This window comes from Streptomyces fungicidicus, assembly GCF_003665435.1.
Lineage (GTDB): Bacteria > Actinomycetota > Actinomycetes > Streptomycetales > Streptomycetaceae > Streptomyces > Streptomyces fungicidicus.
Window position 1 is genome coordinate 903,626 of sequence record NZ_CP023407.1, and the last position, 111,909, is coordinate 1,015,534.

Genomic DNA, 111,909 nt, shown 5'->3' on the forward strand with positions numbered 1-111,909 from the left:
TTCCCGACCCACGGCGTCACTCCGTTCCACGACCCCCGGCAGCACGCGGTGTCGCTGGCGTACATCGTGCCGGTGACGGGTGACTGCCGGCCCCGGCAGGACGCGCTCGACCTGGTCTGGTTCAGCCCGCGGGACGCCGTGTCCGAGGCGGTCCAGAGCGAGATGCCGGGCGGCCACGGGGTGCTCCTGAAGCAGGCGCTGGCGCACGCGGGCTGCGTGATCTGACACGCGGGACGCGGGGCCGCCGCCTAGCGCTCCGGGTGCTCCGGGTGGGTGAGGTTGCTTCCCGTCGACGGGTCGAAGACATGGGCCTTGCCCATGTCGATCCGGAGTTCGACGGGTGCGCCCTCCCGGGCGCGGGTGGCGGCGTCCAGCCGGGCCACGATCTGCTGGGCTCCCCCGGCCCCGGTGTCGCGCATGCCGGAGTCGGTGGCCAGCTCCTCCAGTTCGGCGGTGGTCACCGGCCCGCCCTCGGCGCCGAAGTGGACGTAGGCGTCGGAACCCAGCGACTCCAGTACGTCCACGGTGACGGTGACGACGGGGCCGCCCGTCCCGCGGGCCAAGCTCGCGTCCTCGAAGGCCTCGGGACGCAGCCCGACGATGACCTCGCGCGGCGCGTCGCGGCGTTCCAGCTCCTGGCGCGTGCGGTCGTCGAGCGGCAGGTCGCCCAGCGGGGTGCGCAGCGCGCCGCCGGACAGGGAGGCGCCCAGGAAGTTCATCGCCGGGGAGCCGATGAAGCCGGCGACGAACAGGTTGCGCGGCATGTCGTACAGCCGGGCGGGGGTGCCGACCTGCTGGACGAGGCCCTGCCGCATCACCACGACGCGGTCCCCGAGCGTCATCGCCTCGGTCTGGTCGTGGGTGACGTACACGGTGGTGGTGCCCAGGCGGCGCTGCAGCCGGGAGATCTGGGTGCGCATCTGCACCCGCAGCTTGGCGTCGAGGTTGGACAGCGGCTCGTCCATGAGGAACGCCTTGGGGTCGCGGACGATCGCCCGGCCCATGGCCACCCGCTGGCGCTGGCCGCCCGAGAGGTTGGCGGGCTTGCGGTCGAGGTACTCGCTCAGGTCGAGCACCCGCGCGGCCTCCTCGACCTTGCTGTCGATGGTGGCCCGGTCGACCTTCGCCAGCCGCAGCGGGAACCCCATGTTCTCCCGCACGCTCATGTGCGGGTACAGGGCGTAGCTCTGGAACACCATGGCGACGTCCCGCTCCTTGGGGGCGAGGTCGTTGACGACCCGGCCGTCGATGCGCAGGGTGCCGTCGGTGATGTCCTCCAGGCCGGCGATCATGTTGAGGGTGGTCGACTTGCCGCAGCCGGAGGGACCGACCAGGATCACGAACTCGCCGTCGGCGATCTCGAGGTCGACGTCCCGCACGGCGACGGAGCCGTCGGGAAAGCGCTTGGTGACTCCCTCGAGGACGATCTCGGCCATGGGTGGCTCCTCCTTGCCTTGATGCTCAACCCTTGACCGCGCCGGAGGTGAGTCCGGCGACGATCCGCCGCTGGAAGAGCAGGACGAAGACGATGATCGGGATGGTGATCACCACGGCGGCGGCGGCGATCGACCCGGTGGGCTGCGCGAACTGCGAGCTGCCGGTGAAGAACGCGATCGCGGCGGGCACCGTGCGCGCGGACTCGGTGGAGGTCAGCGAGATCGCGAACAGGAAGTCGTTCCAGCAGAAGATGAAGACGAGGATGGCCGTGGTGAACACGCCGGGCGCGGCCAGCGGCACGATGACCAGCCGGAAGGCCTGCGCGGGGGTGGCGCCGTCCACCTTGGCAGCCTTCTCCAGGTCCCAGGGGATCTCCCGGAAGAACGCCGACAGGGTGTAGATCGCCAGCGGCAGCGAGAAGGTCATGTACGGGATGATCAGCCCGAGCCAGGTGTCGAAGATCCCGATGGTCCGCTCGATGTCGAACAGCGGGGAGACCAGGGAGATCGGCGGGAACATGGCGATCAGCAGCGACATGCCGATGAGGAGCCGCTTGCCGGGGAACCGCAGCCGGGCCACCGCGTAGGCGGCCATGGTGCCGAGGGCCACCGCGATCACGGTGGCGATCAGCGCGATGCCGATCGAGTTGACCAGCGCCCGGGTGAACTCGGAGGTCGCGAAGATGCCCCGGTAGTTCTCCAGGGTCCATTCCCGGGGGATGTAGTCCCCGTCGGTGAGGGTGGCGGGGTCCTTGAACGACAGTGCGGCGATCCACCACACCGGGAACAGGGCGTACAGCACCACGACGACGTTGACGACGACCCACCGGGTCGCGTGCGTCCTGCCCGCGGCGGTCATCAGCGCTTCACCTCCGCGCCGGGTGCGGCGGCGCCGAAGAGCTTGACGAAGGTGAAGGCGATGATCCCGACGCAGAGGAAGATCAGGACCGAGATCGCCGACCCGATGCCCAGGTTCAGCGCGGTGAACAGGTTGTCGTAGCCGAGGATGGACAGGGAGCCGGTGCCGTGGGCGCCCGAGGTCAGGACGTAGATGTTGTCGAAGATCCGGAAGGCGTCCAGGGTGCGGAAGAGCAGGGCGACCAGGATGGCCGGTTTCATCAGGGGCAGCATGACCCGTAGGAACCGCTGCCAGGAGGTGGCGCCGTCGACCATGGCGGCCTTGAGGGTCTCCTCCGGGACGAGGGCGAGGCCCGCCAGCAGGAGCAGCGCCATGAACGGGGTGGTCTTCCACACCTCGGCGAGGACGATCAGCCACAGCGCGGGCCACTGCTCGGTGAGCGGCGCGTCGCCGCTGGGCAACAGTTCGGCGAGGTAACCGAGTTCGGGGGTCCAGGCGTACTGCCAGGAGAAGGCGGCGACGACGGTGACGATGCCGTACGGGATGAGGACGGCGGTGCGCACCGTGCCGCGGGAGAAGAGCGTGCGGTGCATCACCAGGGCGAGGCCCATGCCGAGGACGAGTTCGATGGTCACGGACACAGCGGTGAGGAACACCGTGACCCAGAAGGCGTCCCACCAGAACGGCGAGGACAGCACCGACCCGTAGTTGCCGAGCCCCACGAACTCGGCCCGGTCGGGGAAGCGCAGGTCGTAGCGCTGCAGGGAGAGGTAGACGGCGTAGCCGATGGGGTAGGCGGTCACGGCGGTCATGACGAGGACGGCCGGGGCGCACAGCAGCCAGCCCAGCCGGCGCTCCTGCCTGGCGCCGGCGGAGGGGGTCCTCCCGCCCTTCGTCCTGTCCTTCGCCGGCTCTGCCATGGTGCTCACGGGATCACACCCTCGGATCGCAGGGCCTGGTCGATCTGGTCGCCGATGGTGCGGACCGCGCTCTCGGGTCTGATGGCGGAGGGCGGGGACAGGGTGTGGGAGACGACGATCGACACGTTCTGGTAGGCGGGGGTGAGCGGGCGTACGCCCGCCGACTCCAGGGAGGACAGCACCTCCTGGGAGAAGGGGTACTCCTTCCTGAACGCGGGCTCGTCGTAGAGGGCCCGCAGGGTGGGCGGCAGTCCGCCCTCGAGTGCGGCGGTGAGCTGGTTCTCCCGGTCGCGCAGGCACAGGGCGGCCTCGAAGGCCAGGTCGGGGTGGCGGGAGTAGGCGCTGACGGCGAGGTCGATGCCGCCGATGGTGGGGTGGGCGGGGCGGCCGGCGTCGACGCGGGGGTAGGGCGCCCAGCGGAAGTTCTTGAAGAGCTTCGGGTTGTTCGCCTTCATCGAGGGATAGACGAACGGGTAGTTGATCTCGAAGGCCGCCACGCCCGACTCCATGGCCAGGCGATTCTGGTCCTCCATCTGGTTGGGCAGGGAGGGGTCCGCGGCCGGGGAGTTCGCGAGGTCGCGCATGATCGAGGCGGCCCGTACGGCGGGCGGTCCGAGCGAGGGCGCGGTGGCGCTCGGGTTGAGGATGGTGCCGCCGGCGCTGTTGAGCAGGGAGTTGAACCAGACGGTGAGGCCCTCGTACTGGGCGCCCTGGATCTCCGCGTAGTGCGGTTTGCCCTGCCGGGCCAGGGCGCGGGACATGTCCAGCATCTCGGCCCAGGTCTTGGGCGGGTGCGGCACCAGGTCCTTGCGGTACCACAGGAGCTGGACGTTGGTGTTGTACGGGACGGCGTACAGCTTGCCCTTCCAGGTGGCCGTCCGCAGGGGGACCCGGAGCGTGCCCTCGGTGGCCCGGCGCTTGTCGCCGCCCGTCCACTCGCGGATCCAGCGGGCCTCGGCGAACTCGGCGGCCCAGGTGACGTCCAGGCCGAGGATGTCGAGGGAGTCGTCCTCGGCGGCGAGTCTGCGCACCAGCTGCTGGCGCTGGCCGTCGGCCGCCCGGGGCAGTTTGTTGTAGCTGATCCGGTAGCGCCCGCCGGACTCCTTGCCGCAGCGGTCGGCGGCCTTCTGCAGGGCTCCGGAGTCGTCGGGGAAGTTGTACCAGTTGAGCGTGGGCCGGGAGGTGTCCCCGTCACCGCCGCAGGCGGCGAGCGCCGATGCCAGCAGGGTCAGCGCGACCAGCGCCCGCGTCCGTCGCACCACGCGCTCCACACCTCGCTTCCGGGATCGCGGCGCGGGTGTGCGTACCCCGCGGCAGTGCCTACCCGGAGTACGCTAAACAGGACATACGGTTACATCAAGGATATTCGCCGACGATTTGCTCGCGGCAGTGCGGGGGAACGACGAAGAGGCCGTCCCGGGTTTCCCCGATACGGCCTCCGACCTGCTTCACGGCAAGTCGGGACGACAGGATTTGAACCTGCGACCCCTTGACCCCCAGTCAAGTGCGCTACCAAGCTGCGCCACGTCCCGGTGCCCGTCTGACCTGGGGATTCCCCGGGCCGAACGCGCACGGAAACCATACCGCACTCGGGGCGGTGATCGCGCATCCATTCAGCGGGGCCGGAGACCAGGGGACGCACTTGACCTGAAGTTTGGTCGAGGTTGCAGGATCCCCGTATGACGATCACCGAGGAACGCGCACACGGCTATGGATTCAGCGATCTGCCGGCCCTGATGGGACTGATGACCGGCGACGAGAAGCACGGCCCGGCCGCGACGTCGACGCTGGACGTGCTGTGGGTGCTCTACGACCGGGTGCTGCGGGTCGGGCCGGAGCGGACGGACGATCCCGGGCGGGACCGGTTCCTGCTGTCGAAGGGGCACGGGCCGATGGCGTACTACGCGGTCCTGGCCGCCAAGGGGTTCCTGCCGGTGGAGTGGCTGCCGGGTTTCGGTTCGTACGACTCCCCGCTCGGCCATCACCCGGACCGCGTGCTGGTGCCGGGGGCGGAGATCGGCAGCGGGTCGCTGGGGCACGGGCTGCCGCTGGCGGTCGGCACGGCGCTGGGGCTGCGTGCCCAGGGGCGGGACGAGCCGGTGGTGTGGACGCTGATCGGGGACGCCGAGCTGGACGAGGGCAGCAACCACGAGGCGATCGCCTTCGCCGGGCCCGCCGGTCTGGAACGGCTGCACACCGTCGTCGTCGACAACTCCTCCGCCTCCCACGCCCGGCCGGGCGGGATCGCCGCACGCTTCGAGGCGGCGGGCTGGTCCGCGCTCACCGTCGACGGCCGTGACCACGAGGCGCTGTACGCCGCGTTCACCGCGCCGCATCCGGGCAGGCCGCACGTGGTGGTGGCCCGCGTCGAGCCGAAGCACTCCTGAACCCGCCGCGTCCGCGGCCGCGTTGTCTCCCCTGCCTCTCATCGCACCTCCCTCTCATCGCACCGCACTCTCATCGAAAGGACCGATTCCGTGGACACCATGCGTGATCGTTTCGCCCCTCTCGTCACCCGGCTGCTCGACGAGGACCCCCGGGTCGTGGCGGTGCTCGCCGAGATCGGCGCGGACGGCTTCGCCGAGGCGCGGCGCCGGCATCCGGACCGGGTCGTCAACGTGGGCATCCGGGAGCAACTGCTGGTCGGAGCGGCGGCCGGGATGGCGCTCACGGGACTGCGTCCCGTGGTGCACACCTTCGCGAGTTTCCTGGTCGAGCGGCCGTTCGAGCAGGTGAAGCTGGATCTCGGCCACCAGGACGCGGGCGCGGTACTGGTGAGCGCCGCCGCCTCCTTCGACTGGCCGGCCGGCGGGTACACGCACATGGCGCCGGGCGACGTGGCGCTGCTGGACACCCTGGACGGCTGGACCGTGCATGTGCCGGGACATCCGGACGAGGCCGAGACGCTGTTGCGGCACGCGGTGGCCGCCGGTGACGACAAGGTGTACGTGCGGCTGTCCCTGCAGTCCAACGCACGGGGGCTGCCCGTGGACGGGGAGCGGTTGCGCACCGTGCGGGAGGGACGCGCCGGGGTCGTCGTCGCCGTCGGGCCGATGCTGGACGCCGTGCTCGACGCCACGGAGGGACTGGACCTCACGGTGCTGTACGCCGCCACCGTCCGGCCCTTCGACGCGGCCGGCCTGCGCCGTGCCACCGAATCCGCGGGGACGGACGTCGTGCTCGTGGAGCCGTATCTGGCCGGTACGTCGACGGCGGCGGCGAACGACGCGCTCGCCGACGTGCCCCACCGGGTGCTGGGCCTCGGTGTGGGCCGGGCCGAACTGCGGCGCTACGGGCGGATCGACGAGCACGTCAGGGCGCACAGCCTCGACGCCCGTTCGCTGCGGGAGCGGATCGGCGCGTTCGTCGGGGCGGTGCCGGCGGGGGTCTGACGGGGGTCAGCCCGGCAGGCCCAGCCGGGGGTGCTCCTCCAGGAGGCGGGTCGGGGCGGCCTGGCGCCAGGAGTCGGCGAGGATGTCACGCAGCTCGCCCTCGTCCTCCAGTGCGGCGAGGCGGACCCTGACCCAGGCGAACTGCGCCTCGTGGCCGGCGATCCAGAACTTCTCCGGTTCGGCTAGGGCCAGTTCGTCGCGCTCCTCCTTGGGGCAGCGCACGGCGAGGGAGGTCTCGTCCTCGGGCAGGGTGGCGAACATCTTCCCCGCGACCCGGAACGTGGGCATGCTCCAGGCGACCTTCTCCGTGGTGTCCGGCAGGGACAGGGCGATCCGTCGTACGTCTTCGGCATCCGGCATGGCAGGCACCGTAGCGGCCGGCACTGACACTCAGCCGGTGGCGGGGGTGCGGCGGCCGCTCCCGGACGCTTGTACATTCGGGATGTGTTCGCGTCGTGCCGCCGTCGTGACCGGCGCCGCGGTCAGTGGTCCCGCAGGGCGGGGAAGACGGTGGGCACCAGGTGGAACACGGTGCGGGTCGGCATCACGTGCATGTCGGCCCGGCCGGGTGGGCGAACTGCTGGGCGTTGCGACGCAGCAGTGCGGTGATCGTCTCTCCGTCGACGGACTTGTGCAGCTGCTCCGCTGTGGCCACGGCGGGCTCCCTCCTTCGTGATCCGGGCGCCGGTTCCCGGGCGGTTCCCCACAGTGGGGCCCCTCCTGGCGGGGAGTCAATAGCCGGTGCGGCAGTAGGCACATGGGCTCCCGACCGGCCGCAGGGTCGCATCAACCAGGCCGTGCAGTGAGGCAGTTGCTTGTCGCGGGGCCTATTGACGCAGGGCCAACACCAGGTGTCACCCGCCTCCGCCGGAGAGCATGGGCACGAGGAAGCGCCGGGCCACCGCACGCATCTGCTCGTCGTCGTCGAAGTCGATCACATGGCTGGGGAAGACCAGGAAGGACGCGGAGACGCGGACCATCATCTCGGCCACCAGGTCCACTTGCACGTCGGCCGCGATGGTGCCCGCGCCCTGCTCCTGACGCAGCCGTGAGGCGACGAACTGCTGGACCACCGCCAGCGTGCGCCCTCCGTCGCCGGTCATGGACGGCACGACGGCGTCCGGTTCGGCGGCCATCAGACCGCCGATGAGACTGTTGCGGCGGATGGCCCTGAGGGAACTCACGAAGCCCAGGACCACCCGGTCGGCGACGGTCTCGGCCGCCTGGATGTCCACGATGAAACGGCCGAAGTACCGCCGGAACTCGCGCCGTACGACCTGCTCGACCAGTTCGTCCTTGGTGGCGAAGCGGCGGTAGACGGTGATCCGGGAGACACCGGCGAGCCGGGCGACGTCCGTCATGGTCGAGCGCTTGACTCCCATGCGACGGAACTGCTCGTAGGCGGCGTCGAGCAGGCGCGCCGACATCTCGTCGCCCTGGTCCGCGCCCTCGACCGCATCGGCGAACGCGCTCTCCAGGACCGACGGGGCACCGTACGGCCCCGTGAGTGCCGACAGGAAAGGTTCCATGATCGCCTCCCCGATTCTGTGAAGCCTCTGGCGTTCACGGCGCGTATGTGCTCCCCTGATGAAACAACGAAGCACGATGTGTTTCATTGTAGCTACCCCTTTGGCGGTACCGGAGAACTCGAGGAGGAGTCGCGGCGATGGAAGGACCGAGCAGACGCACGTTGTTGTCGGCGAGCGGGGCCCTCGGCGCCTTCGGGGCGCTCAGCCTGGCGTCACCGGCCCGTGCCCGGACCCTCTGGACATGGGCGCCGAGCGGCTCGGTGGCGGGCGAGGGCGCGGGGATCGACCCCGACTGGGTCTGGGACGAGGAGGCCGATCCCGTACTCGCCGCCGTGATCGAGCGCGGCGACGTGCCGTCGGTCAACGAGGCCCTGCGCCGGTGGACCCGGAACGACCAGGCACCGCCGGCCGGACTCCCCTCGGACCTGCGCGACTTCATCGAGGAGGCACGACGGCTGCCGTCCTGGGCGGACCGGGACAAGCTGGAGAGGGCGGCCGCCTTCAACGAGTCGAGGGGCCTCTACCTCAACCTGCTCAACGGTGTGGGGGGCGGCATGCTGAGCACCGCCATCCCCCGGGAGGCGCGTGCCGTCTACTACTCCAAGGGCGGCGCCGACATGGAGGACCGGGTCGCCAAGACGAGCCTGCTGGGGTTCGCCGTCGGTGACCTCGACGCGTTCCGCCCCGGCGGCGACGTCGTCGTGCAGGCCGTGAAGACCCGGCTGGTGCACGCGGCCGTGCGGCACCTGCTGCCGCGGTCCCCCGGCTGGTCCCGCACCAGCGGCGGCCAGACGATCCCCATCAGCCAGCAGGACATGCTGGTCACCTGGCACAGTCTGCCCACCTACGCCATGCGGAAGATGCTCGAGTGGAAGGTGCCGATGCCCTCCGCCGACGCGGCGGCCTATCTGCATCTGTGGCAGGTCACCGCGCATCTGCTCGGCATCCGGGACGAGTACATCCCCGCCACCTGGGACTCTGCCGACGCCCAGTCCCGGCAGGTCCTCGATCCCGTCCTGGCACCCACCCGCGAGGGTGTCGAGCTGACCGACATCCTGCTGCGCCAACTCGCCGAGCAGACCAGCCCGGGCGGCGTCGACCGCCCCCTCGTCAACGCGCTCGCCCGCTATCTGGTCGGCGACCAGGTGGCCGACTGGGACGGGATCCCGCGTGAGCCGTTCTGGGAGAAGGCGATCGCGACCGCCTGGCCGAAGCTGGTCGCCTTCCGCGAGAAGCTGCTTCCGCTGCCCCTGGTGCCGCCCCTGGCCTGGACGATCGAGGAGGCGGCCCGTCAGTACATCCTGTTCTACCTCACCAAGGGACAGGGGACCCGCATCGAGATCCCCGAAACCAACCGGCCCGCCTGAGGCGGCGCGGGCACCCGCACGGGCGCCCGCCGGCCCCGGTGGAACTCAAGGAGGACTTCTCACTCATGGACGACCTGAGCAGGCGCAGGATGCTGATCGCGGGAGGGGCGCTCGGAGCGCTCGGGACGCTGGGAGCGGCGTCGCCGGCCCGGGCGAGGTCCCTGTGGACGTGGGCGCCGAGCGGCTCGGTGGCGGGCAAGGGAGCGGGTGTCGACCCCGACTGGGTCTGGGACGAGGAGGCCGATCCCGTACTCGCCGCCGTGATCGAGCGCGGCGACGTCGCCAAGGCCAACGCCGCGCTCCGCACCTGGACCCGCAACGACCAGCCCTTACCGGCCGGACTCCCCGCGGATCTGCGCGACTTCATGGAGAAGGCACGCCGGCTGCCGTCCTGGGCGGACCGGGACAAGCTCGCGGCCGCGGCCAGGTTCACCACCAAGAAGGGCATCTACACCGGCGCCCTGTACGGCCTGGGCAGTGGCCTGATGAGCACCGCCATCCCGCGGGAGGCGCGCGCCGTCTACTACTCCAAGGGCGGCGCGGACATGAAGGACCGCATCGCCAAGACGGCCCAACTCGGTTACGACGTCGGGGACCTGGACGCCTACCAGCCGCAGGGCGGGATGATCGTCACCGCGGTGAAGACCCGCCTGGTGCACGCGGCCGTGCGGCACCTGCTGCCGCAGTCCCCCGGCTGGTCCCGCACCAGCGGCGGCCAGACGATCCCCATCAGCCAGGCCGACATCATGGTGACCTGGCACAGCCTGGCCACGTTTGTCATGAGCAAGCTAAAGGACTGGCGGGTCCCGGTCACGACGGCCGAGTCGGACGGCTATCTGCACGTGTGGCAGGTCACCGCGCACATGCTCGGCGTCCTGGACGAGTACATCCCCGCCACCTGGGACGCGGCCAACGCCCAGTCCCGGCAGGTACTGGACCCGATCCTGGCGTCCACACCCGAGGGCAATGAGCTGACCGACGTACTCCTCGACATCGTCGCGGACCTCGACGCCGGCCTCACCCGGCCGCTGATCAACGGCTTCGCCCGGTACACGCTCGGCGACCGGACCGGCGACCTCATCGGGCTGGACAGGGAGCCGTTCTGGCAGCCGCTGATCAGCGCCGCCTGGCCGCTGCTGGTGGCCTTCCGCGAAGGGCTCATCCCGCTGCCGCTGATCCCCCAGGCCGCCTGGACGGTGGAGGAGGCCCTCCGCAAGTTCGTCCTGCTCTTCCTCTCCGAGGGCAGGGGGATCCACCTCGAGATCCCGGACGCCAACCGCCCCTCCTGAGCCATGCCCCACGTCACCGGAGCGGGGAGCGCGTCCTCACCGACGCGCTTCCCGCCGCCGGTGCCGCGCCAGTCCCCTCCGAGCTCACCGCGGCCGGCAAGTGCCAACCGGCGCCGGCGGGTGAGTTCTCCGACCCTGGACCCCGGGTGAGACGATGACGACTTCACGCAGCGACGGAACGACACGCCCGCCGGCGGCACGGGCGGGAGGCCGGCGGTGACCGACGCCGACCGCACGTCGCGGCAGGACGCCGTCGCCCGGCCCTTCGCCAGACGCCGGTTCCTCGGTTACGTGCTGGCCGCTCCCACCCTGACGACGGCGGCCCAGCTCGTCCCCGCGTCCGGTGCGCGGGCCGCGGAGATCCCCTCGCCGGAGATCACCGAACTGGTCGACCTCAACGACGTGATGACAGCGGCGGCCCTGCCGACGTCCGGCCTGATCACGGTCGAGGTGAACACCGACGGCACCGTGTCCTTCGCGCTCCCGCGGACCGAGGTGGGACAGGGCATCACCACGTCGACGGCCATGCTGATCGCGGAGGAACTCGGCATCCCCCTGAAGCGGGTGCACATCACCCTGGCCGACGCGCGGCCCGAGCTGCTGTTCAATCAGCTCACCGGCGGATCGAACACCACGTTCTCCACCTACACCCCGATCCGCGTCGCCGCCGCCCTCGCCCGGACCCGGCTGCTCCGCGCGGCGGCGGCCGCATGGGACACCCCCGTCGCCGAACTGGCCATGGAGGCAGGGGTCGTGACCGGCCCCGGCGGCCGGAGCGCCGACATCGGGGCGCTGTCCCGGAGGGCCGCGGGCGCACGGACCGAGCAGGTGTCCGTCTCCCTCAAGCCTCGCGACATGTTCACCGTCATCGGCAGACCGCACGGCCGTGTGGACGCCCGCGCGGCGGTCACCGGACGCAAGAAGTTCACGCTGGACCTCGACGTGCCGGACGCCATGCCGACCATGGTGTGCCGGCCGCCGACCATCAACGGCAAGGTCCAGTCGGTGTCCAACCTGGCCGAGGTCCGTGCCATGCCCGGCGTCACCGACGTGGTCGTGATCACGACGGGAGTGGCGGTACGGGCCGCCACCTTCGGGCGGTGCATCGACGCGGTACGCGCCCTGCGGGTGTCCTGGAAGCCCGGGACCGCCGAGGGAAAGTCGGACGCGTCCGTGCTCAGGGAGCTGCGGTCGGCCGAACTGCCCATGGGACTGCCGCCGCTGACCCCGAGCGTGGAGGAGAGGTTCACCTTCCACTTCCGCAGCAACAGCGCGCTGGAGCCCAACTGCGCGATAGCGGACGTGCGCGCCGACCGCGCCGAGGTCTGGTCGAGCCTGAAGGCCCCGATCGTCGCGAAGGAGGCGATCGCCGCCCGGCTCGGCCTGCCGCTCGCCTCGGTGACCGTGCATGTCACCGAGGGCGGCGGCTCCTTCGGGCGCAAGCTCTTCTTCGACGCCGCGCTGGAGGCCGTCGAGGTGTCCCAGCGGATCCGCAAACCGGTGAAGCTGATGTGGCACCGGGCGGACGACGCCCGGCAGGGCCGCACCCACCCCATGGCCACCTCCCGCGTGCGCATCGACTACCTGGGCGACACCGTCCTCGGCTACCGGCAGCGGCACACCAGTGTGTCCACCGACCTCGGCCACGGCCTCGGGGAGATCTTCACCGCGCTGGCCGCGCGGCTGCCCGTGGGCGACATCGGATTCTCGGAGACCTTCTTCCAGCTCTCGCAGTCGATGCCCTACGACTTCGGCGCCAACAGCCGGCTGCTGAGCGAGACCGACAAGGGCTTCAACACCGGCAGCATGCGCAACGTCTACTCCCCCGACGTCACCTGCGCCCGTGAGCTCCTCGTCGACCGGCTCGCCGCCATCCGGGGCAAGGACCCCTACCGGTTCCGGCGCGGCTTCCTGCGGGACGACCGTTCACGCGCCGTGCTGGACAGGGTCGCCGAGGCCGGGAACTGGGGCAGGAGCATGCCTGCCGGCACCGCGCAGGGCATCGCCCTCCACACCGAGTACCACTCCGCCAGCGCGGTCCTGGTGGAGATCGACTGCCGCCCCGAGACGGTCGGCCGGCCCGTCCGCGACGGCGTCGCCGGCCCCCGCGTCACCAAGGCGGTCATCGCCGTGGACGTCGGACTCGCCGTCAACCCGCTGGGCGTGGAAGCGCAGATGACGGGCTGCCTCATGGACGGCATCGCCCTGGCCCTGACGTCCAGCCTGCACCTGCACGACGGCCACTTCCTCGAGGCCAGCTGGGACAACTACTTCTACACCCGGCAGTGGAACACACCACCCGAGCTGGAGGTCATCGTCATGCCGGCCACCACCGGCAGACCCGGCGGCGCCGGGGAACTCGGCGTCGCCGCGTCGATGGCCGCGGTCGCCTGCGCCTACGGCCGTGCCACCGGCTCGCTCCCCACGGTGTTCCCCATCAACCACGGCACCCTGTCCTTCGACCCGAAGCCCACCGTCCCGCCCGTTCCCGCGTCCCCCACCGACGGCCTGGACCACGTCCGCTGAAACCGGCTCCGACTGCAGGGAGTTCTCGTGCCTGTGCACACGTTCCGCCTCAACGGCGAACAAGTCACCGTCGACGCCCCGGACGACGAGCGGCTGCTCTGGGTCCTCCGCGACATCCTCGGCGTCACCGGGCCGAAGTACGGCTGCGGCATCAACGTCTGCAAGGCCTGCACCAGCCACCTCAACGGCAGGGCGGCCAATCCCTGCGCCATCCCCGTGAAGGACCTGCGGCCGTCCGACGAGGTCACCACCATCGAGGGGCTCCCGGCCACCGTGGGCGCGGAGCTGCACCCGATGCAGCAGGCGTGGCTGGACCAGGACGTGGCCCAGTGCGGCTACTGCCAGCCCGGCCAGATCATGGCCGCCGTCGCCCTGGTCCGCCGGGTCGCGGAGGAAGGCCGCACGATCACCGAGGCCGACCTGGACGGCATCCGCAACATCTGCCGCTGCGGCACCTATCCCCGTATCCGCGAGGCGATCCGGGCGGGCGCCGCGCACCTGGGACCGGAACAGTGAGGGTCGCCCCGTACGCGACGCGGTCGCGCCTCTCGTGCCGGCCGTCGTCGCCGCCCTGCTCCTGGTGATCGTCCTCCTGCGCGGGCGGCGCGGCCGGTCGGGATCCGCGCCGGCGTGAGCGGCGCCGCCTCCGTCAGCCCCGCCCGGCGTGCAGCACCCCGAGCAGGTGGGCCACCCCGTCCGCGACGGCGTCGCGGGCCGGGCCGAGGTACTTGCGGGGGTCGACGGTCTCCGGATGGGCGTCCAGGTGGGCGCGGGCGGCCCGGGTGAACTCCTTGTTCAGACGGGTGGAGACGTTGACCTTCGTCATGCCCGCCCCGACCGCGCGCGCGAGACCCGCGTCGGCCACCCCGGACGAGCCGTGCAGGACCAGCGGGACGCGTACCGAGGCGCGCAGGGCGGCGATGAGCGCGAAGTCCAGGACGGCGTCCCGGGTGGTCATGGCGTGGGAGCTGCCCACCGCCACCGCCAGGGCGTCGACCCCGGTGGCCGCGACGAAGACCCGGGCCTCGTCCGGATCGGTGCGCGCCCCCGGGGCGTGCGCACCGTCCTTGCCCCCGACCTCGCCGAGTTCCGCCTCGACCCACACGCCATGGGCGTGGCAGTGGTCCGTGATCTCCCGCGTCGCCGCGAGGTTCTTGTCATACGGGAGCCTGGAGGCGTCGAACATGACCGAGGTGAAGCCGAGCCGTACCGCCTCGTGCACCAGGTCCGCCGACTCCGCGTGATCGAGGTGGACGGCGACGGGCGTGAGCGCCGCGCGTGCGACGGCGAGGGCCGCGAGCCCGATCGGTGCGAGGGAGCCGTGGTAGCGGGCGGTGTTCTCGCTGATCTGCAGGATCACGGGCAGCCCCGCGGCCTCGGCACCGCTCACGATGGCCTCGGCGTGTTCGAGCTGCACCACGTTGAACGCCCCGACGCCCACGCCGGCGCGGGAGGCGGGGCCGACGATGTCGTCAGTGCGGGTGAGCGGCATGGATGTCCTCCACGGTGACGGCGGTACGGAAGCGGCGGTAGAGGTCGGCGTCGACGTCGCCGGCCACGGGACGGGGGACGGCGGCGGCCGACAGCGCCACGGCCTCGCGCAGCACGCCCGGCGGGCGCCGGCCGTCGGCGAGGCCCGCCGCGAGCGCGGCGACGCACGCGTCGCCCGCCCCGGTGGGGTTGCCCGCCAGCCGCTCGGGGGGAGCGGCGCGCCAGGCGCCGTCCGGGGTGACGGCGTACAGGCCGTCGGGTCCCGACGACACCACGACGGTGCCGGCCCCGAGCGCGCGCAGCCGCGCCGCGGCCCCGGCGACGTCGTCGCATCCGGTGGCGGCGGCGAGTTCGGCGGCGTTGGGCTTGACGACGTCGGGACCCGCCCCCAGCGCGTCGAGCAGCGGAGGACCGCTGGTGTCCAGCACGGTGACCGCTCCGGCCTCCCGGGCGGTGCGCACCAGGTGGGCGTACGCGTCGGACGGCAGTCCCGGCGGCAGGCTGCCGCAGAGCGTGACGACGCGGGCGTGCCGCGCCAGCGAGGCGAACCGGTCGGTGAAGGCCCGCCATTCGTCCGGGGTGACGTGGGGACCGCCCTCGTTGAACACGGTGGCGTCGCCGTCGTGGTGGGAGACCACGGTGACGGTCTGCCGTGAGTCGCCGCGGACGGGGACGAGTTCGTCGCGGATGCCGGGGACGGTGCGCAGGTCGTCGCGGATCAGGGTGCCGGTGGGCCCGCCCACGAGCCCGGTGACGACGGACCCGCGGCCGAGGGCGGAGAGGACGCGGGCCACGTTGACGCCCTTGCCGCCGGCGCGCCGGTGGGCGGTGCCGACGCGGTGCGAGGTGCGTGGGCACAGACGGTCGACACCGTAGGTGACGTCGAGGGCGGCGTTCAGGGTCACGGTGAGGATCACGGGTGCCGGGCCTCCGTCCGGCGGGGTGCGCCGTCGGCGCCCACGTCCAGCGCTGTGACGCAGCCGGGTTCGTGGGGTTCCTCAGGCATGACTGTCCTGGAGGACGACGGACCGGGTGAGGTTGCGCGGCCGGTCGGGGTCGTAGCCGCGGGCCTCGGCGAGCGCCACGGCGAGGCGCTGGGCGCGGACGAGGTCGGCGAGGGGGTCCAGTCCCGCGGGCGCGGTCGTGGAGCCGGCGACCAGGGTGCCGCCCACCCGGGCGACGTCGCCGGCGAGGCCCTCCGGCAGGTCGCCGAAGGCCCAGGCCACCCGGCCCGGTCCGGTGATGCTGATGGGACCGTGCCGGTACTCCATCGCCGGGTACGCCTCGGTCCACGCCCCGGCGGCCTCCCGCATCTTCAGGGCCGCCTCCAGCGCCAGGCCGCAGGTCCAGCCGGTGCCCAGGAAGGTGAACTGCTCGGCTGCGCCCAGGGCGGAGTCGAGGGGTTCGGTGACGGCCCGTTCGGCGTCACGGATCGCCGAGTCCAGGGACCGTACGCCGGCGGGCAGGGCGCCCTCGGACTCCAGGTGGGCGCGGAGCAGCGCGAGGTTGGCGGTGGCGAAGCGGGTCTGGACGACCGACTCCTCGTCGGCGAAGTCGAGTACGGCGACGTCGTCGGCCGCCTCCATCACCGGCGTGGCGGGGTCGGCGGTGACGGCGCCGGTGGCCACGGTGCCCTTGACCCGGCCGAGCAGGCCGAGGACCTCGGTGGTGGTGCCGGAGCGGGTGATGGCGAGGATCCGGTCGTAGCGCCGGCCGAGGGGGAACTCGGAGGCGGCGTAGGCGTCGGTCTCGCCGTGACCGCCGGTCTCCCGCAGCACGGCGTACGACTGGGCCATGAACCAGGAGGTTCCGCAGCCGACGACGGCGACGCGCTCTCCGCGCCGGGGCAGGGCCGCGGCCTGGTCCGGCAGCGATTCCGCGGCCCGGCGCCACACGGCGGGCTGGGAGGCTATCTCGGCCGAAGTGCGGGAGGAACGGTTGTCGGACAAGGTGACGTACTCCTTCACAGAGGGGGGCGGAGGCGGCGGGCGGGCCGGTCTACTTCACCGAGCCGGCGGTGAGCCCGGACACCACGTGGCGTTCGATGAAGGCGAAGAGCACCACGACGGGCACGATCGCGATCACGGACGCGGCGAACAGGTAGTTCCACTGGACGGTGTAGTTGCCGATGAAGCTGTTGATGCCGACCGTCAGGGGCTGGCTCTCCGGAACGGTGGACAGGGTCAGGCCCATGACGAACTCGTTCCACGCGGCGATGAAGGTGAAGATCACCGCGGTGACGACGCCCGGCATGGCGAGCGGCAGCGTCACCCGGAGCAGCGCGCGGCCGCGGCTCAGTCCGTCGATCATGGCCGCCTCCTCCAACTCCTCGGGTATGGCCGAGAAGTAGGCGGTGAGGATCCAGATCGCGAACGCCAGGTTGAACGCGGCGTTGCACAGCACGAGGGTCCACACCGAGTTGAGCATGCCCAATTGGTAGAACTCGCGGTAGAGGCCGACCAGCAGGGAGGTGGGCTGGAACATCTGGGTGACCAGGACGAGCAGCAGGAACAGCTTGCGGCCGCGGAATCTGACGCGGGCCGTGTAGTAGGCGGCGGGGATGGCGACGAGCAGGACCAGCAGAGTGGAGCCGCCGGCCACCAGCAGGGTGACCCGCAGGTTGTCGCCGAGGTGCGACTCCCGCCAGACGTCGATGAAGTTGGACCAGGCGAACTCCCCCGGGAGGTAGGTGGCGTCGCGCAGTTCACCGGCCGGGCGGAGCGCGGTGATCACCATCTGCGCGTACGGCAGCAGGAAGACCGCGGCGATCAGCCAGGCGACGGCGGTGACGAGGACCGTGCGGGGGCGCGGCGCGCGCCGGGGCCGGGGACCGTTCCGCCGGCCGCCGCCGGGGGCCGGCGGCGTCTTCGGGGCGCCGGGGGCGGGACGGATCGTCTGCTGGGCCATCACGCCTCCTCCTTGTTCCAGCCGCTGACTTTGAGGAAGGCGGCGACCATCACCACGACCAGGGCGAAGTTGACGACGGACATGGCCGCGGACTCGCCGATGTCGGAGTTCTTGAGCTGGTACATGAACACCGTGGTGGTCGCGGTGTCGCTGTCCGGGCCGCCCCGGGTCATGCCCCAGATGACGGGGAACGAGTTGAAGACGTTGATCAGGTTGATGACGACGCCGACGAGGAAGGCCGGCCGCAGCAGCGGCAGCGTGATGCGGCGGTAGGTCTGCCAGGCGCCGGCGCCGTCGACCCGCGCCGCCTCGTACACCTCGCCGGGAACGGTCTGCAGGCCGGCGAGCAGGGTGTACGTGGTGAAGGGCAGGGAGACGAAGACCGCGACGAACATCATCCAGGGCCAGGCGGTCGCGGGGTCGCCGAGCCAGTCCTGGGGCTGATCGATCACGCCGAGGTCGGTCATCAGGGTGTTGAGCACGCCGGCGGTCCGGTCGAGCATCCATTTGAAGCCGATGGCGGTCATCAGCACGGACGCCGCCCAGGGCGCGATGAGTGCCCACCGGGTCACCCGGCGGCCGGGGAAGCGCTGGTTGAAGAGCTGGGCCAGGGCCAGCGAGAGCACCATGGTCAGCGCGACCACGCCGACGGTCCACACGACGGTGGCGGTGATCACCGAGCCGAGGCCCGGTTCGTCGAACAGCTTGCGGTACTTGTCGGGGCCCGCCCAGCCCCGGACGAAGCCGCTGACGCTGATCTTCAGGAACGAGGTGCGGACCATCTCGTAGACGGGCCAGAGCACGACGAACACGATGAGCAGGACGGCGGGGCCGATCCAGGGCAGGGGTCCGAGCCGGCCGAGGCCGCGGCGGTGGGCGCCGCTCCGGCCCGTGCGGGGCGGCCGTCGGCCGCCGGGCGTGACGTTGGTGGACACGGGGGTGCCTTCCGTGTGTCGGTTCCTCGGGTGCCTTCTACCGGTCGGCGACGGCCTGTTCGGCCTTCCTCTGCAGGTCGCCGAGCACCTTGGCCGGGTCGTCGCCGACGGCGGTTCCGCCGCTCTTCTTGATCTCGGCGGAGACCGCGTCCCAGGTCGTGTCGCCGAGCGGGTAGAAGGCCGCCTTGGGCAGCAGCTCGAAGAACGGCTCGAGGTCCTTGTGCCTGCCGCTGGAGGTCATCTCCTGCAGCGTGTCCTCGGTGACGGGCATCAGGTTGTACAGCTCGTCGAACTTCAGCGTGTTCTCCTTGGCGTACGCGAAGTCGAGGAACTTCCTGATCTCCTCCTGGTTGCCCCGGTCCTTGAAGGCCATCATCCAGTCGGCCACGCCGAGGGTGGAGTCGAGTGCGCCGTCCTTGCCGGGGATGGGCGCGATGCCGTAGTCGACCTTGCCGTCCTTGGACATCTGGATCAGCGACGGGTGTCCGTTGAGCATCCCGGCCTTGCCCGCGGCGAAGTCGGCGAAGGCCGTCCTGCGGTCGGTGGCGGCGGGGTTGCCGTAGGTGAGACCGGGCTCGACCAGGTTGTCCCGCAGCCAGGTGAAGGTCTCGATGTTGGCCTTGCTGTCGAGGGTGTACCGCCCCTTGGCGTCGGTGTAGCCGCCGCCGTTGCCGAGTTCCCAGATCAGGCTCTCGCCCTGGGCCTCCTCGGGGCCGAGCGGCAGCGCGTAGGGCGCGATGCCGGGGGTCTTCGCCTTGATGCGCTCGGCGGCCGACCTGACGTCGTCCCAGGTCTTCGGCGGCTCGGTGATTCCGGCGTCGGCGAAGACCTTCTTGTTGTAGAACAGGGCGCGCGCGGAGGAGACGAAGGGGATGCCGTACTGGACGCCGTCCACCTCGCCGGCCTTGGCGAAGGAGTCGACGAGGTTGTCGCGGGTCGCCGGGGACAGCACCTCCTCGGCCTTGTAGAGGAGGTCGTCGGCGACCTTGTCGGCGTAGCCGCCGGTCTGCAGGACGTCCGGCATGTTGCCGCTCTGGACCATCGTCTTGACCTGCGAGTCGATGTCGTTCCAGTTGATGACCTGGACGTCGACCTTGATCTTCGGGTTGGCGGCCTCGAAGCGCCCGGCCACGTCCTTCCAGTAGAGGGTGGAGCTGTTGGACGCCTTGTCCCCGTAGTCGGCGGCCACGAGCTTCAGCGTCACGGTGCCGTCCGCGGACTCACCGGTGCCGCCGCCACCGCACGCCGTGAGCACCAGGGCACCGGCCGCGCAGGCCGCCGAGAGGACGAGCATTCTCTTCTTCACTGCCGTCTACCGCCTTGTCTCCGCATGAAATGCATGAACTTGCTCAAACTTTGCGCTTTTCAAGCAGCTACGAGCATCAGTCGTGTCGCGCAGTATTCAGCAGAAGCGAAGCCCAGGTCCAGAGGCCGTTACCCGAACGTTGCGGGACGGAGCCGCCCGACCTCGTGTCCCTTACGGTGGCGTCGGGAACGCCGTACCGAGGTCCGAGGGAGTCCGACGACATGTCCAAGCACGAGCGGTGGAACAAGCTGCTGGAACTGCTGGCCGGCGAGGGCAGGGTCGACGTCGACGACGCGGCCGTCGCGCTCGACGTGTCGCCGGCGACCATCCGCCGCGACCTGGACGAACTCGCCGAACAGCAGATGCTCGTCCGCACCCGCGGCGGAGCGGTCGCGCACGGGGTCTCCTACGAGCTTCCGCTGCGCTACAAGACCTCCCGCCACGCCTCCGAGAAGCAGCGCATCGCGACGGCCGTGGCGGAGATGATCGCCGACGGCGACGTGGTGGGCCTCAACGGCGGCACCACGACGACCGAGGTGGCCCGGGCCCTGGGACTGCGGGCGGGAGGCGGTTCCACCGGCCGGGGAAGGCGGGAGGCGGCAGAGGCGTCGGCGCCCATGTTCACGGTGGTCACCAACGCGCTCAACATCGCCGGTGAGCTGGCGGTACGCCCCCAGGTGAAGATCGTGGTCACCGGCGGGGTGGCCCGTCCCCAGACGTACGAACTCGTGGGCCCGCTCACCGTGGGGGTGCTGAACGAGGTCGTGCTCGACGTCGCCGTGCTCGGGGTCGACGGCGTCGACCCGCGGTTGGGCCTGATGACCCACCAGGAGGACGAGGCCAGCATCAGCCGTCTGTTCGCCGAGCGGGCGCGCCGCGTGATCGTGGTCACCGACGCGTCGAAGATGGGCCGGCGCGCCTTCGCGAGGATCTGCGGACTGGACCGCGTCGACGTCCTGGTGACCGACTCCGCGCTGCCGTCCGAGATGGCGGCCAGGCTCACGGAAGCGGGGATCAAGGTCCACGCCGTGTGACCCGCCCCGTTCACCGGCCGGACGGACACGCCGACGGCCCGCCGCGAGGTGCGGCGGGCCGTCGGCGTGCGCGCGGCCCCGTGCGGTCAGGGGGCGATGGCCATGTCGAAGATGTGGACGTTGCCGTTGGAGGGGAGCACCACGAACTCGACCTGCTTCGCCGGGTCCAGCGGGACGGAGTGGGCGAAGATCCGGTAGGCGATGCCCGCGTTCCCGTACCCGTCCTGCCGGTTGCGGCCGTCGGCGGAGGCCACCAGCGTCGCGCCGTGGGCGTCGGCCGGATCGAAGGACCAGTTGGGGAAGCCGAACGAGCCCCGGGTGCTGGTGCCGTCGGTGTAGTGGACGGTGGCCGTGCCGGTGGCTCCGCTGGTGACGCCGGAGCCGAGGAGGACCAGCTTGCCGCCCTTGCCGCTCAGGGCGATCGCCTGGCCCGCGCTGGAGACGTTGCCCTTGGTGCCGGGGGCCGCCGCCGGCCAGGTCAGCTCGGCGCCCAACGCCTCGACCCGGCCGCCCGGCTTCAGCCCGGCGGCGGCCAGCTTCTGCGCGGAGAAGCTGTTGCCCCCTCCGTCGTAGTCGCCCGGCTTGGTGTTGTTCTCGTCGGTGACACCCACGTTGTTGTAGGCGGCCGCGAGGTCCGGGAGCGGGTCGCCGGACGTCTGGGTACGGGTGGCGGTCGCCGTACCCGCGCCGTCACCGCCGGCGTAGGTGGCCGTGGCGGTGAAGGTGCGCAGCGTGAAACCGCTCCGCCTCTCGGGGACCTGGATGCGGAACTCCGCGGTGGCCGACGCTCCTTGGGCGAAGGCTCCGGAGACTCCGGCGACGGACGGCTGGACCGCCCAGCCGGCCGGCCCCGCGAACGACACCTTCACCGACCGCATCTTCCGGGGTCCGGCGTTCTTCACGGTCACCTTCACCGTGGAGATGGCCGGGCCGTCCAGGTCGACGGAGGAGATCGACACCTCGGTCCGTGCGGCCGCGGGCCCGGGCGGGGGCTCGGCGGCGGTGGCGGTGGCGGCGGGCACGGCGGCGAGCGCCATGGCCGCCGCGACCGCCATGGCTCTGAGGGGGTTGATCAGGCGGATCGTCTTCACCTGCTGCTCCTTGTGTCGGTCGTGCGGAACGCGCTCAGGCGACGGGCGGCATGCTCGACTCGCGGGAGTCCAGGCCCATGCGCAGGTTCACCCAGGAGCCGCGGGTGAAGTCCGGGACCGCCACCGGACGGCCGCCCGCCGCCAGGGACTTGACGCTCAGCGGGACGGGCGAGCACCAGGCCGCGGAGTCGTAGACGTCGATGTCGGGGACGAGACCGGCCCGCATCAGCTGGACGGTGCGCCACTGCAGCACGTAGTCCATGCCGCCGTGGCCGCCGTTGTTCGCCGCGTCGTCGCCGATCTTCTTCCACAGCCAGTGGTCGAACTCCTTGCGGTAGGCGTCGAAGTCGCGCCAGGAGTGCCCGCCGTGGTCGGGCTCGACGTAGATCCGTCCGCCGGTCGACGAGGTTCCCGCGTAGTCCTCGAAGATGCCGCGGCTGCCGGCCAGGCTGTTGATCCTGCTGTACGGCCGGGGCGAACTGACGTCGTGCTCGGCCCTGATGACGCGGCCCTTCGCGGTGTCGATCAGACAGGTGACCAGGTCACCGTTGACATAGGTCTCCTTCCACGAGGGGTGGGACCTGTCGATGAACCGCTCCCGGTAGTCGGCGAGGCCCTTGGGCTCGGTGGCGGTGGCCCGCAGCACGGTCATGCGGTCGCCGCGGTTGATGTCCATGGCGGCGGCGATCGGCGCGAGGCCGTGCATCGGATAGAACGAGGCGGTGCTGCGGGTGTGCCACAGGCGGCGCCAGGAGTCGGTGTAGTACGTGTCGGAGAACAGCAGTTCCCGCAGGTCGTGCAGGTAGCCGCCGTGGCCGTTGGTGACGTCGCCGAACATTCCGTCGTGGGCCATCTTCAGCATCGCCAGCTCGTTGCGCCCGTAGGAGCAGTTCTCCGCGAGGAGCAGATGCCGGCGGGTGCGCTCGGAGGTGTCGACCAGGTCCCAGAGCTCGTCGAGTTCGGTGGCTATGGGCAGTTCGACGACGACGTGCTTGCCGGCCTCCAGCGCGGCCTTGCCCTGCTCGTAGTGGAACTCCCAGGGCGTGGCGATGTAGACGAGGTCGATGTCGTCGCGCCGCAGCATCTTCGCGTAGGCGTCCGCGGTGCCGCCGTACTCGGCGGGGCGGGGTCTGCCCGCGGCGACGAGACGGTCGGCCAGGGACTTGGCGCGGTTGGCGCGGATGTCGCAGACCGCGGTGACCCGGCAGCCGGGGACGGCGGACCAGCCCTCGCCCATGCCGGACCCCCGGTTGCCGATCCCGATCAGGCCGACGCGGACGGTCTCGTGGACGTCGAAGGGCACGTTGACCATCGACTTCTGGGAGTTGCCGCGCCGGGGCGAGTGGGCCGGAAGCGGCAAGGCGGGATCGGCGGGCGCCGCGTGCGCGGCTCCGACGCCGGCCGCCATCGCCCCGGTGGCCAGCGCACCTCCCAGCAGCAAGCGGCGGGAGACTGCGGGGATTTCGGGCATGGGGAGGCTCCTTCGATCAACGACCGGGCAGCACTGGCGGCAACGACTCTGACGGGAGCGACGAAGACATGTCAATAGTTGTTCAAAAAGGCGTCACCGCGAGCAGAAACACGCAAGCGGTGATGCGTCAGGTGACATCTGCGCCCGGGACCGTGCGCCGCATCATGGGGAGCTGAGGCATAGCTCGGCTGCGAACTATGGTGTCCCACCACATACGCCACCGACCTGCCCGTTCCTACGGTGTGGCGACACACAACCGTCCCCGTCACACGCCAGGAAGTGGTGCCGATGTCGTCGCCCGCAACCGCTCCACCAGCACCCAACAAGCTCAAGCGGATCGTCGCCGCGTCCCTCATCGGCACCACGATCGAGTGGTACGACTTCTTCCTCTACGGTTCCGCCGCCGCGCTCGTCTTCAACAAGCTGTTCTTCCCGGACTCCGATCCGCTCGTCGGCACGCTGCTGTCGTTCCTCACCTACGCCGTCGGGTTCGCCGCGCGGCCGATCGGCGCCCTGGTCTTCGGGCACTACGGGGACCGGCTGGGACGCAAGAAGCTGCTGGTGCTGAGCCTGCTGATGATGGGCGGGGCGACGTTCGCGATCGGGTTGCTGCCCACGCACGCCACCATCGGCAGCGCCGCGCCCGTACTGCTGACCGTGCTGCGGCTCGTCCAGGGGTTCGCGCTGGGCGGCGAGTGGGGCGGCGCCGTGCTGCTGGTGTCCGAGCACGGGGACGCCCGGCGGCGCGGCTTCTGGGCCTCGTGGCCGCAGACCGGCGCCCCCGCGGGGCAGTTGCTGGCGACCGGGGTGCTGTCGCTGCTGACCGCCGTGCTGTCGGACTCGGCCTTCGGCTCCTGGGGGTGGCGGATCCCGTTCCTGCTCTCCGGTGTCCTGGTGATCGTCGGTTTGTGGATTCGTCTCTCTGTCGACGAGTCGCCGGTCTTCCAGCAGGCGCTGGAGCGTGCCGAGACCCGCAAGGCGGACGCGGACGCGGAGCGGATGCCGGTAGTCGCGGTCCTGCGGCACCACTGGCGTGACGTGCTGGTGGCGATGGGCGCGCGCATGGCGGAGAACATCAGCTACTACGTGATCACCGCGTTCATCCTCGTGTACGCCACCACGTCGGCCGACGTGTCGAAGCAGACCGCTCTCAACGCGGTGCTCATCGCCTCGGCGGTCCACTTCGCCGTCATCCCGGCCTGGGGCGCGCTGTCGGACCGGCTCGGCAGGCGTCCGGTGTACCTGATCGGCGCGGCGGGCGTGGGACTGTGGATGTTCCCGTTCTTCGCGCTGATCGGCACCGGTGGTTTCGCCGGCCTGCTGCTGGCGGTGACCGTGGGCCTGGTGCTGCACGGGGCGATGTACGCGCCGCAGGCCGCCTTCTTCTCCGAGATGTTCGCGACCCGGATGCGCTACTCCGGTGCCTCCATCGGCGCCCAGTTCGCCTCCGTCGCGGCGGGTGCGCCGGCGCCGCTCATCGCCACCGCGCTGCTGGCGGACTACGGCAGCTCCACCCCGATCGCCCTGTACGTGATCGCGGCGAGCCTGCTGACGGTCGTCGCCGTGGCGATGGCCAAGGAGACCCGCCACCGGGACCTGGCGGACGTGGCCCCGTCGGGCGGGACGCGCGGCAAGGCCGACGCGTCTCCTGCCGCCCGGGGCGCGCACACCGTCTGATCCGCCGCCGCACCGGACCCCGTACGCGCCCCGCGTACGGGGTCAGTGCCGTGCGGGACGCGCCGTGACCGCGGACAGCCGGTGCAGGCGCAGGGCGAGCTGGATCTCCAGGGCCCGGGCCGGGCTCTGCCAGTCCTCGCCGAGGAGGCGGCCCACGCGCTCCAGCCGCTGGGCGACCGTGTTCACGTGGACGTGCAGTTCGTCCTTGGTGCGGGCGGGGCTCATGCCGCAGGCGAAGTAGGCGTCGAGGGTGCGCAGCAGCTCGGTGCCGCGCCGTTCGTCGTACGCCACGACCTGGCCGATGGTGCGGTCGACGAAGCCTTCGATGTCCCGCTCGCCGGCCAGCAGGAGCCCCAGGAAGCCGAAGTCCTCGGCGGCGGAGCCGTCACCCGGACGGCCGAGGAGCCGCAGGGCCTCGAGACAGCGCCGGGCCTCCGCGTAGGCCGAGGCCACGGTGTCGGAGCGGGCGGTGAGGTGCCCTACGGGGGCGGAGGCGCCGACCGTGACCGGTTCGTGGACGGCCGTCCCCAGGTCACGGGCGGTGCGGCGGGCCAGCTCGGTGGCGGTGTCGCCGGGCGCCAGGGGCAGCAGCAGGACGGCGCCGCCGTCGCGTGCGGCGGCCAGGCCCTGCCGGGTCGCCGCGAGGTGGGAGGCGGCGGCCCACAGCCGTCTGCGGGCGTCCGCCTCCTGGTCGGCGTCGTCGGCGCCGCCCTCCAGGCGGGCGGCGAGCACCGCGTGGGTGGCGTCGAGGTCGGCGCGCAGCCGGGCCGCGCGGTCGCGCAGCAGGCGGGGGTCGCGGGCGTCGAGCAGGTCGTCGAGCAGTTCTCCGCGCACCCGGTGTTCGGCCTCGGCGGCGGAACGGCGGGCGAGCAGCAGCAGTGAGGTGACCATGGCCGCGCGTTCCAGCGTGCGCTGGTCGACGGGGTCGAGGCCGGGGTGGCCGCGCAGGACGAGCGCGCCGAGGAGTTCGCCGCCGGCGGTCACGGCGGCGATCCAGTCGTCGCGGTGCCGTACCGCGTGGCCCTCCGCGCGCGAGGACTCCAGGGCGCCGGCGGGTGCGGCGGCCGCCTCGGTGAACTCGACCGTGCCGTCGAGGACCTCGGAGACGGCGGCGGCCACGTCGTGCGTTCCGCCGCCCCGCAGGACCAGCTCGGCCAGCCGGTCGTGGACGTCCGAGGCCCGCTCGATGACGGCGCTGCGGTCCCTGATGATCTCGTTCGCCCGCTCCAGCCCGGCGAGGGCCGAACGGGTCTCGGCGAGCAGGTTGGCGGTGTCGATGGCGGCCGCGGCGAGGGCGGCGAAGGAACCGAGCAGGGCGATCTGCTCCCGCTCGAAGACCCTGGCCCGCCGGTCCGCGGCGAAGAGCACGCCGATGACGTGGTGTCCGAGCATCAGGGGCACCCCGACGATGGCGACGAGTCCCTCGTCCTGCACGCCGGTGTCGATGCTGCGGGTGTGCCGGAAGCGGTCGTCGCGGAAGTAGTCGTCGGTCACGTAGGGGCGCGCGGTCTGGGCCACCAGGCCGCCGAGTCCCTCGCCCATGCCGAGTCGCAGCTGCTGGAAGCGGGCGGCGACGGACCCCTCGGTGACCCGCATGTAGGTGTCGCCCCTGGCCGGGTCGTTCAGGCTGAGGTAGGCGACGTCGGTGCCGAGCAGGGAGCGGGCGCGCTGCACGATCGCCTGGAGCACGGCGTCCAGGTCGCGCAGTCCGGCGAGGTCGTGGGCGGTCTCGAAGAGGGCGGACAGCTCGGCCTCCCGGCGGCGGCGTCCCTCCAGTTCCGCGCGCACCCGCAGGGCCAGCGCCTTCGCCTGCTGGAGCGCGGCGATCCGCTCGGCGGGCAGTCCCTCGGCGCGGGCGAGCAGCACCGGCTGCTCGTAGGCGTCGGCGGAGGCGCCCCGGGCGAGCAGCTCCAGGAACGGCGTCTCGGCGCTGCCGGGCGCGGGGGCGGCGGCGTCGGGACGCCGCCCGGGCGCTCCGGCACCGGAAAGGGGACGCGCGGCGGACTGCGGGTGATCACGGGGCATGCTCACAGGATTCCTCATCCCGCGGCCGTCCCGTCAGGCCTGTGGAAAACTCTGTCGGCCGACGGCCGGCCGCTGACGGCCGGTGCCTCAGTGCGCGGTCCAGCCGCCGTCCATGACCAGCGACGTGCCGGTCACGAAGGACGCCTGCGGGCCGCACAGATAGGCCACCGCCTCGGCGACCTCCTCCGGTTCGATGAGCCGCCGCACGGCGCTGTCCTGCAGCAGGACCTCGGACACGACACGTTCTTCGGGGATCCCGTGTGCCCGGGCCTGGTCGGCGATCTGCTTCTCCACCAGCGGGGTGCGCACATAGGCGGGGTTCACACAGTTCGAGGTGACACCGTGCGGCGCGCCCTCGAGGGCGGCGGTCTTGGACAGACCCTCCAGACCGTGTTTGGCGGCGACGTAGGCGGATTTGTAGGCCGAGGCGCGCAGACCGTGGACCGAGGACACATTGACGATGCGGCCCCAGCCCTGGCCGTACATATGGGGCAGGGCGCCCCGGATGAGCCGGAAGGGCGCCTCCAGCATCACGGTGAGCACCGTGTGGAAGACGTCGGGCGGGAACTCCTCGATGGGGCGGACCAGCTGCAGTCCGGCGTTGTTGACCAGCACGTCGGTGCCCGCGGCCGCCGACTCGGCGGCGTCCAGATCGGTGAGGTCGAGGACGTGCGGCTCGACGGCGCCCCCGAGCTCCCCGGCCGCCTCGGCGAGCTCCTCCAGACCCGCGGCGTCCCGGTCGACGGCTCTGACCTTGGCCCCGGCGGCCGCGAGCCGCAGCGCGCAGGCGCGGCCGATGCCGCCGGCGGCGCCGGTGACGAGGGCGGTACGGCCACCGAGGTCGAGCGGGGTGGCGTGGGGAGCCGGAAGGACACGGGGCGCGGTCATGTTTCGACCCTAGGCAGCGCCCCCACGTCGCCACATGTGGCCAGGCCCTACAGTTCAGCCGGTTTCAGTAGGCGCGAACCATGTGGGTGAGTCCGACATGGCCTGCTTGATACGGAAGCGCGCGAACTCGTTCAGCTCCGGCAGCGCGTCCACCGCGAACCAGCCGACGTCCAGCGACTCGTCGTCGTTGACCCGCGCCTCGCCGCCGAGGGCACGGCAGCGGAAGGTGATGTCCATGTACTGGCAGACGTCGCCGTTGCCGTACGTCACCGGCTCCAGCGCCTGGACCAGTACCACCCGCTCGACGGCGCAGCGCACCGCGGTCTCCTCCTCCACCTCGCGCACGGCGCAGGCGGCCGGCTGCTCCCCGGGTTCGGGGATGCCGCCGATCACCGACCACTTGCGGGTGTCGGTCCTGCGGTTCAGCAGGACCCTGCCCTCGTCGTCGAAGACGAGCGCCGTGACCCCGGGAAGCCAGAGCAGCTGATGACCGGCGGTGGCACGCAGGGTGCGGATGAAGTCGGGAGTAGCCATGCCCCCGACCCTAACCGGCCGGTCGGGGGCCTTTCCGCCGCTTCGGGGGGTGTGCGGCGGGCGTACTACCGCACGTCACCGGCGCGTCGCCCGCGCACGCCCGCGGCCACGGCCCAGCCCAGTCCGCCCGCGGCGACCAGCACGAGGGCGATCTCCGGGAGGACGCCGAGGCGGGTGGCGGGGGTCTGCGAGGAGCGCAGCGGCACCTCCTGCACCAGGGAGTCCGCGACGAACATGCCGGTCTTCTGCGTGATCTTCCCGTCGGGCATGATGACCGCGCTGACCCCGCTGGTCACCGGCACCGTGACGGCGCGGCTGTGCTCCACGGCGCGGACCCGGGACATGGCGAGCTGCTGGTAGGTCATCTCGCTGCGGCCGAAGGTGGCGTTGTTGCTGGGCACCGAGATCAGCTGGGCGCCGGCGGTGACGGTGTCGCGCACCGCCCAGTCGAAGGCGGCCTCGTAGCAGGTGACCAGGCCGACCCCGGCTCCGCCCATGCGGAAGACGCCCGGCCGGTCGCCCCGGCTGAAGTCCTGGCGGACCATCGACGTCCACTCGTCGTTGATCGCCCCGACCAGCGAGCGCAGCGGGAGGTACTCGCCGAACGGCTGGATCTGCCGTTTGTCGTAGGTGTCCACGGGGCCCTTCCGCGGGTCCCAGAGGATCTGCTCGTTGAGGAGTCTGCCGTCCCGGTCGACCACGCCGCCGACCGAGATGGGCGCGTCGACGGCCTTGGCCGCCCTGTCGATGACGGCGCGGGCGTCGGCGTTGGCGAACGGGTCGATGTCGGAGGAGTTCTCGGGCCACAGCACGATGTCGGGCTGTTCGGCCCTGCCGGCCGCGACCTCGGCGGCCAGGCGCTCGGTCTCCCGGGCGTGGTAGTCGAGTACGGCGCGCCGCTGGGAGTTGAAGTCGAGACCGAGGCGGGGCACGTTGCCCTGGACGACGGCGACGGTCACGGTGCCCTTCTCGGCCGTGTCGCTCACCAGCGAGCGGGCCGCGAGGGCGGCGGCAGGCGGCACGGCGACGCTCAGCACGGCGACGACCGCCGCGCCCCGCCGCAGGTCGCCGGTGCGGCGGGCCCGCAGAGCCTGCCGCACCAGCTCGCCCAGCCCGAAGCCGCACAGCACGACGGCGAAGCCGAGCACGGGGGTGCCGCCGAGCGCGGCGAGCGGCAGGAAGACGCCGTCCGCCTGGCCGAACGCGACCTTGCCCCAGGGGAAGCCGCTGAACGGCGCGCGGGCGCGTACCGCCTCCCCGGCGATCCACAGCGCCGCCGCCCACACCGGCCGGCCGGGAAGACGCGACACGGCGGCGATGCCGGCGCCGACCAGCGCCACGAAGACCGCCTCGATCAACACGAGGGCGAGCCACGGGCCGGGGCCCACCTCCACACCGGTCCACACCAGCAGCGGAAGCAGGAAGCCGAGGCCGAAGAGGTAGCCGAGGCCGAGTGCCGCCTTCCAGCTCCGGCCGCGCAGCACCCAGCCGAAGACGGCGAAGGCGGGTACGGCCAGCCACCACAGGGTGCGCGGCGGGAAGCTGACGTAGAGCAGCAGGCCCGAGAGCGCGGCTGCGGCGGCCGGGAGGAGGCGCACGAGGCGGCCGCGCCACGCCGGGGGCGCGGTCTGCGGCGGCATCGGGTCCGATTCGCCGACGGGAGTTGCGGTGACGGTCACTCCGGGAGTCTACGGCGGGTGCCTCGGGGGACCGCGTGCCGCATCGGTTCCGTGGAGCTTGTCGCCGACGGCGCGCTACGGCGGCCAGGCGCTCGCGGGAAGGGGAGGTCAGTGGGTCGCGCCCGGCTGGTGGGGGCGGAGCCGGTCGCGGATCACGGTCACCGCCGCTTCCGCGTCGTCCACGGTGACCGTGAAGGTGTGGCCGTCCCCCAGGCGCAGGATGATGCCCTCGCCGCGGCGCACCACGACCGCCGTTCCCCTCTCGGGCCGCCAGCGGTACCCCCAGCCGCCCCAGTTCCGCGGAGTGACGAGCGGGGCGAACTCCGCGCCGACGACGTGCGAGAGCGGGATGCGGCGGCGGGGCACTCCGATGTGGCCGCAGCGCACCTCGAGATGGTCCTCGTCCACCCGCAGGGCGACATGCACGAAGGCGAGGGTGCCGAACAGGACCAGCAGCCCGGCGGCGATGCAGCCGACGACGGCCATGACCAGCGGCGCGATGCCGGAGGTCCACGCGGAGTCGACGGCCAGCGCGATGCCGAGCGCCAGACACGCGGCGCCGATCAGCGCCAGGAGCCACTGGAAGCGGTTGGTCGCGCGGCCGGTCCAGACCTCGGGGTACGGGGCATGCTCGCCGTGGCGGTGGTCCCTCATGCGGTCGAGCGTACTCAGAATCCGCTCCGCGGGTACCTCGTGGCGCAGCGCTACTGGGCCGTCCGGGCGGCGGCGACCCGGCCGAGCAGCCTGCCCTCCGCGTAGGTGAGGGCGGCCGTGGGGAGGGCGCCCTCGCGCCCGCTCAGCAGCACCGTCAGGGTGCCGCTCGGCGGCGCCTGGGGGGCGGGCCGTCCGCCGAGACGGCGCAGGGCCTGCGCGGCCACCGCTCCGGCGGAGCCGTGCAGGGCGAGCGGCGGACGGCCGGGGCGCTGCACGGCGGCCCGGATGCGTTCGCCGACCAGTTCGTAGTGGGTGCAGCCCAGGACGACGGTCGTCACCTCGTCGGGGGTGAGCTCGGCGGCCGCGGCGACGGCGGCGTCGATCGCCGTCTCGTCGGCCCGCTCCACCGCCTCGGCGAGCCCCCAGCACGGCACCTGCGTGACGGCGACGCCGCCGGCGAAGTCCTCGATCAGGTCCCGCTGGTAGGGGCTGCCGGTGGTGGCGGGTGTGGCCCAGATCGCCAGCGGGCCGCCGCCGGCCGCGGCCGGCTTGATCGCCGGGACGGTGCCGATGACCGGCAGGCCGGGCTCCAGTCGGGCGCGCAGGGCGGTGAGGGCATGCACGGTGGCGGTGTTGCAGCCGACGATCAGCGCGTCGGGGCGGTGGGCGGCGGCCGCCTCGGCGACGGCGAGGGCGCGCTCGGTGAGGTCCTGCGGGGTCCTGGGTCCCCAGGGCATGCCGTCGGGGTCGAGGGAGAGGACGAGATCGGCGTCGGGGCGCAGACGCCGCACCGCGGCGGTGGCCGCCAGCAGCCCGATTCCGGAGTCCATGAGCGCGATCTTCACCCGGCCACGATAGTCGATGAGCCGCTTCGGGCCCGTCCCGTGGGGGAGACTGCGGCACGTGAGCGCCATTGAGTGGAGTGCCGCCGGATCACTCGCCGCCTGGTTGTGGCTACTGCTCTGCCAGGGCTTCTTCTGGCGTACGGACGTGCGGCTCCCGCCGTCCCGTGACCCGGCCCGGTGGCCCTCGGTGTGTGTCGTGATCCCCGCGCGGGACGAGGCGGCGGTGCTGCCCGCGAGCCTGCCCTCGGTGCTCGCCCAGGACTATCCGGGCCGGGCCGAGGTCTTCCTGGTCGACGACGGCAGCGCCGACGGCACCGGCGCACTCGCGCGTGAGCTGGCGCGGCGGTGCGGCGGACTGCCGCTCACCGTCGGCTCCCCGGGGGAACCGCCCGCCGGCTGGACGGGGAAGCTGTGGGCGGTGCGGCACGGCATCGCGTCGGCACGCGCGCGGGACCCCGAGTTCCTGCTGCTGACGGACGCCGACATCGCGCACGCCCCGGACAGTCTGCGTCGGCTGGTGGCGGCGGCCTGCACCGGGGGGTTCGACCTCGTGTCGCAGATGGCCCGGCTGCGCACGGAGAGCCGCTGGGAACGACTGGTCGTGCCGGCGTTCGTCTACTTCTTCGCGCAGCTGTACCCGTTCCGCCGGATCGGGCGGGCCGGGACCCGGACGGCAGCCGCGGCGGGCGGCTGTGTGCTGCTGCGCGCGGAGGCGGCGGAGCGGGCCCGCGTCCCGGACTCCATCCGGCACGCCGTCATCGACGACGTGGCCCTCGCCCGCGCGGTCAAGCGGAGCGGCGGGCGGGTCTGGCTGGGTCTGGCGGACCGGGTGGACAGCGTGCGTCCGTACCCGCGGCTGGGCGATCTGTGGAGCATGGTGGCGCGCAGCGCGTACGCGCAGCTGCGGCACAGCCCGGTGCTGCTGGCCGGTACGGTCGCCGGGCTGGCGCTGGTGTATCTGGTGCCGCCCGTCGCGACGGTCGCGGGCGCGGTCACGGGGAACGCGGCCGCGGCGGTGTCCGGTGCGGCGGCCTGGCTCGTGATGTCGGGGACGTACGCCCCGATGCTCCGCCACTACGGGCAGCCGCTGTGGCTCGCTCCCCTGCTGCCGTTCACCGCGTCGCTGTACCTGCTCATGACGGTGGACTCGGCGGTGCGGCACCACCGGGGGCGCGGTGCGGCCTGGAAGGGCCGCACCTACGCGCGTCCGGAGGTCCTGCCGGACGAGGGCTGAGCGGCCCTCACTTGCGGCCGGGCGTCCAGTTCATGCCCCATCCGTAGGCGTAGTCGACGGTGCGCTGCGGGCTCACTCCGCGCTCCGGGACCAGGTAGCGGGCCTCGCGCTGGACGACCAGCTCGCCGCCGCCGGTGTTGGTGATGAGGGCGAGCGCGCACACCGTCGAGGGGACGGTGCACTCGTCGAGGGAGAAGTCGACCGCTGCGCCGTGCTGCGGCTGGAGGGTGACCGTGGCGTGCAGGTCGGCGAAGGAGCGGGCGCCCTCGTAGATGGTGACGAAGATGAGGATGCGCCGGAAGAGGTGCTTGTGGTCGAGGTTGACGGTGAGGTTCTCGCCGCTCGTCACGGCGCCGGTGCGGTCGTCGCCGTCCAGGTGGATGAAGGGGGGCTGGTGCAGCGCTCCGAAGGCGTTGCCGAGGGCCTGGACGACGCCCTTGCGGCCGTCGGTGAGCTCGAACAGGGCGCACAGGTCCAGGTCGAGGTCGGAGTGCATGGCGACCGGGCGGCCCAGCTTCCCGGCCCAGCCCGAGAACTGCTTGCGGACCTCCCAGTTGAGGTTGACGCGCAGGGCGCCCGAGGTGCCGCCCTGCTTGGTCAGCGAGACGGAGGGCGCCGCCTTGGTGAGCGTCACCTTCGTCAGCCGGACGGGGGCCGGGGGCGCGGACGGCGGGGGCGGCGCGACCGGAGGGGCCGCCGGCGGCGGGGGCACGGTCACCGGGGGCGCGACGTGCGGCGCCGGGACCGGCGGGGCCACGGGGGCGGCGGCGCGCTGTGGCTCGTCGACGGTGATGCCGTAGTCGGTGGCGAGGCCCTCGAGTCCGCTGCTGTAACCCTGGCCGACCGCGCGGAACTTCCAGGCGCCCTGGCGCCGGTAGAACTCGCCGAGGACGAACGCCGTCTCCGTGGTCGCGCCCGCGCTGTCGAAGCGCGCGGCGACGGCGCCGTTCGCGGCGTCCTTGACCTCGACGTACAGGTCCGGGACCTGTCCGAAGGCACCGCCGTCGCAGGAGGCGGCGAGGATCACCGTCTCGATGCCGGGCTCGACGCGCGTGAGGTCGACGAGCAGGGTGTCGGTGACCCTCCCTCCCGCATCGCGCTTGCCCTCGTGCCGGACGGCGCCGGAGGAGTGGGCGGGCTGGTTGTAGAAGACGAAGTCCGCGTCGGAGCGGACCTTCCCGCCGGCCAGCAGGAGGGCGGAGGCGTCCGCGTCGGGGACGCCGGGGCCGGACCGCCAGCCCACATCCACCCGCAGTGCCGTGGCCGGCACCGGTGTGTTCGAACCTTTCGGCATGGACATGTCCGCCCCCATCACGGGTCGCCGCGCCAGGTCGGGTCCCGGCATCCGTCGGTTGTCGTCCGCACAACCTATTCTTCCGTGCGCGCGGCCCCCGTGGGGAGGGTGCGGCAACGGGCGGCCAACCCCCGGTAACCGGCCCGGAACTCGGCCTTTACACGAAATACGCTCGCCGATGTGCCCCTTTTCCCCAAGTTCGCTCGTATTGGGGATCCCAGGTCACGGCGGGCACGGAAAACAACCCTCTTATCGGTCTCCCCAACCAGCACATCGTGGGCTTAACTTATGTGCCATGACCTCCCCCCGCTCCACTTATGGCGGCGGCTACTATTCCGCTGCCTTCCCGGACACCCCGATCTACGACTCCCTCGTCGCCGAGCGGGGTACCCCGCAGATCGCACCGATCCGGGTCCCCGCCGCGTACGAGGCGCCGGCCAGTCATCTGCCCGCGCTCCCCTCGGCGTTGCCCGCTCTTCCGGCGGCGCCGTCCCAGCCGTCCTACGGCTACCCCCAGGCCCCGCAGCCCGCCCCGCTCCATCAGGCGCCCACGGCGTACATCCCGCAGCAGGCGACCGTGCCGCGCGGCTACCCCGGCCCCCAGCCGCAGCCGCCGCGTCCGGCTCCGCCCGCCGGCTACGAGGCGATGCGCCCCGCGGCTCCCCGTCCGGCGCCCGTGCCGTACCAGGACCCGTACAACAGCCAGCAGTACCGCGGCTACTGAGCCCGCCCGGACCGTCGGGGCCGCACGGCACGACGGTCCGACGGGCGTGCTCGTCCGCGACCGATTCGCCGGAGGCCGGAGGCCGCCTCCGGCTGCCCCGGGGAGGGGATCGGATTCCTGCCCGGGAGGCAGGGCACGGAGTTTCGCCTCGCAGTGCGCCGGCCTCCGCCGCGCCTCGCACCGGACGCCGCCGGTCGGTCGACCGGCGGCGTCCTGCCGTCCGCGCCGGGGGACGCGGACACCGGGGGACGCGGACGCCGGCGGCACCGTGGAGGTCCGCACGCGCACACCGTCGCAACTGCGGGAACCGGCCCCCCGCTTCGCGCGTTGGCCTTTCATGAGCGGTTCATGAGAGGACCGGCGCGGGGAAGGGGGTGCGGGCCGTGCGGGCGATCAGCGGACTCTGGCGCTGGCGGCACAACCCGCTGTGCCGCGGGACCGACCTGGCCGAGGCCTGGGTGGCGTTCGTGGCGCTGCTGCTCGTCCTCGTTGCGGCGCCCGCGGCCGGCGTGCTCGCCGGGGGCGCCGCCCAGGACGCCCTGCAGCGCTCCGTCCGCGCGCAGCACCATTCCCGGCACCTGGTGACGGCCACGGTGGTGCGCAGACTCGAGGCGTTACCGATGGACGCGGACCCGGAGATCTCCACCGGCGGGGACCTGCGCCACCGCGTCCTCGCCCGCTGGACGGCGCCGGACGGCACGGAGCGGAGCGGCCCGGTGCCGGCCCGTCTGCCGGACCCCCGGCCGGGCGACGAATTCCGGATATGGACCGACGGACACGGACGCATCGTGGCCCGGCCCCTGGACACCGCGACGGCCACGACGCACGCAGTGCTCGCCGGCGTCGGCACCACCCTGGCCGCCGCCGCGCTCGTCGAGGGCCTGAGACGGCTGACCGTCTGGCGCATGGTCCTGCGCCGGTACGCCCGTTGGGACCGGGCATGGGACAAGGCGGGTCCGGACTGGGGCAGGACCGGCACCGGCAACTGACCGACGTTGCGGCTCTGGTCAACCCGGTGCCCGTACGCACGCTACGGTGGTCCGGCCGAACCGATCGGCGGCAGCACACGCGCGACGAGCCACGTACGACAAGGTGGGGGCACAGCTACGCCATGGCACAGGGCACGGTCCAGGTGACGCACACCGGCACATCGCGGTGGCGGCGCCGCACGGGTGAGTACACTTCGCTCGCCGCCGCCCTGGAGGCCGCGGCCGAGGGCGACGTCCTCACCGTCGCTCCCGGGACCTACCGGGAGAACCTCGTGGTGCAGCGGGCGGTGACGCTGCGCGGCCCCGAGGGCTCGCCCGGATCGGTGCGCATCGCGCCCCTGGACGGCGTCCCGCTGACCGTGCGCGCCTCGGCGGTGGTGCAGGACCTGCACGTGGAGGGCCAGGACGCCACCGCCCCGGCCGTGCTGGTCGAGGAGGGCACCCCGGAGCTGCGCGACATACGCGTGGTCACCCGGTCCGCGGCCGGCATCGAGGTGCGCGGCGGCGCCCGTCCCTCGGTCCACAGCTGCACGGTCGACAATCCCGCGGGCGTCGGCATCGCCGTACTGGACGGCGGGGGCGGGGTGTTCGAGGACTGCGAGGTGGTCGCGGCGGGGCAGGCCGGCGTCGCGGTGCGCGGGGGCGCCCACCCCCGGCTGGAGCGCTGCCGGGTGCACCACGCGTCGGGCTCGGGGCTGACCGCGACCGGGGAGAACTCGGCGCTGGAGGCCGTGGGCTGCGAGGTCTACGAGGTGCGGGGCAGCGGGGTCCAGGTGACCCAGCGCGCCACCGCCCACCTCACCGACTGCGACGTGCACCGCACGACCGGCGACGGCGTCACGCTCGACACCGACGCGGTGCTGACGCTCGCCGACTGCCGGATCCACGACATCCCGGAGAACGCGGTCGACCTGCGGTCCCGTTCGGTGCTCACGCTGACCCGCACCAGCGTGCGGAAGTTCGGCCGCAACGGTCTGTCGGTGTGGGACCCGGGCACGCGGGTGGACGCCAACCAGTGCGAGATCTTCGACAGCACCGGCGACTACCCGGCGGTGTGGGTGAGCGACGGCGCCACCGCCGTGCTGGACTCCTGCCGGGTGCACGACGTGCCGGACGCCCTGTTCGTCCTCGACCGCGGCTCCCGCGCGGACGTCGTCGACAGCGATCTCACGCAGGTGCGCAACACGGCCGTGTCGGTGAGCGACGGCGCCACCGCACAGCTCGACGACTGCCGGATCCGGGAGGCGGCGACGGGCGCCTGGTTCCGCGACCACGGCAGCGGCGGCACCCTCAACAGCTGCTCTGTGGAGGGCGTGCAGACCGGTGTGATCGTCACCAAGGGCGCCGACCCCACCGTCGAGCGCTGCACGGTCGACTCCCCGGCCGAGGCCGGCGTCTACGTCTCGGCCGGTGGCCGCGGCACCTTCGAGAACTGCCGGGTCACGGGCAGCGGCGGCTACGGCTTCCATGTGATCGACGGCAGCCGTACGACCCTGCGCAAGTGCCGTACCGAGCGCTGTGCGCGCGGTGGTTACGAGTTCGCGGAGGGCGGGGCGGACGCGGCGGGCGGTTCGGGCGGCCCGGTCGTGGAGGACTGCACGAGCGACGAGAGCGGCAGCCTGAGGCCGCCGGCGTCCCCGGAGCCTGCGGTGCAGACCGCGACCGGCACCACCGGTCTGCTGGGCACGGTCCCCGCCGCCCGGACGGCCGAGCCGGCCGCTCCCGCGCCGCCGGTCCCCGCCGGCCCCGGGCCGGAGACCCGCACCTCGCAGGCAGTGCTCGGCGAACTCGACGCACTGGTGGGCCTGGAGAGCGTCAAGCGCGAGGTGCGTGCCCTCACCGACATGATCGAGGTGGGCCGGCGCCGGCAACGCGCGGGCCTGAAGGCGGCGTCGGTCAAGCGGCATCTGGTGTTCACGGGCTCCCCCGGCACCGGCAAGACCACCGTCGCCCGTCTGTACGGCGAGATCCTCGCCTCGCTCGGGGTGCTCGAACAGGGGCACCTGGTCGAGGTGTCCCGGGTCGACCTGGTCGGCGAGCACATCGGCTCCACCGCCATCCGCACCCAGGAGGCGTTCGAGAAGGCGCGCGGCGGTGTGCTGTTCATCGACGAGGCGTACGCGCTGTCCCCCGAGGACGCCGGGCGGGACTTCGGCAAGGAGGCCATCGACACCCTGGTGAAGCTGATGGAGGACCAGCGGGACGCGGTGGTGGTGATCGTGGCCGGCTACACGGCCGAGATGGAGCGGTTCCTGTCGGTCAACCCGGGTGTGGCGTCCCGCTTCTCGCGGACCATCACCTTCGGCGACTACGGCCCCGAGGAGCTGCTGCGGATCGTGCGGCAGCAGGCCGAGGAGCACGAGTACCAGCTGGCGCCGGGCACCGGCGACGCCGTACTGGCGTACTTCACCGACATCCCGAAGGGGCCCGCGTTCGGCAACGGGCGCACCGCGCGGCAGACCTTCGAGGCGATGGTCGAGCGGCACGCGAGCCGCGTCGCCCAGCTCGACGAGCCGACCACCGACGACCTGACGCTCCTGTACCCGGAGGACCTCCCCGCGCTGCCCTGAGCGGGGCGCCTCACTCCGGGGCGCCGCCGCCGGGTTCCCCGGTGTGCCGGGGAGCCGGCACCTCCGGGCGCAGCCGGGCGAGCAGCCGGCGGCGTTCCTCGGCGAACGCCGGGTCGGCCTGGTAGTCGGAGTGGCCGAGGATCGGCGCGGGCAGCGGATGGGCGTCGGTACGGCCGTAGGCGAGCGGGTCCTTGAGCGGGGGGCGGTCCACGTCGGGGCCGCAGTCGCCGGGCAGCCGCATGGGGCCGCCGATGGGGTCGGTGCTCCGGTAGAGGTTGCGCCAGCAGGCGACCTCCCGGTGCAGCGAGCCGAGCGCGTCCGGTCCGAAGTGGGCCGGGAACCAGCGGCCGTACAGCCGTTCCAGCGGGGAGCCGTAGGTCAGCAGGGCCACGCGCCGGCGGGTGGCGGGGGTGAGCTGCCAGGCCGCGGCGGCGGCGAGGACGCTGCCCTGGGAGTGGCCGGAGAGGACCAGCCGTCCGCCGGTGGCCCGGGTCCAGGTGGCGATCCGCCAGGTGAGGTCGGGCACCGCGCGCTCGGCGTAGCAGGGCGGGGCGAAGGGGTGGGCGGCGCGCGGCCAGAAGGTGCCGACGTCCCACAGGATGCCTATGGTGCGCCGCGCGGAGGCGTCCTTGTAGGCGCGGCGGCCCCAGGTGACGAAGAGTATGAAGCCCAGTCCGATCATCCAGGAGCCCAGCGCCTGCGCGGTCTCGGCGGCTCCGTGGACGACGGCCCACGAGCCCTGCGCGGCGTCGCCGGGGGTCTTGTCGGTGGTCAGGGCGCCGACGAGGGCTCCGGCGCCCAGCAGCAGTGTCGCGGCGGAGGTGACAGCGAGGACGCGCGGTCCGCGGTCGGTGAGCGCGGCCATGGCGCGTACGGAGGCGATACGGCGGGTGCGGCCGGGGTCTCCGGTCTCGCCGGGGTACTCCCGCTCCACGGCGGCGCGTTCCGCGCGCGCTATCCGCCAGGCTCGGCGGGCGAGCCAGCCGCACATCACCAGCACCAGGACGAGCAGCGGCGGGATCACGGACGCCTGCCAGGTGAGCAGCACCGGCGGCCCCGGGACGGAGGTCCCGGTGCCGTCCAGCCAGTCGGACACCCGCTGGGAGACACCGCCGGACATCACGCCGCCCAGCGCGCAGGCGAGCATGGCGACGGCCGGTCCCGCCAGGCCCCGCATGGCGGCGCGCCGGTCGGGGTCGGTGAGGTGCAGGCGGTGGGCGACCCCGGCGAGGACGATCACCAGCAGGCCCTGCGCGAGGGCGAGGGCGCCGAAGGTGGCGTCGCCCGGCAGCCGGCCCGACGACTGCCAGCCGGGGCGCTCCCAGCCGGCGTAGAGCAGGGTGAGGCCGAGCAGGACGACGGCGGCGAGCGGCAGGCGGCGGACCAGGCGCCGGTCGAGTGCGGCGTCCAGCCGGCGTTCGGCGCGGCCCCGGCGGCAGACCACCCACACCACGGCGCCCACCCCGGCGGCCAGCGCCGCCTCCACGACGACGCCGAGGGCGGCCAGGGCGGCCGGGCCGCCCGGCTCACGGTCGTACCGGGCGGCGGCGGAGCCGACGGCGGCGGCGACGGTGAGCAGTCCGGCCGCGGTGTGCGCGGCGCGCAGCCGGGCGCCCAGGCGACGGCTGTACCAGAAGCCGGGCCGGCCCAGTGCGGTGCGGCCGCCGTCGTCCTCGGGCCCGGAGTCGTGGTCCATCGGCTGCTGGGACTCGTACGCCCGCCAGGTGCGCAGGGACAGGAACCAGAGCAGGCCGGTGAGGGCGGCCGGCACCAGGGCGGCGAGCGCGAGCCGGCGGCCGGGGGCGCTCCACCAGCCGCCGTCGGAGTTCTCCGGTGAGAGGAAGCCGAGCCAGGAGTGCCGGTCCGCGCACGCCCGCGTGCCCGCGCACTGCCAGGCGGCCAGGTCGAGGGCGACCTCGCAGGCGGCCGCGACCAGCAGCACCGTCAGGCTGAGCGCGGCCAGCCGCACCAGCAGCCCGTAGAGCCGGACCGCGCGCCGGCGGCCGTGGGCGGTGGGGCGCATCCAGTGGGCGAGGTTGACCACCATGAAGGGGAGCAGCAGCAGCCACAGGGCGCGGGTGCCGTTCCCGGAGGTGAGGTTGCACCAGACGTAGGCCTCGGGGACGGGTCCGTCGCGCCGTGCGGCGGGTCGCCGCTCCGCGTCGGCGTCGTCGGCGCGGCGGAACACGGCGGCGATGTCGTCCCCGGTGACCCGGACCGTGCGCGGGTCGTCGAGCATCTGCCCGGGGGTGGTGCCGCCCACCCCGTGGACGAGCAGTTCCAGGGCGGCCCCGGACTCACCGGCGGTCCCCGCCGCCTGGGCGCCGGCGTCCTCGGCCGGTCCGTTCTCCCGCGTGCTGTCCACTGATTCGCACTTCCCCCGTGACGCCCCGTCGGCTCCGTCCGTGCGGGCACAGGATCTCCTGTGCCGGGACGGCTCACACCTCTCGTCACGTAATCTCCCCGATCCGTGCGAAGGGCACGCCGCACGACGGAGATCAATGTCATGAGCGCGACGAGCGACCGGTGGGACCGTCCGGGGCCCGGCATGCGAGGATGGGACGTCCGCGTACCGATGACGGGCGGCAAGCCACTCGTCGCCGTGCGTGCGCGAGGCGTGTCGGACGACCGTGCGGTGAAAGGACCGGAGCGTACGTGAGCGAGAATCAGAACCTCCTCGCGGAGCAGCGGCGCACCCTGATCCTGGACGAGGTCCGGCGCCGGGGCGGGGTCCGGGTCAACGAGCTGACCCGCAAGCTCGGGGTGTCGGACATGACGGTCCGCCGCGATCTCGACGCGCTGGCCCGGCAGGGCGTGCTGGAGAAGGTGCACGGCGGCGCGGTCCCGGTGGTCGAGGCGAGCACGCACGAACCCGGGTTCGAGGCCAAGTCGGGCCTGGAGCCGACCGCCAAGGAGGACATCGCGCGGGCGGCGGCCGAGCTGGTCTCCCCCGGCGCGGCGATCGCGCTCTCCGGTGGTACGACGACGTTCGCGCTGGCGCACCGGCTGACCGACGTTCCCGACCTCACGGTGGTCACCAACTCGGTGCGGGTGGCCGATGTGTTCCACGCGGCGCAGCGCGGCTCGGGATCCCGGCAGGGCGCGGCCACGGTCGTGCTGACCGGCGGGGTGCGCACCCCGTCCGACTCGCTGGTGGGCCCGGTGGCCGACCAGGCGATCGCGGCGCTCCACTTCGACCTGCTGTTCCTCGGCGTGCACGGGATATCGGTCGAGGCGGGGCTGTCGACGCCGAACCTCGCGGAGGCGGAGACCAACCGCCGGCTGGTGCAGTCGGCCCGGCGCGTGGTGGTGGTCGCCGACCACACCAAGTGGGGCACCGTGGGGCTGAGTTCGTTCGCCTCGCTGGATCAGGTGGACACGCTGGTGACGGACTCAGGGCTGCCCGGGGAGGCACGCGCGGAGGTGTCCGAGCACCTGCGGCGGCTGGTGGTGGCGGGCGAGCCGGAGGAGCCCTCGGAGGCCGCCGGCATCTGACGGCGCGCCGGTCACCCGTCAGCGCCCGTCCGACGCCAAGTCCGGCTTCCGTCAGGAAGGTTGTGCGTAAGCCCCGCCGTCCGCGCGCGGTGGGGCAGCGCGGACGGCGCCGCCGCCCTCAGCCGGGCCAGACGCCGGTCCGCAGCAGGGACTCGATGGCGGCCGTGTACGGCGCGATGTCCAGGCCCTGTTCGGCCAGCCAGGCGTCCGAGTAGTACTTGTCGAGGTACCGGTCCCCCGGGTCGCACAGCAGCGTCACCACACTCCCCCGCCGCCCGTCGGCCACCATCTCCGCGACGATCTTCAGCGCGCTCCACAGCCCGGTGCCGGTGGAGCCGCCCGCCCTGCGGCCGATGACCCCTTCGAGGGCCCGCACGGCGGCGACACTGGCCGCGTCGGGCACCTTCATCATCCGGTCGATCGCGCCGGGCACGAAGCTCGGCTCCATCCGGGGCCGGCCGATGCCCTCGATCCGGGAGCCCCGGTCGCAGGACACGTCCGGATCGCCGGTGGTCCAGCCCTGGAAGAAGCAGGAGTTCTCCGGGTCGGCGACACAGATGCGGGTGTCGTACTGCATGTAGTGGACGTAGCGCGCGAGGGTGGCCGAGGTGCCGCCGGTGCCGGCCGTGGCGACGATCCACGCCGGTTCCGGGAACCGCTCCAGCTCCAGCTGGCGGAAGATCGACTCGGCGATGTTGTTGTTGCCCCGCCAGTCCGTGGCCCGTTCGGCGTAGGTGAACTGGTCCATGTAGTGACCCCCGGTCTCCGCCGCGAGGGCGGCGGACGCCTCGTACATCGTGCGGGGGTCGTCCACGAAGTGGCACCGGCCGCCGTGGAACTCGATCAGTCGGCACTTCTCGGCGCTCGTCGTGCGCGGCATGACGGCGATGAAGGGCACGCCGATCAGCTTCGCGAAGTACGCCTCGGACACGGCGGTGGAACCGCTGGACGCCTCGATCACCGGCCGGCCGGGATGGATCCAGCCATTGCACAGCCCGTACAGGAAAAGGGAACGGGCCAGCCGGTGCTTGAGGCTGCCGGTCGGATGGGTCGACTCGTCCTTCAGATAGAGGTCGATGCCCCACCGCTCGGGCAGCGGGAAGCGCAGCAGATGGGTGTCGGCCGAGCGGTTGGCGTCGGCCTGCACCCTGCGCACGGCCTCTTTCAGCCAGGACCGGTAGGCGGCGTCACTGTGGTCGACGTCGAGGGTGGCGCCGGTCAGGGCCGGTCGGGGAGTGCTCACGGCAGGGCTCCTTACGCTGAGCGCCGACGGCGTCCCGCGCGGCCGGTATCCCGATCATAAACACCTGCCGCACCGCCTCTCACCTGCATAAACACATCTTTGAGCGACTCAAAGGCACCCCTGGGGCGGATGATGCGCCGCCCCGGGGGGCGCATTGGCGCGAGTGCTCCCCCCGCACCGGGGAACGGGGCACGCGCACTGGTGCTCGGCGGCGGGTGCGGGCAGACTGCACCGGCGTGAGCAGGGTTTCGTACGCGGGCACACTGGAATGGGGCAGGAGCCGGCCCGTACGGCACGGTCCGGCACAGCGACACGCGCAAGGGGGCGGGCGGCATGGCGGAGCCTGACTTCACGGCCACGGGCGTGCGGATCGGCAAGCGGCTGCGTTCGCTCACCCGGGCCGGCCAGGTCCGGATCAGCGACGGCCGGCTGGAGCTGCTCACCAGCTACGGCAGTGAGATCGACAGCGCCCCGGTGCAGGCCGTACGCGCGTCGAGGCCCTGGTTCGCGCCCGAGGACCGGGCGTTGGCGGACCTCAACGGCACCCGGTACCTGCTGACCCTGGGCGACCACGACCCCGCGCCGGGTGAGACCGGCCCGCCGGCCGCCCGCCGTTTCATCGAGGCCGTACGCCGGGCGTCGGGGCGCGGCGCCTGAGATGCCCGTGACTTGCGTCACTCCGCCTCTTGCGTCACGCTGGTCTCACGTCACTCTGGGTTTACCGGCGATAACGCTGCGAACCAGCCCGCCGGCCATGACAGCGGGCGGCCGTGTCACGCAGGCGCCCTGCTGGATCCGTCTTCCGTGTTCTTCCGGACCTCACGTCGGGGAGTCGCAGCCGTGATCAGTCACCCAAGCAGGCACTGCACGGTGGAGCTCCAAGCCCTGCCGTCGCGGATCGGCCAGGTCCGCAGAATCGTATCTGCGCAGTTGCGCTACTGGCATATGGACCCGTTGATAGACCGGGCCTCGCTCGGTGTGACGGAGCTGTTGTCCAACGTCCACCGGCACGCACAGCCCGACAAGACCTGCACCGTGGAGATCGAGCTGGTGCTCGACCGGCTCAAGGTCTCGGTGCACGACCACGATCCGCGGCTGCCCGTCGTGGCGGACGCGGGCCCGCTCGCCACCTGCGGGCGCGGGCTGGCGATGGTGGCCGCGATGAGCGAGAGCTGGGGCGCGCTGCCGGACGGCCAGTCCGGCAAGGTGGTCTGGTTCACCCTGCCGGCGCCGTCGGCGGCCCCCCTCACCGTCTGGGACCGGCGTCCCCGGCTCACCGCCGTCGAGCCCGCCGAGCGGCTCTTCGCCGAGCCCGCGCTCGTCGACCACACGGCCGAGGAGCACCGGGGCGCGCCCGTCCCCGTCAGGTCGGCCGTCCCCGGCTGAGGCCGTGCCGCACGGGTGTGGCGCCGGCGCCGTCCACCGCGACGGCGCCGGCGCACCCGGGCGGGGCGTCATCGGGCGCCCTTCCCGCCGTGCCGGCCGAACTCCTCGTCCAGGACGGACAGCCGGCGCCAGTACTCGTCCTCGTCGATCTCGCCGGAGGCGAAGCGGTGGCCGAGCACCTTGATGGGCGAGTCGTCCGCCACCGTGGGCCGGGCGGGTCCGCGGCGTCCGCGCCACGCGGTGCGGCGCAGCAGGGCGATGCCGCCGCCGATGGCCAGGGCCCAGACCAGGGGGAGGAACAGGATCCACGGGCCGGGCCCGCCGTCGCCGAAGTGCGCCAGGATCTGCATGATCGTTCAACTCCTCGGATGCGCTGCCGCGTCGCTCCTTGTGCGACACCTCCGAGGGTCGTCCCGCGAGGGGGTCCGGTCGTCGTACGGCCGGCGGCACCGCGCGTACTCCCCGTGGGGTACGCGCGGTGCGGGCGGTCAGCCGGACTGGGCGCTGTCCTTCATGGCGCCCCAGCCGTGCCAGCGTTCGACCTCGATCCAGCCGCTGACCCGGGCGCGCTCACGGTCGGGATAGGTGTTCCCGGTGTAGTGCCGGGCGAGCCGGTCGATGTCGGCCAGGTCCTTGTCGTCGACCAGGTCGACGACGCGGCCGATCAGGGTGACGTGGGTGTACCAGTCGTCGCCGGCGAGGACGGTGAGGGTGACGCGCGGGTCGCGGCGGACGTGCTTCAGACGGACCCGGCCCTCGTCGAAGTTGACCAGTGCGCGGCCGTCCTCCCACAGGTACCAGGTGGGGGTGGAGACGGGCGCGCCGTCCGAGCGCAGCGTGGCCATGACGCAGGGGTTGGGGCGGCGCAGCAGTGCGTCGGCCTCGGGCGGAAGCGGGGGCTTGGACATGTGCGGACTCCTCGGTGTTCTCGGCGGTGCTGGTCGGTCCGGTGCTCAGGCGGCGGGCCCGTCGTCGAAGCTGGCGTAGTACGCGGCGGCCATGTCCTCGTCGCCGTGCCCCTGGGCCTCGGCCCGCTCGAAGCGCTCGGCGCTCGCGGCGGCGACGTCCATGCGGATGCCGTGCTGTGTGCCGGCCCGCACGATCAGCCGGGCGTCCTTGGCCGCGGTGGTCACGGCGAACTGGGCCGGGGACAGCCGTCCGTCGAGAATCATCCCGGCCTTGGCGTGCAGGTACCCCATGTCGAGGGGGCCGCCGGCGATGAGGTCGAAGAAGCCGTCGGGGGCGACGCCGAGGGCCTTGGCCAGGGCGAGGGCCTCACCGGCGGCGGTGGTCGCGGCGATCACCCAGCTGTTGGCGACCAGCTTCAGCCGGGTCGCGGCGCCCGTCGCGCCGTCCTCCCCGGTCCACACGGTGCGGGCGCCCACCGCGTCGAACACCGGAGTCACCGCCGGGCGGCCCTCGGCGGGTCCGGCGGCGAGCACGGTGAGCTGTCCGGCCTCGGCGGGCTGACGGGTGCCCAGGACCGGGGCGTCGTAGAAGAGCAGGCCGTGCTCGTCCGCGAACGCGGCGAGTTCGGCGACGCCCTCGACGCCCGCGGTGGTGGACTGCGCCCAGACGGTCCCGCGGCGCAGGGAGGGCGCGGCCTCACGCATCGTCTCCAGGGTGGCCGCGCCGTCGTACAGCATGGTCAGCACGGCGTCGGCGGACTCGACCGCCTCGGCGGGGGTGCCGGCGACGTACGCGCCGTCGGCGGCGAGCGGGTCGGCCTTGGCGCGGGTGCGGTTCCAGACACGGACGGTGTGCCCGGCGCGCAGGAGGTTGCGGGCCATCGCGGCGCCCATGATGCCGGTGCCCAGGACGCTCACGGTGAGCTTGTCTGTCATGAAGTCGGCTTTCTGTACGTCGTGCGCCCGTCGGGGCCGTCCGCCTGTGCTTCGCTGTTACACCAGTGCACCAAGAGGATCGTCCAGCACCGGCTGCCACGCCAGTTCCGCCGCGCCGACCAGGCTGTTGTGGTCCAGGGTGCAGGGGAGGATGGGAACGCCGCCGCTGCGGCCCCACAGGCTGCGGTCGGCGACGACGGCCCGCAGCCGGTCCGGGTCGGCCTCCAGCAGGGTGCGGTGCAGACCGCCGAGGATGATCCGGTCCGGGTTGAGGATGTTCACCAGTCCCGCCAGGCCGAGGCCGAGGCGGTCGATGAGGGTCTCGGTGGCGGCGCGCACCTCCGGGTCGTCGTACTGGCCGCTGATCAGGTCGTCGGCCTGCTTCAGCAGGGACATCTCGGGGCCGGGCGCGCGGCCCGCCGCGGTGAGCAGCGCCAGCGGGTCCGCCTCGACGTCCAGGCAGCCGCGGCTGCCGCAGTGGCAGGGACGGCCCTCGGGGTTGACGGCGAGGTGGCCGACCTCCAGGGCGAGACCCGAACTGCCCGAGTGCAGACGGCCGTCGAGCACCAGCGCGCCGCCGACACCGCGGTGGCCGGTGGCCACGCAGAGCAGGTCGCGGGAGCCGCGCCCGGCGCCGTGCCGGTGCTCGGCCAGGGCGGCGAGGTTGACGTCGTTGGCCGCGAAGGCGGGGCCGTCGAGTCCGGCCGCGCGCACCTGCTCGGCGAAGATCTCCCGCACCGGGGCGCCCGCGGGCCAGGCCAGGTGCAGGGGGTTGAGAGCCAGCCCCTCCGGTTCGGCCACGGCCGAGGGCACGGCGAGCCCGGCGCCCACGCACCGCCGCCCGGTCTCCCGCAGCAGCTCGGCGCCGGTCGCGACGACGGAGCCGAGCACCTTCGCCGGATCGGCGTCGACGACCTCGCAGCCGGGCGCCGTGGCGACGATACGGCCGCCGAGCCCGACCAGCGCCGCCCGGAAACCGTCGGCGTGGACCTGCGCGGCGAGCGCCACGGGGCCGTCCTCGGCGACCGAGAGGCGGTGCGAGGGACGCCCCTGCGAACCGGCCGCCGCGGCGGGCCGGGCGTCCACCCGGATAAGGCCGAGCGCCTCCAGTTCGGCGGCGACCGCGCCGGCCGTCGCGCGGGTCACCCCGAGCTCGGCGGTGAGCACCGCGCGGGTCGGCGCGCGTCCGGTGTGCACGAGCTCCAGCGCGGGTCCGAGCGCGCCGCGCCCCCGGTCCAGCCGCGTCCTCGAGGTGGTCCCTTCCCCCGCCTGCCGGGGGTCCGCCTTCCCGCTCATGAGGGCGAGTCTCCCATGATCCGCAGGCCGGCACGGTCTACAGGCCGCTGACCCGCAAGGTGACGTTCAGCCGTCCGGTCAGTCCCAACTCCGGCGGCGCGGTGCCCGGGTGCACCCGCGGCACCCCGTGGTAGGCGAGCCGGGAGGGCCCGCCGAAGACGAACAGGTCGCCGCTGCGCAGCTCCACGTCCGTCCAGGGGCGGGTCCGGCCCCGCGTGGTGCCGAAACGGAAGACGCAGGTGTCGCCGAGGCTCAGCGACACCACCGGCGCGTCCGCCTGCTCGTCGCTGTCGCGGTGCATGCCCATGCGGGCGTCGGCGTCGTAGAAGTTGACCAGCGCGATGTCGTACGCGGCGTCCCGCGCGGCGGGCGCGCCCAGCGCGTCGGCGACCGCGCGGCGGCCCAGCTCGCCGAGCCGGGCGGGGAACGGCTTCACCGGGGCGCCGTCACCGTCGACGACGGTGCGGGCGTAGCCGTACGGGTACCAGTGCCACCCGAGGCAGACCTGCCGGGCGGTCATGGTGCCGCCGCCGGGTGTGCGCACGGTACGCAGTCCGGCGGGCGGCCGGGCCCACCCGCGGCACTCCCGGAGCAGTTCCCGCTGCTCCTCGGCGCCCAGCCAGTCCGGCAGGTGCACCGCGCCGGGCGCGATCTCCCTGGGTGCCCTGGGGAACAGCTCGCCTTCCATGCCTCCCATCCTGCCCGACCGGTGCTGAGCTGGGGCTCCGCTAGCCTGGTCGGACGATGAACGACCGCATGACGACACCGTGGGGCGAGCCTGCGCTGGCCCGGTTCCCCGAGGACCCGCGGGACAGGCTGCGCGCCTGGGACGCGTCCGACGAGTATCTCCTCAGCCATCTCGCCGACCGGCAGGTGCCGCTGTCCGGCACGGTCGTGGCCGTCGGCGACCGCTGGGGCGCGCTGGTGACGGCCCTGGCCGCGTACCGGCCGACGCAGATCACCGACTCGTGGCTCGGCCAGGAGGCGACCCGCGCGAACCTCGCCCGCAACGGCGTGGAGCCGGGCACGGTCCGGCTGCTCACCACGCAGGACCCCCCGCCGGGCCGGATCGACGTGCTGCTCGTCCGTGTGCCGAAGAGCCTGGCGCTGCTGGAGGACCAGCTGCTGCGGCTGGCGCCGGCGGTGCACGAGGGCACGGTCGTCGTCGGCACGGGCATGGTCAAGGAGATCCACACGTCGACGCTGGGCCTCTTCGAGCGGATCCTGGGCCCGACCAGGACCTCGCTGGCGGAGCGGAAGGCCCGGCTGATCCTGTGCACCCCGGACCCCGCGCTGCGGCGCCCCGCGAACCCCTGGCCGTACCGCTACACGCTGCCCGACGGCATCGGCCCGGTCTCCGGCCGGACCGTCGTCAACCATGCCGGCGTCTTCTGCGCCGACCGCCTCGACATCGGCACCCGCTTCTTCCTGGGGCACCTGCCCGCGCCCGGCGGCGGCCGGGTGGTGGACCTGGGCTGCGGCAACGGTGTCGTCGGCACGGCGACGGCACTGGCCGACCCGCGGGCCGAGGTGCTCTTCGTGGACGAGTCCTTCCAGGCCGTGGCGTCCGCGGAGGCCACGTACCGGGAGAACGACGTGCCCGGCCACGCCGAGTTCCGGGTCGGTGACGGCCTCACGGGCGTGCCGGACGGCAGCGTCGACCTGGTGCTCAACAATCCGCCGTTCCACTCCCACCAGGCGACCACGGACGCCACCGCCCGGCGCATGTTCGCCGGCGCCCGCCGCACCCTGCGCCCCGGCGGCGAGCTGTGGGTGATCGGCAACCGGCACCTGGGGTACCACGTGACGCTGCGCCGGCTGTTCGGGAACAGCGAAGTGGTGGCGTCGGACCCGAAGTTCGTGGTGCTGAGGGCCGTGAGGCGCTGAGTCCTCCCGAACGGTCCGGGGCCGCTCCGCCCGTGGGCTCGGGCGCGGGGCCGGGGGCGGACCTAAGCTGGCAGGTGAGGTGAGGCGTGCCGGGCCAGGGAGGCTGCGATGGACGGGACGGCCGAGGAGCGGGACGTGTCCGGGGCGCGCGGGTACGTGCCGATCGCCGACCACGGGCTGATCGGCGATCTGCGCAGTGTGGCGCTGGTGGGCACCGACGGCACCATCGACTGGTACTGCTGCCCGTCCTTCGACGCCCCGAGCGTGTTCGGCGCCATCCTGGACGCCGGGCGGGGCGGCTGCTTCGAGCTCGCGGCGGCCGTGCCGGCCCGTACCAAGCAGTTCTACTTCCCCGACACCAACGTCCTGATCACCCGCTTCTTCACCGAGGACGGGGTCGGTGAGGTGCAGGACTTCATGCCGGTCGGCGGCACCCCGGCCGACGAGGCCCGGCACCGGCTGATCCGGCGGGTGCTGTGCGTACGCGGCTCCCTGCCGTTCCGGACGCTGGTGGCGCCGCGCTTCGACTACGGCTCCCGGCCCCACACCCTGCGGCTCACCGGCGGTGTCGCGGTCTTCGACTCCGCGGAACTGTCCCTGGCGCTGACGGCGACCGTCCCGATGGAGGCCGAAGGGGCCGACGTGCGGGCGGAGTTCAAGCTGTCCGAGGGGGAGACCGCGGTGTTCGCCCTGGACCTGGTCGGACCTCAGACGCCTCCGGACGGGTGCGAGTGCGGTGAGGCGGAACGGCAGTTCGGCGTGACGGTGGCGTACTGGAGGCGGTGGCTGTCCTCCTCGCGGTACCGGGGCCGCTGGCGGGAGATGGTGCACCGCAGCGCCCTCACCCTGAAGCTGCTCACCTACGCCCCGACCGGGGCGATCGTGGCGGCGCCGACGACCAGTCTGCCCGAGCAGTTCGGCGGGGAACGCAACTGGGACTACCGGTACGTGTGGGTGCGCGACGCGGCGTTCTGCGTGTACGCGCTGCTGCGGCTGGGCTTCACGGAGGAGGCCGAGGCGTTCATGGGCTTCGTCTCCCGGCACATCAGCCCCGGCGACGGCAGGACGTCCGGTCCCCTGCAGATCATGTACGGCATCGACGGCCGCACCGATCTGCCCGAGCGGGTGCTCGGGCATCTGGAGGGCCATCACGGCTCGGCTCCGGTCCGCGTCGGCAACGCGGCGGCCGACCAGCTGCAGCTCGACATCTACGGGGCGCTGATCGACTCCGTCTACCTCTACGACAAGTGGGCCGAGCCCATCTCCAGCGAGCAGTGGGACCATGTGACGGCGCTGGTCGACTGGGTGTGCGCGCACTGGGACCAGCCCGACCAGGGCATCTGGGAGACGCGCGGCGGGCGGAAGAACTTCCTGTACTCGCGGCTGATGTGCTGGGTGGCGATCGAGCGGGCCATCCGGATGGCCAACCGGCGCGGCCTGCCCGCCGATCTGCCCCGCTGGCGGTCGAGCCGCGACGCCGTCTACCGGCGGATCATGAGCCGGGGCTGGTCCGAGTCGCGCCGGGCGTTCGTGCAGCACGAGGACGGGGAGACGCTGGACGCGGCGCTGCTGATGATGCCGCTGTCGAAGTTCATCGCGCCGACCGACCCGAAGTGGCTGTCCACGCTCGACTCGCTCACCGAGGACCTGGTGTCCGACTCGCTGGTGTACCGCTACGACCCGCTGGTGAGCCCCGACGGACTGCACGGCGAGGAAGGCACGTTCTCCATCTGCTCGTTCTGGTACGTCGAGGCGCTGACGAGGGCCGGCCGGCTCGACGAGGCGGCCCTCGCCTTCGAGAAGATGCTGACGTACGGCAACCATCTCGGCCTGTACGCCGAGGAGATCGGCCACACCGGCGAGCAACGGGGCAACTTCCCCCAGGCGTTCACGCATCTCGGGCTGATCAGCGCCGCGTTCAACCTGGACCGTGCCCTGGGCTGAGGCTCAGTGACCGTGCCCTTCGGAGTGTTCCGGCGCACCGCCGGACGGCGCCTGAGCTCCGGCGTGCACGGTGAACGCGGCGGTGCGGACGGCCCCTTCGTGCTTGAAGTCGAGGAACAGCCGGTAGCTGCCGGCGCTGGGCGCCGTGGCCGTGAAGGAGACCGCCGGTCCGGACGCGGTCTCGCCGTCACCGGGTTCGCCGCCCGGGTGGACGTGGAGGTAGGCGAGGTCTCCGGCGCGCAGGGCGACGAGGTGGCCGTAGGCGCCGAGGTAGGGCTGGAGGTCGGTGACCGGTTCACCGTCCCGGGAGACGGACAGCCGCAGTTCGCTCGCCCGTCCGGGACGCAGGTTCCCGGTCAGTTCGACCTCGTAGCCGTCGACGCGGGCCGTGGCGGCGGCGCGGGGCAGCTCCCGCGGCCGGTAGGGACCGGAGGCGGCGAGGTCCGCCCCGAGGGTGAGGTTCTCCGCGCCCTTCCGCGCCGGGGTGAAGTCGGCGAAGACCCGGTAGCCGCCGGCCCGGGGCAGGTCGACGGGCGTGGTCCAGGTGCCGTCGGCGGCGCGGGTGGGGTGCAGATGGCGGTAGGTGAGCAGATCGCGGGAGGCCACGATGAGGTGGAGTTCCTTGTCGTGTTCGCGGCGGTACTCGGTGACCGGCCGGCCCCGGTCGTCCCGGACGGCGAAGCTCAGCTCGGTGCGGTCTCCGGCGGTGACGCGCGGAGTCCGCAGATCGAGGGTGTAGCCCCCCTCGGAGATCTGGAGCCCGCCCGCCGGAGGCATGTCGTGCCCCGCGTCACCCTCCCCCGCTCCGGGTGACGCCGGGGTGTGCCGCTCGTCGTGCGCCGGCGCCCGGTCCGCGACGACCGGGTCGATGCCCTCGCCGACCCCGTAGGCCGTGCCGAAGGTGGCGGCCAGGGCGGCGGCGAACGCGGTGATCTTCAGTCCGGTGTTCATGGCCGTCTCTCCTCGGAAATGCGCCCGACGACTCACAGCGAGCCGTTCCATGCAGCTCACGATACCCCCAGGGGGTATCAAGTCAAGCCATGGAATCATTTGCACTCTATACCCTCTGGGGGTATACATGGAGATCGCCGGCGGATACCCCCGCCCCGTACTCGTCTCCCGGGAGCACCCATGACCGTCCGTACAGCAGGCGCCGAGGCAGAAGTGGAGCTCGCCATCGGCGGAATGACCTGCGCCTCGTGCGCAGCGCGGATCGAGAAGAAGCTCAACCGCATGGAGGGGGTCACCGCCACCGTCAACTACGCCACCGAGAAGGCCAGGGTCAGCTACGGCGGCGAGGTCACCGTCCCCGACCTGATCGCCACCGTCGAGGCCACCGGGTACACGGCCCGGCAGCCCGCGCCACCCGACGAACCGGCCGACGGCGGGACACCCGAACCGGACGAGCTTCTGCCGCTCAGGCAGCGGCTGATCACGGCCGTGGTCCTCGCCGTGCCCGTCATAGCGATGGCCATGGTCCCCGCGCTGCAGTTCGAGTACTGGCAGTGGCTGTCGCTGACGCTGGCCGCGCCGGTCGTGACGTACGCGGCCTGGCCCTTCCACCGGGCCGCCTTCACCAACGCCCGGCACGGCGCGGCGACCATGGACACGCTGATCTCGGTCGGCACATCGGCCGCGTTCCTGTGGTCGCTGTGGGCGCTGTTCCTCGGCACCGCGGGCACGCCCGGAATGACCCACCCCTTCGAGCTGACCATCGCCCGCGGTGACGGCGCCGGGAACATCTACCTGGAGGCGGCGGCCGGCGTGACCGCCTTCATCCTGGCCGGACGGTACTTCGAGGCACGCGCCAAGCGGAAGGCCGGCGCGGCCCTGCGGGCGCTGCTGGAGCTGGGCGCGAAGGACGTCACGGTGCTGACGTCCGACGGCGGGGAGAAGACGGTCCCGGTGGCCGAGTTGCGCACCGGCGACCGCTTCCTGGTGCGCCCCGGCGAGAAGATCGCGACCGACGGCACCGTCGTGGAGGGCTCCTCGGCGGTGGACGCCTCGATGCTCACCGGTGAGTCCGTGCCGGTGGAGGTGGCCGCCGGGAACCCGGTCACCGGCGCCACGGTCAACGTCGGCGGCCGGCTCGTCGTGGAGGCCACGCGGGTCGGCGGCGACACCCAGCTGGCCCGCATGGCACAGCTCGTGGAGGACGCGCAGAACGGCAAGGCCGCCGCGCAGCGGCTCGCCGACAGGATCTCCGCCGTGTTCGTGCCCGTCGTCATCGCCCTCGCCCTGGGCACCCTCGGTTTCTGGCTCGGCAACGGGGCGGGCCTCACGGCCGCGTTCACCGCCGCCGTGGCGGTCCTGATCATCGCGTGCCCCTGCGCCCTCGGGCTCGCCACGCCCACAGCCCTGATGGTCGGCACCGGACGCGGCGCCCAGCTCGGCATCCTGATCAAGGGCCCTGAGGTGCTGGAGTCCACCCGCCGGGTCGACACGGTGGTCCTCGACAAGACGGGCACGGTGACCACGGGCCGGATGACGCTGCTGGCCGTGCACACCTCCGCCGGCACCGACGAGACCGAGGTGCTGCGGCTGGCGGGCGCACTGGAGCACAGCTCGGAGCACCCGATCGCGCGGGCCGTCGCCGACGGCGCGCGGGAGAAGGCGGGCCCGCTGCCCACCCCGGAGGACTTCGCGAACGTGCCCGGGCTCGGCGTCCAGGGCGTCGTCGAGGGCCACGCGGTCCTCGTCGGCCGGGAGGGACTGCTCCGGGAGTGGGCGCTGGAGCTGCCCGAGGACCTGAGGCGGGCCAGGGAGCGGGCCGAGGCGGCCGGGCACACCGCCGTACTGGCCGCCTGGGACGGTGAGGCGCGTGCGGTGCTGGAGATCGCCGACGCGGTGAAGGAGACCAGCCCCGAGGCGATCCGCCGGCTGCGCGCGCTCGGTCTGCGCCCGGTCCTGCTGACCGGGGACAACGAGGCGGTGGCCCGGTCCGTCGCCCGCGAGGTGGGCATCGAGGAGGTCATCGCCGAGGTGCTGCCGCAGGACAAGGTGGACGTCGTCAAGCGGCTGCAGGCGGAGGGCCGTTCGGTCGCCATGGTCGGCGACGGGGTGAACGACGCGGCGGCGCTCGCACAGGCCGACCTGGGCCTGGCCATGGGCACCGGCACGGACGCCGCGATCGAGGCCGGCGACCTGACCCTGGTCCGCGGGGACCTGCGGGCCGCGGCGGACGCCATCCGGCTCGCCCGCCGCACCCTCGGCACGATCCGGTCCAACCTCTTCTGGGCCTTCGCCTACAACGTCGCCGCCCTGCCGCTCGCCGCGGCCGGACTGCTCAACCCGATGATCGCCGGAGCGGCGATGGCGTTCTCCTCGGTCTTCGTGGTCGGCAACTCGCTGCGCCTGCGAACCTTCCGGGCCGGCTGAACGTTCCCGTGTGGATCATGAGTACCGTGGGCACCTGGTGATTCCCGCCCGACGGGCGGGCAGGCAACCCCACGACGCCACCGCGGGAGAGACAGATGAGCGAGCCGCCCACCACCGACCAGGACGTCACCCGTCCGCTCACCACGCCGGTACCGCCCGCCGACGGGTTGCGCAGGGTCGCCTCCGCGGTGCTCGGCGACCTCCGGGCCGTGGACGGCGCCCTGTACGCGGCGGTCGCCGCCACGCCGACGCCGACCCTGGACCGCGCCCTGCGCCGGCTCTCCCACACGGCCGACCACTCCAAGATCTCCTTCGCCATCGCCGGCGCGCTCGCCCTGTGCGGGGCCCGGCCGCGGCGGGCGGCGCTCGCCGGTGTGGGGGCCGTCGCGGTGGCGTCGGCGTCGGCCAATCTGCTGGGCAAGCGGCTGGTCCGGCGGGCGCGGCCGGACCGGGAGGCGGCGCGGGTGACCCTGGACCGGCATGTGCCGATGCCGACGTCGGCGTCGTTCCCCTCGGGGCACACGGCGTCGGCGGTCGCGTTCGCCACGGCGGTGGGTACGGTGCTGCCCGCGGCGTCGGTGCCGTTGGGGGCGTTGGCCTGTGCGGTGGGGTACTCCCGTGTGCACACCGGTGTGCACTATCCGGGGGATGTGGCGGCCGGGGCGATTCTGGGCATCGCCAGCGCCGCGACCGCGCTGGCTGTGGCGACGGCGCAGTTGCCGGCGTCGTTCGTGCCCGGTGGGGTGCGGCGGGTACTGCGGAGCGGAGGGGCTTGACCGGTGGGTCAGCCCCCGCGCCCCGGCACGGTACGTAGCTGCCCGGCGGGAGTGTGGGCCGGGGGGTGTTGCGCAGCCCGGCGCCTACGGGGTGCCGTCGCGCCCACCCGTGCCGCCCCAGCGGCACGACTGCCCGCGGAGAACGGGGGTGCGGCAGCCCACGGAGAACGGGAGTGCGGCAGCCCGCGGAGAACGAGGGTGCGGCTGCCCGCGGAGAACGGGGGTGCGGCTGCCCGCGGAGTGCCGGGGGCGGCGGTGGTGCTGCCCGCGGAGTGCCGCGGGTGGCGGTGGTGCTGCTGCCCGCGGAAACGACGGGCGTGAGCCGCGTACGGCGGTAAGGGGACGGGGCGGGGGTGGGCGCCCGCAGTGGCTGGCGCGTCCGCGCCCCGCACCCCTTTCAGCAGGCGTGATCCGCGCCAGTCCGAGGACGCCCACCCCCGACCCGGCCCCGCCCCACCCACCGCCCCCCGCTCACCACGACAAACCGTCCAGATACTCCCCGACCCGCTCCCGCCCCCACGCCCCGTCCGCCACCACGATCCGATACCGGTACCCGAACGACTCCCCCGGCGCCAGCCCGAACTCCTCGAAGAACGCCCACGAGAACGCCACCGACGGAACGGGCTCCGCCCGCACGAACCAGTGCGAGGGATGAATTGCCCTCCCCTCGTCAAGATTCTCCGGCGCATGCGCGAACACCACCGTCGAGTGCGCGTCCACCTCGTCGTGCTCGCCCGTGAAGGCCAGCCACGCCCCCTGCGCCCCCATCAGATCCCCGGCCCCAGAGCCGGCGGCCCCGAAGACCGTCCCCCCGGTGAAGTCCCGCGGCCCGCGCCACTGCAGCCCGGTGTAGCCGGCCATCTCCCGCCCCGCAGTGGTCGGAGACCCGAACCGCAGAGCCGCCTCCCGCACATTGGTGAGCCGGATCGACCAGTCCAGCACCCACGCCCCCGCCGCCTCGTCCACCGAGTGAACGCTCAGCCCGCGTGCCTCCCGCGCCCACTCCGCCCCGCCATTTTCGACCCACGTGAGGTCCTCGACGAGGTCGAGCCGGCCGTCCCCCACCTCGAACGCGGAGAACCCGTCATGCCGCATCGACCCGACACGCTCCGGCAGCGGCAGATAACCACGCCCGTGCACATACGAGTTGCCGCCCCAGAAGTTCTGCCCCGACAGATGACTCGCCGTCATCTGCAGCCCCTTGTGCCAGCGGTGATCACTGGGCCGGTACCCGGTCACGGTACGCCCGCCCAGCGTACGCACCGGATGCGCATACGGCTTGCGCGACTCGAACGCCTCGGAATCGGGCCGGTAGACATACCGCAGGATCTCCGTGCCCCCCACCGCGACCGCCACCGCCTCCCCGTGCAGATGGCTGACCCGCATGCTCATACGCCCTCCCCGGGCGCCCAGTCGGGATGCCCGCCGTGCATCGCCGCATGGAACGGATCCCCCGCACCGATCTCACCGGCCCGCACCGGCCGCCCGGTGAACGCGGCCTTGTACAGCGCGGCGGCGAATTCCAGCGTCCCCCGTGCCTCCGCCCCGCTGCCCGGCGGCCTCACCCCGGCGTCGTACGCGTCGAGGAAAGCACCCAGCTGAGCCGTGTGCGAGCTGGGCACGTCCTTCGCGGGAGCGCGCCAGGCCGCGACGCGCTCACCCGGAACGTGCCGCGCCGGGGTGTAGACCCAGTCGTCGTTGCCGTGCCCGTACAAATGAGTGAGCTCGACCGTCGCGTCGGCGCAGTCGACCCGGATCCGGCTCACCTCGTCCGGCGAGAGCACGGTGTTCACCACCGTGGCGAGCGCGCCGCCGCGGAAGCGGACCAGGGCGGTGGAGACATCTTCCCCCTCGGTGTCGTGAACCAGGCGCGCCGCCATCGCCCGCACCTCCTCCCACTCCCCCAGCAGATGCAGCATCAGGTCGAACTGGTGGATGCCGTGCCCCATCGTCGGCCCGCCGCCCTCGGTGGCCCAACGCCCCCGCCACGGCACGGAGTAGTACGCCGCGTCCCGGTACCAGGTGGTCTGGCAGTGCGCGACCAGCGGAGCGCCCAGCTCACCGCTCCGGATCAGTTCACGCGCGTGGGCGGCGCCGGAGCCGTAGCGGTGCTGGAAGATGACGGACGCGTAGGCGCCCGACGCCTCCTCGGCGGCCGCGATGTCGTCGTACTCGGCGAGCGACAGGCACAGCGGCTTCTCGCACAGCACCCAGGCGCCCGCCTTGAGCGCGGCCACCGTCTGCTCCCGGTGGAGCGACGGCGGGGTCCCGATCAGCACCAGGTCCGGCCGTACGGCGTCGAGCATCGCGTCCATCGAGGTGAACCCGGCGACCCGCTCCCCGGCGGACGCGCGGAAGTCGTCGAGCCTGCCCTGGTCCACGTCGACGGCGGCGACCAGTTCCACGCGGTCGGCGTGGTCGCGCAGCGCGGGCAGATGGCCCCCGCTCACGATGGCGCCGGTGCCGACGACGGCGACCCGACGGCGGACGGGTGACAAGGACATAGGGCGCTCCTAGGAACAACGGCGGACGACCCAGCGCCAGAAAGCGCTTTCTCGCACGCCGACCCTAGGCCCGCCCGCAGACCAGGACAAGCCCGTACCCGAATGCGGGATCAGCCCCACACCACGGAGTCGGGGCCACGCCTCCCACCCGCGCCCCCACCCGCACCCCGCCCCTCGCCGCCCGCGACGCCGGCGCCACCCGCGCCGCCCCGCCGCCCGAGCGAAGCCCGAACCCCGGCACCCCGTCCCCCGCCCATGCCCATGCCCATACCCAGGAACCGGTACCGCCGCTCCGGCCGCCCCGTCACCCCGTACCGCAGCGACACCTCCACGGTGCCCACGGTGTGGAAGTGCTCCAGATACCGTCGGGCACTGACCCGCGAGACCCCGGTGAGACCGGCGCACTCGGTGGCTGACAGGGTGCCGTCGGCCTCGCGCAGGGTGCGTTCGATCAGCCCCGCGGTCTCCGCGCTCATGCCCTTGGGCAGCACCGGTGCCACCGGCCCCGCCGCCCCTGCCGCCCCCGCCAGCACCCGGTCGACGTCCGCCTGCCCCCGCACCACCGTGTCGCGCAGCCGGCCGCGCTGCACGGCGTAGCGCTCCAGGCGCCCGCGCAGGTCCTCGAAGTCGAAGGGCTTGAGCAGATAGTCGACGACCCCGTGCCGTACCGCGCCGCGCACCGCGTCCGCCTCGCGGGCGGCGCTGATGACCATCACGTCGCAGTCGTGCCCGGCGGCGCGCAGCCGGGGGATGACGTCCAGCCCGAAGACGTCGGGCAGGTAGAGGTCGAGCAGCACCAGATCGGGACGGAGTCCCTCCACCGCGGCGAGAGCCTGCTCACCGGTCCCGGGGACACCGACGACCCGGAACGCGTCGAGGCGTTCCACGTAGGCGCGGTGCACCCGGGCCACCCGGAAGTCGTCGTCGACCACGAGCACGTCGATCGCCTCCACGGCCGCGTGCCGCTCGTCCCGCGCGCTGCCCACCGTTCCCGCTCCTTCCGTCAGGTCCGACCACAGACCCCCACACCGCACCGCACCACGAGACACGGCGCGCCGCCCCCACCACCCCACGGTGGCCGGAACCGCCCATCATGGCCCCCACCTGCGGCCGGGGAAAGAGCCATACGCCACGGACCCCGCAGCGCTGACGCAATGACCACAACCTCCATTGGTTCCGCAAGCGCGACAGCCCCGCGGCACGCGGGCACCATGTGGCCCGCGTCACCCTCCCCCCACAGGGCCCGGCGCGACTCCCAGACGACCGACCGACAGGTGGTGGCACTCGTGCGCCTGCGCACACCCCTCGCCCTGCTCGGGGCCGCCGTGCTCGTACTCGTGGGCCCGCCGCTGCTCACGACGGGCAGCGGCGCCGACGCCGGCACGCAGATCCCCGGTCTGCGCTTCATGGTTCCCAACTCGCCGGGCGGCGGCTACGACATCACGGCCCGGACGGCCGCGAAGAACGCCGAGGACGCCGGACTCACCCACACCATCGAGGTGTTCAACCTGCCCGGCGCCGGCGGCACCGTGGGCCTGAGCCGGCTGGTGAGCGAGCACGGCAACGGCAAGCTCGCCATGTCGATGGGCCTGGGCGTGGTCGGCGCCGTCCGTTCCAACGACGCGCCGAAGACCCTGGCGGACACCACCCCGATCGCCCGGCTCACCGAGGAGCAGGACGTCGTCGTGGTCGCCAAGGACTCCCCGTACAAGACGATCGGCGATCTGATCGGCGCCTGGAAGGAGAACCCCGGCAAGCACCCGGTGGGCGGCGGCTCCTCCCCCGGCGGTCCCGACCACCTCGCGCCGATGCTGATGGCACGGGCCGCCGGGATCCCCCCGAAGGAGGTCAACTACATCCCCTTCGACGGCGGCGGCGAACTGCTCGCCTCGATCCTCGGGAACAAGGTCGCCTTCGGTGTCTCCGGCGTCGGCGAGTACCTCGACCAGATCAGGTCCGGTGAGCTGCGCCTGCTCGCGGTCACCGGCCCGGAGCGGGTCGCCGGCCTCGACGCGCCGACGCTCCAGGAGGCGGGCTACGAGGTGAGTTTCACCAACTGGCGCGGCATCGTCGCTCCGCCCGGCCTCACCGACGCCGAGCGCGACAAGCTCGTACGCCTGGTGCGGGAGCTGCACGACTCGGACGAGTGGCGGGAGTCGATGAAGCGCAACGGCTGGGACGACGCCTTCCTGACCGGCGAGAAGTTCGGCGCGTTCCTGGACGCCGAGGACAAGCGCGTGGTCTCGGTACTGAAGGAGCTCGGACTGTGACGACCCCGACCACGGGCCCCACGGACCCCACGGACCCCACGGACCCCACGGACCCCACCAACTCCACCGCCCCCACCGGGACGCCCGCAGCCGAGCGGCGCTCCTGGCTCCGCGACCACTCCGAACTCGGCGTCTGCGCCCTGCTGCTGGCCCTCGGCGTGCTCGTCCTGGGCGACGCCCTCACCATGGACGTCGACATCACCCAGCGCGGGCCGGTCGGCCCGAAGACCGTGCCGGTCGTCGTCGGCGCCGGACTGCTCCTCGTCGCCGCCCTGCTCGCGGTCGACGTGCTGCGCGGCGGCCGGGGCCAGGCCGAGTCCGGGGAGGACGTCGACCTGTCCGAACCCGCCGACTGGCGTACGGTCCTGCTGCTCACCGGGGTCTTCCTCGGCTTCGCCGTCCTCATCGAACCGCTGGGGTTCCCGGTCGCCGGGGCGCTGCTCTTCTGGGGCGCGGCCTTCGTGCTCGGTAGCCGCAGACTCGACCGCGATCCGCTGATCGCGGCGGTGATCTCCCTCGTCACCTACGCCGTGTTCAACAACCTGCTCGGAGTGCCGCTCCCCGGCGGCCCGCTGATGGGAGTGCTGTGACATGAACGCCCTCAACTCCCTCATGGACGGCTTCGGTACCGCCCTCACCCCGCTCAACCTGCTCTGGGCCGCCGTGGGCGTGCTGCTCGGCACGGCGATCGGCGTGCTGCCCGGCATCGGCCCGGCGATGGCGGTGGCGCTGCTGCTGCCGGTGACGTACGGACTCGATCCGATCGGCGCGTTCATCATGTTCGCCGGGATCTACTACGGCGCGATGTTCGGCGGTTCGACCACCTCCATCCTGCTGAACACTCCCGGCGAGAGCGCGGCCGTGGTCGCGGCCATGGAGGGCAACCCCATGGCCAAGTCGGGGCGCGGCGCCCAGGCCCTCGCGGCCGCCGCGATCGGGCACTTCGCGGGCGGTATGGTCGGCACGATCCTGCTGGTGGCGCTGGCGCCGACGGTCGCGGACCTGGCGGTGGACATCGGCGCCCCGGACTACTTCGCCATCATGGTGCTGGCGTTCATCGCGGTGACGTCGGTGCTCGGTTCGTCCCGGATCCGGGGCCTGGCCTCGCTGTTGATCGGGCTGACGATCGGTCTGGTCGGCCTGGACCAGATGACCGGTCAGCAGCGGCTGACGTTCGGCTCGCTGCAACTCGCCGACGGCGTCGACGTGGTGATCGTCGCCGTGGGCCTGTTCGCGATCGGTGAGGCGCTGTGGGTGGCCGCGCATCTGCGGCGCAGGCCGCCGGACCCGATCCCGGTGGGCCGGCCGTGGCTGGGGCGCGCCGATCTGAGGCGCACCTGGAAGTCCTGGGCGCGCGGCCCGTTCATCGGATTCCCGTTCGGGGCGATCCCGGCGGGCGGCGCGGAGATCCCGACCTTCCTGTCGTACGTCACGGAGAAGCGGCTGTCGAAGCACAAGGACGAGTGGGGCAAGGGCGCCATCGAGGGGGTCGCGGGCCCCGAGTCGGCCGCGTCGGCCTCGGCGGCGGGCACGCTGGTGTCGATGCTGACCCTGGGCCTGCCGACCACGGCGGTCGCGGCGGTGATGCTGGCGGCGTTCCAGCAGTACGGCATCCAGCCGGGCCCGCTGCTCTTCGAACGGGAACCGGACCTGGTGTGGGGTCTGATCGCCTCGCTGTTCGTCGGCATGGTGCTGCTGCTCGCCCTCAACCTGCCGCTGGCCCCGGTGTGGGCGAAGCTGCTGCGCGTCCCGCGGCCGTACCTGTACGCGGGGATCATGTTCTTCGCGGCGGTGGGCGCGTACGCGGTCGGCGGTGAGGTGATCGACCTGGTGATCCTGCTGATCATCGGTCTGATCGGGTTCGGCATGCGGCGGTACGGACTGCCGGTGCTGCCGGCCGTCATCGGGGTCATCCTCGGTCCGGCCGCCGAACAGCAGTTGCGCCGCGCGCTGCAGATCAGCGACGGCAGCGTCTCGGGTCTGGTCGACACCCCGTTCTCGGTGATTGTTTACGCGGTCGTCGTGCTGCTGCTGGCGTGGCCGCTGGTGCGCAGGGCGCTGCCCCGGAAGGGCGCGGGGACCTGATCGAACGCGGATTTCGACGGTCGGGGCGCGGCACGCGAGGCCGCGCCCCGACGGTGTGCGCGGGCCGTGGCGCCGGGGCCGCGATCCCGTCCGGGCCCTTGACGCGTCAATGACAACAGTGGCTTGATGGCGACATGGGAGCGCTCCCATGTCATCTCACCCCAGGGAAACCCAGGGAAGGGGAACCCATGCGCGTCACCCGCCTGCTGCGCTTACGCACGCTTCCGCTCCTCGGCCTGCTGGCCGCCCTGCTCCTCCCCCTCGGCGCGACGACCGCGGCAGCCGCGCCGACGGCGGCCGACCCGGCGGCCGACCCGGTGCGGATCATGCCGCTGGGCGACTCCATCACCGGGTCGCCCGGCTGCTGGCGGGCCCTGCTGTGGAACCGGCTGCTGGACGCCGGCCACACGGACCTCGACTTCGTCGGCACGCTTCCCGCGCAGGGCTGCGGCGTGGCGCACGACGGGGACAACGAGGGGCACGGCGGCGAACTCGTCACCAACGTGGCGGACCAGAACCTGCTTCCCGCACGGCTTGCGGCCACGCTGCCGGACATCGTTGTCATGCACTTCGGCACGAACGACGTCTGGAGCAGCGTCTCCCCGGACCGCATCCTCGCGGCCTACACGAAGCTCGTGGGACAGATGCGGGAGTCCAACCCGGACATGCGGGTCCTCGTCGCCCGGATCATCCCCATGAACCCCGCCACCTGCGCCGCGTGCGCCCAGCGCGTGGTGGACTTCAACGCCCGGGTCCCGGCGTGGGCGGCGGCCACCGGCACCGATCGCTCCCCGGTGACCGTCGTCGACCAGTGGACGGGTTTCGACACGGCCACGGACACCTACGACGGCGTGCACCCGAACGACGCGGGCAACGTGAAGATCGCCGCACGCTGGTTCCCGGCCCTGGACGCGCTCCTGGACGAGGGCGTGCCCGGTGGCCCGGGCGACCCGGGCGGGCCCGGCGACGCCACCTGCACCGCGTCCTTCCGGGCCGTCTCCGTCTGGCAGGGCGGCTACCAGGGCGAGGTGACGGTGCGCAACACCTCCGCCGCCCCCGTCACGGGCTGGAAGGTGACGGTCGTACCGTCCGGCGGCGCCCGCGTCGGCCAGGTCTGGAACGGCACCCCCGTCACGGCGGCCGACGGCACGGCCACCGTCACCGACGCGGGCTGGAACGGGTCCCTGGCCCCCGGCGCGAGCGCCGCCTTCGGATTCATCGCCACCACCCCGGCAACCTCCACCGCCCCGACGGCAACCGTCGACTGCACGGCCACCTCCTGACCGCACGGCACCACCGGGCACGCCGGGCACGGACCGGAAGACACCGCCGGACGCACGGCGCCACCACCCCGTCGCACGACGGACCCACCCGCACCACGCCCGCCCACGGCACGGCGGGACGGCGCGGCGGGACGACACGACGGGACGGAACAGCACGACGCACGGCAAGGACAGCCCACCGCACCCCCTTGGAGCCGCCATGAGAGTCCGCCCGCCCGCCTTCCCACGAGCCGCCGGCCTGGTCGCCGCCGTCCTGGGACTCCTCCTCCCGCTCCTCGTCCTCACCACCCCGGCCCACGCGGCGCCCACCGGGTTCCGGGTTCAGAACGGCCGGCTCCTCGAGGCGTCCGGGAACGACTTCGTGATGCGCGGCGTCAACCACGCCCACACCTGGTACGCCGACCGGATCAGCTCCCTGGCGCACATCAAGGCCAAGGGCGCCAACACCGTGCGGGTCGTCCTCTCCAGCGGCGACCGCTGGACCCGCAACGACACCGCCGACGTGGCGAACGTCGTCGCACAGTGCAAGCAGAACCGGCTGATCTGCGTACTGGAGGTGCACGACACCACCGGCTACGGCGAGCAGAGCGGAGCCGTCACCCTCTCCCGCGCCGCCGACTACTGGATCGGAGTCCAGAGCGCCCTGGCCGGCCAGGAGGACCACGTCATCGTCAACATCGGCAACGAGCCGCACGGCAACACCGGTTACACGGCCTGGACCGCCGACACCAAGGCCGCCATCCAGAAGCTGCGCGACGCCGGGTTCGACCACACGCTGATGGTCGACGCCCCCAACTGGGGCCAGGATTGGGCCTTCACCATGCGCGACAACGCCGCCTCGGTCTTCGCCGCCGACCCGGACGCCAACACGGTCTTCTCCATCCACATGTACGGCGTCTTCGACACCGCCGCCGAGATCAGCGACTACCTGGGACGCTTCGTCTCGGCCAAACTCCCCATCGTGGTGGGCGAGTTCGGGCACAACCACTCCGACGGCAATCCCGACGAGGACACCATCCTGGCCGTCACCCGGCAGCTCGGCCTGGGCTACCTCGGCTGGTCCTGGAGCGGCAACGGCGGCGGCGTCGAGTACCTCGACATGGTCACGGACTTCGACCCCGCCCGGCTGACCAGCTGGGGTGAGCGCATCTTCGACGGCGCCGACGGCATCGCCGCGACCTCAGAGGAGGCCGCGGTCTACGGTTCCGGCTCCGGCGGCGACACCACGCCCCCGACCGCTCCCGGCGCCCCGAGCGCCTCGGCGGTGACCGCCTCGTCCGCGCGGCTCACCTGGGGCGCCGCGACCGACGCGAACGGGGTCACGGGCTACGACGTGGTGCGGATCAGCGGCGGTGCGGAGAGCGTCGTCACCTCGACGGCGGGCACCTCCGCCACCGTCACCGGACTCACCGCCGCCACCTCCTACACGTTCGCCGTCTACGCCCGGGACGCCGCCGGCAACCGCTCGCCGCGCTCCGCCACGGTGACCGTCACCACGTCCTCCGGCGGCACGACGGGGGCCTGCGCGATCGCCTACCGGGTGACCAACGAGTGGCCCGGCGGATTCCAGGGCGAGGTCACCGTCCGCAACACCGGCGGTTCGGCGGTGAACGGCTGGACGCTGACCTGGTCCTTCCCCGCCGACCAGCGGATCACCAACATGTGGGGCGGCACTCCGACGCAGAGCGGTTCCGAGGTCAGTGTCGCCTCCGCCCCGTACACCGCGTCGATCCCCGCGTCCGGCTCGGTGGTCGTCGGCTTCACGGCCTCGCGGACCGGTACGAACCCCAGTCCGACGGCGTTCGCGCTCAACGGCGCGGCGTGCGCCGTGGCCTGACGGGCCGCTGCCCGGAAGGTTCCTCCCCCTTCCGGGCAGCGGGCGGGCCGTCCCGCTCAGACGAGGTGGGCGAAGACCACCAGGTTCTCGGTGTAGTCCCGGGCGGAGTGGTCGTAGTCCCCGGCGCAGGTGATGAGCCGCACCTGTGCGTCGGGGGTGTCGGCGTACACCCGGTCGTCGGGGAAGTCGTCCTTCGCGAAGGACTCCGTCTCGTCGACGACGAACGTCGCCTTGCTGCCGTCGGCGCGCAGCACCCGGAAGCGGTCCCCCTTGTCCAGTTCGCCGAGTCGGGCGAACACGGCCGGGGAGGTCTTGGTGTCCACGTGCCCGGCGATGATCGCCGTGCCGCGTTCGCCCGGGGAGACGCCCTTGGCGTACCAGCCGACCAGATTGGTGTCGTCGGCGGGGGGCGGCTCGAGCCGGCCCTTGTCCCCGATGGCGAGGTCGGTGAAGGGGGCGTCGACGCCGATCTCCGGGACGAGCAGCCGGGTGGGCGCGGACCGGGACATCTGTTCGGCGGCCGGTTCGCCGGTCGCGGGTTCGCCCGTGGGGGAGCCGGACGGCGCGGCGGAGACCGCGGCGGGGGCCTGCGCCCCGTGGGCGTCGTCGGGAGGGTTCTCGCCGCCGCCCATCAGTGTCGTGGCCAGCAGGAGGCCGGCTCCGCTCCAGAAGACCGCCGTCATGACGGCGCGCAGTCTCCGCCTCGTCGGCGACGCAGGATCGGTTTCGAGGGGGGAAGGGGGACTGGCTGCCATCGGGGGGACCACCTCATTCGGACACGGCAGCGGGCACGGGACGCGGACGAGCGGGCGGGGCCGTCATGACGCGCGCGGCGCGTACGACGGCCCCTGCCGCCAGGGGGTGTCGTTCGGACAGGGCCGGCTCCGGGGAACGGCGCCCAGCGGCCGTACCGTGCCCCACGCTCCCGGCGGGATCCGAATGTCACCCCCTGGATCGCCGGGCATGGTCAGGCCAGGTTTCCGGAGACCTTCTTGCGGCGCAGCGCGTAGGCGCCGGTGCCGAGGACCGCCAGCGCGGCCAGGCCGCCCGCGGTGACAGCGGGCTCGGCGAGCGCGCCGCCACCGGTGTGCATCCCGCCGCGCGGCTTCTCGTGGCCGTACCCCTTCTCCTCCTTGCCGCTGTCCTCCTTGCCGCTGTCGTGCTTGCCGCTCCAGGAGTCCTCGCTCTGCGAGTCGCCCTTCTCCTTGTAGGTCTCGGGGTCGTACTTCGGGTCCTTGGCGGTACCCCAGTCCTCGTCGCTCACGGCGGTCAGGGCGCCGCCGCCCGTGTGCACTCCGCCGTGCGGCTTGTCGTGCTTGCTCTCCTTGTCGTACTCCTTGCTGTAAGAAGACTTGTCGTGGTCCCCGTCGCCCGAGTGGTCGGCGTAGGCTGCGGGCGCGGCGAGGGCGAGGGCCGCCGTGGCCGTCGCGGTGGCGAGCACCATGCGGGCAGAGCGCATCTGAGAGTCCTTCCACGGGAGGCCGGGCAGCTGACTCCTCGCCAGCACGGATGTCCCGGTCTCCGGCGTGATCCACGCTCAGCCATGCCGACCCGCCCCACCATCCGGGACGATCACTCGGGTTAACGGGCCCACTCCTCCGGCGGCACACGCACCGCGCCCGCCGCCTCTTCCGGGCGCCCCTTGCTCCCCGCCGCGCCGCCACCTAGCCTGACTTTGTGCCGCTGATAAACAAAACCCGATCGCACAGTGTGGTGCCGGGTACCGACCTCGTCCGACTCCGTCTCGCCCTGACCGCCTTCTTCGCCCTCGACGGCTTCGTCTTCGCCGGCTGGGTGGTGCGCATCCCCGCCATCAAGGAGCAGACCGGCGCCTCCGCCGGCTCCCTGGGCCTCGCCCTGCTCGGCGTCTCCGCCGGGGCCGTGATCACGATGACGCTCACCGGGCGCCTGTGCCGCCGGTACGGCAGTCATCTCGTCACCGTCGTCTGCGCGGTCGTGCTCTGCCTGAGCGTCGGGCTGCCTCCGCTGACCCACTCCCCCCTCGCGCTCGGCCTCGTGCTGCTGCTCTTCGGCGCGGCGTACGGCGGGATCAACGTCGCCTTCAACAGCGCCGCCGTCGATCTGGTGGCCGCGCTGCGGCGGCCCATCATGCCCAGCTTCCACGCCGCGTTCAGCCTCGGCGGCATGATCGGGGCGGGGCTGGGCGCCCTGGTCGCCGGTTCGCTGTCGCCCACCCGGCATCTGTGGGGGCTCGCCGCGGTGGGGCTGCTGGTGACGGCCGTCGCGGGGCGGGCGCTGATGCGCTGCGCGCCGCTGACCCCGGCGGGCGCGGGGCGGACCGGGACCGAGCGGGCCGCGCCGCGCCGGCCGGACCGGCGCACCCGCGCACTGGTGATCGTCTTCGGGCTCATCGCGCTGTGCACGGCGTACGGCGAGGGCGCGCTGGCCGACTGGGGCGCGCTCCACCTGGAGGAGGACCTCGGCGCCTCACCGGGCGCCGCGGCCGTCGGGTACTCGTGTTTCGCGCTCGCCATGACGGTCGGGCGGCTGACCGGTACGGCGCAGCTGGAACGGCTGGGCCGGACCCGCACGCTGCTCGCGGGCGGCTCCACCGCCGTGGCGGGCATGCTGCTCGGCGCGCTCGCGCCGTCCCTCTGGGCGGCGCTGCTCGGGTACGCGGTGACCGGCCTCGGTCTCGCCAACCTCTTCCCCGTGGCCGTCGAGCGGGCGGGGGCGCTCGCCGGGCCCGGCGGAGTCGCCACCGCCTCCACCCTGGGTTACGGCGGGATGCTCCTCGGCCCGCCCGCGATCGGCTTCATGGCGGACTGGTTCAGCCTCCCGGCCGCGCTGACCAGCGTGGCGGTGCTGGCCGCGGTGGCCACCGTCATCGGCTTCGCGGCACGCCGGGCCGACGCGGGCTGACCCCACGCCTGCTTCGCCCCCGCCGTGAGCGGATCAAGAGGCCGCCGGACGCGGGCCGACCGTGGAGACCGGGTGCGGGCGGCCGCGGTGCGCTCGCGGCCGTGACGGAACCGGCACGGCCGCCGGCCGGCTGCGAGACGGTGCTGCGCCTCGTCGGGCCGCCGCTCGCGCCGGTCCTGTCCGCCGTCCGCGGGGCCGCCGTGCCGGTCCGCTCCCGGCGGCGCGCCGGTCAGTCAGCCCAGCCAGCCCGGCCGTACCAGGCCCGTCTCGTAGGCCAGCACGACCAGTTGGGCCCGGTCGCGGGCGCCCAGCTTCACCATGGTGCGGCTGACGTGGGTCTTGGCGGTGAGCGGGCTGACCACCAGGCGGCGGGCGATCTCCTCGTTGGACAGGCCGATGCCGACCAGGGCCATGACCTCCCGCTCCCGCTCGGTGAGCGCCGCGAGGCCGCCGGCGGCGGCCGGTTCCTTCGAACGGGCCGCGAACTCGGCGATCAGCCGGCGGGTCACGCCGGGCGAGAGCAGCGCGTCCCCCTCGACCACCGCCCGCACCGCGCGCAGCAGTTCCTCCGGCTCGGTGTCCTTGACCAGGAAGCCGGAGGCTCCCGAGCGGATCGCCTCGAAGACGTACTCGTCCAGCTCGAAGGTGGTGAGCATGACCACCTTCACCTCCCCCAGGTCCGCGTCCCCGGTGACCCGGCGGGTCGCGGCGAGACCGTCGAGCACGGGCATCCGGATGTCCATCAGGACGACGTCGGGACGCAGCGCGCGGACCAGCCGTACCGCCTCCTCGCCGTCGGACGCCTCCCCCGCCACCTCGATGTCCGGCTGTGCGTCCAGCAGCGCGCGGAACCCCGCCCGGACCAGTGACTGGTCGTCGGCGAGCAGTACCCGGATCACCGGTCCTCCCCTGACGCGAGCGGCAGTTCGGCGAGCACCCGGAACCCTCCGTCCGGGCGCGGGCCCGCCTCGATGGTGCCATCCAGCGCGGCGGCCCGCTCCCGCATCCCGGCGAGCCCGTTGCCGCCGCCGCCCGCGTCGTCACCCGTGGCGGGTCCGTCGTCGTCGACGCGCAGCCGCAGACGGCCGCCGTCCTGTTCGATGCGCACCCGGGCCTCGCGCGAGCCCGAGTGCCGTACGACGTTGGTGAGGGCCTCCTGGACGATGCGGAAGGCGGCCAGGTCCGCGCCGGGCGGCAAGGCCGGCGGCTCGCCCTCCACGGTAACGGTGAGGCCGGCGCCCGCGGCCTGTTCCACCAGTTCGGGCAGCCGGTCCAGACCGGGCGCCGGAGCGCGCGGGGCGGCGCCGGGCGCGCGCAGCGTGTCCAGCACCTGACGCACCTCCCCGAGCGCCTCCTTGCTCTGCGCCTTGATGGTGGTCAGCGCGGTGCGCGCCTGCTCCGGGTCGCTGTCCAGCAGGGCGAGCCCCACTCCCGCCTGCACATGGATGACGGAGATGCTGTGCGCGAGCACGTCGTGCAGCTCGCGGGCGATCCGCAGCCGTTCCTCGTCCGCGCGGCGCCGCGCCGCCCGGGCGCGCTCGGCCCGCTCCCGCGCCCACTGCTCGCGCCGGGTCCTGACCAGCTCCGAGACCGCGACGAGCGCCACCACCCAGGTGGCGACCACGATCTCCTCGTTCCAGGAGACGGCCCCGTCGCCGGACGGCGGCAGCCACCGGTACAGCAGCTGCGCGATCAGCACGTGCCCCGCCCAGAACGCCCCCATCGCCGCCCACGCGGCGTGCCGGTGCCCGGAGACCACGGCGCTGAAACAGGCCACGGCGACCGTGAGGAACACCGGCCCGTACGGGTATCCGGCGGCGTTGTAGAGCAGGACGGCGGCGACCGTCGCGCACAGCACGGGCACGGGACGACGCCACCGCCACAGCAGCAGCGCCCCGGCCACGAACAGGAGCACCCGGGCGGCGGGGTCGAGGGCGACCCGCTCGCCCTCCTGGGAGTGCGCGGCGAACTGGGAGCCGGCCAGGACGAACGCCGTGAACAGCAGGGTGGAACGCCAGGGCCACCGGGGGCGGCCGTGCCCGCCGTCCCCGTCGGCCGCCTCGCCGGCGCCGTGGCCCTCTCCGGGCCGGCCGGTCCGTCCGGGCGGGCCGTGCCACCACTGCCGGGGCCACCGCCCCGGGGGCCCGCCGCCGGGTCCGCGCTGTGCGTCCATGCCGGCCACGCTAGACGCCGGGCGCCGCGGCCGGCGTCAGCCCGGCGTGGTGATCACACGTACTCCCGGCGAAGTACGTCCGCCGCAGCGGCGGCGGACCGGTCGCACGGTCCGCCGCGGCACTCTCAGGAACCGGACTCCTCGCCCGCGGGACGCCGGTCCAGCGCGAGCAGGGCGCGGTGGGCCATCGGGTGGGTGCGGACCAGCTCGCCGAGCGTCGTCGAACCCCGCGTGATGTCCCTGAACGCGTTCCAGGCCGGGCGGAATCCGGTGAGGACCGCGTGGAACACCCCCGGACGCCGTTCGAACGCCGCCAGCATCCGCTTGCCGACGCTCATCTCCACGCCCAGGCCCGCCTTGACGGCGAAGGCGTAGTTCAGCGCCTGGCGGCGGGTGTCCACGGCGTCGTGGGCCTCGGCGATCCGCACCGCCCACTCCCCCGCCAGCCGGCCCGAGCGCAGCGCGAAGGAGATGCCCTCGCGGGTCCACGGCTCCAGCATGCCGGCCGCGTCCCCGCACACCAGCACCCGCCCCCGCGACAGCGGCGAGTCGTCGGCGCGGCAACGGGTCAAGTGGCCTGAGGAGATGCTCGGTTCGAAGCCGGCGAGACCGAGCCGCCCGATGAAGTCCTCCAAGTACCGCTTGGTCGCGGCGCCTTCACCGCGCCGGGAGATCACACCGACGGTGAGCGTGTCGCCCTTGGGGAAGACCCAGCCGTAACTGCCGGGCATGGGGCCCCAGTCGATGAGCACCCGCCCCTTCCAGTCGTCGGCGACCGTCTCCGGCACCGGGATCTCGGCCTCCAGGCCGAGGTCGACCTGGTCCAGCTTCACGCCGACGTGCGCCCCTATGCGGCCGGCGCTGCCGTCCGCGCCGACCACGGCCCGCGCGAGCACCGTCTCGCCGCCCTGCAGGACGACGGCGACCGTGCGCCGGTCGGGCACGGCCGAGCCGTGCTGCTCCACCCGCTGCACGGCGACGCCGGTGCGCAGCTCGGCGCCCGCCTTCTGCGCGTGCTCCACGAGTTGCTGGTCGAACTCGGGCCGGTTGATCAGCCCGAACAGCATCTGCCGGGACCTGCGGGTGCGGCTGAAGCGGCCGTTGCTGGAGAACGTCACCGCGTGCACCCGGTCCTTCAGCGGAAGCTCGAAGCCGGGTGGCAACGCGTCGCGGGAGGGGCCGATGATGCCGCCGCCGCAGGTTTTGTAGCGCGGCAGCTCCGCCTTCTCGAGCAACAGCACGCGCCGTCCCGCGACCGCCGCCGCGTAGGCGGCCGATGCCCCCGCGGGTCCCGCGCCCACCACGACGACGTCCCACACCTGCCGCACGTCGTCCGCCGAAGAGTTCTCGCTGCTCACGATGGTTTACTGCTCCCGATCCAGCCGCCTGCCGCTCCTGTCCCCCCGCATCCTACGGCGGCGTTGATCTCGGGCCACTGTGGGAGGATCGGCGACGTAAGTGCCCGATACACGGGTCGCTCACGCACACCGCACGATCATCTCGTACAAAGAAGTACGCAGAAGTACAACGTCGCACCCACAAGGAGCGTGCCCATGTCGTCGAATCCGGTCGCCGTGACCGTCGCCTCGCTGATGCCCAGGGCGAAGGAGGAGCTCACCGAACTGGTGGCCTTCAAGTCGGTGGCGGACTTCGGCCAGTTCCCGCGCGAGGAGAGCGAGAGCGCCGCGCGCTGGATCGCGGACGCGCTCACCGCCGAGGGCTTCCAGGACGTGGCGCTGCTCGACACCCCGGACGGCACGCAGTCCGTGTACGGCTTCCTGCCGGGCCCGGAGGGCGCGAAGACGGTGCTGCTGTACGCCCACTACGACGTGCAGCCGCCGCTGGACGAGGCCGGCTGGACCACCCCGCCCTTCGAGCTGACCGAGCGCGGCGGCCGCTGGTACGGGCGTGGCACCGCCGACTGCAAGGGCGGCGTGATCCTGCACCTGCTGGCGCTGCGCGCGCTGAAGGCGAACGGCGGCGTGCCCGTGCACGTCAAGGTGATCGTCGAGGGCTCCGAGGAGCAGGGCACCGGCGGCCTGGAGCGGTACGCCGAGAGCCACCCGGACCTCCTGACGGCCGACACCGTCGTGATCGGCGACGCGGGCAACTTCCGCGCCGGTCTGCCGACGGTCACCTCCACCCTGCGCGGTATGACGCTGGTCCGGGTGCGGGTCGACACCCTCGAGGGCAACCTGCACTCGGGGCAGTTCGGCGGCGCCGCGCCGGACGCGCTGGCCGCGCTGGTGCGCGTGCTGGACTCGCTGCGCGCCGAGGACGGCAGCACGACCGTCGACGGGCTGGCCGGTGACAGCGCCTGGGACGGACTGCAGTACGACGACGGGCAGTTCCGCAAGGACGCCAAGGTGCTCGACGGTGTGGAGCTCATCGGCTCCGGCACGGTCGCCGACCGCATCTGGGCCCGCCCGGCGGTCACCGTGCTCGGCATCGACTGCCCGCCGGTGGTCGGCGCCACGCCGTCCGTGCAGGCGAGCGCCCGCGCGCTGGTCAGCCTGCGGGTGCCGCCGGGCGTCGACGCGGTCGAGGCGACCGGGCTGCTCCGGGCGCACCTGGAGGCGCGCACGCCGTGGGGCGCGCGGGTGAGCACCGAGCAGATCGGTCAGGGGCAGGCGTTCCGCGCGGACACGACCAGCCCGGCCTACCAGGCCATGTCCGACGCGATGGCGGTGGCGTACCCGGGCCAGGAGATGCAGTACGCGGGCCAGGGCGGTTCGATCCCCCTGTGCAACACCCTCGCCGCCCTCTACCCGAAGGCGGAGATCCTGCTCATCGGCCTGAGCGAGCCGGAGGCCCGGATCCACGCGGTGAACGAGAGCGTGTCCCCCGACGAGCTGGAGCGGCTGTCGGTCGCGGAGGCCCTGTTCCTGCGCAACTACGCCTCCGGCACCCGCTGACCCGGAGCCGGCGGGAGTGGACGCCACCGTCCGCGCCCACTCCCCCGGCACGTCCCGCCCCCGCCGCCCGGTCCCTGGCCGGTCTCGGCGCCGGGGGCGCCAGGGAGCCGCGTTCCACCGCCCCGGCCGGGGACACGGCGGGCGGGAGCGGTGCTCCGCTGACGTCAGCCGTGCCGAGTCGGGCTGCGGGCGCGGCGCCGCACCGGCCGTCGCCGGCGTCCGGTGTCATCCGACCGGCACTCCCGCCTCCAGGTACATCGGCTTGCCCCGTTCGCGTGCCCGGAGGGCCCGGCGCAGCCGTTCGTAGCGGACCGGAGGGAGCAGGTCGGCGGCCTCCGCCTCGGAGGCGAAGCGCCAGCCGCGCAGTTCCGGGCCGGGCAGCAGCAGACGTCCGGCCTCGTCGGAGTCGAGGCGTCCGCCGTCGAAGAGCAGCCGCAGGCCGCCGAATCCGGGCGGCGCGGGCGGCTCCCAGTCGACGACGAGGAGCGCGGGCACGTCGTCCAGGCGGATCCCGGTCTCCTCGGCGACCTCGCGCATGCCCGCGCGGGCGGGTGCCTCACCGCGTTCCACGACGCCCCCCGGGAACTCCCAGCCCGGCTTGTAGGTCGGGTCGACGAGCAGCACCCGGTCCTGCTCGTCGAAGAGCAGCACCCCCGCGGCGACCGTCTCCGCGGTGGGTTCGGGCGTCTGCACGATGTCGCAGGCCGGCACCGCCCCGCTGCCGACCGCTTCGGCTATCCGCCGGGCGGTGTCGTACGGGGTGAGGGCGCCGTTGTCGATCGGGTAGGCGTCGGTGGTGAGCCAGGAGGCGAGGGCGGCTTTGTACGGCTCGATCTGGTCGAACGACCACTGCCGGACACGCATCTCGCCGTCGGGAAGGTCCGCCGGGACCTCGCGGGTCGCTATGCGTGTACGCAGTATCGTTTCGGCCGGAGCGAGGAGAACATGCCTGACCGGTATCCGGCGGGCGGCGAGCCCGCCGAAGATCTCGTCGCGGTACTCCTGGCGCAGCAGCGTCATGGGGACCACGAGGGTCCCGCCCAGCTCGGCGAGCATCGCGGCCGCCGTGTCGATCACCAGTCGTCGCCAGATCGGGAGTTCCTGGAAGTCGCCGACCTCGGCGAGGCGCTTGGGCGGAAGCAGCCGGTCCAGTGCTCCGCCGATGACCTCGGGGTCGAAGAGCGTGCTGTTCGGGATCAGCTCGATCAGTTCGCGCGCGGTGGTGGTCTTTCCCGCACCGAACGCGCCGTTGACCCAGACGATCACGTTTCCCCCTCTTCTGTTGGCCCCCTGTGGCTTGCCCGCTCCACCCTGCCACGGAAACCAGATCGAGTTGAGAACACGTGACAACGGCGCCGGAGCCCCCGTCCCCGGGGGCTCCGGCGCCGTGTGTCGGGCCGTGGGGTCCGTCAGCGCCGGTCCCCCCGGTCGATGTCCAGGTCCAGGGTGTTGTTCTCCCCGACGGTCCGGTCGAGGGTGCTCAGCGTGTCGTCGACGCCGAGCGGGACGGCTCCCTCGGTGAGCGCGTGCGACGGGGTGACGGCCGCGACGACGAAACCGGTGGCGAGGGAGGCGATGGCCAGCATGCTGCGCTTCTTCATACCCGGCTCAACTCCCGAACGGCCCCGGGGGTCACGCACCGGGTTCGGGCCGCCGCCGCGCGGGCGCTGCGTCCGGCCGTCTCAGACGCCCGCGACCGCCGTGTCCGTCCTGCCCGCCAGGGCGGCCGCCGCCGCGCCCACCAGTCCCGCGTCCGTGCCCATCTGGGCCGGGGTCACCACGAGGCGCTGGACGAAGGACAGGGTGGCGTACTCGGTGAGGGCCTTGCGGAGGGGGGCGAAGAGGACCTCGCCGGCCTTGCCCACGCCGCCGCCGATCACGGCGATGTCGATCTCGACGAGCGTCGCGGTGGCAGCGATCCCGGCGGCCAGCGCCCGGGCCGCCCGCGCGAACGAGGCCAGGGCCACCGGGTCCCCGGCCCGGGCGGCGGCGGCCACCGCGGCGGCCGAGGCGTCCCCGTCGGGGCCGGGCTCCCAGCCGTTCTCCAGGGCGCGGCGGGCGATGTTGGGGCCGCTGGCGATGCGCTCCACGCAGCCGCGCGCACCGCACGGGCAGGGGTCGCCGTCGAGGTCCACGCTGATGTGACCGATGTGGCCGGCGTTGCCGGTGGGTCCGGGGTGCAGCCGGCCGCCGAGGACCAGTCCGCCGCCCACCCCGGTCGAGACGACCATGCACAGCGCGTTGTCGTGGCCGCGGGCGGCGCCCTGCCAGTGTTCGGCGGCCGTGATCGCCACGCCGTCGCCGATCAATTCGACGGGCAGACCCCCGGCCGCGTCCCGGACCCGGGCGACAAGGGGGTAGTCGCGCCAGCCGGGCACGTTGACCGGGCTCACCGTGCCGGCGGAGGCGTCCACGGGGCCGGCGCTGCCGATGCCCACCGCGCCCGTCCGGTGCCACAGCGGGGACGCGGTGAGTTCGCCGAGCACCGCCTCGACCGCACCCATCACTGTCTCGCCGTTCTCGCGGGCGGGCGTCGGCCGCTGGGCGCGGACCAGGAGCCGGCCCCGGCGGTCCACCAGAGCGCCGGCGATCTTGGTGCCGCCGATGTCGAGCGCGGCCACGAGGTCGGTGTGCATCAGTGTCGGATCTCCCCGTCGAACATCGGAACACATCGAAGAACCCTGCGAACGACCATGCGCGACCAGAAGGCAACACGCGGCGCACGGACAACGGCCCCGCCGTTCCGTGAGGTGCGGTCCGGAGTGGTCGGGGGACAGTGTCCCCCGACCCTGACAACGTTGTCCAGGCTCTATGCTCGACGCCACATCCTCATACAAACCCATGGACCTACGCATCCCCCGTGGCCGACAGGACAGGACACCGCACCGTGCCGGAGACGACCCGCCGCACCGACCGCATCCCAGGGACCCGTTACGGCAACCGTCCGACGATGAAGGACGTGGCCGCCCGGGCCGGCGTCGGGCTCAAGACGGTGTCCCGGGTGGTCAACGGCGAACCGGGGGTCACGCCGGAGACGGAGCGCCGCGTCCAGGAGGCGATCGACGCCCTCGGCTTCCGCCGCAACGACAGCGCCCGGGTCCTGCGCAAGGGCCGCACCGCCAGCATCGGCCTGGTCCTGGAGGACCTCGCCGACCCGTTCTACGGGCCGCTGAGCCGTGCGGTCGAGGAGGTGGCCCGGGCGCACGGCGCCCTGCTGATCAACGGTTCCAGCGCGGAGGACGCCGACCGCGAGCAGGAGCTGGTGCTGGCGCTGTGCGCCCGCCGGGTGGACGGGCTGCTGGTGATCCCGGCGGGCGGCGACCACCGCTACCTGGAGCCGGAGATCAAGGCGGGCGTGGCCACCGTCTTCGTGGACCGTCCGGCCGGGCACATCGACGCGGACGTCGTCGTGTCGGACAACTACGGCGGCGCCCGCGACGGCGTGCGCCACCTGATCGCGCACGGACACCGCAGGATCGGCTTCATCGGTGACATGCCCCGCATCCACACCGCCGCCGAGCGGCTGCGCGGCTACCGGACGGCGATGGAGGACGCGGGGACGGTGGTCGAGGACTCCTGGGTCTCGCTGGGCGTCACCGACCCGGAGCGGGTGCGCCGCGCGGCCGAGGAGATGCTGACCGGCCCGTCCCCGGTCACCGCGATCTTCACGGGCAACAACCGGGTGACGGTCACCGTGATCCGGGTGCTCTCCGAGCACCCCCGCCCGGTCGCCCTGGTCGGCTTCGACGACATCGAGCTCGCCGATCTGCTCCAGCCCGGCGTCACGGTGGTCGCCCAGGACGCCGCCGCCCTCGGCCGGACCGCCGCCGAGCGCCTGTTCCGCCAGCTGGACGGCACGCTGCTCTCCCCCGAGCGCATCGAGCTGCCCACCCGGCTGATCACCCGCGGCTCCGGCGAGCTGCCCCCGGCCGACTGAGCGGGCGGTGCCCGTGGAGGAGGACCGCACGCTGCGGGCGCTGGGGCTGGAGCGGGCGCCGCGCGAGCATCCGCTGCTGTATCCGGGGGCGTGGCCGCGGGACTCGGGACTGCTGGACGGGGGGCGGCTGCTGCCGCTGGACCGCCTGGTGTTCGAGGACCGGGTGCCCGTGCTCGCGGTCGGTTCCAACGCCTGTCCCGGTCAGCTGAGGCACAAGATGGCCGAGTCCGGGGTCGTCACGCCGGTCCCGATGGTGCGGACCCGGGTGACCGGCGTCGGCGTGGGCGTCTCGGCGCACGTCAGCCGGATGGGCTACGTCTCCAACTCGCCGGTTCTCGCCCCGGGCACCGAACGGGAGCTGTTCGTGCTCTGGCTCGACGCCCGGCAGCTCGAGGTGATCGACGCGAGCGAGGGCGTGCCGCGGCCGGACGGCAACTTCCGGCGCGCCTGGCTGCCTGCGCCCGACGTGCGGATCGCCCTCGCCGACGGCTCAGCCCTGCCCGGCGCGTACGCCTACGTGAACCGTCACGGCGTGCTGCACGACGGCGCCGGCGTCCCGCGCGCCCATCCGGGCCAGCGGGCGCTGCTCACCGAGCTGCTCGCCACCGTGCCGGGGCTGCGGGAGCTGTTCGGCGGTTCCCCGGCGGAGTTCTGCGAGCGGGCCCGCGCCGACGCCGGGCTGTGCGCGCGGGGCACCCGGCTGTTCGCGCGGGAGAAGCTGGTGACGGCCTGCGGCCTGGAGCGGTACGTGGGGGCTACGCGGACCCCGTGAGGTCCCCGTGGCGGGGCGACGCGAACTGCTCCAGGACGGCGCGGGACAGACCGGACGGGCCTGCCAGCTCGGCGATGTCCAGGGCGCCGCAGTCGAGGCCGCGCAGCAGGTACCCGGCGAGGGCCTTGGCGGTGGCGGGCTCGTCCATGACGTCGCCGCCGGCCCGGCCGGCGTACCGGGCGAGGCGGTCGGCGGCCCGGGCGAAGCCCTCCCGGTAGAAGGCGAAGACGGCCGCGTACCGGGTGGGCAGGTGGCCGGGGTGCATGTCCCAGCCCTGGTAGTAGGCGCGGGCGAGGGCGCGGCGGGTGAGGCCGTAGTGCAGCCGCCAGGCGTCGTGCACCTGCTCGGTGGGGCCGACGGGCAGCACGTTGGTGGAGCCGTCCGAGACGCGTACGCCGGTGCCCGCGGCGGCGACCTGCATGACGGCCTTGGCGTGGTCGGCCGCCGGGTGGTCGCTCGCCTGGTGGGCGGCGGAGACGCCGAGGCAGGCGCTGTAGTCGAAGGTGCCGTAGTGCAGCCCGGTGGCGCGTCCTCCGGCGGCCTGGATCATGCGGGCGACGGTGGCGGTGCCGTCGGCGGCGAGGACGGCCTGACTGGTCTCGATCTGGATCTCGAAGCCGATCCGGCCGGGTTCCAGACCGCGCGCCTTCTCGAAGGCGTCGAGGAGCCGGGCCATGGCGGTGACCTGCTCGGCGTAGGTGACCTTGGGCAGGGTGAGGACCAGTCCGTCCGGCAGGCCGCCGGTGTCCATCAGGCCGGTGAGGAAGATGTCGAGGGTGCGGATGCCGCGGTCGCGCACGGCGGCCTCCATGCACTTCACCCGGACGCCCATGTACGGGGCCGCGGTGCCGGCCGCGTGGGCCGCGGCGATCAGCCGGGCCGCGCGGGCGGCGGTCTCGTCCTCCTCGGCGTCGGGGCGGTTGCCGTAGCCGTCCTCGAAGTCGACGCGCAGGTCCTCCACCGGCTCGCGCTCGAGCTTGGCGCGGACGCGGCCGTACACGTCCTCGGCCAGTGCCCCGTCCAGCCCGAGGACGGCGGCGAAGGAGGCGGCGTCGGGGGCGTGTTCGTCGAGGGCGGCGAGGGCACGGTCCCCCCAGACACGGAGGGTGTCCGCGGCGAAGTCGTCGCCGGGCACGTAGACGGTGTGGACGGGCTGACGGGTGCCGGGGTCTCCGGGGTAGCGGCGCTCCAGCTCGGCGTCGACCGGCGCCAGGAAGCCGCCGATCTCCTCGCCGACGGTACCCGTGAGACTCGTCGCCACCCGCTCCCGCTGCCCCTGCCCCTGCCCCTGCCCCATCCACAGCCTCCCGGATTTCCGCGATACGGAATCAACAATTCGTAGAACGAAGCTATCCGTCGGCCTTCGCACCGGTCAACAGTGTCCTGTGGAGTGTTCCGCGGCCGGATCGGCGCACCCGTCTCGGCACGGTCCCGTTCATCTGGCACTGTCTTCCCCGGAGCGGAAGGAGTTCCCGTGCCGCATCTCAGCCGACCCACACGCCGCCTGGGACTGAAGAGCGCGCTCGCCGCCTCTGTCGTCCTGCCGCTCTCCAGTACAGCACTGTCCCCCGTCCCGGCTCCGGTGGACCGGCGCCCGGCGGGCCCCCTGGAGGTCATGTCGTTCAACCTGCGCTTCGCGAGCACGGACGAGCCGCACAGCTGGGCCGCCCGCCGACCCGTGATGCGGGAGCTTCTGCGGCGTGAGCGGCCGCACGTCCTCGGCACCCAGGAGGGCCTGTACCAGCAGCTGCGCGACATCGAGGCCGATCTGGGGCCGTCGTACGACTGGATCGGCACCGGGCGGGAGGGCGGCAGCCGGGACGAGTTCATGGCGGTCTTCTACGACACCCGGCGGCTCGCCCCGCTGGAGTACGACCACTTCTGGCTCTCCGACACCCCGGACGTGATCGCCTCCAACACCTGGGGCAACGCCTTCGTCCGCATGGTCACCCGGGTCCGCTTCCGCGACCTGCGCGCCGGCGGCCGGGAGTTCCACGTCCTCGACACCCACCTGGACCACGCGAGCCGGTACGCGCGCGAGCGGTCCGCGGCCCTCGTCGCGGAGCGGGTCGCCGCGCTGGCGGGCTCCCTGCCGGTGATCGTGACGGGCGACTTCAACGCGGCGGCACACGCTGACCCGGTGTACGGCACGCTGCTGGGCGCCGGGCTCGTCGACACCTGGGACGCGGCGGCCGAACGCGGGGAGGCGTACGGGACGTTCCACGGGTACCGGCCGCCGGTGCCGGGCGGCGACCGCATCGACTGGATCCTGGCCACGCCCGGCGTCACGGTGCACCGGGCGTCGGTCAGCACCTTCGCGCCGGACGGGCGGTTCCCGAGCGACCATCTGCCGGTGCGGGCCGCCCTCACCCCGTGACGCCACGGGGCCCCCGCGACCGGAGTGGTCGCGGGGGCCCCGTGCGGCTCGGCGTGATCAGCCCTTGCGGGTCTTGATCTCCTCCGTCAGCTGCGGCACGACGTCGAACAGGTCGCCGACGATGCCGTAGTCGACCAGGTCGAAGATCGGGGCCTCGGCGTCCTTGTTGACGGCCACGATGGTCTTCGAGGTCTGCATGCCCGCGCGGTGCTGGATCGCGCCGGAGATGCCGGACGCGATGTACAGCTGCGGCGAGACCGACTTGCCGGTCTGGCCGACCTGGTTGGTATGCGGGTACCAGCCGGCGTCGACGGCGGCGCGCGAGGCGCCGACGGCCGCGCCGAGCGAGTCGGCGAGCGCCTCGATGACCGCGAAGTTCTCCGCGCCGTTGACACCACGGCCGCCGGAGACCACGATCGCGGCCTCGGTCAGCTCCGGGCGGCCCGTCGACTCACGCGGCGTACGGCCGGTGACCTTGGTGCCGGTCGCGTGGGCGGAGAAGGTCACCGACAGGGCCTCGACGGCACCCGCGGCCGGAGCGGCCTCCACGGCGGCCGAGTTCGGCTTGACCGTGATGACCGGGGTGCCCTTGGAGACACGGGACTTGGTGGTGAAGGACGCGGCGAACACGGACTGTGTGGCCACCGGGCCCTCGTCGCCGGCCTCGATGTCGACGGCGTCCGTGATGATGCCGGAGCCGAGACGCAGCGCCAGGCGGGCGGCGATCTCCTTGCCCTCGGCGGAGGAGGACACCAGGACGGCGGCCGGGGAGACGGCCTCGTGGGCGGCCTGCAGGGCGTCCACCTTCGGCACGACCAGGTACTCGGCGTACTCGGCGGCCTCGTCGGTGAGGACCTTCACCGCGCCGTGCTCGGCGAGCGTGGCGGCGGTGTCACCGGCGCCGTTGCCCAGCGCTACGGCGACCGGCTCGCCGATGCGACGGGCCAGCGTCAGCAGCTCCAGGGTGGGCTTGCGGACGGCACCGTCCACGTGGTCGACGTAGACGAGAACTTCAGCCATGGGACTTCTTCTCTCCTGCTTGCGAAGTGTGCGGGGCGGTCGGCGGAACCAGTGGCTCAGATGAACTTCTGGCTCGCGAGGAACTCGGCGAGCTGCTTGCCGCCCTCGCCCTCGTCCTTGACGATCGTGCCGGCGGTGCGGGCCGGACGCTCGGCCGCGGAGTCGACCGCGGTCCAGGCGTTCTCCAGGCCGACCTCGTCCTCGTCGATGTCGAGGTCGGAGAGGTCCCAGGACTGAACCGGCTTCTTCTTGGCCGCCATGATGCCCTTGAAGGACGGGTACCGGGCCTCGCCCGACTGGTCGGTGACCGACACGACCGCCGGGAGGGAGGCCTCGAGCTGCTCGGAGGCGGCGTCGCCGTCACGTCGGCCCTTGACGGTGCCGCCCTCGACGGACACCTCGGACAGCAGGGTCACCTGCGGCACGCCCAGACGCTCCGCGAGCAGCGCCGGTACGACGCCCATGGTGCCGTCGGTGGAGGCCATGCCCGAGATCACCAGGTCGTAGCCCGCCTTCTCGACGGCCTTGGCCAGGACCAGGGAGGTGCCGATGGCGTCGGTGCCGTGCAGATCGTCGTCCTCGACGTGAATGGCCTTGTCGGCACCCATGGACAGCGCCTTGCGCAGGGCGTCCTTGGCGTCCTCCGGGCCCACCGTCAGCACGGTGATCTCCACGTCGTCGTCGGAATTCTCCGAGATCTGCAGCGCCTGCTCGACCGCGTACTCGTCCAGTTCGGAGAGCAGACCGTCCACGTCGTCACGGTCGACGGTCAGGTCATCGGCGAAGTGCCGGTCGCCAGTGGCGTCGGGCACGTACTTCACGGTGACAACGATCCTCAAGCTCACGCCGGCTCTCCTACTGCATCGTCATTTCTGGCTGCCTGCCTGCAGGCAGCATAGGCGCCTGAAGCGGGCCGTCCCGGCCGGGGCGCCCCGCGCTCCGGCCGAAATATTACTCGTCAGTACACCCAGTCTCTTCCCGCTAAGCAAGCGCTTTGAACTGTGACCTTCGCAACGCAGCGTAACCGGAACTCGACGGGGCCGCGACCAGGGAACCCACTCAGTCGGACAGCCGGTTGAAGCGTCCCTGGTGGTAGAGGAGGGGGCGGCCATGGCCTGTCGGGTCGCCCAGCAGGACCTCGGCGACGACGAGCCGGTGGTCGCCGGCGGGCACCCGGGCCACCACCTTGCACACCATCCAGGCCGGCACGTCGTCCAGCACGGGGACCCCCGCGGGGCCGTCCCGCCAGGCGGTGTCCTCGCCGAAGCGGTCGGCGCCGCTGCGCGCGAAGGTCGCCGCCAGCTCCTGCTGGTGCTCCCCGAGGACGTGGACGCCGACGTGTTCGCCCGTCGCGATCGCCTGCCAGCTGGAGCTCCCCGTGCCGACGGCGAAGGACAGCATCGGCGGCTCGGCGGAGACGGAGGCGAGGGAGGTCGCGGTGAAGCCGACCGGACCGCGGCGGCCGCGCGCGGTGATCACGGCGACGCCCGCCGCGTGCCTGCGGAAGACGGAGCGCAGCAGGTCGGGCGAGGCGGGGCGGGCGGTACCGGTGCCGGGCGCGACCGTCATGAGGCTCTCCTTCTCCGTGAGGTGACGCACGGGCTCGCGGCTGCTCACCGCCCCGCCCGGCGCACACGCGCGGGGCGGCCGGGCGCCCGCCGGGGGCGAAGGACTTCCGTACACATGGGGTCAGGCTGACGATCGGTGGCATGCACAGTCAAGTCGGTCCCGTGATGTGGGAGATGCCTCACCAGAACCCTCGCCGCCGTCACACCGCCTCCCCGAGCGCGGCGATCACATCGGCCTTGCGGGGCTGTCCCGCCGCGCGCCGTACGACCCGGCCGCGCGCGTCGAGGACCAGCACCGTCGGCGTCCGCTCGATCTCCAGGCGCCGCACGAGGTCGAGACGGGCCTCGGCGTCGATCTCCACGTGGGTCACCCCCGGGACCAGTGCCGCCACCTCGGCGAGCACCCGCCGGGTCGCCCGGCAGGGCGCGCAGAAGGCGGTGGAGAACTGCACCAGGGTGGCGCGCTCCCCCAGCGCGACTCCCAGCCCCGGCCCGTCCGGCCCTTCCCCCGCCCCGAGCCCCTCCCGCCCGTCCCGGTCCCGCACGCGCTCTCTCCCCTCCATAGTTCTGCCGTCAACGGTCTCCAGCACCGCCGGGACGGCGGGAATTCCCGGCCGGGACACAAAGCCCGAGGTGGATCAAGGGGTGGACGTGACAAGAATCTCGCCGCCGACGGGCACCAGGGCTGGTTCGGCGGCCGTTCTTCGGGCACCATCTGCGACAAGCCGTAAAACCTACGGCTGCGTAACTTCGGCTGGGAGCTTCCTTCCCAGGCAGAAAAGGAAGGGTTCCGACCCGCCCATGGCAGAACTCGTCTACCGGCCCGTCGTCGGTTTCGCCCGCACCCTGTTCAAGGCGTGGGACCTCAAGATCGACTGCCAGGGTTCGCAGAACATACCGCGCTCGGGCGGCGCCGTGCTGGTGAGCAATCACATCAGCTATCTGGACTTCGTATTCAACGGCCTGGCGGCGCTCCCCCAGAAGCGGCTGGTCCGCTTCATGGCGAAGGAGTCGGTCTTCCGGCACCGGATCTCCGGTCCGCTGATGCGCGGCATGAAGCACATCCCGGTGGACCGCACCCAGGGCGAGGCGGCGTACGAGCACGCGCTGCGGTCGCTGCGGGCCGGGGAGATCGTGGGCGTCTTCCCGGAGGCGACGATCTCGCAGTCGTTCACGCTGAAGAGCTTCAAGTCCGGCGCCGCGCGCCTGGCGCAGGAGGCCGGCGTGCCGCTGATCCCGATGGCGGTGTGGGGCACCCAGCGGCTGTGGACCAAGGGTCATCCGCGCAACTTCAAGCGCAGTCACACCCCGATCACGATCCGGGTCGGCGAGGCGATCGAGGCGTCCAAGGACAAGTACGCGGGCGCGATCACCCGGCAGCTGCGCGAGCGGGTGCAGGAGCTGCTGGAGGCGGCGCAGCGCGCCTATCCGGTGCGCCCCAAGGGTCCCGACGACACCTGGTGGATGCCGGCCCACCTCGGGGGCACGGCGCCGACGCCGGAGCAGGTCCGGGAGACCGAGGCCCGCTGACGCCGCCGCGGGCGGCCCCCACGGGGCCGCTCACGCGGCGGGGTGGACCGTGACAGTTGAACCCGGGCTGAACTTCTCCAGCAGACCGGCCAGTTCGGCCGCCGCGTCCTCCACGTCCGGCACGGGCATCGGCGCCAGGCTCTCCAGCAGGAAGATGCCCGAGACCGTCTCCTCGGTGAGACGGGTGCGCGGACCCTGGCGCCAGTTCCAGCGGCGGCAGGTCACTCCGGTGTCGTCGCGCCACACCACCTCGCCGGCGTCGGGGTGCTCCACGGTCTCCGCGCCGCCCGTGACCGTCACGAAGTCCTCCTCGCCGGTCGCCCGCACCAGCCGCATTCCGCCCCGGATCCGGTCGGCGTCCTCACCGCCGACGGGGATCAGCCGGGCGACGCTGACGGCGTTGTAGAGGTCGACGAGGAGGTTGATCCGGGGCAGGCCGGCCGCCGTGAGGGCCCGCCTGGCCAGCGCCTCCGCCGAGTTGCGGGTGCGCGACGGCTTGGAGCCGAACGCCGTGTAGACCTCGCGCCAGGCCGCCATGTGCGGGTCCTCGTGCGGGGCGCGGCCCCCGAGGCGTGCGGCGAGCCGGCCGGCCGCGTCGTCGAGCAGGGCGGAGCTCTCCCCGTCGCTCGGCCGGTTGACGAGGCCGTGTGCCTCGACCACGACATGGGTGAAGCCGGGTGCGAGGGCGCGCACCTCGTCGGACACGGCCGGGGTGGGAGTCATGGTTCCGCCTTGGTCTCAGAGCGCGGTGGGGAGCGTCCGCCACAGGTGCGGCCGGTCGGAAGCGGCCCGGAGGGCGTTCAGGACGACCGGATGCGGTGCAGCATACAGGACTGGATAGTCCATCTCATTGGACGCCGGGTCGGGGGTGAAGGCCAGCCGCTCACCGTCGAGGGAGAACCGCGCGTCCACTCCGGGCTTGTTGCCCCGGGGGTCCTGCCGGTGCCAGGCGCCGTTGAACCGCACGGCGACCAGGCCGTGCAGGACGCCGAGGTTCTGGTAGCAGAGGGCGGTCGGGATGTCCTCGGCCCGCAGCAGCGCGGCCAGCGCGTGGGCCTTGGCGTAGCAGATCCCGGTGCGCCGCTCCAGGACGTCGGAGGCGCGCCAGGTGACCCGGAGGTCACCGGAGTCCTGCGAGTGCGGGATGCCGTCGCGGACGAAGTCGAACGCCGCTCGCGCATACTCATACGAGTCGGCCACCCCAGCAGCGAGACGCGCCGCCGTGTCACGGACCAGCGGATGGTGATGGTCGATCGCCTCGTCGGCGGCCAGATAGGCGGAGAGGTCCGGGGTTTCCTGGATCAGCTGCATGCGGCCAGAGCATAGGTACGCGGCCGACCGGGAGTCAATGTATTTCCGGTCGACCGCATATCTATGCACTCACTGGCGTGCCATCTCCTCCTTGAGCGCCGCCACGAACGTGTCGACGTCGTCCTCGGTGGTGTCGAACGCGCACATCCAGCGGACGTCACCCGCGGTCTCGTCCCAGAAGTAGAAGCGGAACCGCTTCTGCAGGCGCTCGCTCACCTCGTGGGGCAGCCGCGCGAAGACCGCGTTGGCCTGCACGGGGTGGAGGATCTCCACGCCGTGCACGGCGCGCACGCCCTCGGCCAGGCGCTGGGCCATCTCATTGGCGTGCCGGGCGTTGCGCAGCCACAGGTCCCGGGCGAGCAGGGCCTCCAGCTGCACCGACACGAAGCGCATCTTGGACGCGAGCTGCATGGACAGCTTGCGCAGGTGCTTCATGTGCCGGACGCCGTCCGGGTCCAGGACGACGACGGCCTCGCCGAACAAGGCGCCGTTCTTGGTGCCGCCCAGCGACAGGAGGTCGACGCCGGCCGCGTTGGTGAAGGCGCGCAGCGGCACGTTCAGCGTGGCGGCGGCGTTGGCCAGCCGGGAGCCGTCGACGTGCACCTTCATCCCGTGCGCGTGGGCGTGCTCGCAGATGGCGCGGATCTCGTCGGGCGTGTAGACCGTGCCCAGCTCGGTGGCCTGGGCTATGGACACCACCTGCGGCATCGCGCGGTGCTCGTCGTCCCAGCCGTACGCCTGCCGGTCGATCAGCTCGGGGGTGAGCTTGCCGTCGGGGGTGGGCACGGTGAGCAGCTTGATGCCGCCGACCCGCTCCGGCGCCCCGCCCTCGTCCACGTTGATGTGGGCGCTCTCGGCGCAGATCACCGCGCCCCAGCGGTCGGTGACCGCCTGGAGCGCGACGACGTTGGCGCCGGTGCCGTTGAAGACCGGGAACGCCTCGGCGGTGGGACCGAAGTGGCTGCGGACCACCTGCTGGAGGTTCTCGGTGTAGGCGTCCTCGCCGTAGGCGACCTGGTGCCCGCCGTTGGCCAGGGCCAGGGCGGCGAGCACCTCCGGGTGTGCCCCGGCGTAGTTGTCGCTGGCGAAACCGCGGACGTCCGGGTCGTGATGACGACGCGCGTCGGTCCTCGGTGGGTTCACGGCTTCTCGGTCAGCCACAGACGGTTTCCGTTCACTTCCGCGGCGGGCTTGTCCCAGACGCCGACGACTGCTTCGGCCAGGTCCTTGACGTCCGTGAAGCCCGCGAACTTCGCGTTGGGGCGGTCGGCGCGCATCGCGTCGTGCACCAGCGCCTTCACCACCAGGATCGCAGCCGCCGACGTCGGCCCCTGCTCGCCCCCGGCCTTGCGGAAGTAGTCGGCCATGGCGAGCGTCCACGCCTCGGCGGCGGCCTTGCCCGCCGCGTACGCGGCGTTCCCCGCGGACGGCTTGGTCGCGCCGGCCGCGCTGATCAGGACATAGCGTCCCCGGTCACTGCGCTGCAGCGCCTCGTGGAAGGCGAGGGAGGTGTGCTGCACGGTGCGCACCAGCAGCAGCTCCAGGAAGTCCCAGTCGTCCAGACTGGTCTTGGTGAAGGTCTCACTGCCGCGCCAGCCGCCGACGAGGTGGACCAGGCCGTCGACCCGGCCGAACTCCTTCTCGGTGCGGGCGGCCCAGTCACGGGTGGAGTCCAGGTCGAGCAGGTCGACCGTGTCACCGGTGACGGTGGCGCCGCCGTGCGCGTAGCGCGCCGCGTCGACGGCCGCCGCCAGCCGCTCCGGATCGTTGTCGGAGCCGACGACGACCGCTCCCGCCTCGGCCAGCCTGAGCAGTGCCGCACGCCCCGCGGGTCCCCCCGCTCCGGCCACCGCGATCACCGCACCGTCGAGCGCCCCGTTCCCCATGATCCTCGCCTCCTGAGCAGTTGTGATACCGCGATCGCTCACGCGGCGACCCGCTCGGCACCGTCCGCCGTGATGCCCTTGGTGGAGGCGATCACGTTCTTCAGCTTCTTCGACAGTGCCTCATAGAACATGCTCAGCGGAAACTCGTCCGGAAGCACGTCATCCACGAGTTTCCGGGGCGGCAGCGTCAGGTCGAGGGCGTCGGGACCCTTGGCCCACCTGGAGCCCGGGTGCGGGGAGAGATAGGTGGAGACCAGCTCGTACCCGGCGAACCAGTGGACGAGCTTGGGACGGTCGATGCCGTCGCGGTACAGCGTCTCGATCTCGGCGCACAGCTGGTTGGTGACCTGCGGGGCGCGCTCCCAGTCGATGGAGAGCTTGTTGTCGGTCCAGCGGACGACGTCGTGCTTGTGCAGGTAGGCGAAGAGCAGCTGACCGCCGAGGCCGTCGTAGTTGCGCATCCGCTCACCGGTGACCGGGAAGCGGAACATCCGGTCGAAGAGCACCGCGACCTGCACGTCACGGGCCTGCGGGACGCCGTCGCCGGCCAGCTTCACGGCCTCCCTGAAGGCGGTGAGGTCGCAGCGCAGCTCCTCCAGTCCGTACATCCAGAACGGCTGGCGCTGCTTGATCATGAACGGGTCGAAGGGCAGGTCGCCGTGGCTGTGGGTGCGGTCGTGGACCATGTCCCAGAGCACGAACGCCTCTTCGCAGCGCTTCTGGTCGTGCACCATCGCGGCGACGTCCTCGGGCAGCTCCAGGCCCAGGATGTCGACGGCGGCCTCGGTGACGCGGCGGAAGCGCGCGGCCTCGCGGTCGCAGAAGATGCCGCCCCAGGTGAACCGCTCGGGGGCCTCGCGCACCGCGATGGTCTCGGGGAAGAGGACCGCGGAGTTGGTGTCGTAGCCGGAGGTGAAGTCCTCGAAGGTGATGCCGCAGAACAGCGGGTTGTCGTAGCGGGTGCGCTCCAGTTCGGCCAGCCAGTCGGGCCAGACCATGCGCAGCACGACCGCCTCGAGGTTGCGGTCCGGGTTGCCGTTCTGGGTGTACATCGGGAAGACGACCAGGTGCTGCAGGCCGTCCTCGCGGTGCGCGGCCGGCTGGAAGGCCAGCAGCGAGTCGAGGAAGTCGGGCACCTCGAAGCCGCCCTCGGCCCAGCGGACCAGGTCCTTCACCAGAGCCTCGTGGTAGGCGCGGTCGTGGGGCAGCAGCGCGGACAGCTCCCCGACGGCCTCGGCGGCCTCGCGCACCGCGCGCTCGGCGGCCTCGCGGGCCGGGGCGCCCTCGGCGTCGAAGTCGATCGACCCGTCCTTGGACTGCCAGGGCCGGATCCGCTCCACGGCATCCTTGAGCACGGGCCATGCCGGGTGCTCCACCACCCTGCTCACCGAAGGAATCTTCCCTTCCACGCCCACCTGCACAAGAATTTCCGTCATGTCTCATCCTCCACGGGACAACCTCGCGTAAGAAGACCGTATACACAGCGGGTTTCTCCCAGCAAGGGGCACCTCAGGAAATTATCCTGCCTCACCCCCGCCTTCACCGCATTTTTTCCGGTGGGACACCTGGTTGGGTGACGGTGACTGCGATCGACGTTCAGCCTCTGGACGCGGGGGGCACAGGCGATACGGTCCAGGAGGGCCGTAGGGACGCGGCCCCCCGCCGCCGTCGACGGAAGCGAGTCGGATCTTGAACTTCCTCACCATCGGTCACCGCGGAGTCATGGGCGTCGAACCCGAGAACACCCTCCGGTCGTTCGCCGCCGCCCAGGAGGCGGGTCTGGACGCCATCGAACTCGATCTGCATCTGAGCAAGGACGGCGCGCTCGTCGTCATGCACGACACCGAGGTGGACCGCACCACCGACGGCACGGGCGCGATCGCCGACAAGACGCTCGCCGAACTGCGCGCCCTGGACGCCGGGCGGGGCGAGCGGATCCCGGTCTTCGAGGAGGTGCTCGACGCCGTCCGTGCGCCGCTCCAGGCCGAGATCAAGGACGTGCAGGCCGCCCGGGCGCTGGCCGAGGTGATGAACGCACGGGGTCTCGCGGACCGGGTCGAGGTGTCCTCGTTCTTCGACGAGGCGATCGCCGAGACCGCCCGCCTGGTGCCCGGGGTGCGCACGGCGCTCGTCGCGAGCCGGTACGGCCCCGACATCGTCGAGCGGGCGGTGGAGGCGGGCGCCTCCACCGTCTGTCTGAACATCCGCCGGCTCAGTCTGGAGATCGTGGAGCGGGCGCGGAAGGCCGACCTGAGGATCATCGGCTGGGTGGTCAACACCCAGGACCAGCTGAGACTGGTGCGCGCCCTTGGTCTGGACGGCGCCACCACGGATTACCCGGAGATCAAACGCACCGGCCGCTTCACGGCGTGAGCCGTCAGACCAGCTCCTTCACCAGCAGCTCGAAACACAGGTCGGCGCGCTGCGGAATGCCGAAGCGCTCGTCGCCGTACGGGAAGGGCGTCGTCCGTCCCGTACGGCGGTAGCCGCGCCGCTCGTACCAGGCGATCAGGTCCTCCCGCACGGAGATCACCGTCATGTGCATCTCGCTGACGCCCCAGGTCTCGCGGGCCCGGCGCTCCGCCTCCGCGATGATCGTCCTGCCCAGTCCCGCTCCCTGGAGGGCGGGGCTGACCGCGAACAACCCGAAGTAGGCGTAGGCGCCCCGGTGTTCCAGCTGGCAGCAGGCGATCACCCGGCCGCCGCGCTCCACCGTCAGCAGCCGGCTGTCCGGCGACCCGATGACCTCGCGCACGCCCTCGGGGTCGGTCCGCTGTCCCTGGAGAATGTCCGCCTCGGTGGTCCAGCCGGCCCGGCTGGACTCCCCCCGGTAGGCCGACTCGATCAGCGCCACCAGGGCGTCCACATCGGCGTCGGTGGCGTCGCGGAAGGTCAGCGCGGTGTCGGTGGCGGATTCCATGGGCACGTCTCCGGTTTCGTCTCAGGGCGCCTCCCGGCGTGGCCGGGGCGGCAACGAGACTAACCCGGCCACTACGCTCGGCCGCATGGTGCACGTACTGAGCAGCCGCGTCCTGCTCCGCCCCACCGATCCCGACCGCTCCCGCGCCTTCTACGGGGAGCGGCTGGGCCTCGCCGTCCACCGCGAGTTCGGCACCGGCCCGGAGCGCGGCACCGTCTACTTCCTCGGCGGGGGGTTCCTGGAGCTCTCGGGCCGTTCGGACTCCGCCTCCGGAGCCTCCCCGGACGTGCGGCTGTGGCTCCAGGTCGAGGACGTCGCCGCGGCGCACGGGGAACTGGCGGCCGGGGGCGTCGAGATCGTCCGTCCTCCGGTGCGGGAGCCCTGGGGGCTGATCGAGATGTGGATCGCGGACCCGGACGGCACGCCGATCGTGCTGGTCGAGATCCCGGCCGACCATCCGCTCCGGTACCGGCCCGGCATCTAGGGCCTGCCGCGAAAGAGCCGCCCGCGGGGCGGCAGGCGAGGCCGGGTGCGGCGCCGGGGGCGGTCATGCCCGCAGCGCGCCCAGGCGTCCTTCCAGCTGTCCGAGGAGTTCGCCCAGCAGGGCGGCGAGCTCGCCGAGTTCCGGGCCGTCCAGACCGGACAGCACAGCGTTCTCGTAGGCGAGCTGCGCCGGCATGATGCCGTCGACCAGGGCGCTTCCGGAGTCGGTGAGACGGACATGGGCGACCCTGCGGTCGCGGGTGTCGCCGCGGCGCTCCACCAGCCCGCGTTCGCCGAGCTGCTTGAGGCGTTTGGTGACGGCGGCGCCCGAGGAGAAGGTCTCGCGGGCCAGCTCGCTCGGGGTCAGTTCGTGGCCGGTGCGGCGCAGCGCGCCGAGCAGGTCGAACTCCGGGCGGGTCAGTCCCGCGCGGCGCAGCGGGGCGTCCTCCGCCTGCTGCAGGAGGGCGGCGCAGCGGTTGATGCGGCCGATGACCTCCATCGGACCGGTGTCGAGAGCGGGGTTGACGGCCCGCCACTGCCGCACGACCGCGGCCACGGTGTCGTCCCGCGAACGGCCCTGCAGGCCCCCGCCGCCCGTCGCCGGTCCCGCGTCGTCCGCCGCCGGTCCTTCGGTCGCCGTCATGGCCGTACGTCCTCCGTGTCCGTGCCCGTGCCGGGGTCCGGGAGCAGCCCCTGGCGTCGTACCGTCGCCGCGAGCGTACGGTGTCCGGACTGCTCGGCGAGCACGACCCGCTCCTGGGGCAGCGCGCGCCGCCACCACTCGCCGGACGCGGCGTCGACGGTGGCCCGCAGGTCGACCAGTGCGGCGGCCAGGTCGCGGTGGGCCGCGGCCAGGGCCGCGGGCGCGGCCCCCGGGGCCGCCAGCAGGCGGGCGGCGCCCTCACGTGCCCGGTCGACGGCGGTGAGCGCCCCCTCCACGCGGTTGCCCGCCCTGCGGTTGGTGACCACCAGGGCCGCGGCGAAACCGACCAGCGCGCCCACGAGGGTGTCCACGACCCGGTCGGCGACCAGCTCGCCGACCGGCTGGTAGCCGGGGAACTCGGTGACCAGCAGGGCGAGGGGGGTCACGCAGACGCTGCCGAGCCAGTAGTTCCGGCTGATGAACGCCTCGGCCCCGAAGTTGAACGCGAGGCAGCACAGGACGAGCGCGAGGGGGCCCAGGTGGGCGACCGGGGCGACGGCGGCGAAGATCAGGACGCCGACGAGGTTGCCGACGACGCGCTGGACCGTCCGGCTCCAGGTGAGGGTGATGTTGGCCTGGTAGAGCGAGGCGGCGGTGACCAGGGCCCAGTAGGGACGGCCGACGCCCAGGGCGAGGGAGGCGTAGCCGGCGAGCGCGCAGCCGAGCGCGGTGCGGACGGCGATCGGGGTGAGCGGTCCGAGCCTGCTCCACAGGGGGCGGGGAGCGACGGCGCGTTCCGCGGCCACCCCCAGCAGTTCGTCGGCGCCCGCGCGGGGGTCGTCGGGACGCGGGACCGGGCCGGTGCCGCGCAGGTCGCGGGCCCAGGCGCGCAGACGTGCGGGGTCGGCGTCGGCCGGCGCGGCGAGCGCGACCTCGGCGCGGATCACCAGTCGTTCGAGGGCGCGGCGGGTGGCCGAGGGCCGGTTCCCCGCGGCAAGCAGCGATTGCCACGCGGTCTGGACGGCGGCGTAGGCGTCGCCACGGGCGCGCGGGTGGCCCTCCCCGGCGCCCGGCGTCTGCGCGACCGCCGTCTCCGCGTACGCCGCGGCGGACTTCAGTGCCTGGGCGGTGGCCCGGCGCTCCGGGCCGTGCGGCCGGACCAGCACGGGCGCCATGCCGACCAGCCAGGCCCACACGCCCGCCGCGGCGGCGAGCGCGAGGTGGCCGGGGACCTGCCCGAGGGTCTGCGGGACGAACAGCGAGGCCGAGCTGACGAAGATCAGGATCACATGGGCGGGCGGGCCGATGCGGGTGGCGTCGCACAGCACCTTCTGCACGGCGGCGAGCACGGCGCCCACGGCGACGAGGATCACGGCGTTCCGGGTGAGGGAGGCCGCGACGAGCGCCACGGCGAGGCCACCGAGCATGCCCAGTACCACCCACACCAGCGTCTTGGCCCGGGCGGCGTACGGGCGGTTGTGCGCGTACAGGGCGCACAGGGACCCGGCCATGGTGTACATCGCCAGGTCCAGCCGACCGAGCCCCACCAGCAGCAGGTTGGGCGGCGCCACCGCGGCGACCACGCTGAGGGCCGGTTTGAACCAGATGTCGGAGGGCCGCCCGAGGCGCAGCGGGGCGGCGAGGGGGAGGCGCCTGGCCTTCGGGGTGGAGGGGGTGGGGGTGGCACTGCTCATGAGAAACAACCTTAGCAGGTATTTTACTCGTGAATCATACCTCCCGACCTGCGCTGCTCCCCCGAACGCTCCCCCTGTACTTCCGTGCGCTCGGGTGCCCGCCACCGGGACCGGGCATGCCATGACCGGCCCTCGAGCGGGTCGAGGGGGGAGGTTCGGGTGCACGGACCGGTGTCGTCGGGCTGGCTGCTGGTCGCGCTCTGCGCGGCCACCGGCGCGTACTGTCTGCTGCGCATGCGCAGCCGTGTGGTGGAGCAGCGCCGTGCCGCGGGCGGCGAGGCGCTCATGGGCTTCGGCATGGCCGTGATGGCCGTGCCCGCGGCGGTGTTCACGCCGCCGGGCTGGGTGTGGACGGCCCTCGCGGTGGTGTTCGGCGGGGCGGGGCTGCACGCGCTGTGGGCCGCCCGTACCGGCGCGGGTCATCTGCACCATCTGATCGGCGCGGGCGCGATGGTGTACATGGCGGTGGCCATGGCCGCCCCCGCCGGTCACGGACACGGGCACGGGGGCTCGGGCACACCCCTGCTGACCGGGACGCTGCTGCTCTACTTCGTGGCGTACGTGCTCGTCACGGGCGTACGGCTGGTGCCGGTGGCCACGGTGCCGGGGGTCGCGGAGGGTGCCGGATGGGGTGACCGGCCGGAACTGGCGCGGGCCTGCCGGCTCTCCATGGGGATCGCGATGGTGGCGATGCTGTTGGCGGTGTGAGGGGCGAGGGCGGGCCGTCCAGGACCGTTGGCTGCGTCACTTCGGTCCGTTGGGCCGTATACCGCGGCGGCCCGCGCTCATAGGCTGCACACATGATCCTCCCCGCGGCACTGCTGCTGCTCGGCGTTCTGACCGCCGTCACGGGTCCCCGGCTGCTCGCCCGGGCCGACTGGCCGGACCGGGAACCGGTGGTGGCGCTGTGGGCGTGGCAGTGCGTGATCGCGGCGGTGCTGCTGTGCTGCGCGCTTTCGATGACGTTCAGCGCGGCGGCGGCCTGGCGGGCGGTGGGCGGCCATGTGTTCGCCACGGCGCCCCGTGCGGTCGTCGAGGCGTACGCGCTCGGCACGGCGGGGCTCTGGGCGGCTACCACCGCGGTGGCACTGGCGTGCGGCGGACTGTGGAGCGCGGCGATGCTCGTCCGGGAGGTCGTACGGGCCCGCGCCCGGCGCCGGACGCGCCGGGCCGAACTGCAGGTGCGGGCGCCGCTGCTGCCCGGGGAGGAACCGGGCGCCGACCGGCTCGTGGTCCTGGAGGGTGAGCGGCCCGAGGCCTGGTGGCTCCCGGGCACCCCGCCCCAGCTGGTCGTCACCACGGCCGCGCTGCGCCGGCTGAAGGGGCGGCAGCTGGACGCCGTCCTCGCCCATGAGCGGGGCCACGCCCGGGCCCGCCACGACTGGCTGCTGCACTGCTCGTCCGCGCTGGCGGGCGGCTTCCCGCAGGTGCCGGTGTTCGCGGCGTTCCGCGACGAGATGCACCGCCTGGTCGAACTCGCCGCGGACGACATGGCGTCCCGCCGCTTCGGCCGGCTCACCACGGCCCTCGCACTGGTGGAACTCAACGAACACCGCGGGGTGTTCGGGCCCTGCCCGGCCCCGGAGGCCCATGTCCCGGCCCGTGTCCGCCGGCTGCTCACACCCCCGGACCGCCTGACCGCGGGCCGCCGCCTCCGCCTGACGGCCGTGGCATCGCTGGTCCCGGTCGTGCCGATCCTGGTGGCCTTCGTGCCGGGACTGCGGGCACTCGGCTAGACCCCGGACCCCGGACTTCACCACCCGGAGCCCCTGCCCCTGAGGGCCCACCTCGCACCATCGGCCCGACCGGGCACGTACCGGGGAGGCGTGCGCGAGCCGAGGCGTGCCCCCGTCCCACCCACGGAAATCGCCCCGCGTGGGCCCGGACGGCACCCCAACGCAGCAGAACCAGCGCCCGACCGGCCGGCCCGAACCGGAAAGCGGGCGCGCACCAAAACGCGTCGCCCCGCCCCCACCAGCGGACGCGGCCCTCAGGGGGCGCGCCCGCGCGGATCCGGAAGGCGGACGCGGACGAGGCGTCGTCCCCGACCCGCCGAAGTGTGCACCCCCCCGGAGGGCGTGCCCACGCGGCACCGCACGCATCAGAAGCAGTGCTCGACCGGCCGGCGCGACAGAGGCAGGCCGGCCGGTACCGCCGCGACGGTAATTGTCCCCGCCCAGGCGTCATGGCGTCGACGCGGGGAGGCCATGCGGTACGCGACGGTGTGTCAGCACCGGAGGGGCGGTAGGTGGCCGGAGAGGTTCCGGAAAGCGGTGGGCTCGCGTACGCGACGGGGCGGGGGTGCTGGCCGCGGGTGACGGTGGTCGGCGAGGATCGGCCCATGCGCACCTCACACGCCGAATCCCCGCCCAGTCCCCCGGAGTCCCGTCCCGCCACCCTGGCCACCGGAGTGCTCGCGCTGTGCTCGGCGCTGCTGCTGGCGCTGGTGGCCGCCAAGTGGCGTCCGCTGCTCGACGTGGACGAGGGCATCGCCCGCACCACCCACCGCTGGGCGGTCGCGGACCCGGGGCTCACCCAGACCGCCCGCATCCTCACGGACTGGGTCTGGGACCCGTGGACGATGCGGGTGCTGTGCGCGGCGGCCGCGGTGCTGCTCGTCCGGCGGTACGCCGCCCTGTGGACGGCGCTCTGGCTGGTGCTGACGGTCGCCGCCGGGACGGCCGTGCAGCAGGGCCTCAAGGCCGCGGTCGACCGCCCCCGCCCCGTCTGGCCCGACCCGGTGGACTCCGCGCACTACGCGGCCTTCCCCTCCGGGCACGCCATGACCGCGACCGTCGTCTGCGGCCTGCTGCTGTGGCTCCTGCACCGTCACGGGGTGGGCCGCGCGCTGTGGCGCACGGCGCTGGCCGTGGCGGTGGTGTCGGTGGCCGGCGTCGGTCTCACCCGCGTCTGGCTCGGCGTGCACTGGCCCACGGACGTCCTCGGGGGCTGGCTGCTCGGCGCCCTGGTGGTGGCGGCGGCGATCGGGATCCACCGGCGGCTGCACCCGTCGCCCGACGGGACGCTGAGCGTCTGAGAGCCGTTCACCTCGGACGATCCCCCGCGTCGCCCGAGGTGAACGGCAAGCCGGACAGGGCCCACCAAGGGGCCTCGCCGGACGCGTTGAGTATAGTTGGCTGGCAGCCAGTCAACGCAGGAGTCCAGCATGTCCCCGCGCAGCGCCCTGGTCAATGAAGAGTTGCGGAGGCGTTCGAAAGAGCGGCTTCTGCACGCCGCAGTGGAGTTGGTCGGCGAGCACGGATACGAGGCGACGACGCTCGGCGACATCGCCGACCGGGCGGGTTCCGCGCGGGGCCTGGTCTCGTACTACTTCCCGGGGAAGCGCCAGCTGGTGCAGTCCGCCGTGCACCGGCTGATGCACCGCACGCTGGAGGAGGCGCTGGAGCGCGAGCCGCGCACCGAGGACGGCCGGGAGCGGATGGCGCGGGCCATCGACGCGATCCTGGGCCTGGCGCGGGACCGGCCGGTGCTCATGCGCCAGCACATGGCGGGACTGCTGCAGGCCGAGGGTTTCGTGCCGTGCCCGGAGCAGCGGCGGCTCGCCGAACTGCTCGGTGACACCGTGGCCCGGCACGGCTCCCGCGATGTCGAGGCGGACTACCCGATGCTGCGCTCCCTGCTGATGGGCGCGGTGTACGCGGCCCTGATGCCGGGCGCCCCGATGCCGGTTCCGGTGCTGCGCGCGGAGCTGTTCAAGCGCTACCGGCTCGACTGGGAGATGGGTGTCCCGCCGGACACCGACGCGTCCGGCGGGACCGGTGGAGCGGATCTGGCCCGGTTCTTCTCGACCGAGCCGGAGGCGGACGCCTAGTCGAAGTAGTCCGGCTGCGTCTGCACGTTGAGCTCACGCATGTGGACACCGCGGGCCGCGTCCGTGCGCCGGTCGTCGATCTTCAGGACGTCGAAGCCCTTGGCGATGTCGTTCGAGTAGATGTAGCCGTTGTAGTAGTACGCCGACCAGGAGCCGCCGGTGACCAGCTGCTCGGTGGAGAGCGGTCCCCGCTCGAAGTAGGCGATCTCCTTCGGCTTCGAGGAGTTTGTGAAGTCCCAGACCGAGACGCCGCCCTGGTACCAGGCCTGGACCATCAGGTCCTTGCCCTTGACCGGGATCAGCGAGCCGTTGTGGGCGACGCAGTTCTCGGAGTCCGCCTGGTGGCGGGGGATCTTGAAGTAGCTGCGGAAGACCAGCTTGCGCTTGTCGCCCTTGCCGACGATGTCGTAGATGCCGTCCGCGCCGCGGTCAGGGCCGACGGCCGCGTTGCAGGTGGCGGCGCCGCCGCCGCCCAGTTCGTCGGTGAAGACGACCTTGTTGGCCTTCTGGTTGAAGGTCGCCGAGTGCCAGAACGCGAAGTTGACGTTGTCCTGGACCTGGTCGATCACCTTGGGCCGCTCGGGGTCCTTGATGGAGAACAGGATGCCGTCGCCCATGCAGGCGCCGGCGGCCAGGTCCTGCGAGGGCAGCACGGTGATGTCGTGGCAGCCGGTGGTCTTGGAGACACCCGGGTTGGTGGGAGCGCCGGGGTTGCCGCCGCCGTCCGGGCCCTCACCCGGGAACAGCACCGGGAAGCCGACCAGCGCCGCCTTCTGCGGGGCGTTGCGCGGGACCTTGATCACCGAGATGCCGTCGTGCGGAGGCTGGCAGTCGGGGTAGGCCGCGTTGGGCGAGTAAGAGGAGACGTAGACGTAGACGTTCTTGCGCTCGGGCACCAGCGTGTGGGTGTGCGAGCCGCAGGCGGTCTCGACCGCGGCGACGTAGCGGGGGTTCCGCTTGTCGCTGATGTCGAAGACCTTCATGCCCTCCCACGAGGACTTCTCGGTCGCGGGCTGCGTGGTGCTGTTGCAACTGCTGTCGCTGCGCGAGGAGTCGGTGGAGAGGAACAGCAGGTCACCGGAGACGGAGATGTCGTTCTGCGAGCCGGGGCACAGGACCTGCGCCACGGTCTTCGGTGCCTTCGGATCGCTGATGTCGAAGATGCGGAAGCCGTCGTAGTTGCCGGCGAACGCGTACCGGCCCTGGAAGGCAAGGTCCGAGTTGGTGCCGGGCAGCGCGTCCTTGGGGATGTTGGCCACATGCCGGATGTTGGCGGAGTGGACGATCTCGTCCTGGCCGGGTATCTCGCCGCTCCGGATGGCCTCGCGGGCCTCGGCCTGGTCGCTGCGGGAGACTTCCTTCCGGTCGGGCGGTGAGTCCCCGGGGTCGGGTATCGCCGCGGCCGGCGCGGCGGTGAGCAGCGCGGCCAGCAGGCCACCGGCCGCCGCGACGACTCCCAGTCGTCTGCGCCGGGTGCGGGAAACGCTCAACAGGATCACTGTTTTCCTCCCTGGTTCCGTTCACTTCGGAACGGTTTTCGCACCGGCAGTATCGTCTTCGACATGCACATACCAACAGAGGGCAACACACTTGCAATGAAGTTTTTTGATCAATGTCGCGCGGAAGCGTGCTAGGACGGTCGTCGGCACTCACGAGGTGTCCCGCAACGCCCCTGCCACAGGAGGTTCTTGTGCACTACCGTCGCGCGTCACGCGTGTCCGTCGCCGCCGCCGGGCTGACCGCTCTGGCCGTACTCACGCTCGTGGGCTGCGACTCGGGGGCGGACGACGCCGGGCCGGCCGCCGGGAGCGGACCCTCGGTGATCGCGCCGGGCGGCCCCGGGGAGGCCAACAGGACCCTGTCGGCCGACGAGGCCCAGCGGCAGCGCGCCGAGGACGACTCCCCCAACTCCGCGGACGTGTCCTACGCGCGGATGATGATCGCGCACCACACGCAGGCCCTGGAGATGACCGAACTGGTGCCGGACCGCGCCGAGTCGTCGAAGATCGTCAGGCTGGCCGAGCGCATCACCGCCGCGCAGCGGCCCGAGATCAAGGCGATGCAGGCCTGGCTGAAGAACCACGGCAAGGCGGAGCGGGACGGCGCCCACGGGCACGACCACGCGACGATGCCCGGGATGGCCACGCAGTCCCAGCTGAAGCAGTTGCGCGCGGCCGACGACAAGGCGTTCGACCAGCTCTTCCTCACCCTGATGATCACTCACCACCAGGGGGCGATCACCATGGCCACCGATGTGAAGGGGCAGGGGAACAACATCCAGGTGGAGGAGATGGCGGACGACGTGGTCGCCCAGCAGACCAGCGAGATCAGCCGGATGCGCGATCTGCTGTGACGGTTCGGCGGACGGGCCGGGGACGCCCCGGCCCCCGCTCAGCGCCGGGCGTGCCGTGAGGGCAGCAGACCCTCGTCGCGCGTCCGGCCGATGAGCCTGAGCGCCCCGCGCCTGCTGTACCCGGTCTGGTTCATCACGGCCAGCACCGGATCGGCGCCCCGTTCCTGCGCCGCGCGGTACGCCTGCGCGACGAGCCCCCGCTCCTCCGGTCCGCGCCGCGGGGCGGGCCGCTCCCGGTGCGCGCCCTCGCCGGCCCCGTCCCCTGTTCCGGACCCGGAACCGTCGCCGCAGGCCCGCGCCAGCGGCCCCTCGATCCAGTCCGCGAACAGGGCCAGGTCCTCCAGGGCCAGCGCCGGCCGGGCCCGTACGTCCTCGACGCAGACCCACCCCTCGCACACCGTCGCGAGCGCGTCGATCCGGGCCCCGTCGCCGAAGGCCAGCCGCACATGGAGCCACCGCGTCGCCCGTTCCCCCTCCCGCACCTCCCACGCGGGCCGCACGGACACCGCACCGTCCGCCGGAGAACGGTCGGAAAGATGAAGAAAGGATGCCTCGAGCACACACGCAACGTAACCGTGTGATCAGTTTCCCTCTGGAGAACACGCACCCCGGGTGGCGCACGGCACCCTGTCGGCGGAGCGCGGACGGTGCCATGCTGAAGGCATCAGCGATCTCCTGTCGATCCCGCGGGGTGAGGAGTTCCGCCGTGCTGCGTGTCGCCGTCATCGGTTCCGGGCCGAGCGGGTGCTACACCGCCCAGAGTCTCGTCCAGCTCGACGCCCGGGTGCGCGTCGACGTCCTGGACCGGCTGCCGTGCCCGTACGGCCTGGTCCGCTACGGCGTGGCACCGGACCACGAGAAGATCAAGTCCCTGCAGCACACCCTCCGCGGGGTTCTGGAGCACGAGCGCGTGCGCTTCCTCGGCGGTGTGCAGGTCGGGCCGGGCGGGGTGCCGGTCGCGCGGCTGCGGGAGCTGTACCACGCGGTGGTGTACTGCGTGGGCGCCGCCACGGACCGGCGGCTGGGCATCCCGGGCGAGGACCTGCCGGGCAGCTGGTCGGCGACGGAGTTCGTGTCCTGGTACAGCGCGCATCCGGACGCCGTGGACGACGGGTTCCTGCGCGGGGTGCGGTCCGCGGTGGTGATCGGGGTGGGGAACGTCGCCGTGGACGTGACGCGCATGCTGGCCCGGGGGGCGGCGGAGCTGAGCCCGACCGACATGCCGCACGCGGCCCTGACCGCGCTCGGGGCGAGCGAGGTGACGACCATCCACATGGTGGGCCGGCGCGGCCCGTCCCAGGCCCGTTTCACCACCAAGGAGCTGCGCGAGCTGGGGACCCTGCCGGACACCGGCCTGGTCGTCGACCCGGCCGAGGCAGCCTCGGACCCCGCCTACACGGATCCCGCCGCGCTGCCCGCCCCGCAGCGCCGCAACGTGGAGGTGCTGCGCGGCTGGGCCGGGGCGCCGGCGCCGGACGCCCGGCGGCTGATCCGGCTGCGCTTCTTCCTCCGCCCGGTCGAACTGACCGCCCGGGAGGGCAGGGTGGGCGCGGTGCGCTTCGAGCGGACGGTGCCGGACGGGCGGGGCGGCGTGACGGGCACGGGGACGTACGAGGAGGTCGAGGCGCAGCTGGTGCTGCGCTCGGTGGGCTATCGCGGGGTGCCGCTGGAGGGGCTGCCCTTCGACGCGGCGGGCGGCACGGTGCCGCATCTCGCCGGGCGGGTGCTGCGCGGGGGCGCCGTCGCTCCCGGCGAGTACGTGGCCGGCTGGATCAAGCGGGGCCCGACGGGCGTCATCGGCACCAACCGGCCCTGCGCGAAGGAGACGGTGACGTCCCTGCTGCGGGACGCGCCCCTCTTCGCGGAACGCGACCTGCCCGGCGACCCGCTGGCGGCGCTGCGGGCCGACGGCGTGGAACCCGTGGGGTGGACGGGCTGGCAGGCGATCGAACACGCCGAGGCCCGGCTGGGCGCCTCCCTCGGCCGGACCACCGTCAAACTCCCCGACTGGGAAAGCCTCCTGGCCGCGGCCCGCACGACCGGCCCGTGACACCACCGGGGGGGCCGCGCCGGGGTCAGCGGCTGTGGCCGCGGGTGGACTGGTGGGAGGCGGCAGTGAGGAGGCAGTCGAGGAGGCCCGGGAAGAGGTCGTCGAGGTCGTCCCGGCGCAGGCCGTTCATCTTGGCGGTGCCCTCGTAGTTCTGCCGGATCACGCCGCTCTCGCGCAGCACCCGGAAGTGGTGCGTGGTGGTGGACTTGCTGACCGGCAGCTCGAAGAACGAGCACGACAGCTCGACGCCCTCCGCGGCGAGCTCGCGGACGATCCGCAGCCGCACCGGGTCGGACAGCGCGTGCAGCACGCCCTCCAGCCGGATCTCCTCGCGCGCCGGGTGGGGCAGGTCGCGGCTGCTGGGGGCGGGGGCGGTCGTCACGGCGGCTCCTGGTGCGGTCAGGGAAACCTCATTGTACGAGAACCATCGTAGTTTGACATCTCCCGTACTACGATGCCTATCGTACTTACCCGCAACCCCTGGCCCCGCCGAATGGAGTCCACCGTGAGCACGCTGTTCGAGCCCTGCACCCTGCGCGGAGTGACCGTCCCCAACCGGGTGTGGATGCCTCCGATGTGCCAGTACTCGGCCGCGCCGGAGGGGCCCGCGACCGGCGCGCCCGGCGACTGGCACTTCGCGCACTACGCGGCCCGCGCGGCCGGCGGCACGGGCCTGATCGTCGTCGAGGCCACCGCCGTGTCGCCGGAGGGCCGTATCTCGCCGTACGACCTCGGCATCTGGAACGACACCCAGGTCGAGGCGTTCCGCCGGATCACCCGCTTCCTCACCTCGCAGGGCACCGTCCCCGCCATCCAGCTCGCCCACGCCGGCCGCAAGGCGTCGACCGACCGGACCTGGAAGGGCGGCGCGCCGGTCGGACCGGACGGCCACGGCTGGCAGCCGGTGGCCCCGAGCCCGCTCGCCTTCGACGAGCGCCACCCGGTGCCGGACGAGCTGACCGTCGAACAGATCCATGACATCGTCGAACAGTTCCGCGCCGCCGCGCGCCGCGCGCTCGCCGCCGGGTTCGAGGTCGCCGAGATCCACGGGGCCCACGGCTATCTGATCAACGAGTTCCTCTCCCCGCACTCCAACCACCGCACCGACGCCTACGGCGGCTCGTACGAGAACCGCACGCGCTTCGCGCTGGAGGTGGTCGACGCCGTGCGCGAGGAGTGGCCGGACGACAAGCCGCTGTTCTTCCGCGTTTCGGCCACCGACTGGCTCGAGGAAGCGGGCTGGACCCCGGACGACACCGTCCGCTTCGCCTCCGAACTGCACGCCCACGGCATCGACCTGCTCGACGTCTCCACCGGCGGCAACGCCCCCGGCGTCCGCATCCCCACCGGCCCCGGCTACCAGGTCCCCTTCGCCGCGCGGGTGCGGAACGAGACCCCGATGCCGGTCGCCGCGGTGGGGCTGATCACCGACGCCGGGCAGGCGGCGAAGATCCTCGCGAACGGCGAGGCGGACGCGGTGTTCCTGGGGCGCGAACTGCTCCGCAACCCCTCCTGGGCCCTTCACGCGGCCCGCGAACTGGGCGGCGAGGTCCACGTCCCCGACCAGTACCACCGCTCGGTCTGACCGTTCCCGTCACCGCGCCGGTGACCCCGGGGTGCGTCCTGCGCCCGGGGTCACCGGCGCACGCTTTTCCTGGCCGAATGTGGCCCTCGCGAAGCGTTGACCAGAAAGCGCTTACCCCATACCTTCCGTTCAGCGGCCTGACCCGCACGGCATGCGATTGGGTCCGCTGAGCACCATCACGAACGTCGTTCACGTACATGGCTGGCACCCCCACATCACCACAGAAGGAACGACATGACTTCCTCGAAACGACCACGCGCCCGCGCGCTGACGGGAGCACTCGCCACCCTGGGGCTCTCGGTTGGCATGATCATGACCACCGGAGCGAGCCCGGCGAACGCCGTCACCTGGCCCACCGCGAACGGCAGCCAGGCCGTCTCCTCCACCATCGCCGTGTCCGGTACCAAGGACTACGGGATGAAGCGCCTGTACGGCACAGGGGACCTCGGCTCCGGCAGCCAGGACGAGGACCAGGGCCCGATCCTGGAGCTGGCGGACGGCGCGGTCCTGAAGAACGTCATCCTGGGCGCTCCCGCGGCCGACGGCGTCCACTGCAAGGGCTCCTGCACGCTGCAGAACGTCTGGTGGGAGGACGTCGGCGAGGACGCCGCCACGTTCAAGGGCAAGTCGTCGGGGTCGGTGTACACCGTCAGCGGCGGCGGCGCCAAGGAAGCCAGCGACAAGGTGTTCCAGTTCAACGGCGCCGGGACGCTGAACGTGTCGAACTTCTCGGTCAAGAACTTCGGCACGTTCGTCCGCTCCTGCGGCAACTGCTCCACGCAGTACAAGCGGACGATCAACCTCAACACCATCGAGGTGAACTGGAAGGGCAGCAAGCTCGCCGGCATCAACACCAACTACGGCGACAGCGCGACCCTGCGGAACATCACGATCATCGGGGACAGCAGCAAGAAGATCGTCCCCTGCCAGAAGTACATCGGCAACAACACCGGCAAGGAGCCGAGCACCAACGGCTCGGGCCCGGACGGCACGTACTGCAAGTACGCGTCGTCCGACGTCACCTACAAGTAGGTCCCCCGGCCCCCCACGGGCAGCGGCCGTACGAGGCGTCCCGCGCGGCGCCTCGTACGGCCGCTCGCGCGGTCCGCCCCGCCCGCCCTCACACGCCGCCGACGCGCGAGCGGATCTCTCCCGTCAGCTCCCGCCGGTATCCCGCGTAGGCGGCCCGCAGCGCGTCACCGGGCCAGCCGGCCGGCAGCAGGCCGGGCGGCAGCACGGGGTCGGTGAGCAGATGCCGCACGACGGCGGCGAACGCGGCGAGCCGGTCGGCGGGACGGCCGGCGCCGTCGATGCGGCCGAGGAGCGTGCGGGCGGTGCCCACCCAGGCGTCCAGCGGCCACAGGCCCGCGGCGAGCTCCCGCGCGGGCCGGCCGGGGCGGGCGGTGCAGCGCTCGGCCACCTCGTCGAGCCCGGCGGGCAGGCCGCGCTCCAGGTTGGCGGGCCGCAGCCACACCCCCTCGCGGAGCTCTGCGAGCCGGAGGGCGGTCAGCCGCGCACGGAGGTCCGCGCGTTCGGCGGGACCCCGGCCCGTCGCGGTGATCACCACCAGCTCCCAGTCGCCGTCCCACGCGCGCGTGCGCGGCTCCACGGAATCGTCCTGGCGGCGCCGGCGTTCCAGCAGCCGGTCACTGAGGCGGTAGCCGGTGTCCGTGCGCCGCAGGTCACCGGCGGCGACCATGCGGCTGAGCGCGGCGCGGAGCGTGGACCCTCCGACGCCGAAGCCTTCCAGGAGCCGCCCGAGGTCCTTCGCCGCAAGCTCCGGCGGATCCGCGCCCAGCAGCAGGCTCAGGACGACCGACCGCGCGGAGAGGGGACGCGGCAGCGCCTCGTCCGGGGCCGGCGCCGGTTCGTTGCTCCGCATGGGGCCGTACTCTACGGCCGCCGACCGTGTTGCACTATTGCTGCGACTGTAGGGATGATGCAACACTCGTGTCATGGCCCTCACCCTGGCGGACGAGCAGCAGGGCGCCGGCACGCACGGCGCCACCCACGACGTCACCAACCAGCCCCCTCCCCTCTCCCCGTACGACGCCTCCGACGACACCGCCCTGCTGGAGGGGCTGCGACGGGAGGGCGCCGGCTGGGCGGAGGAGGAACTGCGCCGGCTCGGCAGGCTGGCCGGCAGCGCGCAGGTGCAGGAGTGGAGCGACCGGGCCAACCGCCATGAGCCCGAACTGCGCACCCACGACCGGTACGGGCACCGGATCGACGAGGTGGAGTTCCACCCGAGCTGGCACCATCTGATGCGCACGGCCGTCGCCGAGGGGCTGGCCGCCGCACCCTGGGCGGACGAGCGGCCCGGCGCGCACGTCGTCCGCACCGCGGGCGGTCTGGTGTGGGGGCACACCGACGCGGGACACGGCTGCCCTACGTCCATGACGTACGCGGCGGTGCCCGCGCTACGCCGACAGCCGGAGCTGGCGAAGGTGTACGAGCCGCTGCTGACCAGCCGGGAGTACGAGCCGGGCCTGCGGGCGCCGGCCGGGAAGCGCGGGCTGCTGGCCGGCATGGGGATGACGGAGAAGCAGGGCGGTTCCGACGTCCGCACCAACACCACGACGGCGGCCCCGACCGCCGAACCCGGTGTCTACACCCTGCACGGGCACAAGTGGTTCACCTCGGCGCCGATGTGCGACGTGTTCCTGGTGCTGGCGCAGGCCCCGGACGGGCTGTCGTGCTTCCTCGTGCCGCGCGTGCTGCCGGACGGCACCCGCAACACCTTCCGCATCCAGCGGCTGAAGGAGAAGCTCGGCAACCGGTCCAACGCCTCCTCCGAACCCGAGTTCGACGGGACGGTCGCCTGGCTGGTCGGCCCGGAGGGACAGGGCGTGAAGACCATCATCGAGATGGTCAACTGCACCCGCCTCGACTGCGTGATGATGTCGGCGGCGCTGATGCGCAAGACGCTCGTCGAGGCGGGGCACCACGCGCGGCACCGCAGCGCGTTCGGGGCCCGGCTCGTGGACCAGCCGCTGATGCGCAACGTGCTGGCCGATCTGGCGCTGGAGTCCGAGGCCGCCACCACGCTCACCCTGCGCCTGGCCGGCGCGGCCGACCGCGCGGTGCGCGGGGACGCCGGGGAGGCCGCGTTCCGCCGGATCGCGACCGCGGTCGGCAAGTACTGGGTCACCAAGCGGGGACCGGCCTTCACCGCCGAGGCCCTGGAGTGCCTCGGCGGCAACGGCTACGTCGAGGACTCCGGCATGCCCCGGCACTACCGGGAGGCCCCGCTGCTGTCGATCTGGGAGGGTTCGGGCAACGTCAACGCCCTCGACGTGCTGCGGGCGCTCGGCCGGGACACGGCGACCACGCAGGCGCTCTTCGACGAACTCGCCCTGACGCGCGGGGCCGACGCACGCCTGGACGCGGCCGTGGCCGGGCTGAAGGACCAGCTGGCCGAGGGATCGCAGGCCGGCGCCAGGCGGCTGGTGGAGCGGATGGCCCTGACGCTCCAGGGCTCCCTCCTCGTCCGGCACGCCCCGCCCGCCGTCTCCGACGCGTTCTGCGCGACGCGGCTGGGCGGGGACTGGGGGTACTCCTTCGGCACGCTGCCGGTGGACGCCGGAGTGGACGCGATCCTCGGGCGGGCGCTCCCGGACGCCGGCTGACGACCGGTCGCCGCACCGGCCCGACCTGCGGCGCAGCCGATCCGGAGGTCACTGTCAGTGGTGGGGTGCAGACTGACCGGTGTCCAGAACGAAGACGTCGAAGGGGACGTCGCGGAGGTGATCGGCATGACCGAGGTACTGCTCGCCGTGGGCACCCGCAAGGGCCTGTTCATCGGGCGCCGGAGAGGTGGCGCCTGGGAGTTCGACGAAAGCCCCTACTTCAACGCGCAGGCCGTGTACTCGGTCGCCATCGACACCCGTGGCCGCAGCCCGCGGCTGCTGGCCGGAGGGGACAGCGCGCACTGGGGCCCCTCGGTGTTCCACTCCGACGACCTGGGGCGCAGCTGGACGGAACCGGCCCAGCCGGCGGTCAGGTTCCCCAAGGACACGGGCGCTTCGCTGGAGCGGGTCTGGCAGCTGCACCCGGCCGCCGCCGAACCCGACGTGGTGTACGCGGGGACGGAGCCGGCCGCGCTGTACCGCTCGGAGGACCGCGGGGAGACCTTCGAGCTGGTCCGGCCGCTGTGGGAGCACCCCACCCGCGACAAGTGGGTGCCGGGCGGCGGCGGTGAGGGCCTGCACACCGTGCTGACCGACGCACGCGACCCGCGGGCCGTGACGGTGGCCGTGTCGACGGCAGGCGTGTTCCGCACCCTGGACGGCGGCGCGAGCTGGAGCCCCTCCAACTCCGGGGTGGCGGCGGTGTTCCTGCCGGACCCGAACCCGGAGTTCGGGCAGTGCGTGCACAAGGTCGCCCGGGACGCTGCCGACCCGGACCGCCTGTACCTGCAGAACCACTGGGGGGTGTACCGGAGCGACGACGCGGGCGGCAGCTGGACGGACATCGGCGAGGGCCTGCCCTCCACGTTCGGTTTCACGGTGGTGGCCCATCCCCACCGCGGTGACACGGCGTACGTGTTCCCGATCAACGCCGACTCCGACCGGGTGCCGGCCGACCGCCGCTGCCGCGTCTTCCGGACGTCGGACGCGGGCAGGAGCTGGGAGCCGCTCACGGCGGGACTGCCGCAGGAGGACCACTACGGCACGGTGCTGCGCGACGCGATGTGGCACGACGGCGCGGACCCGTCGGGCCTCTACTTCGGCAACCGCAACGGCGAGGTGTACGCCTCGGCCGACGACGGCGACAGCTGGCGGCAGTTGGCGTCGCACCTGCCGGACGTGCTGTGCGTGCGCGCCGCGGTCCTCGCATGAGCCGGACGCGCCGGACGGGGATCCCGTCGGGTCCCGGCCACGGGTTGATCTCCGCCGCCGTCACGGCAGTAGGGTGACGCCCGTGGCACCACGACCCTTGAATGAAATCGTCGAAGCGGGCTGGGCGAAGGCCCTCGAACCGGTGGCCGAACGAGTCGCCGGAATGGGGGACTTCCTGCGCGCGGAGATCGCCGCGGGACGCACCTACCTGCCGGCCGGGGCGAACGTCCTGCGGGCCTTCCAGCAGCCCTTCGACGAGGTACGCGTCCTGATCGTCGGGCAGGACCCGTACCCGACCCCGGGGCACGCGGTGGGACTGTCGTTCTCGGTCGCGCCCGACGTGCGGCCGCTGCCGGGCAGCCTCATCAACATATTCCGGGAGCTGAACACCGACCTGGGCCTGCCCCAGCCGTCGAACGGCGATCTCACGCCGTGGACCCAGCAGGGTGTGCTGCTGCTGAACAGGGCGCTGACGACGGCCCCGCGCAAGCCGGGCGCGCACCGCGGCAAGGGCTGGGAGGAGGTCACCGAGCAGGCGATACGGGCGCTGGCCGGGCGGGGCAAGCCCCTGGTGTCCATCCTGTGGGGGCGGGACGCCCGCAACTGCCGTCCGCTGCTGGGCGATCTGCCGGCGGTGGAGTCGGCCCATCCGTCCCCGATGTCCGCCGACCGCGGGTTCTTCGGGTCCCGTCCGTTCAGCCGGGCCAACGACCTGCTGATCCGTCAGGGCGGCCAGCCCGTGGACTGGCGTCTGCCGTGACCGGGAGCGGTTTCCTCGCCGTGGACTCCGGGGGCTCCGGTCTCCGGGTCGTCGTCGGGTCCCGCGGGCGCGGCCCGCTGGCCCGGGGCGCCACCGGGGAACCGGTCCGGACGGGGCCGCGGGGCATCGACCCCGGGCATCTCCTGGAGCAACTGGTCCCGATGGCACGGGGCCTGTGCGCGGAGGCCGGGATCGGGCGGCCGGACGCGGCCGTCGTCGGCGCGGCCGGGCTGGCCAGTCTGGGGGACGCGCTGCGGGAGGAGCTGCCGGGCGCGCTGAGCCGGGAACTGGGCGTGCGGCGGACCGTGCTGGCCGCCGACGCGGTGACCGCGTACGTGGGCGCCGTCGGACCGCGGCCGGGGGCCGTGATCGCCGCCGGCACGGGTCTGATCGCGATCGGCACCGATCTGACCGGCTGGCGCCGGGCCGACGGCTGGGGGCATCTGCTGGGCGACTGCGGCGGCGGCGCCTGGATCGGCCGGGCGGGGCTGGAGGCGGCGATGCGCGCCCACGACGGGCGGGACGGGGGCTCCGCGCGGCTGCTGGCGGGCGCGGAGGACATGTTCGGTCCGGTGGCCGGGCTGCCCGGCCGGCTGTATCCGCGGACCGACCGGCCCGCGGTGCTCGCCTCGTTCGCGCCCCGGGTGGGCGAGTGCGCGGCCGGGGGCGACCCCGTCGCCGTGGGGATCCTGCGGGCCGCGGCCCGGCACATGGCCGACTCCGCCGCGGCCGTGTGCCCGGCGGCGGGCGAGCCCGTGGTGTCCCTCACCGGAGGCCTGTCGGGGATGGGCGCGGTGCTGCTCGGTCCCCTGGACGAGGAGCTGGCGGAGCGGCTGCCGCGGGCACTCCGGGTCGAGGCCGAAGGTGACCCCCTGTGGGGGGCGGTGCGCATCGCGGACGACCTCACCGCCGGCACTTTCACCCTCCCCGGTGACGAGAAGATGCTGTGCGTGAGCGGTCCGGCAGGTGAGGACGTCACCCGCGACTCCGGGGCCCGTACGTAACTCATCAGACAAAACCGGACGGATACCGCTCACCTGCACCCTCCCCGAACAGGGGAGCCCGGGAAACCACTAACATGCGGCTACATGAGCACCCCCACTGGGCCCGCGTCCGGCCTGCCCGTACGAATGCCGCGCCCCCGCCAGCCCGGACGGCACCGCCGTCCCGAACCCCTGGTGGCTCCCGAGGGCGCGCCCGCGCTCGTCCTCGCCGTGCCGGGTACGCCCAGTGTTGCCACCCGCTCGCTCGCCGAAGAGGTCGTGAGCATCGCCCGTTCCGAGCTGCCCGGCCTCGACGCGCGGATCGGTTACCTCGACGGTGACGGCGAGGAGTTCCCCACGCTGCAGTCCGTCCTCGCGCACGCGGCCGAGGAGCGTACCGCCCGCTTCGAGCAGGCCCGCGCCGCCGGTATGGACGTGAAGGAGCCCGACGGCCCCGTCGCCGTCGTCGTGCCGCTGCTCGCCGGGCCGGACAGCGCGCTGCTGCGCCAGGTCCGGCAGGCCGTGATGGAGAGCCGCGTCGCGGCCGAGCTGACCGATGTGCTGGGTCCGCACCCGCTGCTCGCCGAGGCGCTGCACGTGCGGCTCTCCGAGGCCGGTCTGGCCCGCGCCGACCGCGCCCGCCTGTTCACCGTGGCGACCGCGGCGGACGGCATCATCCTGGCCTCCGTGGGCGGGGACGAGGCCGTGCAGGCGGCCGGGATCACCGGCATGCTGCTCGCCGCGCGCCTCGCCGTGCCGGTGATGGCTGCGGCCCTGGACCAGGAGGGCTCCATCGCCTCCGTGGCGGAGCAGCTGCGGGGCTCCGGTTCGCAGCAGCTGGCGCTCGCTCCGTACCTGATCGGCCCGGAGATCGACGCGAGCCTGCTCGCGGAGGCCGCGAAGGAGGCGGACTGCTCGGCCGCCGAGGCGCTCGGTCCGTACCCGGCGATCGGCAAGCTGGCCCTGGCCAAGTACACGACCGCGCTGGGCATCGCCCCGCAGCAGGCACAGAGCACCCCGGCCCACTGACACCGGGCACACGACGCCGAAAGGGCCCGCCCCGCATTCCGGGGCGGGCCCTTCGCCATGTCCGGTGCCCCCTCGTCCGACCGATGACCACCCGGGACGGCAGCACCGGCCGGACAGGCATTCACCGCCCGCGGCACCGCGCAGCCGCGGGTCCTGGCACGCCGCCGCACCCGGCGGCAGAACCACCCCGGCCGCCCGGTGGCGGTCGACCCCCACGCTCCGCCCCGCGCATGCGCGACAGTCCGCACAGCGGCCAACGGGCGGGACTGCAGCACCGGACGGCCAGGACCCTCGACGCGCCGTCGGACACGACGGGCAGAACGCCCCCGGCCGGCCGGCGGCGGGCGGCCCCGCCGCCGTGCGTTGGGTCGGGCGCGTCCGCACGGAGGAGCGGAAGTCGGCCGGGGTGTCGGGCCGTCCACGCGGCTCTCTTCGGCGAGCCGTCGGCACGGCTCCGGCCGGTGACGGCG

Annotated in this window: 103 protein-coding genes and 1 tRNA gene (1 of these 104 running past the window's edge); 46 read left to right on the forward strand and 58 right to left on the reverse strand. The window is 73.0% G+C overall.

Translation table 11 applies throughout. From position 1 onward, the window contains the following. Nucleotides 1-225, forward strand: partial view of an NUDIX hydrolase family protein gene (locus CNQ36_RS03915; RefSeq protein WP_040907868.1) — the 3' end only. It extends 303 nt beyond the left edge of the window; 225 of the gene's 528 nt are visible here — the last part of the coding sequence; its start codon lies off the left edge, out of view; it ends in the stop codon at nucleotides 223-225. Nucleotides 226-248: 23 nt separating this feature from the next. On the opposite strand, the gene CNQ36_RS03920 is transcribed toward CNQ36_RS03915, so the two are convergent. From CNQ36_RS03920 to CNQ36_RS03940, 5 genes are all read right to left on the reverse strand, one after another. Continuing rightward, entirely contained in the window at nucleotides 249-1,436 is a 1,188-nt protein-coding gene (locus CNQ36_RS03920; protein WP_121544943.1) for an ABC transporter ATP-binding protein, read from the reverse strand. 25 nt (nucleotides 1,437-1,461) lie between these two features. Continuing rightward, nucleotides 1,462-2,295, reverse strand: a complete 834-nt coding sequence (locus CNQ36_RS03925) for a carbohydrate ABC transporter permease (protein WP_121544944.1) — start codon at nucleotides 2,293-2,295, stop codon at nucleotides 1,462-1,464. After that, the gene (locus CNQ36_RS03930; protein ID WP_206278554.1) at nucleotides 2,295-3,215 is read right to left on the reverse strand and encodes a carbohydrate ABC transporter permease; all 921 of its coding nucleotides are present in this window, start codon (nucleotides 3,213-3,215) and stop codon (nucleotides 2,295-2,297) included. The genes CNQ36_RS03925 and CNQ36_RS03930 overlap by 1 nt, the downstream gene beginning before the upstream one ends. 5 nt (nucleotides 3,216-3,220) lie before the next feature. Then, nucleotides 3,221-4,486: an ABC transporter substrate-binding protein gene (locus CNQ36_RS03935; protein WP_206278416.1), complete on the reverse strand. Its 1,266-nt coding sequence runs from the start codon at nucleotides 4,484-4,486 to the stop codon at nucleotides 3,221-3,223. 187 nt (nucleotides 4,487-4,673) lie between these two features. Then, nucleotides 4,674-4,747, reverse strand: a tRNA-Pro gene (locus CNQ36_RS03940). Between the two features lie 147 nt (nucleotides 4,748-4,894). Here CNQ36_RS03940 and CNQ36_RS03945 point away from each other — a divergent pair. Both CNQ36_RS03945 and CNQ36_RS03950 read left to right on the forward strand, forming a co-directional pair. Continuing rightward, complete coding sequence (locus tag CNQ36_RS03945) at nucleotides 4,895-5,602, forward strand: thiamine pyrophosphate-dependent enzyme (RefSeq protein ID WP_040907867.1); 708 nt, start codon at nucleotides 4,895-4,897, stop codon at nucleotides 5,600-5,602. A 90-nt stretch (nucleotides 5,603-5,692) separates the two neighbouring features. Then, nucleotides 5,693-6,607: a transketolase family protein gene (locus CNQ36_RS03950; protein WP_121544946.1), complete on the forward strand. Its 915-nt coding sequence runs from the start codon at nucleotides 5,693-5,695 to the stop codon at nucleotides 6,605-6,607. Nucleotides 6,608-6,613: 6 nt separating this feature from the next. On the opposite strand, the gene CNQ36_RS03955 is transcribed toward CNQ36_RS03950, so the two are convergent. Continuing rightward, nucleotides 6,614-6,967: an MmcQ/YjbR family DNA-binding protein gene (locus CNQ36_RS03955; RefSeq protein WP_040907866.1), complete on the reverse strand. Its 354-nt coding sequence runs from the start codon at nucleotides 6,965-6,967 to the stop codon at nucleotides 6,614-6,616. A gap of 494 nt (nucleotides 6,968-7,461) precedes the next feature. Continuing rightward, on the reverse strand, nucleotides 7,462-8,136 hold the full coding sequence (locus tag CNQ36_RS03960; RefSeq protein WP_121544947.1) for a TetR/AcrR family transcriptional regulator: 675 nt from the start codon (nucleotides 8,134-8,136) through the stop codon (nucleotides 7,462-7,464). A gap of 137 nt (nucleotides 8,137-8,273) precedes the next feature. On the opposite strand from CNQ36_RS03960, the gene CNQ36_RS03965 reads away from it, so the two are divergent. The 4 genes from CNQ36_RS03965 to CNQ36_RS03980 all read left to right on the forward strand — a co-directional run bounded on the left by CNQ36_RS03965 (nucleotide 8,274) and on the right by CNQ36_RS03980 (nucleotide 13,834). After that, a complete protein-coding gene (locus CNQ36_RS03965) occupies nucleotides 8,274-9,503 on the forward strand; it encodes an oxygenase MpaB family protein (protein WP_121544948.1) in 1,230 nt (409 codons plus the stop codon). Between the two features lie 65 nt (nucleotides 9,504-9,568). Beyond that, the gene (locus CNQ36_RS03970) at nucleotides 9,569-10,792 is read left to right on the forward strand and encodes an oxygenase MpaB family protein (protein ID WP_121544949.1); all 1,224 of its coding nucleotides are present in this window, start codon (nucleotides 9,569-9,571) and stop codon (nucleotides 10,790-10,792) included. A gap of 216 nt (nucleotides 10,793-11,008) precedes the next feature. Continuing rightward, on the forward strand, nucleotides 11,009-13,318 hold the full coding sequence (locus tag CNQ36_RS03975; RefSeq protein WP_121544950.1) for a molybdopterin cofactor-binding domain-containing protein: 2,310 nt from the start codon (nucleotides 11,009-11,011) through the stop codon (nucleotides 13,316-13,318). 27 nt (nucleotides 13,319-13,345) lie between these two features. Further along, a complete protein-coding gene (locus tag CNQ36_RS03980) occupies nucleotides 13,346-13,834 on the forward strand; it encodes a (2Fe-2S)-binding protein (RefSeq protein ID WP_121544951.1) in 489 nt (162 codons plus the stop codon). 133 nt (nucleotides 13,835-13,967) lie between these two features. On the opposite strand, the gene CNQ36_RS03985 is transcribed toward CNQ36_RS03980, so the two are convergent. The 6 genes from CNQ36_RS03985 to CNQ36_RS04010 all read right to left on the reverse strand — a co-directional run bounded on the left by CNQ36_RS03985 (nucleotide 13,968) and on the right by CNQ36_RS04010 (nucleotide 19,957). After that, nucleotides 13,968-14,810 (reverse strand): class II fructose-bisphosphate aldolase, encoded by an 843-nt coding sequence (locus tag CNQ36_RS03985; RefSeq protein ID WP_121544952.1) that lies wholly within the window; start codon nucleotides 14,808-14,810, stop codon nucleotides 13,968-13,970. Beyond that, nucleotides 14,791-15,726: a 1-phosphofructokinase family hexose kinase gene (locus CNQ36_RS03990; protein ID WP_121544953.1), complete on the reverse strand. Its 936-nt coding sequence runs from the start codon at nucleotides 15,724-15,726 to the stop codon at nucleotides 14,791-14,793. Before CNQ36_RS03990 ends, CNQ36_RS03985 begins: the two co-directional genes overlap by 20 nt. A gap of 81 nt (nucleotides 15,727-15,807) precedes the next feature. Next, nucleotides 15,808-16,758, reverse strand: a complete 951-nt coding sequence (locus tag CNQ36_RS03995; RefSeq protein WP_121544954.1) for an SIS domain-containing protein — start codon at nucleotides 16,756-16,758, stop codon at nucleotides 15,808-15,810. 49 nt (nucleotides 16,759-16,807) lie between these two features. Beyond that, nucleotides 16,808-17,716, reverse strand: a complete 909-nt coding sequence (locus CNQ36_RS04000) for a carbohydrate ABC transporter permease (RefSeq protein WP_206278417.1) — start codon at nucleotides 17,714-17,716, stop codon at nucleotides 16,808-16,810. After that, a complete protein-coding gene (locus CNQ36_RS04005; RefSeq protein ID WP_121544955.1) occupies nucleotides 17,716-18,651 on the reverse strand; it encodes a carbohydrate ABC transporter permease in 936 nt (311 codons plus the stop codon). Before CNQ36_RS04005 ends, CNQ36_RS04000 begins: the two co-directional genes overlap by 1 nt. 37 nt (nucleotides 18,652-18,688) lie before the next feature. Next, nucleotides 18,689-19,957, reverse strand: a complete 1,269-nt coding sequence (locus CNQ36_RS04010) for an extracellular solute-binding protein (RefSeq protein WP_458379760.1) — start codon at nucleotides 19,955-19,957, stop codon at nucleotides 18,689-18,691. 221 nt (nucleotides 19,958-20,178) lie between these two features. Between CNQ36_RS04010 and CNQ36_RS04015 the strand changes: the two genes are divergently transcribed. Next, nucleotides 20,179-20,991 carry a DeoR/GlpR family DNA-binding transcription regulator gene (locus CNQ36_RS04015; protein WP_121544957.1) on the forward strand — a complete coding sequence of 271 codons (813 nt, stop codon included), beginning with the start codon at nucleotides 20,179-20,181 and terminating at the stop codon, nucleotides 20,989-20,991. Between the two features lie 86 nt (nucleotides 20,992-21,077). Here CNQ36_RS04015 and CNQ36_RS04020 read toward each other — a convergent pair whose 3' ends face one another. Together CNQ36_RS04020 and CNQ36_RS04025 are read right to left on the reverse strand one after the other, a co-directional pair. Further along, entirely contained in the window at nucleotides 21,078-22,046 is a 969-nt protein-coding gene (locus CNQ36_RS04020) for an NEW3 domain-containing protein (protein WP_121548360.1), read from the reverse strand. A gap of 70 nt (nucleotides 22,047-22,116) precedes the next feature. Further along, nucleotides 22,117-23,553, reverse strand: coding sequence for a Gfo/Idh/MocA family protein (locus tag CNQ36_RS04025; RefSeq protein ID WP_121544958.1), 1,437 nt, complete (start codon nucleotides 23,551-23,553; stop codon nucleotides 22,117-22,119). Nucleotides 23,554-23,841: 288 nt separating this feature from the next. Between CNQ36_RS04025 and CNQ36_RS04030 the strand changes: the two genes are divergently transcribed. Next, on the forward strand, nucleotides 23,842-25,230 hold the full coding sequence (locus tag CNQ36_RS04030) for an MFS transporter (protein WP_163013193.1): 1,389 nt from the start codon (nucleotides 23,842-23,844) through the stop codon (nucleotides 25,228-25,230). 42 nt (nucleotides 25,231-25,272) lie between these two features. Here CNQ36_RS04030 and CNQ36_RS04035 read toward each other — a convergent pair whose 3' ends face one another. The 6 genes from CNQ36_RS04035 to CNQ36_RS04060 form a co-directional block, all read right to left on the reverse strand. After that, on the reverse strand, nucleotides 25,273-27,255 hold the full coding sequence (locus CNQ36_RS04035; RefSeq protein ID WP_121544960.1) for a helix-turn-helix domain-containing protein: 1,983 nt from the start codon (nucleotides 27,253-27,255) through the stop codon (nucleotides 25,273-25,275). An 87-nt stretch (nucleotides 27,256-27,342) separates the two neighbouring features. Further along, on the reverse strand, nucleotides 27,343-28,143 hold the full coding sequence (locus tag CNQ36_RS04040; protein ID WP_004934889.1) for a 3-hydroxybutyrate dehydrogenase: 801 nt from the start codon (nucleotides 28,141-28,143) through the stop codon (nucleotides 27,343-27,345). A 54-nt stretch (nucleotides 28,144-28,197) separates the two neighbouring features. Next, nucleotides 28,198-28,677, reverse strand: a complete 480-nt coding sequence (locus CNQ36_RS04045; protein ID WP_004934886.1) for an NUDIX hydrolase — start codon at nucleotides 28,675-28,677, stop codon at nucleotides 28,198-28,200. Between the two features lie 65 nt (nucleotides 28,678-28,742). Beyond that, nucleotides 28,743-30,356, reverse strand: coding sequence for an apolipoprotein N-acyltransferase (gene lnt / locus CNQ36_RS04050; protein ID WP_121544961.1), 1,614 nt, complete (start codon nucleotides 30,354-30,356; stop codon nucleotides 28,743-28,745). Nucleotides 30,357-30,464: 108 nt separating this feature from the next. Beyond that, entirely contained in the window at nucleotides 30,465-31,010 is a 546-nt protein-coding gene (locus CNQ36_RS04055) for a hypothetical protein (RefSeq protein WP_121544962.1), read from the reverse strand. A 50-nt stretch (nucleotides 31,011-31,060) separates the two neighbouring features. Then, on the reverse strand, nucleotides 31,061-31,855 hold the full coding sequence (locus CNQ36_RS04060) for a glutamate racemase (protein WP_163013194.1): 795 nt from the start codon (nucleotides 31,853-31,855) through the stop codon (nucleotides 31,061-31,063). A 16-nt stretch (nucleotides 31,856-31,871) separates the two neighbouring features. Between CNQ36_RS04060 and CNQ36_RS04065 the strand changes: the two genes are divergently transcribed. Further along, nucleotides 31,872-33,089 carry a glycosyltransferase gene (locus CNQ36_RS04065; protein ID WP_206278420.1) on the forward strand — a complete coding sequence of 406 codons (1,218 nt, stop codon included), beginning with the start codon at nucleotides 31,872-31,874 and terminating at the stop codon, nucleotides 33,087-33,089. Between the two features lie 7 nt (nucleotides 33,090-33,096). On the opposite strand, the gene CNQ36_RS04070 is transcribed toward CNQ36_RS04065, so the two are convergent. Then, nucleotides 33,097-34,383, reverse strand: coding sequence for a TerD family protein (locus CNQ36_RS04070; RefSeq protein WP_121548362.1), 1,287 nt, complete (start codon nucleotides 34,381-34,383; stop codon nucleotides 33,097-33,099). A gap of 295 nt (nucleotides 34,384-34,678) precedes the next feature. Here CNQ36_RS04070 and CNQ36_RS04075 point away from each other — a divergent pair, with 295 nt between their 5' ends. From CNQ36_RS04075 to CNQ36_RS04085, 3 genes are all read left to right on the forward strand, one after another. Beyond that, nucleotides 34,679-35,107, forward strand: a complete 429-nt coding sequence (locus CNQ36_RS04075) for a DUF6643 family protein (protein WP_004934867.1) — start codon at nucleotides 34,679-34,681, stop codon at nucleotides 35,105-35,107. Between the two features lie 383 nt (nucleotides 35,108-35,490). Continuing rightward, a complete protein-coding gene (locus CNQ36_RS04080) occupies nucleotides 35,491-36,096 on the forward strand; it encodes an Rv1733c family protein (RefSeq protein WP_121548363.1) in 606 nt (201 codons plus the stop codon). 122 nt (nucleotides 36,097-36,218) lie between these two features. Further along, nucleotides 36,219-38,666 carry a right-handed parallel beta-helix repeat-containing protein gene (locus CNQ36_RS04085; protein ID WP_163013195.1) on the forward strand — a complete coding sequence of 816 codons (2,448 nt, stop codon included), beginning with the start codon at nucleotides 36,219-36,221 and terminating at the stop codon, nucleotides 38,664-38,666. 10 nt (nucleotides 38,667-38,676) lie between these two features. Here CNQ36_RS04085 and CNQ36_RS04090 read toward each other — a convergent pair whose 3' ends face one another. After that, a complete protein-coding gene (locus tag CNQ36_RS04090; protein WP_228313123.1) occupies nucleotides 38,677-40,905 on the reverse strand; it encodes a hypothetical protein in 2,229 nt (742 codons plus the stop codon). Nucleotides 40,906-41,321: 416 nt separating this feature from the next. Here CNQ36_RS04090 and CNQ36_RS04095 point away from each other — a divergent pair, with 416 nt between their 5' ends. Next, on the forward strand, nucleotides 41,322-42,161 hold the full coding sequence (locus tag CNQ36_RS04095) for a DeoR/GlpR family DNA-binding transcription regulator (RefSeq protein WP_004934856.1): 840 nt from the start codon (nucleotides 41,322-41,324) through the stop codon (nucleotides 42,159-42,161). Between the two features lie 118 nt (nucleotides 42,162-42,279). Here the strand turns inward: CNQ36_RS04095 and cds1 are convergent, their stop codons facing one another. Then, complete coding sequence (gene cds1, locus CNQ36_RS04100) at nucleotides 42,280-43,404, reverse strand: L-cysteine desulfhydrase Cds1 (protein WP_121544964.1); 1,125 nt, start codon at nucleotides 43,402-43,404, stop codon at nucleotides 42,280-42,282. 333 nt (nucleotides 43,405-43,737) lie between these two features. Between cds1 and CNQ36_RS04105 the strand changes: the two genes are divergently transcribed. Beyond that, nucleotides 43,738-44,061: a hypothetical protein gene (locus tag CNQ36_RS04105; protein WP_004934851.1), complete on the forward strand. Its 324-nt coding sequence runs from the start codon at nucleotides 43,738-43,740 to the stop codon at nucleotides 44,059-44,061. Nucleotides 44,062-44,244: 183 nt separating this feature from the next. Beyond that, nucleotides 44,245-44,790, forward strand: coding sequence for an ATP-binding protein (locus tag CNQ36_RS04110; protein WP_176116416.1), 546 nt, complete (start codon nucleotides 44,245-44,247; stop codon nucleotides 44,788-44,790). 68 nt (nucleotides 44,791-44,858) lie between these two features. Here the strand turns inward: CNQ36_RS04110 and CNQ36_RS04115 are convergent, their stop codons facing one another. The 5 genes from CNQ36_RS04115 to CNQ36_RS04135 form a co-directional block, all read right to left on the reverse strand. Further along, complete coding sequence (locus CNQ36_RS04115) at nucleotides 44,859-45,140, reverse strand: SHOCT domain-containing protein (protein ID WP_004934845.1); 282 nt, start codon at nucleotides 45,138-45,140, stop codon at nucleotides 44,859-44,861. A gap of 138 nt (nucleotides 45,141-45,278) precedes the next feature. Further along, nucleotides 45,279-45,698 carry a PPOX class F420-dependent oxidoreductase gene (locus tag CNQ36_RS04120; protein WP_004934843.1) on the reverse strand — a complete coding sequence of 140 codons (420 nt, stop codon included), beginning with the start codon at nucleotides 45,696-45,698 and terminating at the stop codon, nucleotides 45,279-45,281. 45 nt (nucleotides 45,699-45,743) lie between these two features. Then, complete coding sequence (locus CNQ36_RS04125) at nucleotides 45,744-46,634, reverse strand: NAD(P)-dependent oxidoreductase (protein ID WP_121544966.1); 891 nt, start codon at nucleotides 46,632-46,634, stop codon at nucleotides 45,744-45,746. A gap of 57 nt (nucleotides 46,635-46,691) precedes the next feature. Beyond that, nucleotides 46,692-47,930 carry an ROK family protein gene (locus tag CNQ36_RS04130; protein WP_004934838.1) on the reverse strand — a complete coding sequence of 413 codons (1,239 nt, stop codon included), beginning with the start codon at nucleotides 47,928-47,930 and terminating at the stop codon, nucleotides 46,692-46,694. A 37-nt stretch (nucleotides 47,931-47,967) separates the two neighbouring features. After that, nucleotides 47,968-48,618 (reverse strand): alpha-ketoglutarate-dependent dioxygenase AlkB, encoded by a 651-nt coding sequence (locus CNQ36_RS04135; protein ID WP_040907837.1) that lies wholly within the window; start codon nucleotides 48,616-48,618, stop codon nucleotides 47,968-47,970. A gap of 68 nt (nucleotides 48,619-48,686) precedes the next feature. On the opposite strand from CNQ36_RS04135, the gene CNQ36_RS04140 reads away from it, so the two are divergent. Further along, complete coding sequence (locus CNQ36_RS04140) at nucleotides 48,687-49,817, forward strand: methyltransferase (RefSeq protein ID WP_121544967.1); 1,131 nt, start codon at nucleotides 48,687-48,689, stop codon at nucleotides 49,815-49,817. Between the two features lie 108 nt (nucleotides 49,818-49,925). Beyond that, nucleotides 49,926-51,761: a glycoside hydrolase family 15 protein gene (locus tag CNQ36_RS04145; RefSeq protein WP_121544968.1), complete on the forward strand. Its 1,836-nt coding sequence runs from the start codon at nucleotides 49,926-49,928 to the stop codon at nucleotides 51,759-51,761. A gap of 3 nt (nucleotides 51,762-51,764) precedes the next feature. Here the strand turns inward: CNQ36_RS04145 and CNQ36_RS04150 are convergent, their stop codons facing one another. Then, nucleotides 51,765-52,712 carry a hypothetical protein gene (locus tag CNQ36_RS04150; RefSeq protein WP_121544969.1) on the reverse strand — a complete coding sequence of 316 codons (948 nt, stop codon included), beginning with the start codon at nucleotides 52,710-52,712 and terminating at the stop codon, nucleotides 51,765-51,767. 180 nt (nucleotides 52,713-52,892) lie between these two features. Between CNQ36_RS04150 and CNQ36_RS04155 the strand changes: the two genes are divergently transcribed. Beyond that, entirely contained in the window at nucleotides 52,893-55,139 is a 2,247-nt protein-coding gene (locus CNQ36_RS04155) for a heavy metal translocating P-type ATPase (protein WP_121544970.1), read from the forward strand. 95 nt (nucleotides 55,140-55,234) lie between these two features. Beyond that, the gene (locus CNQ36_RS04160; protein ID WP_121544971.1) at nucleotides 55,235-55,915 is read left to right on the forward strand and encodes a phosphatase PAP2 family protein; all 681 of its coding nucleotides are present in this window, start codon (nucleotides 55,235-55,237) and stop codon (nucleotides 55,913-55,915) included. 471 nt (nucleotides 55,916-56,386) lie between these two features. Here the strand turns inward: CNQ36_RS04160 and CNQ36_RS04165 are convergent, their stop codons facing one another. From CNQ36_RS04165 to CNQ36_RS04175, 3 genes are all read right to left on the reverse strand, one after another. Continuing rightward, entirely contained in the window at nucleotides 56,387-57,307 is a 921-nt protein-coding gene (locus CNQ36_RS04165; protein WP_121544972.1) for a DUF6807 domain-containing protein, read from the reverse strand. Continuing rightward, nucleotides 57,304-58,419 (reverse strand): Gfo/Idh/MocA family protein, encoded by a 1,116-nt coding sequence (locus tag CNQ36_RS04170; protein ID WP_121544973.1) that lies wholly within the window; start codon nucleotides 58,417-58,419, stop codon nucleotides 57,304-57,306. The genes CNQ36_RS04165 and CNQ36_RS04170 overlap by 4 nt, the downstream gene beginning before the upstream one ends. A gap of 110 nt (nucleotides 58,420-58,529) precedes the next feature. Continuing rightward, nucleotides 58,530-59,405, reverse strand: a complete 876-nt coding sequence (locus CNQ36_RS04175; protein ID WP_206278423.1) for a response regulator — start codon at nucleotides 59,403-59,405, stop codon at nucleotides 58,530-58,532. Nucleotides 59,406-59,705: 300 nt separating this feature from the next. On the opposite strand from CNQ36_RS04175, the gene CNQ36_RS04180 reads away from it, so the two are divergent. The 5 genes from CNQ36_RS04180 to CNQ36_RS04200 all read left to right on the forward strand — a co-directional run bounded on the left by CNQ36_RS04180 (nucleotide 59,706) and on the right by CNQ36_RS04200 (nucleotide 65,894). Continuing rightward, entirely contained in the window at nucleotides 59,706-60,689 is a 984-nt protein-coding gene (locus tag CNQ36_RS04180) for a Bug family tripartite tricarboxylate transporter substrate binding protein (protein WP_163013407.1), read from the forward strand. Beyond that, nucleotides 60,686-61,279: a tripartite tricarboxylate transporter TctB family protein gene (locus CNQ36_RS04185; RefSeq protein WP_121544975.1), complete on the forward strand. Its 594-nt coding sequence runs from the start codon at nucleotides 60,686-60,688 to the stop codon at nucleotides 61,277-61,279. Before CNQ36_RS04180 ends, CNQ36_RS04185 begins: the two co-directional genes overlap by 4 nt. A 1-nt stretch (nucleotide 61,280) precedes the next feature. Continuing rightward, nucleotides 61,281-62,774 (forward strand): tripartite tricarboxylate transporter permease, encoded by a 1,494-nt coding sequence (locus CNQ36_RS04190; RefSeq protein ID WP_121544976.1) that lies wholly within the window; start codon nucleotides 61,281-61,283, stop codon nucleotides 62,772-62,774. A gap of 188 nt (nucleotides 62,775-62,962) precedes the next feature. Next, complete coding sequence (locus CNQ36_RS04195) at nucleotides 62,963-64,057, forward strand: GDSL-type esterase/lipase family protein (protein ID WP_121544977.1); 1,095 nt, start codon at nucleotides 62,963-62,965, stop codon at nucleotides 64,055-64,057. A 199-nt stretch (nucleotides 64,058-64,256) separates the two neighbouring features. Further along, nucleotides 64,257-65,894, forward strand: coding sequence for a cellulase family glycosylhydrolase (locus tag CNQ36_RS04200; protein ID WP_121544978.1), 1,638 nt, complete (start codon nucleotides 64,257-64,259; stop codon nucleotides 65,892-65,894). Between the two features lie 56 nt (nucleotides 65,895-65,950). Here CNQ36_RS04200 and CNQ36_RS04205 read toward each other — a convergent pair whose 3' ends face one another. Continuing rightward, on the reverse strand, nucleotides 65,951-66,577 hold the full coding sequence (locus tag CNQ36_RS04205) for a class F sortase (RefSeq protein WP_121544979.1): 627 nt from the start codon (nucleotides 66,575-66,577) through the stop codon (nucleotides 65,951-65,953). 284 nt (nucleotides 66,578-66,861) lie between these two features. Continuing rightward, entirely contained in the window at nucleotides 66,862-67,353 is a 492-nt protein-coding gene (locus CNQ36_RS04210) for a hypothetical protein (protein WP_228312915.1), read from the reverse strand. A gap of 254 nt (nucleotides 67,354-67,607) precedes the next feature. Between CNQ36_RS04210 and CNQ36_RS04215 the strand changes: the two genes are divergently transcribed. Next, complete coding sequence (locus tag CNQ36_RS04215; RefSeq protein WP_121548366.1) at nucleotides 67,608-68,777, forward strand: MFS transporter; 1,170 nt, start codon at nucleotides 67,608-67,610, stop codon at nucleotides 68,775-68,777. A gap of 233 nt (nucleotides 68,778-69,010) precedes the next feature. Here the strand turns inward: CNQ36_RS04215 and CNQ36_RS04220 are convergent, their stop codons facing one another. The 3 genes from CNQ36_RS04220 to CNQ36_RS04230 form a co-directional block, all read right to left on the reverse strand. Continuing rightward, nucleotides 69,011-69,676 (reverse strand): response regulator transcription factor, encoded by a 666-nt coding sequence (locus CNQ36_RS04220; protein WP_121544981.1) that lies wholly within the window; start codon nucleotides 69,674-69,676, stop codon nucleotides 69,011-69,013. Next, nucleotides 69,673-70,950 carry a sensor histidine kinase gene (locus tag CNQ36_RS04225; RefSeq protein WP_121548367.1) on the reverse strand — a complete coding sequence of 426 codons (1,278 nt, stop codon included), beginning with the start codon at nucleotides 70,948-70,950 and terminating at the stop codon, nucleotides 69,673-69,675. The genes CNQ36_RS04220 and CNQ36_RS04225 overlap by 4 nt, the downstream gene beginning before the upstream one ends. Nucleotides 70,951-71,075: 125 nt before the next feature. After that, nucleotides 71,076-72,308 (reverse strand): geranylgeranyl reductase family protein, encoded by a 1,233-nt coding sequence (locus tag CNQ36_RS04230; RefSeq protein WP_004934793.1) that lies wholly within the window; start codon nucleotides 72,306-72,308, stop codon nucleotides 71,076-71,078. 195 nt (nucleotides 72,309-72,503) lie between these two features. Between CNQ36_RS04230 and CNQ36_RS04235 the strand changes: the two genes are divergently transcribed. Then, nucleotides 72,504-73,865, forward strand: coding sequence for a dipeptidase (locus CNQ36_RS04235; protein WP_121544982.1), 1,362 nt, complete (start codon nucleotides 72,504-72,506; stop codon nucleotides 73,863-73,865). Nucleotides 73,866-74,090: 225 nt separating this feature from the next. Here the strand turns inward: CNQ36_RS04235 and CNQ36_RS04245 are convergent, their stop codons facing one another. The 3 genes from CNQ36_RS04245 to CNQ36_RS04255 form a co-directional block, all read right to left on the reverse strand. Further along, a complete protein-coding gene (locus CNQ36_RS04245) occupies nucleotides 74,091-75,131 on the reverse strand; it encodes an NUDIX hydrolase (RefSeq protein ID WP_121544983.1) in 1,041 nt (346 codons plus the stop codon). Nucleotides 75,132-75,274: 143 nt separating this feature from the next. Then, nucleotides 75,275-75,466, reverse strand: a complete 192-nt coding sequence (locus tag CNQ36_RS04250; protein ID WP_121544984.1) for a hypothetical protein — start codon at nucleotides 75,464-75,466, stop codon at nucleotides 75,275-75,277. Between the two features lie 81 nt (nucleotides 75,467-75,547). Then, entirely contained in the window at nucleotides 75,548-76,501 is a 954-nt protein-coding gene (locus tag CNQ36_RS04255; protein ID WP_121544985.1) for an ROK family protein, read from the reverse strand. 224 nt (nucleotides 76,502-76,725) lie between these two features. On the opposite strand from CNQ36_RS04255, the gene CNQ36_RS04260 reads away from it, so the two are divergent. Both CNQ36_RS04260 and CNQ36_RS04265 read left to right on the forward strand, forming a co-directional pair. Beyond that, on the forward strand, nucleotides 76,726-77,802 hold the full coding sequence (locus CNQ36_RS04260; protein ID WP_163013197.1) for a LacI family DNA-binding transcriptional regulator: 1,077 nt from the start codon (nucleotides 76,726-76,728) through the stop codon (nucleotides 77,800-77,802). Nucleotides 77,803-77,809: 7 nt separating this feature from the next. Next, the gene (locus CNQ36_RS04265; RefSeq protein WP_121544987.1) at nucleotides 77,810-78,574 is read left to right on the forward strand and encodes a hypothetical protein; all 765 of its coding nucleotides are present in this window, start codon (nucleotides 77,810-77,812) and stop codon (nucleotides 78,572-78,574) included. Here the strand turns inward: CNQ36_RS04265 and CNQ36_RS04270 are convergent. Further along, nucleotides 78,558-79,871: a DUF6986 family protein gene (locus CNQ36_RS04270; protein WP_121544988.1), complete on the reverse strand. Its 1,314-nt coding sequence runs from the start codon at nucleotides 79,869-79,871 to the stop codon at nucleotides 78,558-78,560. The genes CNQ36_RS04265 and CNQ36_RS04270 overlap by 17 nt on opposite strands. Nucleotides 79,872-80,048: 177 nt before the next feature. Between CNQ36_RS04270 and CNQ36_RS04275 the strand changes: the two genes are divergently transcribed. Further along, on the forward strand, nucleotides 80,049-80,951 hold the full coding sequence (locus tag CNQ36_RS04275) for an endonuclease/exonuclease/phosphatase family protein (protein WP_121544989.1): 903 nt from the start codon (nucleotides 80,049-80,051) through the stop codon (nucleotides 80,949-80,951). A gap of 57 nt (nucleotides 80,952-81,008) precedes the next feature. On the opposite strand, the gene CNQ36_RS04280 is transcribed toward CNQ36_RS04275, so the two are convergent. The 4 genes from CNQ36_RS04280 to CNQ36_RS04295 form a co-directional block, all read right to left on the reverse strand. Then, complete coding sequence (locus CNQ36_RS04280) at nucleotides 81,009-81,971, reverse strand: electron transfer flavoprotein subunit alpha/FixB family protein (RefSeq protein ID WP_121544990.1); 963 nt, start codon at nucleotides 81,969-81,971, stop codon at nucleotides 81,009-81,011. A gap of 56 nt (nucleotides 81,972-82,027) precedes the next feature. Beyond that, the gene (locus tag CNQ36_RS04285; protein WP_004934785.1) at nucleotides 82,028-82,816 is read right to left on the reverse strand and encodes an electron transfer flavoprotein subunit beta/FixA family protein; all 789 of its coding nucleotides are present in this window, start codon (nucleotides 82,814-82,816) and stop codon (nucleotides 82,028-82,030) included. A gap of 214 nt (nucleotides 82,817-83,030) precedes the next feature. Beyond that, the gene (locus tag CNQ36_RS04290; protein ID WP_121544991.1) at nucleotides 83,031-83,540 is read right to left on the reverse strand and encodes a flavin reductase family protein; all 510 of its coding nucleotides are present in this window, start codon (nucleotides 83,538-83,540) and stop codon (nucleotides 83,031-83,033) included. A 199-nt stretch (nucleotides 83,541-83,739) separates the two neighbouring features. Further along, nucleotides 83,740-84,102 carry a thioredoxin family protein gene (locus CNQ36_RS04295; protein ID WP_121544992.1) on the reverse strand — a complete coding sequence of 121 codons (363 nt, stop codon included), beginning with the start codon at nucleotides 84,100-84,102 and terminating at the stop codon, nucleotides 83,740-83,742. A gap of 238 nt (nucleotides 84,103-84,340) precedes the next feature. Here CNQ36_RS04295 and CNQ36_RS04300 point away from each other — a divergent pair, with 238 nt between their 5' ends. Beyond that, entirely contained in the window at nucleotides 84,341-85,069 is a 729-nt protein-coding gene (locus tag CNQ36_RS04300) for a lysophospholipid acyltransferase family protein (protein WP_004934779.1), read from the forward strand. Nucleotides 85,070-85,099: 30 nt separating this feature from the next. Here CNQ36_RS04300 and CNQ36_RS04305 read toward each other — a convergent pair whose 3' ends face one another. The 5 genes from CNQ36_RS04305 to CNQ36_RS04325 form a co-directional block, all read right to left on the reverse strand. Continuing rightward, nucleotides 85,100-85,792, reverse strand: coding sequence for a B3/B4 domain-containing protein (locus tag CNQ36_RS04305; protein WP_121544993.1), 693 nt, complete (start codon nucleotides 85,790-85,792; stop codon nucleotides 85,100-85,102). A 15-nt stretch (nucleotides 85,793-85,807) separates the two neighbouring features. After that, nucleotides 85,808-86,380 (reverse strand): transglutaminase domain-containing protein, encoded by a 573-nt coding sequence (locus tag CNQ36_RS04310; RefSeq protein ID WP_121544994.1) that lies wholly within the window; start codon nucleotides 86,378-86,380, stop codon nucleotides 85,808-85,810. A gap of 69 nt (nucleotides 86,381-86,449) precedes the next feature. After that, nucleotides 86,450-87,523: a threonine aldolase family protein gene (locus CNQ36_RS04315; protein ID WP_121544995.1), complete on the reverse strand. Its 1,074-nt coding sequence runs from the start codon at nucleotides 87,521-87,523 to the stop codon at nucleotides 86,450-86,452. Then, nucleotides 87,520-88,266 carry an SDR family NAD(P)-dependent oxidoreductase gene (locus CNQ36_RS04320; RefSeq protein ID WP_040907822.1) on the reverse strand — a complete coding sequence of 249 codons (747 nt, stop codon included), beginning with the start codon at nucleotides 88,264-88,266 and terminating at the stop codon, nucleotides 87,520-87,522. Before CNQ36_RS04320 ends, CNQ36_RS04315 begins: the two co-directional genes overlap by 4 nt. A gap of 38 nt (nucleotides 88,267-88,304) precedes the next feature. After that, nucleotides 88,305-89,702, reverse strand: coding sequence for a DUF6421 family protein (locus CNQ36_RS04325; protein ID WP_121544996.1), 1,398 nt, complete (start codon nucleotides 89,700-89,702; stop codon nucleotides 88,305-88,307). Between the two features lie 253 nt (nucleotides 89,703-89,955). On the opposite strand from CNQ36_RS04325, the gene CNQ36_RS04330 reads away from it, so the two are divergent. Next, entirely contained in the window at nucleotides 89,956-90,639 is a 684-nt protein-coding gene (locus tag CNQ36_RS04330) for a glycerophosphodiester phosphodiesterase (protein ID WP_004934767.1), read from the forward strand. A gap of 4 nt (nucleotides 90,640-90,643) precedes the next feature. Here the strand turns inward: CNQ36_RS04330 and CNQ36_RS04335 are convergent, their stop codons facing one another. Beyond that, nucleotides 90,644-91,186 carry a GNAT family N-acetyltransferase gene (locus tag CNQ36_RS04335; RefSeq protein ID WP_004934766.1) on the reverse strand — a complete coding sequence of 181 codons (543 nt, stop codon included), beginning with the start codon at nucleotides 91,184-91,186 and terminating at the stop codon, nucleotides 90,644-90,646. A gap of 85 nt (nucleotides 91,187-91,271) precedes the next feature. Between CNQ36_RS04335 and CNQ36_RS04340 the strand changes: the two genes are divergently transcribed. Beyond that, nucleotides 91,272-91,670 carry a VOC family protein gene (locus CNQ36_RS04340; protein WP_040907820.1) on the forward strand — a complete coding sequence of 133 codons (399 nt, stop codon included), beginning with the start codon at nucleotides 91,272-91,274 and terminating at the stop codon, nucleotides 91,668-91,670. Nucleotides 91,671-91,733: 63 nt separating this feature from the next. Here the strand turns inward: CNQ36_RS04340 and CNQ36_RS04345 are convergent, their stop codons facing one another. Both CNQ36_RS04345 and CNQ36_RS04350 read right to left on the reverse strand, forming a co-directional pair. Next, on the reverse strand, nucleotides 91,734-92,312 hold the full coding sequence (locus CNQ36_RS04345; RefSeq protein ID WP_121544997.1) for a MarR family winged helix-turn-helix transcriptional regulator: 579 nt from the start codon (nucleotides 92,310-92,312) through the stop codon (nucleotides 91,734-91,736). After that, on the reverse strand, nucleotides 92,309-94,006 hold the full coding sequence (locus CNQ36_RS04350) for an FUSC family protein (protein ID WP_121544998.1): 1,698 nt from the start codon (nucleotides 94,004-94,006) through the stop codon (nucleotides 92,309-92,311). The genes CNQ36_RS04345 and CNQ36_RS04350 overlap by 4 nt, the downstream gene beginning before the upstream one ends. Nucleotides 94,007-94,165: 159 nt before the next feature. Between CNQ36_RS04350 and CNQ36_RS04355 the strand changes: the two genes are divergently transcribed. From CNQ36_RS04355 to CNQ36_RS04370, 4 genes are all read left to right on the forward strand, one after another. Beyond that, entirely contained in the window at nucleotides 94,166-94,714 is a 549-nt protein-coding gene (locus CNQ36_RS04355) for a DUF5134 domain-containing protein (protein WP_121544999.1), read from the forward strand. Between the two features lie 92 nt (nucleotides 94,715-94,806). After that, nucleotides 94,807-95,742, forward strand: a complete 936-nt coding sequence (locus CNQ36_RS04360; protein ID WP_121545000.1) for a M56 family metallopeptidase — start codon at nucleotides 94,807-94,809, stop codon at nucleotides 95,740-95,742. Between the two features lie 605 nt (nucleotides 95,743-96,347). Beyond that, the gene (locus CNQ36_RS04365) at nucleotides 96,348-97,043 is read left to right on the forward strand and encodes a phosphatase PAP2 family protein (RefSeq protein ID WP_121545001.1); all 696 of its coding nucleotides are present in this window, start codon (nucleotides 96,348-96,350) and stop codon (nucleotides 97,041-97,043) included. Between the two features lie 129 nt (nucleotides 97,044-97,172). After that, a complete protein-coding gene (locus tag CNQ36_RS04370; protein WP_121545002.1) occupies nucleotides 97,173-97,838 on the forward strand; it encodes a TetR/AcrR family transcriptional regulator in 666 nt (221 codons plus the stop codon). Here CNQ36_RS04370 and CNQ36_RS04375 read toward each other — a convergent pair. Beyond that, the gene (locus CNQ36_RS04375) at nucleotides 97,835-99,337 is read right to left on the reverse strand and encodes an LVIVD repeat-containing protein (protein WP_121545003.1); all 1,503 of its coding nucleotides are present in this window, start codon (nucleotides 99,335-99,337) and stop codon (nucleotides 97,835-97,837) included. The two genes, CNQ36_RS04370 and CNQ36_RS04375, sit on opposite strands and share 4 nt — an antisense overlap. Before the next feature lie 191 nt (nucleotides 99,338-99,528). Here CNQ36_RS04375 and CNQ36_RS04380 point away from each other — a divergent pair, with 191 nt between their 5' ends. Next, the gene (locus CNQ36_RS04380; protein WP_121545004.1) at nucleotides 99,529-100,191 is read left to right on the forward strand and encodes a DUF305 domain-containing protein; all 663 of its coding nucleotides are present in this window, start codon (nucleotides 99,529-99,531) and stop codon (nucleotides 100,189-100,191) included. A 38-nt stretch (nucleotides 100,192-100,229) separates the two neighbouring features. Here the strand turns inward: CNQ36_RS04380 and CNQ36_RS04385 are convergent, their stop codons facing one another. After that, the gene (locus CNQ36_RS04385) at nucleotides 100,230-100,697 is read right to left on the reverse strand and encodes a DUF6214 family protein (protein ID WP_121545005.1); all 468 of its coding nucleotides are present in this window, start codon (nucleotides 100,695-100,697) and stop codon (nucleotides 100,230-100,232) included. Between the two features lie 200 nt (nucleotides 100,698-100,897). Here CNQ36_RS04385 and CNQ36_RS04390 point away from each other — a divergent pair, with 200 nt between their 5' ends. Continuing rightward, nucleotides 100,898-102,241 (forward strand): FAD-dependent oxidoreductase, encoded by a 1,344-nt coding sequence (locus CNQ36_RS04390; RefSeq protein WP_121545006.1) that lies wholly within the window; start codon nucleotides 100,898-100,900, stop codon nucleotides 102,239-102,241. A gap of 25 nt (nucleotides 102,242-102,266) precedes the next feature. Here the strand turns inward: CNQ36_RS04390 and CNQ36_RS04395 are convergent, their stop codons facing one another. Continuing rightward, entirely contained in the window at nucleotides 102,267-102,623 is a 357-nt protein-coding gene (locus CNQ36_RS04395; RefSeq protein WP_004934745.1) for an ArsR/SmtB family transcription factor, read from the reverse strand. Between the two features lie 123 nt (nucleotides 102,624-102,746). Between CNQ36_RS04395 and CNQ36_RS04400 the strand changes: the two genes are divergently transcribed. Next, nucleotides 102,747-103,826 (forward strand): NADH:flavin oxidoreductase/NADH oxidase, encoded by a 1,080-nt coding sequence (locus CNQ36_RS04400; protein WP_121545007.1) that lies wholly within the window; start codon nucleotides 102,747-102,749, stop codon nucleotides 103,824-103,826. A gap of 234 nt (nucleotides 103,827-104,060) precedes the next feature. Next, nucleotides 104,061-104,858, forward strand: coding sequence for a pectate lyase (locus CNQ36_RS04405; RefSeq protein ID WP_004934742.1), 798 nt, complete (start codon nucleotides 104,061-104,063; stop codon nucleotides 104,856-104,858). A gap of 88 nt (nucleotides 104,859-104,946) precedes the next feature. Here CNQ36_RS04405 and CNQ36_RS04410 read toward each other — a convergent pair whose 3' ends face one another. Next, nucleotides 104,947-105,708 (reverse strand): PaaX family transcriptional regulator C-terminal domain-containing protein, encoded by a 762-nt coding sequence (locus tag CNQ36_RS04410; RefSeq protein WP_121545008.1) that lies wholly within the window; start codon nucleotides 105,706-105,708, stop codon nucleotides 104,947-104,949. Between the two features lie 73 nt (nucleotides 105,709-105,781). Here CNQ36_RS04410 and CNQ36_RS04415 point away from each other — a divergent pair, with 73 nt between their 5' ends. The 5 genes from CNQ36_RS04415 (at nucleotide 105,782) to CNQ36_RS04435 (ending at nucleotide 111,439) form a co-directional block, all read left to right on the forward strand. Further along, a complete protein-coding gene (locus tag CNQ36_RS04415) occupies nucleotides 105,782-107,455 on the forward strand; it encodes a DNA alkylation response protein (RefSeq protein ID WP_121545009.1) in 1,674 nt (557 codons plus the stop codon). A 57-nt stretch (nucleotides 107,456-107,512) separates the two neighbouring features. After that, nucleotides 107,513-108,667 carry a WD40/YVTN/BNR-like repeat-containing protein gene (locus tag CNQ36_RS04420; protein ID WP_121545010.1) on the forward strand — a complete coding sequence of 385 codons (1,155 nt, stop codon included), beginning with the start codon at nucleotides 107,513-107,515 and terminating at the stop codon, nucleotides 108,665-108,667. Between the two features lie 82 nt (nucleotides 108,668-108,749). Beyond that, nucleotides 108,750-109,427 (forward strand): uracil-DNA glycosylase, encoded by a 678-nt coding sequence (locus CNQ36_RS04425; RefSeq protein WP_004934738.1) that lies wholly within the window; start codon nucleotides 108,750-108,752, stop codon nucleotides 109,425-109,427. Next, nucleotides 109,424-110,431, forward strand: a complete 1,008-nt coding sequence (locus CNQ36_RS04430) for an N-acetylglucosamine kinase (protein ID WP_121545011.1) — start codon at nucleotides 109,424-109,426, stop codon at nucleotides 110,429-110,431. The genes CNQ36_RS04425 and CNQ36_RS04430 overlap by 4 nt, the downstream gene beginning before the upstream one ends. Nucleotides 110,432-110,515: 84 nt before the next feature. Next, on the forward strand, nucleotides 110,516-111,439 hold the full coding sequence (locus tag CNQ36_RS04435) for a sirohydrochlorin chelatase (RefSeq protein ID WP_004934736.1): 924 nt from the start codon (nucleotides 110,516-110,518) through the stop codon (nucleotides 111,437-111,439). Nucleotides 111,440-111,909 lie beyond the last annotated feature (470 nt).

Bases quoted from the DNA above. Each gene is read 5' to 3' on its own strand.
- CNQ36_RS04310 (WP_121544994.1), bottom strand. From the start codon at position 86,380: ATGCAGCTGATCCAGGAAACCCCGGACCTCTCCGCCTATCTGGCCGCC.
- CNQ36_RS04270 (WP_121544988.1), bottom strand. From the start codon at position 79,871: ATGGGGCAGGGGCAGGGGCAGGGGCAGCGGGAGCGGGTGGCGACGAGT.
- CNQ36_RS04045 (WP_004934886.1), bottom strand. From the start codon at position 28,677: ATGGCTACTCCCGACTTCATCCGCACCCTGCGTGCCACCGCCGGTCAT.
- CNQ36_RS04030 (WP_163013193.1), top strand. From the start codon at position 23,842: ATGTCGTCGCCCGCAACCGCTCCACCAGCACCCAACAAGCTCAAGCGG.
- CNQ36_RS03970 (WP_121544949.1), top strand. From the start codon at position 9,569: ATGGACGACCTGAGCAGGCGCAGGATGCTGATCGCGGGAGGGGCGCTC.
- CNQ36_RS04190 (WP_121544976.1), top strand. From the start codon at position 61,281: ATGAACGCCCTCAACTCCCTCATGGACGGCTTCGGTACCGCCCTCACC.
- CNQ36_RS04065 (WP_206278420.1), top strand. From the start codon at position 31,872: ATGAGCCGCTTCGGGCCCGTCCCGTGGGGGAGACTGCGGCACGTGAGC.
- CNQ36_RS03925 (WP_121544944.1), bottom strand. From the start codon at position 2,295: ATGACCGCCGCGGGCAGGACGCACGCGACCCGGTGGGTCGTCGTCAAC.
- CNQ36_RS04305 (WP_121544993.1), bottom strand. From the start codon at position 85,792: ATGACTCCCACCCCGGCCGTGTCCGACGAGGTGCGCGCCCTCGCACCC.
- CNQ36_RS04280 (WP_121544990.1), bottom strand. From the start codon at position 81,971: ATGGCTGAAGTTCTCGTCTACGTCGACCACGTGGACGGTGCCGTCCGC.
- CNQ36_RS04145 (WP_121544968.1), top strand. From the start codon at position 49,926: ATGGACGGGACGGCCGAGGAGCGGGACGTGTCCGGGGCGCGCGGGTAC.
- CNQ36_RS04300 (WP_004934779.1), top strand. From the start codon at position 84,341: ATGGCAGAACTCGTCTACCGGCCCGTCGTCGGTTTCGCCCGCACCCTG.
- CNQ36_RS04345 (WP_121544997.1), bottom strand. From the start codon at position 92,312: ATGACGGCGACCGAAGGACCGGCGGCGGACGACGCGGGACCGGCGACG.
- CNQ36_RS04360 (WP_121545000.1), top strand. From the start codon at position 94,807: ATGATCCTCCCCGCGGCACTGCTGCTGCTCGGCGTTCTGACCGCCGTC.
- CNQ36_RS04000 (WP_206278417.1), bottom strand. From the start codon at position 17,716: ATGGCCCAGCAGACGATCCGTCCCGCCCCCGGCGCCCCGAAGACGCCG.
- CNQ36_RS04415 (WP_121545009.1), top strand. From the start codon at position 105,782: ATGGCCCTCACCCTGGCGGACGAGCAGCAGGGCGCCGGCACGCACGGC.
- CNQ36_RS04155 (WP_121544970.1), top strand. From the start codon at position 52,893: ATGACCGTCCGTACAGCAGGCGCCGAGGCAGAAGTGGAGCTCGCCATC.
- CNQ36_RS04340 (WP_040907820.1), top strand. From the start codon at position 91,272: ATGGTGCACGTACTGAGCAGCCGCGTCCTGCTCCGCCCCACCGATCCC.
- CNQ36_RS04085 (WP_163013195.1), top strand. From the start codon at position 36,219: ATGGCACAGGGCACGGTCCAGGTGACGCACACCGGCACATCGCGGTGG.
- CNQ36_RS04020 (WP_121548360.1), bottom strand. From the start codon at position 22,046: ATGGCGGTCGCGGCGGCCATGGCGCTCGCCGCCGTGCCCGCCGCCACC.
- CNQ36_RS03945 (WP_040907867.1), top strand. From the start codon at position 4,895: ATGACGATCACCGAGGAACGCGCACACGGCTATGGATTCAGCGATCTG.
- CNQ36_RS04115 (WP_004934845.1), bottom strand. From the start codon at position 45,140: ATGCAGATCCTGGCGCACTTCGGCGACGGCGGGCCCGGCCCGTGGATC.
- CNQ36_RS04120 (WP_004934843.1), bottom strand. From the start codon at position 45,698: ATGTCCAAGCCCCCGCTTCCGCCCGAGGCCGACGCACTGCTGCGCCGC.
- CNQ36_RS04105 (WP_004934851.1), top strand. From the start codon at position 43,738: ATGGCGGAGCCTGACTTCACGGCCACGGGCGTGCGGATCGGCAAGCGG.
- CNQ36_RS04370 (WP_121545002.1), top strand. From the start codon at position 97,173: ATGTCCCCGCGCAGCGCCCTGGTCAATGAAGAGTTGCGGAGGCGTTCG.
- CNQ36_RS03965 (WP_121544948.1), top strand. From the start codon at position 8,274: ATGGAAGGACCGAGCAGACGCACGTTGTTGTCGGCGAGCGGGGCCCTC.
- CNQ36_RS04130 (WP_004934838.1), bottom strand. From the start codon at position 47,930: ATGAGCGGGAAGGCGGACCCCCGGCAGGCGGGGGAAGGGACCACCTCG.
- CNQ36_RS04255 (WP_121544985.1), bottom strand. From the start codon at position 76,501: ATGCACACCGACCTCGTGGCCGCGCTCGACATCGGCGGCACCAAGATC.
- CNQ36_RS04290 (WP_121544991.1), bottom strand. From the start codon at position 83,540: ATGACGGTCGCGCCCGGCACCGGTACCGCCCGCCCCGCCTCGCCCGAC.
- CNQ36_RS04140 (WP_121544967.1), top strand. From the start codon at position 48,687: ATGACGACACCGTGGGGCGAGCCTGCGCTGGCCCGGTTCCCCGAGGAC.
- CNQ36_RS04035 (WP_121544960.1), bottom strand. From the start codon at position 27,255: ATGCCCCGTGATCACCCGCAGTCCGCCGCGCGTCCCCTTTCCGGTGCC.
- CNQ36_RS04325 (WP_121544996.1), bottom strand. From the start codon at position 89,702: ATGACGGAAATTCTTGTGCAGGTGGGCGTGGAAGGGAAGATTCCTTCG.
- CNQ36_RS04055 (WP_121544962.1), bottom strand. From the start codon at position 31,010: ATGAGGGACCACCGCCACGGCGAGCATGCCCCGTACCCCGAGGTCTGG.
- CNQ36_RS04350 (WP_121544998.1), bottom strand. From the start codon at position 94,006: ATGAGCAGTGCCACCCCCACCCCCTCCACCCCGAAGGCCAGGCGCCTC.
- CNQ36_RS03960 (WP_121544947.1), bottom strand. From the start codon at position 8,136: ATGGAACCTTTCCTGTCGGCACTCACGGGGCCGTACGGTGCCCCGTCG.
- CNQ36_RS04200 (WP_121544978.1), top strand. From the start codon at position 64,257: ATGAGAGTCCGCCCGCCCGCCTTCCCACGAGCCGCCGGCCTGGTCGCC.
- CNQ36_RS03955 (WP_040907866.1), bottom strand. From the start codon at position 6,967: ATGCCGGATGCCGAAGACGTACGACGGATCGCCCTGTCCCTGCCGGAC.
- CNQ36_RS04090 (WP_228313123.1), bottom strand. From the start codon at position 40,905: ATGCTCGACGACCCGCGCACGGTCCGGGTCACCGGGGACGACATCGCC.
- CNQ36_RS04335 (WP_004934766.1), bottom strand. From the start codon at position 91,186: ATGGAATCCGCCACCGACACCGCGCTGACCTTCCGCGACGCCACCGAC.
- CNQ36_RS04025 (WP_121544958.1), bottom strand. From the start codon at position 23,553: ATGCCCGAAATCCCCGCAGTCTCCCGCCGCTTGCTGCTGGGAGGTGCG.
- CNQ36_RS04235 (WP_121544982.1), top strand. From the start codon at position 72,504: ATGTCGTCGAATCCGGTCGCCGTGACCGTCGCCTCGCTGATGCCCAGG.
- CNQ36_RS04160 (WP_121544971.1), top strand. From the start codon at position 55,235: ATGAGCGAGCCGCCCACCACCGACCAGGACGTCACCCGTCCGCTCACC.
- CNQ36_RS03930 (WP_206278554.1), bottom strand. From the start codon at position 3,215: ATGGCAGAGCCGGCGAAGGACAGGACGAAGGGCGGGAGGACCCCCTCC.
- CNQ36_RS04405 (WP_004934742.1), top strand. From the start codon at position 104,061: ATGACTTCCTCGAAACGACCACGCGCCCGCGCGCTGACGGGAGCACTC.
- CNQ36_RS04165 (WP_121544972.1), bottom strand. From the start codon at position 57,307: ATGAGCATGCGGGTCAGCCATCTGCACGGGGAGGCGGTGGCGGTCGCG.
- CNQ36_RS04040 (WP_004934889.1), bottom strand. From the start codon at position 28,143: ATGACCGCGCCCCGTGTCCTTCCGGCTCCCCACGCCACCCCGCTCGAC.
- CNQ36_RS04195 (WP_121544977.1), top strand. From the start codon at position 62,963: ATGCGCGTCACCCGCCTGCTGCGCTTACGCACGCTTCCGCTCCTCGGC.
- CNQ36_RS04015 (WP_121544957.1), top strand. From the start codon at position 20,179: ATGTCCAAGCACGAGCGGTGGAACAAGCTGCTGGAACTGCTGGCCGGC.
- CNQ36_RS04075 (WP_004934867.1), top strand. From the start codon at position 34,679: ATGACCTCCCCCCGCTCCACTTATGGCGGCGGCTACTATTCCGCTGCC.
- CNQ36_RS04320 (WP_040907822.1), bottom strand. From the start codon at position 88,266: ATGGGGAACGGGGCGCTCGACGGTGCGGTGATCGCGGTGGCCGGAGCG.
- CNQ36_RS04070 (WP_121548362.1), bottom strand. From the start codon at position 34,383: ATGCCGAAAGGTTCGAACACACCGGTGCCGGCCACGGCACTGCGGGTG.
- CNQ36_RS04125 (WP_121544966.1), bottom strand. From the start codon at position 46,634: ATGACAGACAAGCTCACCGTGAGCGTCCTGGGCACCGGCATCATGGGC.
- CNQ36_RS04435 (WP_004934736.1), top strand. From the start codon at position 110,516: ATGAGCACCCCCACTGGGCCCGCGTCCGGCCTGCCCGTACGAATGCCG.
- CNQ36_RS04135 (WP_040907837.1), bottom strand. From the start codon at position 48,618: ATGGAAGGCGAGCTGTTCCCCAGGGCACCCAGGGAGATCGCGCCCGGC.
- CNQ36_RS03985 (WP_121544952.1), bottom strand. From the start codon at position 14,810: ATGCCGCTCACCCGCACTGACGACATCGTCGGCCCCGCCTCCCGCGCC.
- CNQ36_RS04250 (WP_121544984.1), bottom strand. From the start codon at position 75,466: ATGAAGAAGCGCAGCATGCTGGCCATCGCCTCCCTCGCCACCGGTTTC.
- CNQ36_RS04365 (WP_121545001.1), top strand. From the start codon at position 96,348: ATGCGCACCTCACACGCCGAATCCCCGCCCAGTCCCCCGGAGTCCCGT.
- CNQ36_RS03920 (WP_121544943.1), bottom strand. From the start codon at position 1,436: ATGGCCGAGATCGTCCTCGAGGGAGTCACCAAGCGCTTTCCCGACGGC.
- CNQ36_RS04410 (WP_121545008.1), bottom strand. From the start codon at position 105,708: ATGCGGAGCAACGAACCGGCGCCGGCCCCGGACGAGGCGCTGCCGCGT.
- CNQ36_RS04210 (WP_228312915.1), bottom strand. From the start codon at position 67,353: ATGCGCTCTGCCCGCATGGTGCTCGCCACCGCGACGGCCACGGCGGCC.
- CNQ36_RS04225 (WP_121548367.1), bottom strand. From the start codon at position 70,950: ATGGACGCACAGCGCGGACCCGGCGGCGGGCCCCCGGGGCGGTGGCCC.
- CNQ36_RS04205 (WP_121544979.1), bottom strand. From the start codon at position 66,577: ATGACGGCGGTCTTCTGGAGCGGAGCCGGCCTCCTGCTGGCCACGACA.
- CNQ36_RS04170 (WP_121544973.1), bottom strand. From the start codon at position 58,419: ATGTCCTTGTCACCCGTCCGCCGTCGGGTCGCCGTCGTCGGCACCGGC.
- CNQ36_RS04295 (WP_121544992.1), bottom strand. From the start codon at position 84,102: ATGGAGGGGAGAGAGCGCGTGCGGGACCGGGACGGGCGGGAGGGGCTC.
- CNQ36_RS04150 (WP_121544969.1), bottom strand. From the start codon at position 52,712: ATGAACACCGGACTGAAGATCACCGCGTTCGCCGCCGCCCTGGCCGCC.